At 42.1% G+C, this 115,343-nt stretch carries 110 protein-coding genes, 1 tRNA gene and 6 pseudogenes (2 of these 117 cut by a window edge); 56 read left to right on the top strand and 61 right to left on the bottom strand.

Translation table 11 applies throughout. The annotated features are described in order from the left end of the window. Window positions 1-375 carry the end of a peptidoglycan-binding domain-containing protein gene (locus ABM313_RS12295; RefSeq protein WP_434683497.1) on the top strand. 909 nt of this gene lie to the left of the window's left edge, so only the last 375 of its 1,284 coding nucleotides appear in the window; the start codon falls outside the window, past its left edge; its stop codon occupies window positions 373-375. 45 nt (window positions 376-420) lie between these two features. On the opposite strand, the gene ABM313_RS12300 is transcribed toward ABM313_RS12295, so the two are convergent. Together ABM313_RS12300 and ABM313_RS12305 are read right to left on the bottom strand one after the other, a co-directional pair. After that, window positions 421-999 carry an L-threonylcarbamoyladenylate synthase gene (locus ABM313_RS12300; protein ID WP_434683498.1) on the bottom strand — a complete coding sequence of 193 codons (579 nt, stop codon included), beginning with the start codon at window positions 997-999 and terminating at the stop codon, window positions 421-423. A 76-nt stretch (window positions 1,000-1,075) separates the two neighbouring features. After that, entirely contained in the window at window positions 1,076-1,651 is a 576-nt protein-coding gene (locus tag ABM313_RS12305; RefSeq protein WP_434683499.1) for a DUF2854 domain-containing protein, read from the bottom strand. A gap of 427 nt (window positions 1,652-2,078) precedes the next feature. Here ABM313_RS12305 and rpoD point away from each other — a divergent pair, with 427 nt between their 5' ends. The 7 genes from rpoD to ABM313_RS12340 all read left to right on the top strand — a co-directional run bounded on the left by rpoD (window position 2,079) and on the right by ABM313_RS12340 (window position 6,855). Next, window positions 2,079-3,266, top strand: coding sequence for an RNA polymerase sigma factor RpoD (gene rpoD / locus ABM313_RS12310; RefSeq protein WP_434683501.1), 1,188 nt, complete (start codon window positions 2,079-2,081; stop codon window positions 3,264-3,266). A gap of 120 nt (window positions 3,267-3,386) precedes the next feature. Then, on the top strand, window positions 3,387-3,527 hold the full coding sequence (gene rpmH, locus ABM313_RS12315; protein ID WP_094534927.1) for a 50S ribosomal protein L34: 141 nt from the start codon (window positions 3,387-3,389) through the stop codon (window positions 3,525-3,527). Window positions 3,528-3,603: 76 nt separating this feature from the next. After that, window positions 3,604-3,954: a ribonuclease P protein component gene (rnpA, locus tag ABM313_RS12320; RefSeq protein WP_434683502.1), complete on the top strand. Its 351-nt coding sequence runs from the start codon at window positions 3,604-3,606 to the stop codon at window positions 3,952-3,954. After that, complete coding sequence (locus tag ABM313_RS12325) at window positions 3,944-4,342, top strand: PH domain-containing protein (RefSeq protein ID WP_434683503.1); 399 nt, start codon at window positions 3,944-3,946, stop codon at window positions 4,340-4,342. The genes rnpA and ABM313_RS12325 overlap by 11 nt, the downstream gene beginning before the upstream one ends. 102 nt (window positions 4,343-4,444) lie before the next feature. Continuing rightward, window positions 4,445-5,752, top strand: coding sequence for a membrane protein insertase YidC (yidC, locus tag ABM313_RS12330; RefSeq protein WP_434683504.1), 1,308 nt, complete (start codon window positions 4,445-4,447; stop codon window positions 5,750-5,752). An 81-nt stretch (window positions 5,753-5,833) separates the two neighbouring features. Further along, a complete protein-coding gene (locus ABM313_RS12335) occupies window positions 5,834-6,352 on the top strand; it encodes a protein jag (RefSeq protein WP_434683505.1) in 519 nt (172 codons plus the stop codon). Next, a complete protein-coding gene (locus ABM313_RS12340) occupies window positions 6,352-6,855 on the top strand; it encodes a YceD family protein (protein WP_434683506.1) in 504 nt (167 codons plus the stop codon). Before ABM313_RS12335 ends, ABM313_RS12340 begins: the two co-directional genes overlap by 1 nt. 94 nt (window positions 6,856-6,949) lie before the next feature. Here the strand turns inward: ABM313_RS12340 and ABM313_RS12345 are convergent, their stop codons facing one another. Continuing rightward, window positions 6,950-8,482 carry a tetratricopeptide repeat protein gene (locus tag ABM313_RS12345; protein WP_434683507.1) on the bottom strand — a complete coding sequence of 511 codons (1,533 nt, stop codon included), beginning with the start codon at window positions 8,480-8,482 and terminating at the stop codon, window positions 6,950-6,952. 316 nt (window positions 8,483-8,798) lie between these two features. On the opposite strand from ABM313_RS12345, the gene ABM313_RS12350 reads away from it, so the two are divergent. Beyond that, window positions 8,799-8,951: a chlorophyll A-B binding protein gene (locus ABM313_RS12350; protein WP_094534911.1), complete on the top strand. Its 153-nt coding sequence runs from the start codon at window positions 8,799-8,801 to the stop codon at window positions 8,949-8,951. Window positions 8,952-9,036: 85 nt separating this feature from the next. Here ABM313_RS12350 and rpsF read toward each other — a convergent pair whose 3' ends face one another. Further along, the gene (gene rpsF, locus ABM313_RS12355; protein ID WP_434683508.1) at window positions 9,037-9,414 is read right to left on the bottom strand and encodes a 30S ribosomal protein S6; all 378 of its coding nucleotides are present in this window, start codon (window positions 9,412-9,414) and stop codon (window positions 9,037-9,039) included. A 257-nt stretch (window positions 9,415-9,671) separates the two neighbouring features. Here rpsF and ABM313_RS12360 point away from each other — a divergent pair, with 257 nt between their 5' ends. Further along, window positions 9,672-10,805: a hybrid sensor histidine kinase/response regulator gene (locus ABM313_RS12360; RefSeq protein ID WP_434683509.1), complete on the top strand. Its 1,134-nt coding sequence runs from the start codon at window positions 9,672-9,674 to the stop codon at window positions 10,803-10,805. Between the two features lie 573 nt (window positions 10,806-11,378). Next, entirely contained in the window at window positions 11,379-12,152 is a 774-nt protein-coding gene (locus ABM313_RS12365) for an SDR family NAD(P)-dependent oxidoreductase (RefSeq protein ID WP_434683510.1), read from the top strand. A 138-nt stretch (window positions 12,153-12,290) separates the two neighbouring features. Here the strand turns inward: ABM313_RS12365 and ABM313_RS12370 are convergent, their stop codons facing one another. From ABM313_RS12370 to leuS, 6 genes are all read right to left on the bottom strand, one after another. Further along, window positions 12,291-12,986 carry a retron system putative HNH endonuclease gene (locus tag ABM313_RS12370; RefSeq protein WP_434683511.1) on the bottom strand — a complete coding sequence of 232 codons (696 nt, stop codon included), beginning with the start codon at window positions 12,984-12,986 and terminating at the stop codon, window positions 12,291-12,293. Then, entirely contained in the window at window positions 12,983-14,269 is a 1,287-nt protein-coding gene (locus ABM313_RS12375; RefSeq protein ID WP_434683512.1) for an AAA family ATPase, read from the bottom strand. Before ABM313_RS12375 ends, ABM313_RS12370 begins: the two co-directional genes overlap by 4 nt. A gap of 76 nt (window positions 14,270-14,345) precedes the next feature. After that, complete coding sequence (locus ABM313_RS12380; RefSeq protein ID WP_434683513.1) at window positions 14,346-14,780, bottom strand: DUF29 family protein; 435 nt, start codon at window positions 14,778-14,780, stop codon at window positions 14,346-14,348. A 59-nt stretch (window positions 14,781-14,839) separates the two neighbouring features. Further along, window positions 14,840-15,112, bottom strand: coding sequence for a type II toxin-antitoxin system RelE/ParE family toxin (locus ABM313_RS12385; RefSeq protein WP_434683514.1), 273 nt, complete (start codon window positions 15,110-15,112; stop codon window positions 14,840-14,842). Then, a complete protein-coding gene (locus tag ABM313_RS12390; protein ID WP_434683515.1) occupies window positions 15,102-15,350 on the bottom strand; it encodes a CopG family ribbon-helix-helix protein in 249 nt (82 codons plus the stop codon). The genes ABM313_RS12385 and ABM313_RS12390 overlap by 11 nt, the downstream gene beginning before the upstream one ends. Window positions 15,351-15,493: 143 nt before the next feature. After that, window positions 15,494-18,058, bottom strand: a complete 2,565-nt coding sequence (leuS, locus tag ABM313_RS12395; RefSeq protein WP_434683516.1) for a leucine--tRNA ligase — start codon at window positions 18,056-18,058, stop codon at window positions 15,494-15,496. Window positions 18,059-18,165: 107 nt separating this feature from the next. Between leuS and ABM313_RS12400 the strand changes: the two genes are divergently transcribed. Continuing rightward, a complete protein-coding gene (locus ABM313_RS12400) occupies window positions 18,166-18,372 on the top strand; it encodes a hypothetical protein (protein WP_434683517.1) in 207 nt (68 codons plus the stop codon). Window positions 18,373-18,487: 115 nt separating this feature from the next. Continuing rightward, a complete protein-coding gene (locus ABM313_RS12405; protein WP_434683518.1) occupies window positions 18,488-19,054 on the top strand; it encodes a Uma2 family endonuclease in 567 nt (188 codons plus the stop codon). Here ABM313_RS12405 and ABM313_RS12410 read toward each other — a convergent pair. From ABM313_RS12410 to ABM313_RS12430, 5 genes are all read right to left on the bottom strand, one after another. Then, window positions 19,051-19,233 (bottom strand): hypothetical protein, encoded by a 183-nt coding sequence (locus ABM313_RS12410; RefSeq protein ID WP_434683519.1) that lies wholly within the window; start codon window positions 19,231-19,233, stop codon window positions 19,051-19,053. The two genes, ABM313_RS12405 and ABM313_RS12410, sit on opposite strands and share 4 nt — an antisense overlap. A gap of 130 nt (window positions 19,234-19,363) precedes the next feature. Further along, window positions 19,364-20,785, bottom strand: a complete 1,422-nt coding sequence (locus ABM313_RS12415; RefSeq protein WP_434683520.1) for an aminotransferase class I/II-fold pyridoxal phosphate-dependent enzyme — start codon at window positions 20,783-20,785, stop codon at window positions 19,364-19,366. Between the two features lie 63 nt (window positions 20,786-20,848). Then, window positions 20,849-22,774, bottom strand: coding sequence for a sulfite reductase, ferredoxin dependent (sir, locus tag ABM313_RS12420; protein ID WP_434683521.1), 1,926 nt, complete (start codon window positions 22,772-22,774; stop codon window positions 20,849-20,851). Window positions 22,775-23,026: 252 nt separating this feature from the next. After that, entirely contained in the window at window positions 23,027-24,529 is a 1,503-nt protein-coding gene (locus ABM313_RS12425) for an ammonium transporter (protein WP_434688460.1), read from the bottom strand. A gap of 368 nt (window positions 24,530-24,897) precedes the next feature. Continuing rightward, entirely contained in the window at window positions 24,898-26,265 is a 1,368-nt protein-coding gene (locus tag ABM313_RS12430) for an ammonium transporter (protein ID WP_434688462.1), read from the bottom strand. Between the two features lie 795 nt (window positions 26,266-27,060). On the opposite strand from ABM313_RS12430, the gene ctpC reads away from it, so the two are divergent. Continuing rightward, the gene (gene ctpC / locus ABM313_RS12435; RefSeq protein ID WP_434683522.1) at window positions 27,061-28,326 is read left to right on the top strand and encodes a carboxyl-terminal processing protease CtpC; all 1,266 of its coding nucleotides are present in this window, start codon (window positions 27,061-27,063) and stop codon (window positions 28,324-28,326) included. 69 nt (window positions 28,327-28,395) lie between these two features. Here the strand turns inward: ctpC and ABM313_RS12440 are convergent, their stop codons facing one another. Continuing rightward, complete coding sequence (locus ABM313_RS12440) at window positions 28,396-28,848, bottom strand: hypothetical protein (protein WP_434683523.1); 453 nt, start codon at window positions 28,846-28,848, stop codon at window positions 28,396-28,398. A gap of 108 nt (window positions 28,849-28,956) precedes the next feature. Then, on the bottom strand, window positions 28,957-29,613 hold the full coding sequence (locus ABM313_RS12445; protein ID WP_434683524.1) for a response regulator: 657 nt from the start codon (window positions 29,611-29,613) through the stop codon (window positions 28,957-28,959). Between the two features lie 409 nt (window positions 29,614-30,022). Between ABM313_RS12445 and ABM313_RS12450 the strand changes: the two genes are divergently transcribed. Next, the gene (locus ABM313_RS12450) at window positions 30,023-31,078 is read left to right on the top strand and encodes a T4 RnlA family RNA ligase (RefSeq protein ID WP_434683526.1); all 1,056 of its coding nucleotides are present in this window, start codon (window positions 30,023-30,025) and stop codon (window positions 31,076-31,078) included. 32 nt (window positions 31,079-31,110) lie between these two features. Here the strand turns inward: ABM313_RS12450 and ABM313_RS12455 are convergent, their stop codons facing one another. The 4 genes from ABM313_RS12455 to ABM313_RS12470 all read right to left on the bottom strand — a co-directional run bounded on the left by ABM313_RS12455 (window position 31,111) and on the right by ABM313_RS12470 (window position 33,413). Next, the gene (locus ABM313_RS12455) at window positions 31,111-31,596 is read right to left on the bottom strand and encodes a PPC domain-containing protein (protein ID WP_434683528.1); all 486 of its coding nucleotides are present in this window, start codon (window positions 31,594-31,596) and stop codon (window positions 31,111-31,113) included. After that, the gene (locus ABM313_RS12460) at window positions 31,593-32,420 is read right to left on the bottom strand and encodes a segregation/condensation protein A (RefSeq protein ID WP_434683529.1); all 828 of its coding nucleotides are present in this window, start codon (window positions 32,418-32,420) and stop codon (window positions 31,593-31,595) included. Before ABM313_RS12460 ends, ABM313_RS12455 begins: the two co-directional genes overlap by 4 nt. A 113-nt stretch (window positions 32,421-32,533) precedes the next feature. Next, a complete protein-coding gene (locus ABM313_RS12465; RefSeq protein WP_434683530.1) occupies window positions 32,534-32,881 on the bottom strand; it encodes a lipopolysaccharide assembly protein LapA domain-containing protein in 348 nt (115 codons plus the stop codon). Window positions 32,882-33,110: 229 nt separating this feature from the next. Next, on the bottom strand, window positions 33,111-33,413 hold the full coding sequence (locus ABM313_RS12470) for a hypothetical protein (RefSeq protein ID WP_434688464.1): 303 nt from the start codon (window positions 33,411-33,413) through the stop codon (window positions 33,111-33,113). A 231-nt stretch (window positions 33,414-33,644) separates the two neighbouring features. Between ABM313_RS12470 and ABM313_RS12475 the strand changes: the two genes are divergently transcribed. Continuing rightward, window positions 33,645-34,508: a fructosamine kinase family protein gene (locus ABM313_RS12475; protein ID WP_434683531.1), complete on the top strand. Its 864-nt coding sequence runs from the start codon at window positions 33,645-33,647 to the stop codon at window positions 34,506-34,508. 361 nt (window positions 34,509-34,869) lie between these two features. Here the strand turns inward: ABM313_RS12475 and ABM313_RS12480 are convergent, their stop codons facing one another. Both ABM313_RS12480 and sufR read right to left on the bottom strand, forming a co-directional pair. Further along, window positions 34,870-35,106, bottom strand: coding sequence for a NifU family protein (locus ABM313_RS12480; RefSeq protein ID WP_126386298.1), 237 nt, complete (start codon window positions 35,104-35,106; stop codon window positions 34,870-34,872). A 127-nt stretch (window positions 35,107-35,233) separates the two neighbouring features. Next, a complete protein-coding gene (sufR, locus tag ABM313_RS12485) occupies window positions 35,234-35,986 on the bottom strand; it encodes an iron-sulfur cluster biosynthesis transcriptional regulator SufR (protein ID WP_434683532.1) in 753 nt (250 codons plus the stop codon). 225 nt (window positions 35,987-36,211) lie between these two features. Here sufR and sufB point away from each other — a divergent pair, with 225 nt between their 5' ends. The 3 genes from sufB (at window position 36,212) to ABM313_RS12500 (ending at window position 38,830) form a co-directional block, all read left to right on the top strand. Beyond that, window positions 36,212-37,648 (top strand): Fe-S cluster assembly protein SufB, encoded by a 1,437-nt coding sequence (sufB, locus tag ABM313_RS12490; protein WP_126386301.1) that lies wholly within the window; start codon window positions 36,212-36,214, stop codon window positions 37,646-37,648. 17 nt (window positions 37,649-37,665) lie between these two features. Then, a complete protein-coding gene (locus ABM313_RS12495; protein WP_434683533.1) occupies window positions 37,666-38,307 on the top strand; it encodes a class I SAM-dependent methyltransferase in 642 nt (213 codons plus the stop codon). 67 nt (window positions 38,308-38,374) lie between these two features. Continuing rightward, window positions 38,375-38,830 carry a DUF29 domain-containing protein gene (locus ABM313_RS12500; protein WP_434683534.1) on the top strand — a complete coding sequence of 152 codons (456 nt, stop codon included), beginning with the start codon at window positions 38,375-38,377 and terminating at the stop codon, window positions 38,828-38,830. On the opposite strand, the gene ABM313_RS12505 is transcribed toward ABM313_RS12500, so the two are convergent. Next, the gene (locus ABM313_RS12505) at window positions 38,831-39,442 is read right to left on the bottom strand and encodes a hypothetical protein (RefSeq protein WP_434683535.1); all 612 of its coding nucleotides are present in this window, start codon (window positions 39,440-39,442) and stop codon (window positions 38,831-38,833) included. Window positions 39,443-39,618: 176 nt separating this feature from the next. On the opposite strand from ABM313_RS12505, the gene sufC reads away from it, so the two are divergent. The 4 genes from sufC to tnpC (ABM313_RS12525) all read left to right on the top strand — a co-directional run bounded on the left by sufC (window position 39,619) and on the right by tnpC (ABM313_RS12525) (window position 45,493). After that, a complete protein-coding gene (gene sufC, locus ABM313_RS12510; RefSeq protein WP_434683536.1) occupies window positions 39,619-40,401 on the top strand; it encodes a Fe-S cluster assembly ATPase SufC in 783 nt (260 codons plus the stop codon). Beyond that, entirely contained in the window at window positions 40,401-41,801 is a 1,401-nt protein-coding gene (gene sufD, locus ABM313_RS12515; RefSeq protein ID WP_434683538.1) for a Fe-S cluster assembly protein SufD, read from the top strand. Before sufC ends, sufD begins: the two co-directional genes overlap by 1 nt. A 110-nt stretch (window positions 41,802-41,911) precedes the next feature. Next, a complete protein-coding gene (locus ABM313_RS12520; RefSeq protein WP_434683539.1) occupies window positions 41,912-44,080 on the top strand; it encodes a transglycosylase SLT domain-containing protein in 2,169 nt (722 codons plus the stop codon). 57 nt (window positions 44,081-44,137) lie between these two features. Beyond that, window positions 44,138-45,493, top strand: coding sequence for an IS66 family transposase (tnpC, locus tag ABM313_RS12525; RefSeq protein ID WP_434683540.1), 1,356 nt, complete (start codon window positions 44,138-44,140; stop codon window positions 45,491-45,493). Between the two features lie 239 nt (window positions 45,494-45,732). On the opposite strand, the gene ABM313_RS12530 is transcribed toward tnpC (ABM313_RS12525), so the two are convergent. Continuing rightward, window positions 45,733-47,007 (bottom strand): efflux RND transporter periplasmic adaptor subunit, encoded by a 1,275-nt coding sequence (locus ABM313_RS12530; protein WP_434683541.1) that lies wholly within the window; start codon window positions 47,005-47,007, stop codon window positions 45,733-45,735. A gap of 138 nt (window positions 47,008-47,145) precedes the next feature. Further along, a complete protein-coding gene (gene chlG, locus ABM313_RS12535) occupies window positions 47,146-48,132 on the bottom strand; it encodes a chlorophyll synthase ChlG (RefSeq protein WP_434683542.1) in 987 nt (328 codons plus the stop codon). A gap of 173 nt (window positions 48,133-48,305) precedes the next feature. Here chlG and ABM313_RS12540 point away from each other — a divergent pair, with 173 nt between their 5' ends. Further along, the gene (locus tag ABM313_RS12540) at window positions 48,306-48,500 is read left to right on the top strand and encodes a hypothetical protein (RefSeq protein WP_434683543.1); all 195 of its coding nucleotides are present in this window, start codon (window positions 48,306-48,308) and stop codon (window positions 48,498-48,500) included. 47 nt (window positions 48,501-48,547) lie between these two features. After that, window positions 48,548-49,576: pseudogene (locus ABM313_RS12545) on the top strand (IS630 family transposase). Window positions 49,577-49,585: 9 nt separating this feature from the next. Here the strand turns inward: ABM313_RS12545 and ABM313_RS12550 are convergent. Continuing rightward, window positions 49,586-50,670 (bottom strand): annotated as a pseudogene (locus ABM313_RS12550) (IS4 family transposase). Window positions 50,671-50,760: 90 nt separating this feature from the next. Between ABM313_RS12550 and tnpC (ABM313_RS12555) the strand changes: the two are divergent. Continuing rightward, window positions 50,761-52,113, top strand: coding sequence for an IS66 family transposase (gene tnpC / locus ABM313_RS12555; RefSeq protein ID WP_434683544.1), 1,353 nt, complete (start codon window positions 50,761-50,763; stop codon window positions 52,111-52,113). Between the two features lie 181 nt (window positions 52,114-52,294). Beyond that, window positions 52,295-53,185 (top strand): IS982 family transposase, encoded by an 891-nt coding sequence (locus tag ABM313_RS12560; RefSeq protein ID WP_434683545.1) that lies wholly within the window; start codon window positions 52,295-52,297, stop codon window positions 53,183-53,185. Between the two features lie 187 nt (window positions 53,186-53,372). Here the strand turns inward: ABM313_RS12560 and ABM313_RS12565 are convergent, their stop codons facing one another. The 10 genes from ABM313_RS12565 to ilvD form a co-directional block, all read right to left on the bottom strand. Then, window positions 53,373-54,683: a hypothetical protein gene (locus tag ABM313_RS12565; protein ID WP_434683546.1), complete on the bottom strand. Its 1,311-nt coding sequence runs from the start codon at window positions 54,681-54,683 to the stop codon at window positions 53,373-53,375. An 89-nt stretch (window positions 54,684-54,772) separates the two neighbouring features. Next, complete coding sequence (locus ABM313_RS12570; protein WP_434683547.1) at window positions 54,773-55,528, bottom strand: hypothetical protein; 756 nt, start codon at window positions 55,526-55,528, stop codon at window positions 54,773-54,775. A gap of 66 nt (window positions 55,529-55,594) precedes the next feature. After that, window positions 55,595-57,844, bottom strand: coding sequence for an adenylate/guanylate cyclase domain-containing protein (locus ABM313_RS12575; protein ID WP_434683548.1), 2,250 nt, complete (start codon window positions 57,842-57,844; stop codon window positions 55,595-55,597). 18 nt (window positions 57,845-57,862) lie between these two features. After that, window positions 57,863-58,567 carry a DUF1995 family protein gene (locus ABM313_RS12580; RefSeq protein WP_434683549.1) on the bottom strand — a complete coding sequence of 235 codons (705 nt, stop codon included), beginning with the start codon at window positions 58,565-58,567 and terminating at the stop codon, window positions 57,863-57,865. 35 nt (window positions 58,568-58,602) lie between these two features. After that, window positions 58,603-59,193 carry a Uma2 family endonuclease gene (locus tag ABM313_RS12585; protein ID WP_434683550.1) on the bottom strand — a complete coding sequence of 197 codons (591 nt, stop codon included), beginning with the start codon at window positions 59,191-59,193 and terminating at the stop codon, window positions 58,603-58,605. A 98-nt stretch (window positions 59,194-59,291) separates the two neighbouring features. After that, window positions 59,292-60,953, bottom strand: coding sequence for a chaperonin GroEL (gene groL / locus ABM313_RS12590; protein WP_434683551.1), 1,662 nt, complete (start codon window positions 60,951-60,953; stop codon window positions 59,292-59,294). A 149-nt stretch (window positions 60,954-61,102) separates the two neighbouring features. Beyond that, window positions 61,103-61,414: a co-chaperone GroES gene (groES, locus tag ABM313_RS12595; RefSeq protein ID WP_190577849.1), complete on the bottom strand. Its 312-nt coding sequence runs from the start codon at window positions 61,412-61,414 to the stop codon at window positions 61,103-61,105. Window positions 61,415-61,647: 233 nt separating this feature from the next. Beyond that, the gene (locus tag ABM313_RS12600; protein ID WP_434683552.1) at window positions 61,648-62,130 is read right to left on the bottom strand and encodes a DUF29 domain-containing protein; all 483 of its coding nucleotides are present in this window, start codon (window positions 62,128-62,130) and stop codon (window positions 61,648-61,650) included. A gap of 17 nt (window positions 62,131-62,147) precedes the next feature. After that, the gene (locus ABM313_RS12605; protein WP_434683553.1) at window positions 62,148-62,726 is read right to left on the bottom strand and encodes a 5-formyltetrahydrofolate cyclo-ligase; all 579 of its coding nucleotides are present in this window, start codon (window positions 62,724-62,726) and stop codon (window positions 62,148-62,150) included. Between the two features lie 322 nt (window positions 62,727-63,048). Beyond that, entirely contained in the window at window positions 63,049-64,734 is a 1,686-nt protein-coding gene (ilvD, locus tag ABM313_RS12610) for a dihydroxy-acid dehydratase (protein ID WP_434683554.1), read from the bottom strand. 92 nt (window positions 64,735-64,826) lie between these two features. Between ilvD and ABM313_RS12615 the strand changes: the two genes are divergently transcribed. Next, entirely contained in the window at window positions 64,827-65,288 is a 462-nt protein-coding gene (locus tag ABM313_RS12615) for a hypothetical protein (protein WP_434683555.1), read from the top strand. Between the two features lie 36 nt (window positions 65,289-65,324). Here ABM313_RS12615 and ABM313_RS12620 read toward each other — a convergent pair whose 3' ends face one another. After that, window positions 65,325-66,353, bottom strand: coding sequence for a DUF6709 family protein (locus tag ABM313_RS12620; protein ID WP_434683556.1), 1,029 nt, complete (start codon window positions 66,351-66,353; stop codon window positions 65,325-65,327). A 290-nt stretch (window positions 66,354-66,643) separates the two neighbouring features. Next, the gene (locus ABM313_RS12625) at window positions 66,644-67,117 is read right to left on the bottom strand and encodes a nucleoside deaminase (protein ID WP_434683557.1); all 474 of its coding nucleotides are present in this window, start codon (window positions 67,115-67,117) and stop codon (window positions 66,644-66,646) included. Window positions 67,118-67,238: 121 nt separating this feature from the next. Here ABM313_RS12625 and metG point away from each other — a divergent pair, with 121 nt between their 5' ends. The 9 genes from metG (at window position 67,239) to rpsI (ending at window position 74,416) form a co-directional block, all read left to right on the top strand. Then, window positions 67,239-68,807 carry a methionine--tRNA ligase gene (metG, locus tag ABM313_RS12630; RefSeq protein ID WP_434683558.1) on the top strand — a complete coding sequence of 523 codons (1,569 nt, stop codon included), beginning with the start codon at window positions 67,239-67,241 and terminating at the stop codon, window positions 68,805-68,807. 439 nt (window positions 68,808-69,246) lie between these two features. Further along, window positions 69,247-69,891, top strand: a complete 645-nt coding sequence (locus ABM313_RS12635) for an NYN domain-containing protein (RefSeq protein ID WP_434683559.1) — start codon at window positions 69,247-69,249, stop codon at window positions 69,889-69,891. Between the two features lie 300 nt (window positions 69,892-70,191). After that, window positions 70,192-70,575 (top strand): 30S ribosomal protein S13, encoded by a 384-nt coding sequence (gene rpsM, locus ABM313_RS12640; RefSeq protein WP_009628987.1) that lies wholly within the window; start codon window positions 70,192-70,194, stop codon window positions 70,573-70,575. Between the two features lie 20 nt (window positions 70,576-70,595). Further along, window positions 70,596-70,991 (top strand): 30S ribosomal protein S11, encoded by a 396-nt coding sequence (gene rpsK, locus ABM313_RS12645; protein ID WP_009628986.1) that lies wholly within the window; start codon window positions 70,596-70,598, stop codon window positions 70,989-70,991. A 130-nt stretch (window positions 70,992-71,121) separates the two neighbouring features. Then, the gene (locus ABM313_RS12650) at window positions 71,122-72,075 is read left to right on the top strand and encodes a DNA-directed RNA polymerase subunit alpha (RefSeq protein WP_009628985.1); all 954 of its coding nucleotides are present in this window, start codon (window positions 71,122-71,124) and stop codon (window positions 72,073-72,075) included. A gap of 58 nt (window positions 72,076-72,133) precedes the next feature. Beyond that, on the top strand, window positions 72,134-72,568 hold the full coding sequence (gene rplQ, locus ABM313_RS12655; protein ID WP_434683560.1) for a 50S ribosomal protein L17: 435 nt from the start codon (window positions 72,134-72,136) through the stop codon (window positions 72,566-72,568). Between the two features lie 8 nt (window positions 72,569-72,576). Continuing rightward, window positions 72,577-73,416 carry a tRNA pseudouridine(38-40) synthase TruA gene (truA, locus tag ABM313_RS12660; RefSeq protein ID WP_434683561.1) on the top strand — a complete coding sequence of 280 codons (840 nt, stop codon included), beginning with the start codon at window positions 72,577-72,579 and terminating at the stop codon, window positions 73,414-73,416. Window positions 73,417-73,522: 106 nt separating this feature from the next. Then, complete coding sequence (gene rplM, locus ABM313_RS12665) at window positions 73,523-73,990, top strand: 50S ribosomal protein L13 (RefSeq protein ID WP_434683562.1); 468 nt, start codon at window positions 73,523-73,525, stop codon at window positions 73,988-73,990. 12 nt (window positions 73,991-74,002) lie between these two features. Next, entirely contained in the window at window positions 74,003-74,416 is a 414-nt protein-coding gene (rpsI, locus tag ABM313_RS12670; protein WP_094530392.1) for a 30S ribosomal protein S9, read from the top strand. Window positions 74,417-74,509: 93 nt separating this feature from the next. On the opposite strand, the gene ABM313_RS12675 is transcribed toward rpsI, so the two are convergent. Next, window positions 74,510-75,043, bottom strand: coding sequence for a hypothetical protein (locus ABM313_RS12675; RefSeq protein WP_434683563.1), 534 nt, complete (start codon window positions 75,041-75,043; stop codon window positions 74,510-74,512). A 35-nt stretch (window positions 75,044-75,078) separates the two neighbouring features. After that, entirely contained in the window at window positions 75,079-75,459 is a 381-nt protein-coding gene (locus tag ABM313_RS12680) for an Hpt domain-containing protein (RefSeq protein WP_434683564.1), read from the bottom strand. 444 nt (window positions 75,460-75,903) lie between these two features. Here ABM313_RS12680 and ABM313_RS12685 point away from each other — a divergent pair, with 444 nt between their 5' ends. Next, window positions 75,904-77,085: a TRC40/GET3/ArsA family transport-energizing ATPase gene (locus ABM313_RS12685; protein ID WP_434683565.1), complete on the top strand. Its 1,182-nt coding sequence runs from the start codon at window positions 75,904-75,906 to the stop codon at window positions 77,083-77,085. 71 nt (window positions 77,086-77,156) lie between these two features. On the opposite strand, the gene ABM313_RS12690 is transcribed toward ABM313_RS12685, so the two are convergent. From ABM313_RS12690 to ABM313_RS12720, 7 genes are all read right to left on the bottom strand, one after another. Beyond that, complete coding sequence (locus ABM313_RS12690; protein ID WP_434683566.1) at window positions 77,157-77,789, bottom strand: hypothetical protein; 633 nt, start codon at window positions 77,787-77,789, stop codon at window positions 77,157-77,159. A gap of 68 nt (window positions 77,790-77,857) precedes the next feature. Continuing rightward, window positions 77,858-78,571, bottom strand: coding sequence for an abortive infection family protein (locus tag ABM313_RS12695; RefSeq protein WP_434683567.1), 714 nt, complete (start codon window positions 78,569-78,571; stop codon window positions 77,858-77,860). Window positions 78,572-78,693: 122 nt separating this feature from the next. Then, window positions 78,694-79,146, bottom strand: coding sequence for a nuclease (locus ABM313_RS12700; RefSeq protein WP_434688465.1), 453 nt, complete (start codon window positions 79,144-79,146; stop codon window positions 78,694-78,696). After that, complete coding sequence (locus ABM313_RS12705) at window positions 79,143-79,427, bottom strand: hypothetical protein (protein ID WP_434683568.1); 285 nt, start codon at window positions 79,425-79,427, stop codon at window positions 79,143-79,145. Before ABM313_RS12705 ends, ABM313_RS12700 begins: the two co-directional genes overlap by 4 nt. A 75-nt stretch (window positions 79,428-79,502) precedes the next feature. Then, window positions 79,503-80,081, bottom strand: coding sequence for a signal peptidase I (gene lepB / locus ABM313_RS12710; protein ID WP_434683570.1), 579 nt, complete (start codon window positions 80,079-80,081; stop codon window positions 79,503-79,505). A gap of 111 nt (window positions 80,082-80,192) precedes the next feature. Then, a complete protein-coding gene (lepB, locus tag ABM313_RS12715; protein WP_434683571.1) occupies window positions 80,193-80,888 on the bottom strand; it encodes a signal peptidase I in 696 nt (231 codons plus the stop codon). A 74-nt stretch (window positions 80,889-80,962) separates the two neighbouring features. After that, a complete protein-coding gene (locus ABM313_RS12720) occupies window positions 80,963-82,792 on the bottom strand; it encodes an aspartate kinase (RefSeq protein WP_434683572.1) in 1,830 nt (609 codons plus the stop codon). 319 nt (window positions 82,793-83,111) lie between these two features. Between ABM313_RS12720 and gpmI the strand changes: the two genes are divergently transcribed. The 6 genes from gpmI (at window position 83,112) to ABM313_RS12750 (ending at window position 91,110) form a co-directional block, all read left to right on the top strand. Then, window positions 83,112-84,716: a 2,3-bisphosphoglycerate-independent phosphoglycerate mutase gene (gpmI, locus tag ABM313_RS12725; RefSeq protein WP_434683573.1), complete on the top strand. Its 1,605-nt coding sequence runs from the start codon at window positions 83,112-83,114 to the stop codon at window positions 84,714-84,716. 249 nt (window positions 84,717-84,965) lie between these two features. After that, window positions 84,966-85,799: a dienelactone hydrolase family protein gene (locus tag ABM313_RS12730; RefSeq protein WP_434683574.1), complete on the top strand. Its 834-nt coding sequence runs from the start codon at window positions 84,966-84,968 to the stop codon at window positions 85,797-85,799. Between the two features lie 208 nt (window positions 85,800-86,007). Further along, window positions 86,008-86,724: an SDR family oxidoreductase gene (locus ABM313_RS12735; RefSeq protein WP_434683575.1), complete on the top strand. Its 717-nt coding sequence runs from the start codon at window positions 86,008-86,010 to the stop codon at window positions 86,722-86,724. Between the two features lie 264 nt (window positions 86,725-86,988). After that, the gene (locus ABM313_RS12740; protein WP_434683576.1) at window positions 86,989-89,343 is read left to right on the top strand and encodes a hypothetical protein; all 2,355 of its coding nucleotides are present in this window, start codon (window positions 86,989-86,991) and stop codon (window positions 89,341-89,343) included. Between the two features lie 431 nt (window positions 89,344-89,774). Further along, on the top strand, window positions 89,775-90,926 hold the full coding sequence (locus tag ABM313_RS12745; protein ID WP_434683577.1) for a hypothetical protein: 1,152 nt from the start codon (window positions 89,775-89,777) through the stop codon (window positions 90,924-90,926). A 99-nt stretch (window positions 90,927-91,025) separates the two neighbouring features. Then, window positions 91,026-91,110 (top strand) — tRNA-Ser (locus ABM313_RS12750). A 92-nt stretch (window positions 91,111-91,202) separates the two neighbouring features. Here the strand turns inward: ABM313_RS12750 and ABM313_RS12755 are convergent. Both ABM313_RS12755 and ABM313_RS12760 read right to left on the bottom strand, forming a co-directional pair. After that, complete coding sequence (locus ABM313_RS12755; RefSeq protein ID WP_434683578.1) at window positions 91,203-91,952, bottom strand: DedA family protein; 750 nt, start codon at window positions 91,950-91,952, stop codon at window positions 91,203-91,205. A 173-nt stretch (window positions 91,953-92,125) separates the two neighbouring features. After that, entirely contained in the window at window positions 92,126-92,530 is a 405-nt protein-coding gene (locus ABM313_RS12760; protein ID WP_094528523.1) for an NIL domain-containing protein, read from the bottom strand. Window positions 92,531-93,172: 642 nt separating this feature from the next. Here ABM313_RS12760 and tftA point away from each other — a divergent pair. Further along, window positions 93,173-94,561 (top strand): hormogonium tapered terminus morphoprotein TftA, encoded by a 1,389-nt coding sequence (tftA, locus tag ABM313_RS12765; RefSeq protein WP_434683579.1) that lies wholly within the window; start codon window positions 93,173-93,175, stop codon window positions 94,559-94,561. Window positions 94,562-94,566: 5 nt separating this feature from the next. Here tftA and ABM313_RS12770 read toward each other — a convergent pair. The 3 genes and pseudogenes from ABM313_RS12770 to ABM313_RS12780 all read right to left on the bottom strand — a co-directional run. Continuing rightward, window positions 94,567-94,716 (bottom strand): annotated as a pseudogene (locus ABM313_RS12770) (Uma2 family endonuclease); the annotation flags it as partial. Window positions 94,717-94,732: 16 nt separating this feature from the next. Next, window positions 94,733-95,740, bottom strand: a complete 1,008-nt coding sequence (locus ABM313_RS12775) for a succinate dehydrogenase/fumarate reductase iron-sulfur subunit (RefSeq protein ID WP_434688466.1) — start codon at window positions 95,738-95,740, stop codon at window positions 94,733-94,735. 151 nt (window positions 95,741-95,891) lie between these two features. Next, complete coding sequence (locus ABM313_RS12780) at window positions 95,892-96,833, bottom strand: NAD-dependent epimerase/dehydratase family protein (RefSeq protein WP_434683580.1); 942 nt, start codon at window positions 96,831-96,833, stop codon at window positions 95,892-95,894. 116 nt (window positions 96,834-96,949) lie between these two features. Here ABM313_RS12780 and ABM313_RS12785 point away from each other — a divergent pair, with 116 nt between their 5' ends. The 3 genes from ABM313_RS12785 to ABM313_RS12795 all read left to right on the top strand — a co-directional run bounded on the left by ABM313_RS12785 (window position 96,950) and on the right by ABM313_RS12795 (window position 100,240). Continuing rightward, complete coding sequence (locus tag ABM313_RS12785) at window positions 96,950-97,189, top strand: antitoxin (protein WP_434683581.1); 240 nt, start codon at window positions 96,950-96,952, stop codon at window positions 97,187-97,189. 248 nt (window positions 97,190-97,437) lie between these two features. Beyond that, window positions 97,438-99,297 carry an N-acetylmuramoyl-L-alanine amidase gene (locus ABM313_RS12790; protein WP_434683582.1) on the top strand — a complete coding sequence of 620 codons (1,860 nt, stop codon included), beginning with the start codon at window positions 97,438-97,440 and terminating at the stop codon, window positions 99,295-99,297. Continuing rightward, window positions 99,284-100,240: an AEC family transporter gene (locus tag ABM313_RS12795; protein WP_434683583.1), complete on the top strand. Its 957-nt coding sequence runs from the start codon at window positions 99,284-99,286 to the stop codon at window positions 100,238-100,240. Before ABM313_RS12790 ends, ABM313_RS12795 begins: the two co-directional genes overlap by 14 nt. A gap of 98 nt (window positions 100,241-100,338) precedes the next feature. Here the strand turns inward: ABM313_RS12795 and ABM313_RS12800 are convergent, their stop codons facing one another. Then, the gene (locus ABM313_RS12800; RefSeq protein ID WP_434683584.1) at window positions 100,339-100,974 is read right to left on the bottom strand and encodes a Uma2 family endonuclease; all 636 of its coding nucleotides are present in this window, start codon (window positions 100,972-100,974) and stop codon (window positions 100,339-100,341) included. 262 nt (window positions 100,975-101,236) lie between these two features. Between ABM313_RS12800 and ABM313_RS12805 the strand changes: the two genes are divergently transcribed. Continuing rightward, the gene (locus tag ABM313_RS12805; protein WP_434683585.1) at window positions 101,237-101,785 is read left to right on the top strand and encodes a transposase; all 549 of its coding nucleotides are present in this window, start codon (window positions 101,237-101,239) and stop codon (window positions 101,783-101,785) included. 348 nt (window positions 101,786-102,133) lie between these two features. Here the strand turns inward: ABM313_RS12805 and ABM313_RS12810 are convergent, their stop codons facing one another. Then, window positions 102,134-102,373 carry a hypothetical protein gene (locus tag ABM313_RS12810; RefSeq protein WP_434683586.1) on the bottom strand — a complete coding sequence of 80 codons (240 nt, stop codon included), beginning with the start codon at window positions 102,371-102,373 and terminating at the stop codon, window positions 102,134-102,136. A 183-nt stretch (window positions 102,374-102,556) separates the two neighbouring features. Between ABM313_RS12810 and ABM313_RS12815 the strand changes: the two genes are divergently transcribed. Continuing rightward, entirely contained in the window at window positions 102,557-106,738 is a 4,182-nt protein-coding gene (locus ABM313_RS12815; protein ID WP_434683587.1) for an NB-ARC domain-containing protein, read from the top strand. A 16-nt stretch (window positions 106,739-106,754) separates the two neighbouring features. Here the strand turns inward: ABM313_RS12815 and ABM313_RS12820 are convergent. Both ABM313_RS12820 and ABM313_RS12825 read right to left on the bottom strand, forming a co-directional pair. After that, a pseudogene (locus ABM313_RS12820) lies at window positions 106,755-106,991 on the bottom strand (DUF1016 N-terminal domain-containing protein); the annotation flags it as partial. 85 nt (window positions 106,992-107,076) lie between these two features. Beyond that, entirely contained in the window at window positions 107,077-107,298 is a 222-nt protein-coding gene (locus ABM313_RS12825) for a hypothetical protein (RefSeq protein WP_434683588.1), read from the bottom strand. Window positions 107,299-107,445: 147 nt separating this feature from the next. Here ABM313_RS12825 and purS point away from each other — a divergent pair, with 147 nt between their 5' ends. Genes purS through sixA form a run of 3 tightly spaced genes read left to right on the top strand, consistent with a single transcriptional unit; the run spans window position 107,446 to window position 108,903 of the window. Next, the gene (gene purS / locus ABM313_RS12830; RefSeq protein WP_434688467.1) at window positions 107,446-107,709 is read left to right on the top strand and encodes a phosphoribosylformylglycinamidine synthase subunit PurS; all 264 of its coding nucleotides are present in this window, start codon (window positions 107,446-107,448) and stop codon (window positions 107,707-107,709) included. After that, complete coding sequence (gene purQ, locus ABM313_RS12835) at window positions 107,706-108,404, top strand: phosphoribosylformylglycinamidine synthase subunit PurQ (RefSeq protein WP_434683589.1); 699 nt, start codon at window positions 107,706-107,708, stop codon at window positions 108,402-108,404. Before purS ends, purQ begins: the two co-directional genes overlap by 4 nt. Next, window positions 108,397-108,903 (top strand): phosphohistidine phosphatase SixA, encoded by a 507-nt coding sequence (gene sixA, locus ABM313_RS12840; RefSeq protein WP_434683590.1) that lies wholly within the window; start codon window positions 108,397-108,399, stop codon window positions 108,901-108,903. Before purQ ends, sixA begins: the two co-directional genes overlap by 8 nt. Before the next feature lie 293 nt (window positions 108,904-109,196). Here sixA and ABM313_RS12845 read toward each other — a convergent pair whose 3' ends face one another. Beyond that, entirely contained in the window at window positions 109,197-109,631 is a 435-nt protein-coding gene (locus ABM313_RS12845) for a BLUF domain-containing protein (protein WP_190578885.1), read from the bottom strand. Between the two features lie 292 nt (window positions 109,632-109,923). Here ABM313_RS12845 and ABM313_RS12850 point away from each other — a divergent pair. The 3 genes and pseudogenes from ABM313_RS12850 to ABM313_RS12860 all read left to right on the top strand — a co-directional run. Further along, window positions 109,924-110,375 (top strand): annotated as a pseudogene (locus tag ABM313_RS12850) (transposase); the annotation flags it as partial. 265 nt (window positions 110,376-110,640) lie between these two features. Beyond that, window positions 110,641-111,030, top strand: coding sequence for a tautomerase family protein (locus ABM313_RS12855; RefSeq protein ID WP_434683591.1), 390 nt, complete (start codon window positions 110,641-110,643; stop codon window positions 111,028-111,030). Between the two features lie 3 nt (window positions 111,031-111,033). Beyond that, on the top strand, window positions 111,034-111,498 hold the full coding sequence (locus ABM313_RS12860; RefSeq protein WP_434683592.1) for a GNAT family N-acetyltransferase: 465 nt from the start codon (window positions 111,034-111,036) through the stop codon (window positions 111,496-111,498). On the opposite strand, the gene ABM313_RS12865 is transcribed toward ABM313_RS12860, so the two are convergent. From ABM313_RS12865 to ABM313_RS12875, 3 genes and pseudogenes are all read right to left on the bottom strand, one after another. After that, window positions 111,493-114,282 carry a CHAT domain-containing protein gene (locus ABM313_RS12865; protein ID WP_434683594.1) on the bottom strand — a complete coding sequence of 930 codons (2,790 nt, stop codon included), beginning with the start codon at window positions 114,280-114,282 and terminating at the stop codon, window positions 111,493-111,495. The two genes, ABM313_RS12860 and ABM313_RS12865, sit on opposite strands and share 6 nt — an antisense overlap. 106 nt (window positions 114,283-114,388) lie before the next feature. Continuing rightward, the gene (locus ABM313_RS12870) at window positions 114,389-114,637 is read right to left on the bottom strand and encodes a PDDEXK nuclease domain-containing protein (protein WP_434683595.1); all 249 of its coding nucleotides are present in this window, start codon (window positions 114,635-114,637) and stop codon (window positions 114,389-114,391) included. Between the two features lie 617 nt (window positions 114,638-115,254). Continuing rightward, window positions 115,255-115,343, bottom strand: a pseudogene (locus ABM313_RS12875) (DUF6887 family protein) (its annotated part continues 31 nt past the right edge of the window); the annotation flags it as partial.

Raw genomic sequence — 115,343 nt, forward strand, 5'->3', positions numbered from 1 at the left:
GATTGGTCAAACCTGAATGCAGGCATAGGTACAAGCACCCCATTTACCCCACAGCCCAGTCCAACTCCATCTCCCACTTCTCAGCTTCAACTGATTAATCTTACTGATGCCGTAAAAGTTTATAAACGCGATGCCAGTCAAGTTACTGCATTGGAAAATCTTCAAGCCTCTATCCCAGCCCAGACTATGCAACAGTTTTTCCAGCGTTGGTCACTTGCCTCTGAACAAACAGCGATCGCCATTTCTTTGGTTGATGTATTTCAAGACTACGACAGTCAGAAATTGCCTAGTCAAATCACTGCTTTGCAATGGCTAGAAAAAGAGCTAACCACAGCTAACCTAGAGAAATTTTCACGGGATTGGCAAACAATCTAAACAGTTCAAAAAAGATCAAAAAGGGCGCTTCGTGCCCTTTTTGATCTAAAAATTGACAGCACCTTGCCGACGTACCAACCAACCCTCCGTAGTCCATTCCACTACTGTGGAGGGCAATCCACTACCTGACTGCTCCGTAATATCAATTCCATCGCCCAAGGTAATTACTGAAGGAAAGGCATCATGAATTTCCAACATTCTGCGGTATGGGGGCTGATTACTTTTGTTGGCACTTGTGGTCAGCATTGCTCCCGTTTGCTGCAAAATGGCAATCGCCATTTTGCTATCGGGAATTCGCACACCCAAAGTTTTAAAACCTTGATTTAGCTTACAGCCGCGATCGCTAGCAGGTAAAACCAGAGTCACAGCTCCCGCGAAATATTTCTGAGCCACTTGTTCCCAAGTTTCCAGAGCAGGATGACTTGTATCTAAAAACGGTAAAAATTCTTGCCAACTCGCCGCCATCAAAATTAACGGTTTATCAAGCGATCGCTGCTTGAGCGTAAAAATATCGGCACTGCGATCAGGCCGCACCGCCAAAGCAGGCACAGTATCTGTAGGGAAACTAACTAACTTTCCAGATCTTGCACCCGCTACTAAAGCTGCTAAAGAAACTAAAGCCACTGAATCCCACTATCTCTAAAATTAACAAACCAACTACACAGAAAAGCAAAGGTGAATAGGAAAAAATAATTACTAATTACTTATCAGCTATTACCGAAATCAATTTTAAATCAACCTCCTTATTTTCCAGAGCAGCCACTACAGCCAAGACCCCAGGACCAAAAAATCGTGTTAACTTGTCTTGTTTTTGTTGCCAAGCCTCAAAATCCATCAAAGGCGATCGGAAGCGTAAAACTAGACTATAAGCTCCTTTCGTTTCTTCAGATTGAGAAATTTCTTCATAGATACCAACTAGAATAGGTCGCTCCTCATCGGTAGGACTCATGCCCACTTTTTCTAAAATTTCATCCAAGTGCGCCTTAATTCCATAACGGTAGCGAGTTACATCATTTCGCAACTGCTTTTGAGTTGGAGTCTCTTGTAACTTACGCAAAGCCAGAACAGGCTCAGATTCAGGAACAAGTACAGGTGTTGGCGTTACTTCTGACGACTTAAACGCAAATCCTCCTAATAAGATGGGAAACCCGTAGAAAAATCCGATCAGATTTAAAGTCGAATTGCCCTTGGCATAAGCCCAAAATCCAACTAAAAACAGAATTCCACCAACGTATAGACCAATTGAGGCTAGAGATATTTTATTAAGCTTAAGCATAATCAAAAATTAATAATACTTAATAAATGTATCTTTTAAACGTATCCATTTTTTGAAGATATTTTTAGCGATCAAGTGAATATAGTGACCGCAAGTTACATCGGATATAAAAACAAAAAGACTAAAGGCGGCGCTTCGCGCCGCCTTTAGTCTTTTATTCTAGGGCAAGTGGTTATGGCTATAGATTTCAAAATTCTTTTGCCAAAAAATTTTTTATAGTTGGGGTTAACATCGTTAGACTATAAATATATAAGTAGGAATTACACCGTGATAACCGAATTTAGGAATTGTAAATTGCCCCTTAGGCAGGTTTTTCATAATTCTAAGTAGCCGAAACCACCATTTTTATATTTGGCAAGCTACAATCATCTAGGTGTAATTCCCCGTAGCACAAAGTTTTAGACAGTACGGATCTGAGGAATCTGGCATGAGCAAAACAGCCATCGACCTACCTATTGAAATCAAGTTGCCTGTTGGCAAACTTGGCGGAAATCTCGAAGAAATTGAAGAAGACCTTGACGACCTAGATGATGATATCGAACTCGAAAAGGACGATTTAATTGATGACTCAGATGAAGACGCTGACATTGACGATGACCCTGACAAAGCTGGCAAGGCAAGGGGGACTAAAAAACGCGCTAGCCAGACTAAGAAAAAACATTTTACTGAAGACTCAATTCGCCTGTATCTTCAAGAAATTGGTCGTATCCGCTTACTCAGAGCCGATGAAGAAATTGAGCTAGCTCGTAAGATTGCCGATCTGCTTGAACTAGAGCTAAAGCGTGAAGAATTAGCTACTGAAGTTGATTGTCATCCTGATGATGTCAGGGAACCAGATTGGGCAATCAAAATGGGGATGCCCCTTGGGGAGTTCCGCAAACGTCTGCACTCTGGTCGCCGCGCCAAAGACAAAATGGTGCAGTCGAACTTGAGGCTTGTGGTATCGATCGCCAAAAAATACATGAATCGTGGATTGTCTTTCCAAGATTTAATTCAAGAGGGGAGTTTGGGCTTAATCCGCGCCGCCGAGAAGTTTGACCATGAAAAAGGTTATAAATTCTCGACCTATGCGACGTGGTGGATTCGTCAGGCTATTACCCGTGCGATCGCCGATCAATCTCGTACTATTCGTCTCCCAGTTCACCTTTACGAAACCATTTCCCGCATTAAGAAAACTACCAAGTTACTTTCTCAAGAAATGGGGCGCAAGCCAACCGAAGAGGAAATTGCTACCCGCATGGAGATGACGATCGAAAAGCTACGGTTTATTGCCAAATCCGCCCAGTTACCGATCTCTCTGGAAACTCCAATTGGTAAAGAAGAAGACTCTCGCCTCGGTGACTTCATTGAATCTGAAGGTGAAACTCCTGATGATCAAGTTGCTAAGAGCCTCTTACGTGAAGACCTAGAAAGTGTGCTGGGAACCCTTAGCCCCAGAGAACGCGATGTCTTAAGGTTGCGTTATGGACTTGATGACGGTCGGATGAAAACACTCGAAGAAATTGGACAAATTTTCAACGTTACTCGTGAACGCATTCGCCAAATCGAAGCTAAAGCACTCCGTAAGCTGCGTCATCCTAATCGTAATAGCGTACTCAAAGAATATATTCGCTAAAAACTAAAGGTGGTGCAAAGCGCCACCTTTAGTTTTTGAAAGCGATCGCTAAACAGGTGTTATAATTGGAAGCCTGTGAAAAAATGACATCCTTTGAAACTAAATAAGTAAGTAACGGTTATGACAAAACGTACTCTACGCGGTAGTGTCCGCAAAAAGAAGCGCACCTCTGGGTTTCGCGCCAGAATGGAAACTCCTACAGGTCGCCGAGTAATCAAAGCTCGTCGTAGCAGAGGACGGGTTCGCCTCACAACTGTATAAGCTGCTATAAGATCAGCTATTACCAGATTTAATTCACAATCGTTATTTGTACTTGATTTGCAATTGTTAATCTCTCGTGCTTCCTAACCAAAACCGTCTACGGCGGCGAGAAGACTTCGCAAAAGTGTATGCCAAAGGCGATCGCTACAGAGGCACTTACCTAAATTTGCGAATTCTTGTTGATATCAATGATCCCTCAACAAGGATAGGCATCGTTGTTAGTAAGAAAGTTAGCAAGTTGGCGGTAACCCGTAATCGATTTAAGCGTCAACTTCGCGCTATTTTTCGACAACTTCTGTCACAATTGAGAGATGGATTGCAAATAGTTGTAACAGTAACTACTGTTCAAAGCAAGCCAAGTTATCAAGAACTTTGGGATGACCTAAGGAATTTATTAGCAAAGGCGAAGGTTTTGCATGGCAGTTAATGAGGAAGTTTACTACGAAGGCGCACCTCACATTGGCGATCTAATAATTAGTTTGCTAATGAGTATTTTTGTGATCACAATCCCTTTTGGAATTGCCGCGATCGCAAGAGCATTGTGGGTAAGGTATCGCATCACTAACCGACGCATTACCGTCACAGGTGGTTGGCGAGGTCAGACCCGTACAGATATCGTGTATGCAGAAATTGCCAAGATTGTCACGGTTCCTCGTGGTTTAGGCAGTTGGGGTGACATGGTACTGACCCTCAAAGACGGTTCGCGCCTTGAACTAAAGTCTTTACCTAAATTTCGTGAAACATACGAATATATCGAATCGAAGCTAAGCCTCAAAGCGCAAGACATAAGCGGCGCGATTGGTGGCAAAGCCTAAAATATTCAAGGATCGTTCTGGATGATTAAATCTTGGGCGATCCTAATTTTCATGAGTGATATTCGTTATCATTCGGATGCAAACCCAACAGTAAAGTAGAAAATGGATTTCGGTGTAGGTTTTCTTTCCAACAACATAATGTTGCCTTTCCTAGATTTTTTCTACGGCATCGTGCCGAATTATGGATTGGCAATCATTGCATTAACGTTGGTTGTACGTTTTGTGTTGTTCCCTGTTAGTGCTAATCAGCTTCGCAGTATGCGGCGCATGAAGATCGCGAACCCTGTGATGCAACAAAGAATCAAAGAAGTTCAAGAGCGCTATAAGAGCGATCCCGCTAAGCAGCAAGAAGAGCTAGCCAAAGTCAACTCGGCAAACTTCAAAGAATTTGGCAATCCTTTGTCAGGATGTCTACCTGCACTTATTCAATTACCGATCCTGTTTGCTTTGTTTGCAACTCTCCGAGGATCGCCCTTCGCAGATATTAACTATTCTCTCAACTTTCAGATCCAAGCTCCTGAGAATGCTGCTCAAATTATTCATCAGCCTTTTACCTCTCCTAGTCAAAACGTTTACTTTGCCGATCGCGTACATTTCCCAGTTTTAGCGACGGCAGTAAATGGTACAAACTTAGCGATCGGTGAGCAATCCAAAATAGTTTTGCAAACTGCTCAAGGCAAAGATTTCAACGCTCTTGCTACTGAATATCCAGATGTAGAGCTAACTACTAAGTGGAAAGTCACTAAGGGACAAGACTTAGTTGATGTTTTAGAAGATGGCACTGTAATCGCTAAGCAAGCTGGTGATGTGACCGTTCAAGCGACAGTACCTGGACTAGCATCTAACAAAGGTTTCTTGTTTATCAAGGCACTTGGTAAAACAGGTGTAACCAATGCTGATGGCAGCATTAACTGGGATATTGTAATCATGGTTTTAGGCTTTGGTATCAGTCTATATGCCAACCAGAATATTTCTAGTGGCTCCACTCCTAAGCCTAGCAATCCGTCTCCTGAGACTTCGCAACAGGACACAATGAACAAACTCACACCAATTATTTTCTCTGGTATGTTTTTGTTTTTCCCACTGCCTTCAGGTGTCATGCTTTACATGTTGATTGCGAATATTTTCCAAACTGTACAAGCATTTATTGTTGCGAAGGAGCCGCTACCTGAAAATCTACAAAAGCTAGTAACAGTGTCAGCAAGTCCAGCAGTTTCAACTAAGACTAGTGCTAAGACAGATAGCAAAGCGATCGCCTCTAGCAAATCTGAAGCCAGTAAAATACCGCTTGATACTAAATCTAAGGCAACGGTGGTTGACGATAAGGATAAAGATAGTAAGAGTCCTACTAAGTCTGCCTTACCTTTTGAGCCTAACTCTTCTAACAAGAAAAAGAAGAAAGGTTCCTAATTAAATTGGGTGGTGCTTTGCACCACCCAATTTAATATTGAAAAAACATTTAACAGAAATTTGATCAGGCAATTAAAGTTTATGGAAGATACTTCAGCAAGTGCAAATTGGCTGCAAGAGCTTTTGAGTTTGATGGGTTATACGACATCGGTTGATATTCGTCTTGCAGAAGCATCTCCAGAACAAGTTAATGCTAGCTCTAAGAACTATTGGCTAGATATAAATGCTGACGGTTTACAGGAGCAGCAAATTCAAAGGCTGATTGGTAAAGATGGCATCGTACTTGACTCGTTACAATACTTGGCTAGCATTCTTCTGAATCTTCACTTACCTGTAGAAACACCAGATCAGAAAAATCATAATTTTTACACTGTCGAATTGAATGGCTATCGGTCAAAACGTTTAGCTGATTTGCAGTCCTTGGCAGAACAAGCAGTACAACAAGTACGTGAAACACAAACTGAGTTTGCCATTAAACAATTGTCGTCCGCCGATCGCCGCTATATTCACCAGCTTTTAGAAGATTTTCCAGATATTGAAACCCATAGTCAGGGTCGAGAACCAAATCGTCATTTGATTGTTAAATTAGTGAACAGCTAATGGAAAAGTTATACATACCTCAGATTGCCAAAGCCGTAAATGCAACTGAAGAGTTTGAATTCAAAGAGTTTATCGAAGGGCTAGAAACATTAACTCCTGTACAAGGGGTGATTAGTGTGCGTCATGTAGGTTCTTTTATCGAGGTTAGTGCTAAAGCTTCGACAATTATGACTTTGACCTGCGATCGCACATTGGTGCAATTTAACTACAGGTTGGCGATCGACAATTCTGAGATGATTTGGTTGGCTGAGCCACTCCCAGAAAGTGAATATCCTAGGGAACGAGAAATTGAAACAGGCGACTTAGTGGAGTCGCTATCTCCCTCTGGTTATTTTGACCCTGCAACGTGGCTATATGAGCAGTTATTGTTAGCGATTCCCTATCCCAAGATTGCACCTGATGCGCCTGCCCTTGAGGTGACAGATATAAATAGTCTTGATGGTTCAAAAGCTCCTATCGATAAGCGGTGGGAAATTTTAACTTCTTTAAAACTACCCGAATAATACCAAAGCCCAAAAGAAAAGTGGCGGTGCAAAGCACCGCCACTTTTCTTTTGGACTTTGGTATGAAAAGGGAGTGCTTCGCACTCCCTTTTTGTTATTCAGCGCAAGCAAACAACTTTTCTAGTTGTGATTTTTCTGTGGGATTTTCGATGGTTTGCGCGATCTCCTTAGCTTGATCATGTTGACCGATCGCCCAATAAGTACTGCTGATATCCGAGTATGCTCTAGAGCGAATGTTGGGATCGGAGACAGTTTTCACGATCGCCAGACTCTCTTGGAGAATTGGTTCTACTTTATCGGTTAGACCAAATTCACCATAGGTACTGGCGATAATATTGAGAGCAAAGAGGCGATCAACTGGGTTTTGGAGTTTTTTGGTGATCGCCAAGGATTGCTCCCAAGCTTTGGTAGCCAAATCTATTGATTTAATAGCTTGATATTGGCGACCAACCTCCACTAATAGAGTAAAAACATCAATCGAAGGAGCAACGGTACTTAATCCTTGCAAACTTTGATCAAACAATTTGATTGATTCATCATTTTTCTGATCCTTGGCATAGGCGATCGCCACATTAGCAATGCCGACACTCTTCTCAATTGATGTAGGATCAAGATTGCTGATTACTTCTAGAGCCTTTTCATACTGTTTTGATGCTAAGTATTGACTAGCAACTAGGAACAGCGATCGCGTTTTCAAGAGTTCAGCGTTAGCAATTGCGGCTTGTTCGACGTCTTTAGGATCAGGTACAGCCTTTTCCTCTTTAGGTACATCATTTTTTAGAGCTTTATTAGCAATCTTGGGCGCAGGTTTTTTAGCTGTTTTGGTATTCTTAGCTGCTTCCTTCGCCGAAGAGATAGCATTATCACGGATCGCATCAAATTCTTGGAAAACCGCATTTAGGGAAGCGATCGCCTTTGCGTGATTTCCTGCCTGTGCGTAACTACCTGCAATTTCAACTCTTGCTCTGGATTTGATATTGCGATCTTCAATCATTGCTAACAAGTCGGTTGCCGCCGAGATCGAGGCTTCAGAATTGAAATCATCACCAATCTCGGTATAAGCATTAGCAATCGCAGAAAAAGCTCGCGATCGCACATAGGCATCAATAATTTCAGGTGTTGCCTTAGTGGCATCAGCTAGTAAATTTTGAGCAATATCCTTCTTCCCAGCTTCTCCATAGGCTTGTGCGATTTTGATGTTTGCAAAAACTCTATCGACAGGATCGGGTAAATCCTTCGCGATTGTTAAAGCATTACCTAAAGCCTCTACTGCCAACTTAGGCTGTGAAGCTTTGGTGAGGCGACCTGCTGTATCCAATAGGGCAAAAGCTTTAAGTGATGGTGTAGTAATCGTATTCGCTGTGTTTAAGCTCTTTTCTAAAACACTCTTGGCTTGGTCTGGACGCTGCAATTCTAAATATTTGCTTGCGATTTCAGTGTATGCTGCAACCTTTGCTTCGGGTGATGTTCCTGTATCAGCTAATGATACAAAGCACTGAAGTGGTACACCTTGAAATTTGGGTTCTCCAGACTTTTTGGGACTAGCTGCCCATACTGCACCTGTTGTTGTTAGATTGACTAACAATGCTAAGCAGCCAGCTAGAAGCCGCATCCATATTTTTCGCATAGTTAATTTTGTCCTTGCGTAGATTATTGCGTGAAGATCTTTTGGATTCTACCCAATTCGTTAGCGATCGCAGCTAAATATATACTTCAGCATAGTTTAAAAAACATTTCTAAAGTTTGTAGCGATCGCCACAAACTTTATCAAAAAAACAAAGACAAGTGGTGGTGCTTTGCACCACCACTTGTCTTTGTTTTTGCCTTTACGAATATCAAGTTTGTCTGTCTAAAGACAGAAAATATAAGGAAAGATTGTGAATGTCTAAATAATCTGTTACATTACTAAATATAAGTTAACTAATTACAAAGGTAGTTCGATTATGTCTGACGAAAGCCGTAACGTATGGAATTGGGGTTTCACTTCTGGTGCTGAAAACTGGAATGGACGCTTAGCAATGATTGGATTTGTATCTGCATTAGCGATCGAGCTAATTAGCGGTCAAGGTGTATTACACTTCTGGGGCATCCTATAATTTTTTAAGATTTAGCCAATAAAAAAGCCTCGACTAGTCGAGGCTTTTTTATTGGCTAAATTAAGTCTGGATGGTGCTTTTGATTTTATTCAGCATCAGCAGCAGCAACGGCTACTGGCTCTTCAGCATCAGGAATGATTGCTTCAGCATCTTCTGCTTCCACAGCTTCTGGCTCAAGTTTGATCGTCATATAGCGAATTACGTCATCAGCTAGACGCATAGATTTCTCTAGGCTCTCGATGGTTTTAGGAGTTGCCGTGTAATTTACTTGGATGTAAATTCCTTCGCGATGTCCTTTAATGTCGTAGGCTAATCTCCGTCTGCCACGATGTTGAATCGTGATGTCTTCAGATTCTTGTTGTACTAAGAAATCTTGATATTTGGCGATCGCGGCATCAGCTTCCTGATCGGGAAGATCGGGACGCAGGATATACATGGTTTCGTACAAACGCTTAACAGTCATCTAATTTTTTCCTTACGGTCAGTAGTTGGCTTCTATTAATTTAGTTTTAGAAGCAAGGATTTACTATTATATCTCTTCAAGACAACTGATCAACATAAAATCCCAAAATGAGATAGTACAACCATATCATTTTGGGATTTTATCAAGACAACATCTTTGTCTCCTGAATTTTATATATTAATCTTATAATTAAACAGTAAGTAGCTCTTTGAGCCACTTGCAATCAATGGCAATTAGAGACAGATAAAGTGAACCCCATGACAGTGAAAACTAATACGATCGCTGATGTCCTGATTGTAGAAGATGAACTGGTTACTGCAAATGCGCTCTCAGATGTTCTATCAGATTTGGGCTATAAAGTTTTAGCGATCGTTGATAGTAGTGATAGTGCTATCTCTTTAATTCATCAGAGTATTCGTCAGAAGTTGCCAGATATTATTTTGATGGATATTAAATTGAGAGGTAAAGATAGTGGGATTACTGCGACCAATGAGATTCATAAAATAGCGCCTATCCCTGTAATTTATCTAACTGCTTTTAGTGATCCTGAGACTTTAGAACTAGCGATCGCTACTTCTCCCTATGGATATCTCACTAAGCCATTAAGATATGCGGAAGTGAATGTCGCAATTATGCTGGCTTTAAAGAAACATAATGAAGAAATAATATTGCAAGAAGCTCTAGACAAAGAAAAAGAGCTACATATTTTAAAGTCTCGATTACTTGCTATGGCTTCCCATGAATTTTCAACGCCGATGTCAGTAATTAGATTATTGATTTGGAAATTACAAAACTTTGAAGAGCAGCTAACTAAAGAAAGTAGAGCTAAAAATCTTGCTTCTATTCAATCAGCAATTAAAGATATTAATTGGTTACTAGAAGAAGTCAAGTTTATAGCTTGTTCTGAATCAGGAAAATTTCCATTTAATCCTGAGAATGTAGATGCAATAACCTATTGTCAACAACTAGTTGATAGCTTTCAAACAGAAGATAGTGCAAAGAAGTGCCGGATTAAGTTTCATAGCCAAGGTCAATGTCAAAAGTTAAGATTTGATAAAAAGCTCCTATGGCACATATTTATGAATTTAATTTCTAATGCTATTAAATACTCCTATGAAGGGGGTACTATTGATGTGGAAGTAGTATGTAAGACAAAACAGTTATTCCTAAGTGTTTGTGATCATGGTATCGGCATACCTAAAGAATATTTAAACAATCTATTTTTGCCATTTTTAAGGGCTGAAAATGTTGGTAATGTTAAAGGCTTAGGTATGGGTTTATATATAGTAAAGCAAGCTGTGGAAGCTCATTCTGGGAAAATCGCAGTGGAAAGTGAAGTGAATATGGGTACTAAGTTTACAGTTGTTTTACCTTCAGCGGATAGTTTGTAAAAGTGTAAAAAATGATCATAGTATGGGTTTAAATCTGTGATTTCTATTTTTATATCTTTAGAAATAACTCTTGAGGATTATTTTTTATCCTTGATTTGAAGTGATTGCCTATTAAATTTAGAGTGAATCATAACTTGTAAAGTAGATAGAGTAAGAATTACCCACTTTTGTTGAGTTCTTAGTAATGTAGTAAAGGCGAATTGAAAGTGTATTTAACAATACTTTACATATTACAAAAACAGTTGTAAGGTTTGATGCATGTTAAAAGTCTGTATCAATTTTCCTTTATTACGGCATAGACCATGTTTCCCTAAAGGAGGTAACGACATGACAAGACTAGAGATGAACTGGAAAGATTAATCATCGACTGCTTACTCGTTGCGAGCAACGTGACTAAACTAAAACTTTTTAAAACTCAACGCATATAAAAGTTTGGTCACAAGTTGTTGGCAAAGAGATTATTTACCGTCTCACAAAATTTACTTTGGGTAGGTTTTAGTTAGCGGCATAGGCTGACAAACTTGCGTCAATACTAATTAGTAAAACTTGTGAGACCTCAATATTGGAGGTTTTATGAATGTTCGTGGAAAAACAGCTCTAATTACTGGAGCTTCGAGGGGTATTGGTCGGGCGATCGCTTTGGAGCTAGCTCAACAGGGTGCGAAATGTCTAATTCTGGTAGCCCGCGATCTTGAACGCTTAAATTCCGTCGCTTCAGAAGTGGAAGCTCTAGGCATCGAAGCGGTGAGTTTACCTTTAGATCTATCGCAGACAATCGAGGTGAATATTGCGATCGCGCAAGTATGGCGTGATTGTGGTCCAATTGACATTTTGGTGAACTGTGCAGGTGTGGCACATCAATCATCATTTTTGCGATCGCGCTTACAGGATGTGCAATCCGAAATCGAAGTCAATCTACTCGGTATGTATGCGATCACAAGGATGGTGGCTCGACGGATGGCAGCTCAGCGCAATGGCAGAATCGTCAATGTTTCTAGTCTGATGGGCAAAGTTGCCGCGCCGACGATGGCAACTTATTCGGCAACGAAGTTTGCAATCTTAGGATTCACTCAAGCTCTGCGTGGTGAATTGGCAGCTTACAACATCAAAGTCACAGCTTTACTGCCATCACTTACGGATACTGACATGGCGCAGGATTTGGAGTGGTTTCGCTGGGTATCGCTGATGACTCCTAAACAAGTAGCTAAAGCGCTAATTGCTGGATTAGAACGTGAAACCCCTGAAATTCTGGTCGGATGGCAAAGTCATCTTGCTGTATGGTGTCATCGTCTATTTCCATCCCTAATGGAAAAGATCTTGCTAATTGCCGCTCCTAAAATCAGCTAGAGTGCCCGAAAGAGAAAGAAACAAAGCTTCTTTCTCTTTCTTTTTAATGGTGCGATCACGAACTATTTTTAGAATAGCGAGTATTAATATTGTTGTAGAGAGGTTTGTGCGATCGCCTACTTATCCAACAAATTTACCTCATGTTGATTTTGGGTTTAGAAATTGTTTGAGGATATAGGTGATCGCAAAGCTAAAGGCTTGTCGGTTTGGCTGTTCGTAAGATTGAATTAGAATTTCTAGATCCTCTACTGTTAATTCTTCTAAGCCCTGTACAGCTTGATCAATAGCCTCTTCTCTCATGGCAACTAGATTGTCATAGTTTAGATTTAGTGTCTGGATAGTTTCTGAAGCAGCTTTCTTTTTATCAGGATCTTCGGCAGGACGTATTTCTCCAGAACCTGTGTATCGAAAAAAATCAGAGCAATCTACCTGTAATGGTGAGACTGAAAGCGGATTATTTCCTCTTTTGCAGCCACAATGCTGTAGGCAGTGCAAAGCAGTCTCATATTTTTGCTCAGGATCAGATATTTTATATTTCTCTGAGAAGCCGCATGATGCTAAAAGATTCGAGAAATCTATTGCTAGTGCTAGATTCTTTGGCTGTTCTGGATCTTGCTCGTTTTGTGGGTGCAAATGTTCAATATGGCTGATGTCAATGTTGATTTTCATACCGCAATAACAGCAGGTGTAACCTTGCTCTTTTAGTAGAGCGTCATGGACATCAGATTTAATTTGACCTCGCAAATCACTGTAGGTTGGTTTCCAGTTATCATTTTCTTGAGATTTCCAATCAGTGAAACTTTGCGGCTCTTGCCCTTTCTTGATATATCTCATCTTCCCAAAACTTCTTTCCGATGAATTAATACATCTGCCCTAGCAAATTCTGGCTCATCAAATCCAATTTCGCCTTTTAGATATTCTTGTAACTCTCTGGCTTTCGGTAAATTACCATCATCAATCAGCCTGAATAAATCCCTCAAACCATCTTTGATTTCTTGACTGCGTTTAGGAACTCCCATTTCATCTTCGAGGATGCGATTGCTATCTCTGCCATAGGTTCGGACGATTTCCGCAGTAACGCCTGATTCTGTATTAGCAAGTCGATAGATTTTACCGTTCTTAACTTCACCTAGTACCTGTGGTGAGTGGGTTGTAATTATAAATTGACAGTTAGGGAAAGTTCTTAATAATGCAGGGATAACCATGCGTTGCCATTTAGGATGCAGATGTAGCTCGATCTCGTCAATTAAGACTACACCGCTACCCTGTTCAGGTTTTTCCATCGCAGGATTAGCGATCGCCAATCTTCTCGCCAAGTCACCAACCATTGCTAATAAGTTTTTTTCGCCATCTGATAATTGATTGATAGTAAGTTCAGCGCCATTTTTTGTAACAGTCATACGTAGTTTAGGAAGACGACGAATCCTGAGATCTTTAAATTCTGGTAGGAAAGTATAAATTGCTTGACGAACAGATTCTAATTGTTTGTCTCGATAATTTGGGTTATCTCTAATCAGTTCATTTTCTAATTCTTCAAGTAACTTAAACCATTCAAAAAATCCTGTAAAAACAACTTGCCCACCTGTAAAAGCACGATTATAAACATCAAGAATACTATTACTCGTATTAACCTCTTTAGAGAGTTGCGGCTCATCAAAAAGAAGATCTCGTTTAACCGAGTAATAAATCATTATTGGAATATTTTTAGCATTAACAAGCTCCTGTAAAAGAGGAATAGCTAGGTGTAAATCATCTATTTGAGTTGATAATTTAGATATATCGCCTCTATCTTTTTTTATGATGTGTTGAAAGTTTAAAGAATTAAGAGTAGATTCTAATTGAATTTCAATCTTTCGTTTACTGCTGCCAGTAGCGATATCGTCATCTAAAAAAATATCCTTAACTTGGGATGCTGTAAATCGATTAGGATGGTAACCAGCTTGGTATAAAAACTTTATTTCATCTGAAATGTGATTGAGAAAAACACTTAGACAATCAAGAATACTAGATTTTCCTGAACCATTATTACCAATTATAATATTAAGCTGCGGGTCAAAGGCTATAGTGAGATCGCCAATACCACGAAATGATTGCATTCTTAATTGTTTGATTTTCATGTTTACTTATTGGTGTAATTTATTGCGGATATAAAATATAAAGTTGTCTATGTAATGCACTAAATAAAGTTGAAATTTAATTAACTGATTCCTGCTCAATTAATTTTAATGCATCTGCCAAAATCTCATCGCGATCGCACATAGCCGCTAACTCATCCGCCTCATAACGACCTTCAAAAGCCTCGATCGCAGCACTAGAAAGCGCAATATTATAAGCCTCTGCTAAAGTTTCACTAAGTTCTAATTTACTAAGATAAGTTCCCTTTGCCTTACGACGCTGATTTGCACGCCGAATTTGAGTTGTCGAGTTATAAATTGAAAGATCCCAAGATCTTGTGGAACGTTTTTCTACCTTCTGTTTGATGAGATGAACTAATAAAATAATACTGTAGCTGAAAATTTTGCTGATTTTGTCATCCTTACTCATCTCAGTCATTTCCTCAACCAAAACCATCGCCGCAGGAATATCACCACAAACTAGCAGTTCTTTTAAAGTTAATAATTCTTCCATAAGTATGTTGCCTCATTCATAAAGTATTAACGAATCAAGAATTTGAATTTCTACTAAATCTAATCTGGAAACTTTCTCGCTGAATGTAATATTCGCAAAATATCGACAAAACTTCCATTAACTCGATACACGATGAAATAAGGATTGACCACAATCTCTCTGGTTTCCTTGACTCGCCCGACACGTCCCATTTCTGGAAAAGTTTCTAATTGCTTCACTGCACTGCGAATCTTGATTACTAATTTTAAAGCAGCCTCTGGATTGTCTCTAGCAACATATTCATGAATTACTTCTAGATTATGTAGAGCTTTGCGTAACCACCTAACCTTCATTAAAGCGCCCAAACATCGTATCTACATCTTCATCACTGGCAAAATCTTCAGCATCTGCCTCAGCGATCGCTAAATTAATTTCCGCAATCTGCCACTTATAAATTTCAATATAGTTCTCAATCGCCTCATTCAAAAGGTAAGAGCGATCACGATCTAGTTCCTTAGCGATCGCATCTAATGCTTCACGCTTTGTGCGATCGAGCCGAAAGGTAATCGTTTCTTTAGCTATAGTTGACATCGTATTATCAAGTAATGCGTTGTAATACAAACATTATACATGAGAGCTTTTAAAACGCAAAAAAACCAATAATTTTGAAAGGTTTACAGAGTAAACCTTTCAAAATTATTGGGATTGATTAGGTAAAGTTCAGATTGAAAAGCCTAGACAACTACAAAATTCACCAACTTTCCAGGAACTGCAATCACCTTCTTAATCTCTTTACCATCGAGATACTTCTGCGCTGCACTTGAACTACGGGCATATTCTTCCAATGCTTGCTTGTCATTGCTGGCGCTAGATGGCACTTGGAGACTGCCGCGCACTTTGCCATTGATTTGAATGACGAGGGTAATCTCATCAACGATTAGCGCATCGGGATCATGGGTGAGCCAAGACTGTAAATGGATTGAGTCTGTATGCCCAATCAATGACCAAAGTTCCTCAGCAATGTGCGGTGCAAAGGGAGCAAGCAAGATTAAGAGAGTTTCCACACCTTCTAAGAAAGTAGCCGAACTCTTATCTTCCGTATCTTGCAAAGCATTACTGAGCTTCATCAATTCCGAGATGGCGGTATTTAGTTGATAACCTCCATCAAAATCTTCAGAAACTTCCTTAATGGCAATGTGAATCGCTCGGCGGAGATTCTTATCAATCTTGTCAGAGATGCCATTTTGCCTAGTTTCAGCAAAGCTAGAGACTAAACGCCACACCCGATTTAAAAAGCGTTGCTGACCTTCAACATCCGCATCTTCCCATTCCAAATCCTTTTCAGGAGGAGCTTTGAATAGCGTGAACATCCGCAAAGTATCGGCTCCATATTTAGCGATCGCATCGACAGGTGATACCCCATTGCCCTTAGATTTGGACATTGTGGCAAAGAGCGCTTGCAAAGGTTCACCTGTTTTCGGATCTTTAGGGTCTTTGGGATCAACTAAAGCTGAAGGAACCCATTTGTCCTTGCCGCCTTTGTTGGGATTCATGTAGGTCAAGCCCTGTACCATGCCTTGCGTGAGCAATCTCGTAAATGGTTCGTCGAAATTGAGTAAGCCGCGATCGCGCAAAACTTTGGTCACAAACCGGGAATAGAGCAAATGCAAAATCGCGTGTTCGACACCACCGACATATTGATCAACGGGTAGCCAATTATTGATGGCATTGCGATCGCCTATTTCCTGTTCATTCCTTGCATCACTGAAACGCAAGAAATACCAAGAAGAATCAATAAAGGTGTCCATCGTGTCAGTTTCGCGCTTAGCAGCCGTGCCGCATTTAGGACAGGGGACATTTACCCAATCTTCCTTTTGGGCTAGAGGCGATGCTCCTCGCCCAGTGAGTTCCACGTCTTCAGGCAAGATCACGGGTAAATCAGCATGGGGAACGGGAACGATGCCACAGCTTGGGCAATGAATCACGGGAATTGGACAGCCCCAATATCTTTGGCGCGAAATCAACCAATCACGCAAGCGATAGGTGATTTTGGCGGTTCCCCATTGATTCTTTTCCGCAAGTTCCACGATCTTAGTCTTCGCAGATACGGAATCCAATCCGTCAAACTCTCCCGAATTGACCATGATTCCTGCTTCGGTATAAGCAGATTTCAGCGCTTCATCAGTTGCTTTAGGGGCATTAATTACCGTCTGAATTGGAAGATTGTACTGCTTCGCAAAAGCAAAATCACGTACGTCATGAGCAGGAACTCCCATGACTGCACCTGTGCCATATTCAGAGAGAACGTAGTCGGCAATCCAGATGGGAACTTCTTTTCCTGTGAAGGGATTAACCACACTTGCACCGATCGCTACGCCACGTTTGGGGCGCTCGTCGGAAGTGCGATCGATTTCGCTAAGATTTTTGACTTCCTGTATGAATGCTTCAACGGCTTCTTTTTGCTCTGCACTGGTCAAAGTCTCGACTAAAGGATGTTCTGGAGCAAGCACAACATAGCTCACACCGTAAACGGTATCAGGACGGGTGGTAAAAACTGTGATTTTTTCGTCACTGCCAACGATGGGGAAACTTAGCTCTGCACCTGTGGACTTGCCGATCCAGTTGGCCTGCATGATCTTGACGCTAGAGGGCCAGTCGTTGAGCTTATCCAAATCTTGCAAAAGCTGCTCGGCATAGTCGGTAATTTTCAAGAACCATTGACGCAATTTGCGCTTCTCGACAATCGCGCCCGATCGCCAAGAACGACCTTCACTATCCACCTGTTCATTGGCAATTACGGTCTGATCAATTGGGTCCCAGTTAACTTTGGCTTCCTTTTGATAAGCCAACCCTGCTTCTAAAAATTGCAAAAAGATCCATTGTGTCCACTTGTAATAGTCGGGCGAACAGGTGGCTAATTCGCGATCCCAGTCGTAAGACAATCCTACTTGCTGAAGTTGAGATCGCATATTGTCAATATTTGCATAAGTCCATTTGGCAGGATGGGTATTGCGATCGATCGCCGCATTTTCCGCAGGCAACCCGAAGGCATCCCAACCCATCGGGTGCAATACCTGATAGCCCTGCATTCTTTTATAACGGGCAATTACATCGGTAATTGTGTAATTACGGACATGACCCATGTGCAGATCGCCCGATGGATAGGGAAACATTGACAGCGCATAGAATTTCTTTTTGTCTGCACTAATTGCATCGTTGCTTACCTTGTCAAGTTGTTTCTCAGCCCAAACTTTCTGCCACTTGGGTTCGATCTGCTGGGGATTATATCTGCTGTCCATTACTTATCAATCAATATGCGAATATGAATATGAGCAGTACTTAGTACCACTCACATTCAGCAATAATACTAAATATTAAGACTCAACCAACCTATCAAACTTAATTTATGTCACCCGATTATATAAAAGCTCAATTAATCTTGTTGATTTCCATCGTTGCGGCGATCGCCTTTGTTGGCTGCATTTATGAAATATCCTATGGCGCACCAGATTTTGGATTTGCAACGACTTGGGCAATTTTGCTAATCAGCTTACCCGTGGGTATCTATAGCTTTGTTAAAGCAGTTAGCTTAGCCAGAAAATCAATGAATTAAAATCTAGTCATATAGCTAAGAGGTTTGCCCAGTAAACTTTTTAGCTATTCCATAAATTTGATAATTTAGCTATTTCAGAGACTTGATAAACAACCATGTTGTTAAGTGAAATCTTATGACAGCCCAATTAATTGCGCCCAGCACCCATAAATTCACGACCCAGCAATATCAGCTCATGCATGAATCAGGAGTATTTGCTGAGGGCGATCGCCTTGAATTAATTAACGGAGAAATCAGAGAAATGTCACCCATTGGCAGAAAACACGTCTCTTGTATTATTCGACTAGTTAAGTTATTTGAGAAAAAATTAGGCGATCGCGCTATGGTTTCTGCTCAAAATTCTGTCCTATTAAACAATCATGCCCAACCACAGCCAGATATTGCTGTCCTTAAATGGCGTGATGATTTTTATGAGGAACATTTACCAACACCTGATGATATTTTGTTGATTATCGAAGTTGCAGATAGCACGGTCGCCTATGACCGAGATGAAAAAATGCCCCTTTACGCAGCCAATGGTATTCCTGAAATGTGGATATTTAATGTGAATAAAAAAATTATTGAAGGCTACACGCAACCATCAGCATCAGGTTATAAGCGGATGCAGCGCTATGATCAGGGTGATGCCCTCTCAATTCTTCCATTTCCTGACGTGACTTTTAATTGGTCAGAATTATTTTAAATTCCAGCTTTTATAAAAAACTGCTCTGAAGTTACCGCTAAGTTAGGAAATAAATCATCGGTGATTTGGCGATCGCCTCGATAAGTCTCAGGAGGGAGATCGGCAAAAAATACTGTCAGGCTTCGCATCGGTGGATAAACCACCCAAACGCGATCAACTCCTGCGCTCAAATAATCCATCGCCTTTTGAGCCAACTGATTAAAAGTTTGATCTGGCTATACAAATTCAGTCAGAAAATGGCAAGAATCGCTAAGCGATTCTTGCCATTTTCTGACTTCTTCAAACTAACATTGACAAAAAAGGTGACAGCTATACGACTAGAATTGTTTGAAGAGTTTCGTCACTAGCTCCGTTGATAATACCTCCCGATCGCACAATAGCCTGCAACATTTCTACCACCTCTAAGGTAACTTCTTCACCAATACAAACCAAAGGAATCCCTGGGGGATAGGGACAGAGAGATTCTGCGCTAATTCGCCCGATCGCTTGATTAAGAGGAAGGCGATCGCTTTTAGCAAAATAGGCCTCACGAGGAGTAAGTTTAGATTGGTAAATGGTGATTGGTAATTGGTAATTGGTGATTGTTTTTTCCTTTTTCCTTTTTCCTTTTTCCTTACTGAGTTGTTGAAGTCCATTCACGAGCCGCTCAGTATCAGTTTGAGTATTACCAAAGCTAAGACTAAATACTAATTGCGTAAGTGTTGGCATTTCCGCCATCACATCCAGTTGGGAATGTAAATATTCATCAGCTTCAAACCCTGTAATCTCTAAGCAATCAGTTATCACTGTAAGTCGAGTATCATCAAGAGTGGCAACTTCTATTTGACTGAAGGTTCGCAAATTTGGAATTTGGTCTAATTGCGATCGCGCAGCTTTTGCTAGCTTCAATGTCTCAGTTAAGAGTTCTTTGCCATGCACAGCCATTTGTCGCCTTGCCACATCCAGAGAAATCATGAGCAAGAGATTGGGACTGCTCGATCGCAATATTTGTAAAGCCCGATCAACCTGTTCAGTAGCAATGCGATCGCCTTGTAAATGCAACATTGAAGACTGCGTAAGACTACCTGCCACTTTGTGCGTAGATTGGACTACGAGATCGGCTCCTGATTGTAGTGCTGATTTCGGCAGATCGGGATGGAATCCTAAATGCGCTCCATGAGCAGCATCGACTAATAGAGGAATATCAAAAGAATGGGCGATCGCTACCATTTTCTCAAGTTCGCCACAGACTCCAAAATAATTAGGACTAACCAGCATTACGGCTTTTGCGTCAGGATGCAGATTTAGAAATAATTCTAGAGTTTTAGGACTTACACCCAAATCTAAATCATATTCTGCTAGATAGTCAGTAGGTAAATAAATCGGTGTAGCACCATTGAGAACCAATCCTGCGATCGCTGCTTTATGGCAATTGCGCCCAATGAGAATCTTGTCACCTGCTCCACATACTGCCAAAAGCATCGCTTGCACACCACAAGTAGAGCCATTGGTCAAAAACCATGCGCGATCGCTACCATATGCCGCAGCAGCAAGCTCTTCTGCTTCGGCAATGTAATCTTCTAGATCAGGTAATTCTGGCAAATCTAGGCGAAACATATTCTCTCCCATGATTGCCATCAACTCGCGATCAATTCCCTGCCCCCGTTTATGCGCAGGCATATAAAAAGGCGCGTGATTAATATCTAGGTATCGCCGCGCCGTTTCTAATAATGGAGATGAATCTTGATTCAAGGTCTATTTTAAATATATGAAAAAATTTAGGATGGGCGGCTAGCGCCACCCATCCTAAGCTCACTAACCCAAATATTTCTCCAAAGCTGTTTCAACAAGATCCTTCATCGAAGCACCCTTTTCCTCAACGGCTTTTTTGAGCAATTCATAGGACTTTGCTGAAAGAGTAACGCGATGACGAACATCTTTACGTTTACCTTTAGATTCACTTTCCTCAACTTCTGACACATAGGTTTCCGCAAACTTGCGTAAGTCTTCAATCCCCTTGCGATCGCAAAAATCACCAAATGTTTCACCCGCAACTCGTTCATTTCGGAAATAAACAAATAGAGGCTCTAAACCTTTCTCAAGATTGTTAATGTGCAAACGCTGTACATAGGGCTGAGCCAAACGAGTCGAGTTAAAGCTTCCACCTAGCCAAATTTGGTATTCGTCTACGGCACTGCCCACAAAAGCAAGTTCAGCCATGTAGGGACGGGCGCAACCATTGGGGCAACCAGTCATGCGAGTGACAAAGGTTTCATTCTCTAAGCCCAAACGCACTAATAGTTTACGAATTCTGGCTAGTACGCTGGGTAATGCACGTTCTGACTCAGCGATCGCTAATCCACAAGTTGGAAAAGCTGGGCAAGCCATTGAGTAACGCACGAGAGAATCAATTTGATCTGGAGCAAGAACACCACAGCGATCGAGAATCTTTTGAATCTCTTCTTTTTCATCGGCAGCAACTTCTGTAATCAACAAGTTGTGATTGGGCGTAAGCACAAAATCATGATGGAATTTCTCACTGATTTCCCGCAAAGCAGTTTTAAGTTTTAGATCTTCGCGATCGCTAACCCGACCATTCTCAATCGAGACCCCGACAAAGTATTTGCCATCGCCCTGCTCATGCCAACCCAAATAGTCCTGATATTTAAAATCAGGCAATTCACGCACCTCATCAAGCTTGGTTGGATAGTAGTCCAATAAAACTTGCTTAAACTTTTCCACGCCCCACTCATTCAAAATATGTTTGAAGCGAGAATGACGACGATTGTGGCGATCGCCGTAGTCACGTTGCAAAGATACAATTGCCTTAATCACATCATAGATTTGAGCCACAGGCACAAAGCCGATGCTATCAGCCATTCTGACAATGGTTGCATCATTATTGTGAGCGCGACCTAAACCACCACCAACATAAACATTAAATCCTTCAAGCTCTTTCTGGGCATTGGTAATCACCACCAACGCCAAGTCGTTGGTATAAAGATCAACTGAGTTGTCACCAGCCACAGCGATCGCAATTTTAAATTTGCGTGGCAAATACTGCACACCATAGATCGGCTCAGTATCACTGATATTTGTTTTAGCCGTCCCTGTTCCCTGACGATTTCGCGCCTCAGTCACTTCTGGTGCTTCGGAAGAAGTCACCGCAACTTCACCATCAAGCCAAATATCGTAATAAGCCCCAGCCTGTGGTGCTAATAAGTCCGCGATTTTGAAAGCGTATTCACGGGCATATTTATACTCAGGCTTATTTTTAAAGGGAGCAGAAGGAGCCATCACATTACGATTGATGTCACCGCAAGCACCCACTGTTGATCCCATGTTTCGAGTAATATCGGCAATCACCGTTTTCAGATTTTCTTTAAGAATGCCATGAATCTGAAAACCTTGCCGCGTTGTTGCCCTCAAAGTGTGATTGCCATACTTATCACAAAGTTTATCCAACGCTACATACAACTGCCAAGGAATCACGCCTCCTGGGCTACGGGTACGCAGCATCATGCTGTACTGAGATTCTTCACCTTTAACCTTATTCTTTTCAAAATCTCGCTCCTTTTGTTGATAAGAACCATGAAACTTCAGGATTTGCATACCATCCTGACTGAAAAAAGGATTGCCATCAGTTAGTTCAGTGTTGATGGGACCTCGCAAAAAGTTACTTTTTTGCTTAAGGACTTCAACCTTTGATACTTTTACAGGATTTGTCAAAGTGTTTGTCATGGTTCAACTGAGATTTCGTATATTTTTAACTTCTTTGCCCCACCATTATACCCCGATAACCCCATCGGAATTAGGATGAACTTTACAAAAAGCAAAGGCAGCCCAAGGGGCTGCCTTTGCTTTTTAGACGAGTGGCGACGCTTCGCGTCGCCACTCGTCTATTGCAACGCAAGTTTTGCTCATAACATAACCAAAAAAAATAGCAATGGCGGTACTAAGTGCCGCCATTGCTATTTTTGGGGTTTGGAAAAACTATTCGCTTTCTTTGCTAAAGCCAGAATAAGCTTCCATGCCATGTTCAGAGATATCAAGACCCTTGAACTCTTCTTCTGGCTCAACACGAATACCACCTGTAATTAGTGAAATAACGTACCAAGCAATAAAGCTGAAGGCAACGGTAAAACCACCAACGGAGGCAACACCAATTAATTGAGCTACAAGTTGATCAAAGCCACCACCGAAGAATAAGCCAGCCTTAGGACCAGCACCAGCTTGTAAAATGTAACCACCACCAATATCTGCTGTCTGTCCAACTGCAAATAAACCAACAGCCAAACTACCCCAAACACCACAAACAAGGTGAACTGAAGTTGCACCAACAGGATCATCAATCTTCAGTTTGTCGAAGAAGCCAACTGCAAATACCACAATTGTTCCGCCGATCGCACCAATGATAATTGCGCTAGGTAAGGTAATCCAAGCACAAGGAGCAGTAACCGATACCAATCCGGCCAAGATACCGTTGACGATCATCGATAGGTCAGGCTTACCAAGATACAACCAAGCCACAATAGTTGCTGCAATACCACCAGCGGAAGCACCCATGTTAGTAGTTAAAGCAATATGAGAGATCAAACGACCGTCAGCCGCCATGGTCGAACCTGGGTTGAAGCCAAACCAACCTAACCATAGAATCAAGCATCCTAAGGTTGCCAGACTCATACTATGACCAGGGATAGCGCGGTTTTTGCCATCTTCGCCATATCTACCAGTTCTAGCTCCTAGAATTGCTGCTCCAATCAATGCAGCCCAGCCACCAGCCGAGTGAACTACAGTAGAGCCTGCAAAGTCATAGAATCCGACCTTAGATAGCCAGCCGCCACCCCAAATCCAATGTCCAGTAATAGGATAGGAAATAGCAACCAACACAAAGCTGAATAGCAAAAAGGCAAGAAACTTAATGCGCTCAGCTACTGCACCTGAGACGATTGTTGCGCATGTTGCTGCAAATACTAACTGGAAGAAAAATTTAGCTTCTAGAGGCACACCTGTCCAGCTAAGTCCTGGGAAGTCTCCCTTATAATCAGCAAGAGTTGCAGGACTATTATCCGCACCATTCAAGAAAAATCCTTTTAAACCAATAAAGGCGTTGCCACCATTATCGCCATACATAAAACCAAAACCAACCGCCCAGTAAGCAATAGTAGCGATCGCAAATACGATTAAGTTTTTGGTAAGAATATTCACCGCATTTTTGCGACGGCAAAAGCCAGACTCAACCAAAGCAAAGCCAGCATTCATGAAAAACACTAGAAATGCAGCAACAACTACCCAAAGAGTATCTAAACCAACTTTAAGAGCAGCAACATTTGCTTGAACTTTGTCTGGAGTTAGAGGTTCAGGAGTGGGAGCAGCCGTTTGAGCAGTTGCTGCGTATACCCAAAAAACACCGATAATTGCCGCGAGCGGAATACAAGCAGTCCAATTTACAGAACTCTTGAGTCTCCTCTTTTGATTTGACTTATAAACCAACACCTTAAGATTCTCCTCAGCTAAATAAGACACCCATGCAAATACAAAGAATGCAAAGATTAGTTACTTTCATAACAACAGATTCAAGCACCTAGGTTTTGTGTAAAGTTATACAGTTTTTATAAGCAGCTCTTATTTTTTCGTAGAGAAATTCAATTTAAGGAAGTGCAAAAGCTGAATTAAGTAATGAATTTTATTGGTTTTTCAGTTTTTTATTTTCATATAAAAGCCTAGATGTAATACTAAGCAACGAAAGTTTTGTTGCTTAGTATTACATCTAGAAAAAACAAAAAAAATAGACAAAAAAATAGACGACGTATTGCATCGTCCATAGTATTTATTAGTATTGAGTCTAAGGTTATCTTGAAATTTTAACCTTCAGTTGAACTTTGGCTGACAAATACACCAGATCCAAACTCACTCCCATAGCCTTCCTCACCATGTACGGGCAAGTCAATACCTTGCTCTTCGATGGAAGAAGCAACTCTCAATTCCATAAATAGCTTCAAGACTTGAAGAATAATGAATGTAGCTATAGCTGCAAACACGTAGGTGATGGCAACACCCTCAAACTGCTTCCAAATGAGCATAGGATTCCCATCCAAAAGTCCAAGTTTGGCTTCTCCACCAAAGGCAGCTTTGGTCGCAAATACACCAGTTAGCATTGCACCAATGGTTCCTCCAACACCATGAACAGAGAAGGTATCAAGCGAGTCATCAAATTTGAATTTCGCACGCAAACTCACAGCTATAAAACAGCATACAGCAGTAATTGAGCCAATCAAAATTGCGCCAATTGGCGTAACAAAACCTGCTGCTGGAGTAATACCAACAAGCCCTGCTAAGAATCCGCTAGCAATACCAACAGCAGTTGGCTTACCACGTAATACCCATTCAAACAGTAGCCAAGTTAAGCCACCAGCAGAGGTTGAAACAGTGGTCGCAACAAAGGCAACTGCTGCAAGAGGACCAGCCGCCAGAGCGCTACCAGCATTGAATCCAAACCAACCAAACCACAGCAGACCAATTCCTAAAAGAACATATGGGACATTGTGCGGAGTATGCGGTCTAGTGGCAAAATCTTTACGAGAGCCAACAACCAAAACAGCAACTACAGCAGCCACACCAGAACTGATATGAACAACGGTTCCACCCGCAAAGTCTAATGCTCCCAGCTCTTGCAAAAATCCTCGACCCCATACCATATGGGCAAGCGGAGCATAAACAAATGTAGACCAAAGCAGAATAAACCAGAAATAAGCTTTGAAGCTCATCCGTTCAACGATCGCACCAGAAATCAGTGCCGGTGTGATGATTGCAAACATCATCTGGTAAACCATGAACACTGCATGAGGAATTGTCCCTGCATAGCCAACGGGATCAGGTGCATCAAACTTGACTCCATTGAGAAATACCCAATCAAGTCCACCAATAAATTTTTCTATTCCCTGTCCAAAAGTACCTTTAGCTACCTCAGCAGTTACATCAAAGGCTAGGCTATAGCCCCAGAGTACCCAAGTTACACCGACTACAGCCATGAGCAGTAAGCTCATCATCATCGTGTTTAATACGTTGCGGTTACGGACTAAGCCGCCATAGAAAAATGCTAACCCTGGAGTCATCAGCAATACGAGGGCTGCTGCTACCAACATAAATGCTGTATCACCAGAATTGATGGGAGAAGCAGCAGGTGCTGGCGCAAGAAGTTTATCAAGGGCTTCCTTTTGCTCTTTAGTCAGAGTTATAACATCACCACTTGCTGGAGCTGGTGCGGGGGGTGGCGTAACGCTGGGCGAAGCAGTAGGCGAAGGACTTGCTGTAGCCGTAGGAGACGCAGTTTCTGTAGGGCTAGCTGTGGGGGTGGTTGATTGCGCCCAAGTTTGACCTGTAAAAGGAAAACTCACTAACCACAAAACTAGCAACGTAACTCAATAGAAATTTTTTGATCACCGACTCTATACCTTTCACAAAGTTTTCATTGCAAGGCAACATGAGTTCAATAAGTACTGCTTCAAAAGCAATCCAAGGCTAAAAAGCTAAGAACTTACAAAGCTCATATACTAATTACTATGATTACCATAGAGAAATTATCCAAGAATGATTTCATCAATTTATAAGTTAGCAATCTGTATTGGAAATTACATTTCTGATTACGAAGTTAACAAGATTTATGAAGATTGCTAATAAAGCTATAAACGTGAGATAAAACAGAAATTTTGCAGTAGCTACAACATTCAACAACTACAAGCATCAGTGCAAAAACTGAAAGGATTAGTCAATGGGTAAGCAATTTCTTTTATCTTTTATATAGCTATAGACAGACACCTCAGGACATAAAGCCCAAATAGTGTGAGGTGGCGCGAAGCGCCGCCTCACACTATTTGGGCTTTATGTCCTGACAAGAATGGCTTAGCTGTAATTCCATGATTTTACTAATTTCATCACACGCTTAAAAACTCCTGTGCTAGAGTTGAAGTGATTTTATATCTTGCATCCACGCATTCCTCACACAAATCACTTTTCAGGAAGTTGACATGGCAAAAGGCGGACTTGTACTTGGTACAACAGCAGCATTAGCTGCGGCTGTGGCAGTTGTTGGTTTTCAGCTAGCAAACCCTAGCATCGCCGCATTTCGGGATAGCCCCAAAGAAATCGTTGACGAAGCTTGGCAACTTATCAATCGAGAATATGTCGATGGTGCTTTCAATAAGGTTGACTGGCGGCAGGTCAGACGACAGTACGTCGAAAATCGCGATTACTCTTCCAAAGCTGAGGCGTATCGCTCAGTTCGGGAAATGCTTAAACTTCTCGATGATCCATATACTCGCTTTATGGACCCTGAGCAGTTTAAGAGTATGCAAATTGATACTTCGGGGGAACTCACAGGCGTTGGTATTCAGCTTGGGATGGATGATGCTACTAAGCAGTTGACAGTTGTTGCCCCAATCGAAGATTCACCCGCATCTCGTGCTGGTATTTTGACCAAAGACATTATTACTTCGATCGCGAATAAGTCTACGGAGGGCATGGATATTAACCAAGCAGTGGCTCTGATTCGTGGTCCTGCTGGTACAAAAGTTAAATTGGGGATCAAGCGTGGCGACAAGCAGTTTGATATTGAGCTAGAACGCGCCAAAATTGAGATTCACCCAGTCAAGGCTGAACTTCGTGATACGAATGTAGGCAAAGTTGGCTACATTAGCTTGCGTCAGTTTAATGCTAACGCCGCCAGTGATATGCGTAAAGCAATCCAAGATCACGTCAGTAAAGGCGCAGTTGGGTTTGTCTTAGATTTGCGCTCTAATCCTGGTGGACTGCTATACTCCAGTGCTGAAATTGCACGGATGTGGCTAGACAACGCCACCATTGTTTCCACAATTGATCGTAAAGGTGAAAGTGAAAGGCTAACCGCTAACCGTCAAGCTCTCACTAACAAGCCTCTTGTGGTGTTAGTTGATGGTGGCTCGGCAAGTGCTAGTGAGATCCTATCTGGCGCTTTACAAGATAACAAACGAGCTGTAATCGTCGGAACCAAAACTTTTGGTAAAGGCTTAGTACAGTCAGTGCATTCTCTGAGCGATGGTTCAGGTATGGCTGTGACGATCGCTAAGTACTACACTCCCAATGGACGCGACATCAATCACATGGGAATTGTGCCTGATCGCGTAGTTGAGCTAACCAAAGAAGATCTGGAAAAGCTTAATAAAAATCGTGAGCTAGTTGGTACAAGTTCTGACCCACAATTTGCCAAAGCGATCGATATCTTATCGACTGAGCTAAAAAGTGTAAGCTCTCGCTAGAAATAGATAGAAACTCAAAGCATTGCTATCTTCAAATAAAAGAAGCGGACATTACCTTGTCCGCTTCTTTTATGAATCCATATGACGGGTCAATACTGCTTCCATTGTGCTTTCGAGATTTTGACCTGCAATAATCCCACTAGCTAAAGAATAAATATTATTATCTCGACGGTAAAGAGTCTGAAAACCTGTTCGCATTTTTTTGTCCCCCATTACCCAATAACGTTGAATAATTGATTCTGGTCCAATTATCCCCTCTCCCTCAACCTTACCAAGGGAACTATCGTCAACAACAAAGGTAAACCGACGCTCATCTGAATCAATTCTCCCTTTGTAAGCCATGGTTAATTCTTCGCGATCGCTGTTGGGGAAAGTCAACTTAGTGACCATAGTGAACCAAAAATTATCTCTTGACCAACCTACTAAAGTTCTACCCTTGACTTGAATTGGCATGGAGTCTCGCTCTACCCAATTACCTTCGAGAGTCCATTTCCCAGGTTGCACTAAAAAGGTATGCGCCACGGTTTTACTCTATTTTGTTGCTCTGTAGATCAGCCTTAATTATATAGCTTTATTACCAATCGCTATGCGATCTACAAAGTAAGGACGGCACATAGCAGCGTTTTTACCTTAATTTACTAGCCCTGATCTTAAAGCCACAACTGCGGCTTGGACGCGATCGTCAACAGATAGCTTGTTCATAATCCCGCGCACATGGGTTTTAATCGTGTTGGGGCTAAGGTAAAGTGTTTTCGCAATTTCAGGGTTACTCTTGCCCTCAACAATTAATTTCAGCACTTCTAATTCCCGTTGCGATAGGTGCGAAGTGTTGTCTGGTTGAGTCGGTGGCTTGAGATGATCCATCACTTTGCGAGCAACTTGAGGATCGAGATAGGTTGCCCCATCTTTAGCGGCGGCAAAGGCTGCCAAAAGACTCTCAGTAGATGTGCCTTTGACACAATAGGCATCGGCTCCACTCGATAGCGCCGCGATAATTTCGGTATCATCGGTATGGGAGCTAAGCATCACAATATGAACATTAGGTGAAGCAGCCTTGATTTTCTGAGTTGCTGAAATTCCATCTAGTCTAGGCATTCCAATGTCCATCACAATGATATCAGGATGTAATTCTTGAGCCATTTTTACACCGATGTAACCATCTTCTGCGATGCCAATTACAGTAATGTTTGGCTGTTGAGAAAGTGATTGCTCTAATCCAAGTTGGATCAGTGGATCATCTTCAACAATCAACACTTTCAAAGGTTTCGATGCTGTTGCCACAGTCATAATTCTAAATTTCTCTAAATTTAGTTTGATTGCCTTGATTATATACTGATGTTACGTGGAACGCTGATGACAAATCTCCTGCTACTAGCCAAGAAGGGCAACCACGGCGGGATTGCCCCTACAGAATAAATTATTCAGGTAGGGGCAATCCCCCGTGCCAGCCCCAAATTTCAGCTATTGCAGAAATTCTATCTGCGTAAAGTGAGTAATATAGTAAAAAGAGAAGAGGAATACTTTGTCTCTGTTCTCTCAGCAATTCTCATTGTAAAAAATCGGTTTTGATGAAAGTCAGCCGTCGGCTGACTTTCATCAAAACCGATTTTAAGGTTTTCGGCACTTGCGGTGCTGAAAAGTAGCAATTCTCCTCGTCGTATGATTGCAGTAATTTAATATTATTAAGGACTATAGAATGAGTGCCATTAATTTGGAGAAAATCGATCAACTAATTACTGAAGGATATATCACCAAACGCGCTCATTCTAGTGGTGAGCTATTTATCTATAACTACACAGCCAAAGCGCAGTACGATCGCCTATGGACTCCTGAAACGATCCAATGTCGAGGATTAATTCTGGATCGTGATGGAGCGATCGCGGCTCGCCCTTTATCTAAATTCTTTAATCTGCAAGAACATAAAGAATCTATTCCCGCAGAACCTTTTGAGGTATATGAGAAGATAGATGGTTCTCTAGGGATTTTATATTGGTATCAAGATCAGCCCTATATTGCCTCTAGAGGCAGCTTTAACTCTGACCAAGCAATTAAAGCTAACCAAATCTTGATATCACGGTACTCAAATGCAATTCCATTACTAGATCGATCGCTAACCTATCTATTTGAGATTGTCTATCCTGCTAATCGCATAGTTGTCGATTATGGAGACTTTGAAGGTTTAGTATTATTGGCAGTAATTGAAACTGCATCGGGAAAAGAACATGCCATTGAGTCGTTTCAGCATTTGGGATTTCCCATCGCAAAAAAATATGATGGATTAAAAGATCTAGAAGCGATCGCGAGTCTCAATAATCAGAATCAAGAGGGCTTCGTAATTCGCTTTGCTAGTGGGTTGCGGCTGAAGTTTAAGTTTACTGATTATGTGAAATTGCATCGTGTACTGACTCAAGTTACTAGCAAAGTAATTTGGGAGATGCTGCGCGATCAAACTCCCTTTGAGGATATTTTAGAGCGCGTTCCTGATGAGTTTTACAATTGGGTCAAAGAAACTAAGGCGCACCTCATTGATCAATATCAACAAATTGAAGATGCTGCCAAGGGTGACTTTGAGCGGATTATTGCAGTAGTAGATCGCAGTGATCGCAAAGAGATGGCAAAGCATATTTTAACCTGCCAAAATCATACGATCTTGTTCTCTCTACTAGATGGCAAAGACTATAGTGACTACATTTGGCGAAGTATCAAACCTGCCCATGAGAAACCTTTTATGGATAACGATGAAGCATCATAACCCTCAAATAGTTGCAGGGATTCGCATCGCAACTATTTGACAATTTGGAGCTTGTTAACTCTAAGCGTAAACTTACCGCCACTACTACCCCCAAAAGAAGAAACTCGGACAATGTAATTTCCCGACTGACGTATTTTAAAAAAGATCAGTGAATTGGTGTTATCACCAACAGCATCGTCATTTTCAGCAACAACTTCGCCTTTATTATCTAAAAGACTCAATACCGTATCAAAATTACCAGAAGTTACTGATATTTCTAACCGCTCATCTTTTTGAACATTAATTATGTAGTCACGGGCAAATCCTTTCTGTCCTGTCGGAATATCTTTATCCGTAAGAATATCATTCACGTCTACACCACTAATGATCGCAGTTGGTTTATAAACAGTGTTGTTTACCTGAGCTAAAGACCCAGACACAGGACTAGTTAGACTGAGGAAGATGATACTTACTCCCACAAAAAATTTCGTTACCAAGTATTGAGGGCAATGATAGTCAGACAAAATTAGATGTTTCACGAAACTTCTTTTAATTCAGCAAATTTCAATTGTAACTGAGTAGATTCTACTGTGGAATTAGCTGAACTATTAGGAAATGGCAATTCTTTGATTGTTGGCGATTTAATCGTTGGCACAATCTGAATTTTGCCATAAAACTCTGATTGAAATAACTCCACTTTGGATTGAGAAGACATTAACAACAAGCCCCAAAATACACCCACCCGATCATTAAATACTGCTGCGAGATCAGATATCTCAATCTCTTCATCAGGATGCAGTAAAAAATAACGCTCAATCTCCTCGACCATCTCCGATAAATTTTCTTTGTGCGCTAGCTGGGCGATCGCCTTCATAGCAGCTTTACGAGCAACTTTGCTTTGGCTTGGGCGTTTGGTGGGTTTACTAGTTTTGCGATCAACAATTTCAGAGATTGCCTCAATCTGTGCGATTAACTCTTCTAGGGTGATCCGTCGTGCTTTTGGGGGCAAAGCCACAGGCAAGCGACGCAACCGTTTATCAAAATCCGTGGGCAAGCGCATTGAGTCAGTGACAATCTCGGTCTCGAGTTCCCCCTGATCATCATCGGCATTAGTTTCTTGATCATAGGCTGATTGCATATCCGATAACGAGTTGGCTTTGAGTAAGACCAACATCGATGCATAGAGCATCGCCTGACCTGAATCATATAAATCGCGGCGATCACTGACAATTAACCGTGACAAAAAGCGATCAACTACATCGATCACCTGCACATCCCAAGGATCAATCTCGCCTCGTTCTGCAAGATCAATTAGGAGGGCTATGGCATCTTTGGTAACTGATTCAGCGATCGATAGGGTCATGGAGCTTACAAGAAGCGGATGTTTAAAAATATCATCGATTGCGGTGAAATAGTCAGAAAATCTAATTTGAGTAAAATAAAGAGCGCAGATGCGCCCTTATTATTTCAGATAATTTAGTTTTTAGACTTGTCTTCATCGATTTCAACATCGATCGCTGAGGCGGAGACCAAGCGCTTACGCTCCTCAATCTCCACGCTTAAATTCTGCACAGTTTCTTGCAAATTCTGGATTTGCACATTTTTATTCCGCATTTCAATCGATTTTTGTAATCCTGACCAAACACTAAATATCCAAGCTAAAACTGCACCTAACCCCATTGCTAAAATCAGTTCGACGGAGATCGGCGCAGCCACTTTAAGCTGAGGGATGATTTGGATCGATGCGGGTGACGTATTTTCTAGGGCAAACAGTACTAAAGCTAGAGCAACGATAAAAATGACTACAAAATTAAGCTGACGCACAGTAGTTAAAACCTCATTACTAAATTCTTAGCTAATGGTTTAGCAAACAATGCTCATAATGTCTACAGTATCAAGAAGAGTGCAGCATTCATCATGAAGCCGATTGGTGTTTCCAGCGCCTTCGGCGCTGGAAACACCAATCGGCTTAAAAAAAACAAATTTTATAATAATTGCTACAAGAAGGGTGGGCGCTTAGAGCCCACCCTTCTTGTAGCAAATTGCACTCAACTTAAGCCTTGATCGCAGTTTTGCGGACACCTGATATTTTGGAATTATTTTGTTTAATTTCCTCTTCTGTTAGAGGCACAATATCAATGTGATTAAATAATGTCGTAACGAATGTGAAGAGTAAAAAAGGGAGAGAAGTTACCACAATCAAACCCACTGCCCCAAAAGAATAAACAGGCTTACTCATTAACGAAAGCGCTGATGCTAAAGCCGCAAAAATCACGCCTAACCAGACAATCACCTGACCCAAAATATCACTGAGGGTGAGGGTACAAACAAAGCGGTATTTACCAATGTCATTCATCATATTTCACCAACTTAGGATAATTTTTAAGGCTGTACTACAATACTAAATTTTTTAGAAGAGCGACGCTTTGCGTCGCTCTTCTAAAAAATTTGGCTTTAGGTTTATCGAAATTTACTGTAATCAATCAATTAATAGTGTTAGTTCTCAGTATACGAACCGTCTCTAGATTTTAGGGTTACGTTTTATTGAGAATGCTCTCTCAAACTCTACCGAATTGTGGACAAAATTATGTGGGATGAAATCGCGATCGCCATTTCGCAAACAACGGGAGAGCGCTTTATCAGCGATCGCCGTCAAGCTCAGTCTGGTGGCTGTATCAATCAAGCAACTCGAATATCCGATGGTCGGCGGCAATTTTTTGTAAAATCTAATACCCCTAACTATTTAGATATGTTTGCTGCTGAAGCGATCGCCCTCAAGCAAATGTATGCTACCCAAACAATTCGCGTGCCACAGCCAATCTGCTGGGGGATCGCTGGTAACGTGGCTTATTTAGTAATGGAAAATCTTGACTTAGGCGGTCACCAAAATTGGGAAGCGATGGGTCACAATCTTGCTGCAATGCATCGCGTAACTAGTGATCGCGGATTTGGCTGGGATCGCGACAATGTAATTGGCGCAACGCCACAGATTAATAACTGGACTCATAGTTGGCTTGATTTTTGGATTGAATATCGGCTTGCCTTCCAGATGCGTTTGGCTCAACGTAAAGGTTGGCGATGCAATATTGCTGAAGAAAAAATTTATAAGGCTCTGTCGAGATTTTTTGATGATTACCAACCACAGCCTTCAATGGTGCATGGCGATCTCTGGGGTGGCAATGCTGCCTTTGTCGATGGCGAACCTGTTATTTTTGATCCTGCTTTATATTTTGGCGATCGCGAAGTTGATCTTGCTATGACTGAGTTATTTGGCGGCTTCCCACCTCAGTTTTATCGAGCCTATCAAATAGCTTATCCATTAGATTCAGGCTATCAACAACGCAAGACTCTTTATAATCTCTATCACATTCTCAATCATTTCAATCTCTTTGGAGGAGGTTACGGCTCCCAAGCTAATCGGATGATTGAGACTATAAGTAGCTCAACATAATTAAAACCCAAAACCAGAGTTTGTTCCGCCCGCTACGCGGGCGGAACAAACTTCTCGGTTTTTAGTTTACTTATGTCTAGCTACTTAGTAATGTAACGTCAGTTCGACGAAAGCGAAAAATGGTAAGAATCGCTAAGCGATTCTTACCATTTTTTTTCGCCATTTGCGGCGTGCTTCGCACGCCGCAAATGGCGATATCGAACTCACGTTAATGTAAGGTTTCTCCATCAAATAAGTGGCGGCGTGAAGCGCCGCCACTTATTTGATGGGTTTGGGCTTGTCCTTCAATCAAAATAAATAGAGTCGGCGCGAAGCGCCGACTCTATTTATTTTGATTGTAAGTAGCTAAGCAAAAGTAAACTTAAAAAACTTGTTCGATTTCGGCAATTTCAGGAATCTCTTCCTTTAATTTGCGCTCAATCCCCATTCTCAGAGTCATTGCTGAACTAGGACAAGAACCACAAGCACCTTGCAAACGTAATCTCACAATTGGTCCTTCGATTTCTACAAGTTCCACATTGCCACCATCGGACATCAAATAGGGGCGCAATTCATCAAGAACATTCTCAACATTATCTTTGGTTAAAGTTAGACTCATATTTTTCTTTGATTTATCTCAAAACTACTAGGCTTAAGGAATGTGATTTAAAATGTCACATTTGATAGAAACTATAACTACTAATATCTATGCTAATCGAAATCATCTCTATTTGTGAAGCTAACGGCTAGCAGCTAACAACTTGCTCCTGAATTAAATATCCACAGCGATGTTCGCCATTGACCATCCAGTGAGTTCGCTCCACTGGACAATCGAGAACTGTGGCAAACATTTCTAATTCATGTCCACAAACACTGGGAAAAGATTCCGCCACATGGGCGATCGCGCAGTTATATTCCGTAAAAATAAAACTTTGCTGTTCTTGACTATTCCCTTCCACGGGAAACCACTCCGTTACATAGCCCTCAGAACGGCGGATTTCGGCTAATTTCTCTAGTCTTTGTTTTAGCGAACCTCCTCCAAGTTGCGATTTATAATTTTGTGCCTTGCGTTGCCACTGCTTTTGCAACACCTCAGATACTTGCTCTTTGCCTAATGTATCGATCAGCGTATCTAGGAAATTTACGGCAAATTGGTTATAGCTATCGGGAAAGCGATCACGCCCCGCCACCGTCAAAGCATAGATAAACTGCGGTCTGCCCATGCCCACCTGCTCAGCAGTGTGATAGATCAGCCCCTCAGCCTCCAAATCCTTTAAATGCTTCCGAATTGCTTGGGGGCTAATATCTAGCTGATCTGCTAAATCTTGGGCGGTCACTTCGCCACGCTTTAGCAAATGCTGCAAAATATCTTGCTTAGTGTCATGTTTAGTTTCAGGCTTGGCATCGCTTTTATCCACGCTTTTATCTAACTTACGATCTAGTTGATCTAGCTTTAAGTCTGGCGTAATCATCTCAGCAACGCCGATGGGAGTTTTCATGAAATAAGCTCCTGATGGCAATTCAAGCGGCTAATCATCACGCTTCGCGTGATGATTTACTTTGGCTGAAGTTGTAAAGTTATAAAAAAATTGACTTTGACAACTTGTATGTTGCTAATGTACCGTACAATGAGTAAAGAAACAAGTAAGTTGTTTTAGTAAGAATATTTCTTATGCAAAGCATAAAAAATACTCAAAAGTTAATCACTAGGAGCCTTAACTGACATGACTGCAACGGTTCAAGCACTTGTCAACCAACCATACAAATACGGATTTGTTACGTCTATTGAGTCGGACACGATTCCTCGCGGGCTTAGCGAAGATGTCGTCCGCATGATTTCGGCTAAGAAAAATGAGCCAGAATATATGCTGGAATTTCGCCTCAAAGCGTATCGCCAATGGTTAAAGATGCAAGAACCAACTTGGGCGCATGTAGATTATCCAGCGATCGATTATCAAGATATCGTCTACTATTCCGCACCCAAGCAGTCCAAGAAAAAGGCAAGCCTCGATGAAGTCGATCCCGAACTCCTCGATACCTTTGAGAAGCTAGGCATTTCTCTATCTGAGCAAAAGCGCCTCGCCAATGTTGCCGTTGACGCAATCTTTGACAGTGTTTCCGTAGCGACTACCTTTAAAAAAGATTTAGCCAAAGTCGGCGTAATTTTCTGCTCGATCTCCGAAGCGATGCATGAATACCCCGAACTCATCAAAAAATATCTAGGAAGCGTTGTCCCGATCGCTGACAACTACTTCTCGGCACTAAACGCCGCCGTATTTAGCGATGGTTCCTTTGTTTACATCCCCAAAGGCGTGAAATGCCCCATGGACTTGTCCACCTATTTCCGCATTAACAATGGTGATTCTGGACAGTTTGAGCGCACCCTGATCGTTGCTGAAGAAGGAGCTTATGTTAGCTATCTTGAAGGCTGCACAGCACCAATGTTTGATACTAATCAACTCCATGCCGCTGTTGTCGAATTAGTCGCCCTAGATGATGCCGAAATCAAATATTCCACTGTGCAGAACTGGTACGCTGGCGATAAAAATGGCAAAGGCGGAATTTATAATTTTGTGACTAAACGCGGCTTGTGCCAAGGCAAGAATTCTAAGATCTCTTGGACACAAGTAGAAACTGGTTCGGCAATTACTTGGAAATATCCTAGTTGTGTCTTAGTCGGTGAAAATTCCGTTGGCGAGTTTTACTCGGTTGCGCTTACTAATAACAAGCAACAAGCCGATACTGGCTCCAAGATGGTACATATTGGCAAAAATACCCGCAGTAAAATCGTTTCTAAAGGTATTTCCGCAGGTGGTTCCCAAAATAGCTATCGCGGCTTAGTGAAGATTTCGCCTAAAGCGGAAGGCGCAAGAAATTATTCTCAATGTGACTCGATGCTAATCGGCGACTGCTCACAGGCGAATACTTTCCCCTATATCCAAGTCCAAAACAATACCGCTAGAGTTGAGCATGAAGCCTCCACTTCTAAGATCGGCGAAGAACAACTCTTCTATTTCCAACAACGCGGTATTGCGGTAGAAGATGCAGTCTCCATGATTATTAGCGGCTTCTGTAAGGAAGTGTTTAATGCTTTACCGATGGAATTTGCAGTTGAAGCAGATAAACTCTTAGCTTTGAAGTTGGAGAATAGCGTGGGTTAAACAAAGAATCTTCAATCATGTTTAACAGAAAAACACACTGGCAAAGTATCTATCAGGAAAAATCTCCCACCGACGTAAGTTGGTATCAAAAAGAGCCAAAACTATCACTAGAACTTATTCTTCGTACTCAGATTGCGAAAAACGAAGCAATTATTGATGTTGGTGGCGGATCATCAGTGCTAGTAGATTATCTATACAAAAATGATTTTACAAATTTATCAGTTTTAGATATCTCAGAAAATGCACTCGCTAGTTCTAAGAAAAGACTGGGTAATATAGCTACAAGAATAAAGTGGATTGAAGCTGATATTACTGAGTTTCAATCACCACATCAGTTCTCTCTTTGGCATGATCGGGCTGTTTTTCATTTCCTAACAGAAGCACCTGATAGACACCTTTATGTCAATGTTTTGAAAAACAGTTTAAGAGCAGGTGGTCATCTCATTATTGCGGCATTTGCTATTGGAGGTGCTACAAAATGTAGTGGACTAGACATCGTGCAGTATGACGTAGAGAAAATGATTGCAGAGTTAGGAGAGGATTTTAAGTTAATAGCTGAGAAAAGCGAAATCCATATCACCCCAGCTAACAAGGAACAAAAGTTTGCTTATTTTTATTTCACTAAAAAATCAAATGATAATCTAGTAATTATTGTCTAAGCGATCGCGTTTTGGACGATTCCCAACGCATTTATTAACAACGGTTTGAAACTATGGAGGTGTGAAAATGCTAGCAAATCCCAAAACAAATCCGAAAACAGACTGGAAGATGATGGCAATTAACTCCCAGTTTCAGACCGCAGAAGCTGCTCAGGCTTTGCTCCAGCAAGGACAAACGGAAGAAGCAAAAGCCGCACTGAATGCTTTAGTTGAGGCAATGTCAAGATCAGAACGTCAAGCTCTTAGAAGTCAATTAATTCGCTTAATGATGCATATCATTAAGTGGAAAACCCAACCAAATAAGCGTAGTCGTAGTTGGATAGTTTCTATTATTGATGCCCGTGATGCGATCGAGGAAAGTCAAGAAGAGATGCCTAGTCTCAATCGTGAGTTTATCGAATCCCTTTGGGATCAGGCTTTGATCAAAGCAAAGCGCAAAGCCGAAGCTGAGATGGGTTGTAAGTCAGGTATTTCTTCGATAACTTGGGAAGAAGTTTTTGAAGATGAATATTTATTAGATTAGTTATTGACCTAGATCTGGTTTGCACATCCATGCCAAAGCATTGAGCAACCAATTGACAGGAGGAACGACATATTCTTCTAAATCTATGGTTAAGTTTTGTTCCTTCAATTGCAAAAATAACCAGCGATTACCACTAGTCACGCAGCCATAAATGATATCGATCGCATTTTCTCGACTCAAGTTAAACCTTTGAGCAGCAACCATTTCCGCAATACATTGACCTAAACCAGATTTCAAGTCATCCTTTTTTGCTTCCACGATCGCAACTACAGGCGCTTCTACAAAAAGTTGCTCAGTTGAACGACTAACCAAGAAGTCACAAACCCCATTTAAACCAATACTTTCATCAACATTAAACTCTTCTCCCGAAAAAAAGCTAATTTGACGATCAAGCTGTTTTCTCACTTCAAATAGAATCGGCGAAATAATTAATTCTGATCGCGCTTTTTCTGATCCCATAGCGATCGCTAGCGGAATACTTTCTTGTAAAAATTCAACCAGGTTGGCGCTAGGAGTAATTACATCTAAATCAGGTAAAAATCTGACCCCTTCGATAAAATTGAGATTTAGTTCTTCCTTCGCTTTGCGTAACGTAAAAGCACTGTAAGACATAGTTTCTCACTCTTATTCTGTCAATATCTATCTACTACATAAGTATAGCGCTTTTGATTTTGCCTACGGCAAAATCAAAAGCGCAAACCCTTACTCTGATTGTTTTTTGTTTTGCAAATGAGTACACAGTCATGCAAAACGCTATACAATATTAAGTAACTGTTAAAAGAAAAGAGATGATTGTCGAAAATAGTGAAGTAATTTTATCGGTCAAGGATTTGACTGCGGAAGTGGATGGAGTCCAGATTCTTAAAGGGCTAAATCTCGAAATTAAGTCTGGTGAAGTCCATGCGATTATGGGCCCCAATGGATCAGGTAAAAGCACCTTCTCCAAAGTATTAGCAGGACATCCTGCCTATACCGTCACAGGTGGCGAGATTTGGTATAAGGGCAAAAATCTCTTAGATTTAGAACCCGAAATTAGGTCTAGAGAAGGCATATTTTTAGCTTTTCAATATCCACTGGAAATTCCGGGGGTAACTAATTCTGATTTTTTGAGATTGTCCTACAACAATTTGCGAAAGCATAAGGGGTTAGAAGAGTTAGATATTATTGATTTTGATGACTTCATTCAAGAGAAGTTGGAAATTGTGGAAATGAATCCATCATTCTTGAGCCGTAGCGTCAATGAAGGATTTTCGGGTGGCGAAAAGAAGCGCAATGAAATCTTGCAGATGGCAATTCTTGATCCGACTTTAGCAATTTTGGATGAGACGGATTCAGGGCTAGATATTGATGCATTGCGGATTGTAGCGGGTGGTGTGAATAAGCTCTCCAAACCTCATAATTCTTCTCTCGTGATCACCCACTATCAGCGCTTGCTCAATTACATTATTCCTGACTTCATTCATGTGATGGAGAATGGCAAGATCATTCTCACGGGTGGTAAGGACTTGGCGCTAGAGCTAGAAGAGAAAGGCTATGACTGGCTCAAAGAAGAAGAGGCGGTGTTGGCATAATGGCTATTCAAGTTTCTGAACAATTAGAAGATCAAGCGGAATTTAAGGGTGCGTTAAGTACGCGCAGTAAATTGGCTGTCAATAGCGAACAGTTTGTCGCTCAGGTTGTGGGTTTACGCTCTGATATTGCAAGTCCTAATCAAGATACTAGTGATTTTGTGGGTAATCTGCGTCAGTTGGCTAGCGATCGCTTAGCAAGCCTATCTTTCCCCACCACTAAAGATGAAGAATGGAAATATACCGATGTTTCCGCTTTGGGGAGTTTGACTTTTGCCAATCAACCAGCGATCGCTTCCCGTAGTGCTAACCTTGAAGCCTTAATCGCCAATAATATCGCGCCAGAATCTTTAGGCAACTGTCTTGTATTTGTGAATGGAAAGTATCGTAAGGACTTATCCGATACTAGCGATGTAACGGAAGGCTTAGTTATCGGTACATTAGAATCTCTAGGCGATCGCATTTTGCCGAAGTTGCGATCACATCTCGCACAGCATCCCGATGCTAATGATTTTTTTGCGAGTCTCAATACGGCTTGCATGGAAGATGTGGCGATAATTCTCGCGCCGAAAAATTTGGTGGTCGAGAATCCTGTGCAATTGCTCTTTATCTCTGCTCCCCAAGCAGGTGAAGCAACTTTAATCACCCAGCCTCGTTGTTTGATTATTGCGGAAACCCATAGCCAATTGACCTTTGTGCAAACCTTTGTGGGCGAGAATCATCACCTCTATTTCACTAATGCAGTGACGGAAGTTTGGGTGGCGGAAGGCGCTCAGGTCAATCACACCAAGGTACAAAAGCAGGGTAACGAAGCAATTCATATCAACACTACCGCGATCGCCCAAGCTCGCAATAGTGTCTATAAAAATCAAGCGATTAGCTTTGGCGCAAAGATTTCCCGTCAAAATTTGACTGTGCATCAGATGGCGGAACAAACGGAAACTTCGCTCACAGGTTTAGCTTTTATTGATGATGAGCAATTAGCTGATACTCATTCTTGCATTGCCCACAACTATCCGCACGGATCGAGCAAGCAACTGCACAAATGTATTGCCGATGGACGTTCTCATGCGGTCTTTAATGGCAAGATTCAAGTTGCGAAGTTAGCCCAGCAGACTGATTCTGCACAGCTAAGCCGTAATCTGTTGCTATCGGGCAAGGCGCGAGTGGATACCAAACCGCAGTTAGAAATTTTTGCGGATAATGTCAAATGCGCTCACGGTGCAACGGTCAGCCAATTGGATGCTGAGGAAATCTTCTATCTCCAAAGTCGGGCGATCGATGCCGAGAGTGCGGCGACATTACTGACCTATGCCTTTGCAACGGAAGCGATTTCGCAAATTCCTGTCGTATCAATTCAGCGATCGCTTAGTAACTTTGTGCTTGAGAAAACCAAAGCATAAAATATAAAATAAAAAAGAAGCGACGCAAAGCGTCGTTTCTTTTTTACGAAAAGTGCTATAAGTCAACCTGTGAAAAATGTTAGGATGCTCAGCATCAAGAACGTATCGGGATGAGAAAATTAATGCGTTGGTCAATCGTGCTTATGCTCAGTGCTACATTAGCAGGAGCTAGCGCCCCACTAATTACCGCCTCTTCAGATTCTGATCTGACATTGAACGCTAGCCTAGCAAATAACCGAGATAGCAAATCCTTTGATCCACTAATCTATACCCCTATTGATCAGAGACTTGCCAAATTAGAAACTCAGGCTAAACAGCAAAGTTCTAGTAATAGCGATATTGATCGTGTTCGTGCTCGATTGGTGATTGCGGATATCCATCTCAACAACCGTAAGCCTCGTGAGGCGATCGCTGCCCTTGATAAATTGGAAACAGAATATCCAATTTTGGCTGATTACATTCTCCTCAAACGCGCACAAGCTCAAACTCAACTCCGCAATCTCCCATCGGCAACCGCAACTTGGCAACAAATTTTAGCTAAATTCCCTGATAGCCCGACGGCTGCCGAAGCGATGTTTGCTCTTGGACAAAATCAACAGCTTTTACAAAACTTTCCATCTCATCCCCGATCGCAACAAGTCGCATTGCGTCTACTCGCGCAAACGCCAAATCGAGTTGATCTGATGGCACATTTGGCGACTTATTTTAGTGATTCTAAAGAGATTGTGCCGATCTTAAATCGTCTAGTAGCGAGTTCACCATCACTCACGGGCGACCAATGGTGGGCAATCGCTGAGGGATATTACCATAATTTTGAATTTGGCAAAGCTGCCAATGCTTACAGTCGCGCTACAGTCAATCCCAGCACTGCTTATAATTATGCGCGTAGTCTGCATCGAGGCAGACAAATTGATGCAGCAATCGTTGCTTACAATCGGGTAGTCCAGCAATTCCCTCAAAGTCCCCAAGCGCCTCGCGCTTTAATTCGGCTTACCCAGATTGAATCCCCTCAAGCAGCGATCGCCGCTACGGATCGCATTGTCGCCAATTATCCTGATACCGCAGGGGAAGCCCTAGGGATTAAGGCTGCAATTTTGCAAGATAAACTTGGTAGTCCTAAAGCAGCCAGCGATGTTCGCAATCTATTGTTAAATCGCTATGGTAGTAGCAACGATGCGGGAGAATTGCGCTGGCGCATTGCCAAGGGGCAAGCAAGAAGCGGACAAATCAAGAATGCGATCGCCACAGTTGACGCATTAATTGCCAATAGTCCTAACAGTGACTTCACGGCTGAGGCAAGTTTTTGGGCTGGTAAATGGGCTAATCAAATTGGTGATAAAGCTAAAGCCAAGACTTTATTTGAATTTACCATCCGTCAACATCCTGATTCTTACTATGCATGGAGATCGGCAAGTTCTCTCGGTTGGAACGTCGGTACTTTTACCACAGCAAGGTATACTGCACCCGCGATCTCTTTACCTAGTGCCAGACAGCCTTTGCCTGCGGGATCAGCCAAACTACAAGAGCTATATATCCTCGGTCTAGATCGAGATGCGCGATCGCAATGGTTAACGGAATTGCGTGGTAAGCGTAATCTGGGACCCAAGGAAATCTTTACGGATGGTGTATTAAGGGTTGCCAATCAAGATAATCTGATGGGTATCAGAACTCTTGAAAGTCTGAATTGGATTGATGTTTCCAATGCTCAAAAAGCAGAAATATTGCAACTGAAACAGCATCCTGCCTATATCCATTCTCTCTATCCATTCCATTATTGGGATTTAATTTCCAACTGGGCAAATGAACGCAAGCTTTCCCCCGCCCTAGTCATCGGCTTAATGCGTCAAGAATCTCGCTTTGAGCCACAAATTCGTTCTCGTTCTGGAGCGATCGGCTTGATGCAAATCATGCCAGATACAGGCTCATGGATTGCTAGCAAAAAGGGCGTGAATAGCTATAACCTTGATCGACCAGAAGATAACATCAACTTTGGAACTTGGTATCTAGACTATACCCATGGTCGCTATGGCAATAACTCGATGCTGGCGGTAGCTAGCTACAATGCAGGACCAGGAGCAGTGGGTAGATGGGTGGAAGCAAGGGGCGTAGGCGATCCCGATGAGTTCGTCAATAATATTCCCTATGACGAAACTAGAGATTATGTGTCCAAGGTTTTAGGTAATTATTGGAACTATCTCCGTTTGTATTCTCCTTCCATACAGAAACAGATTACGGCTTTAGAACAGTCTAAAAATCTCAATGCTAACTCTAAGTTTTAATGTAATAGCTCAACGTAGGAAAATTGACAAAGGGGCAAAAGCTGATAAATTAAAGAAATGAAAGAACTACCCAACCTAAAAGAACTAACAGACGAGGCAAAAGAAGCCTTGATAGTTAAGTTATGGGAAGAACTACAAAAACTACAGAAGCAGTTAGAAAAGAAACCAAAGAAGACTTCAAAGAACTCAAGTTTGCCACCAGCCAAAGGATTTAAAGCGGAAATCAATAATCCAGAAGAAACAGAAGGCAAACGAGCAGGAAGTATAGGAAGAGATGGAGGAGGTCGTCAACTGAGTGAAAATCCAGACCAAACGCTCAAAGCAACTGTAAAAAGTTGTGCAGAATGTGGGAAAGAGATCGCTGAATCAATGCAGGTATTACTGGAACGATACGACAAGATCGATATACCACCAATCAAGCCCATCGTTACCAGAATCGAAAGGTATGGATGCAAGTGTGAGCATTGTGGACAGGAACAAATCGCAGCATTACCCGTAGGACTTGAAGTAGGAAGTCCCTTTGGAGAAAGAATAGCTGCCCTAGTGACAACGATGAGATACAGTCACGGTATAAGCTATGGAAGAATGCAGCAAATGCTGAGTGAAGTATTTGGCTTAGAGATATCAGAAGGAGGTATCGCCAATCTCTTAACAAGGGTGAAAGGACAACTAGAGTCGGAGGTGACAGGAATACTCCAAGCCCTAAAAACATCTCGTCTAGTATGCAGTGACGAAACCAGTGCAAGGGTAAACGGTAAAAATCAATGGGAATGGGTATTTCAGAACGAACAAGTATGTTTTCATATCATCCGACCGTCTAGAGGCGCAGATGTCATCGCCGAAGTGATGGCAGAGCATCAACCAGAGGTGTGGGTATCAGATTTGTTTAGCGCCCAAAAGACCAATCCAGCGACAGAATGGCAAGTTTGTCTTGCCCATCAACTCAGAGATTGTCAGTATGGAATTGATGCAGGAGACCAGATTTTCTCTGGCAGGATGAAAAAGCTGCTGCTACGAGCTTTGGTGCTGCGAAGGCGATGGTCGGATTTAGCTGACTCTACTCGTTATCAATATCGATGTCGATTGTATCGAGACCTCGACAATATTTTAGCTCTGTTACCTACTCAAGAAGATGGACTTAGATTACAGAAGCGATATCTAGAATTACGAGAAAACTTATTTCTGTTTTTGGATGACCACACCATCCCGCCAACTAATAACTCTAGCGAACAGGCTTTACGTTGGAGTGTCATTTTTAGAAAAGTTACGAATGGTTTTCGCTCCGATTGGGGGCGTGACTTATTTGCGGCTGTTCGTTCCATTGTCAATACTGGAAAAAGACAAGGCTTTTCTGCTTTTGAGTCCATTCTTATCGCTTTGAATCCTCTCAAATCATTGTTTTCTATAGGTTGAGCAATTACGTTTTAATCACTAATGTTACGCAAAATGCAGACGATGAATCTATTGCTGCTAGACAAGTAGGGCAACCACGGGGGGATTGCCCCTACCTGAATAATTCATGTTCTGTAGGGGCTGTGCCCCCGTGCCAGCCCCAAACCTCCGCTATCGAAAGAATTCTATCTGCGTAAGGTGAGTTAATAAGTTTAACAAGCCTTTTGTAAATCACAAAGCCTCGCAAAGCGAGGCTTTTTTTATTGCTTAGGAGCATCAGGTAATGGTGCGATCGGCGCTCCATTTTGTAATTGCAGAATACCTGACACCACAATCTTGTCGTTAGGTTTTAAGCCTTCTAATACCTCTTGCTTATTGCCAGTGATTTTTCCTAGTTTGATCGGTTTTTGGTTAGCGACTAATTGCGTTTTACCATTAGCAGAACTATTTTCTGCTACAAAGATAAAGTCTTGACCTCCAAGACGAGAAATGGCTGAAGTTGGAACTAACACACCAGAACGCGAATCCCAAATCAATCTTGCCCTAACAAACTGATTAGCTTTTAGTTGGTTAGTTCCATTATTGAAATTAGCTTTCACTAAGACTGATTGAGTTTGAGGATTGATACTCGGCGAAATAAAAGCAACATTCCCTTTGACAAGGGGCTTATCTTGAGAGTCTAATAGCTCCACTAATTGCCCCATCTTCAGACGTGGTGCGTTCTCAATGGGAACTGAAATCTGCACTTCTAATACTTGATTTTGCGTAATCGTTGTCAGTTGTGTAGTGCTATTCACATTATCGCCAACTTTGATCGGGATATCACCGACAATCCCTGCAAAAGGAGCAGTCACTGTATAGAAATCTAGTTGCACTTCTTCTTGAATAGCCCCAGCGCGAGTTTCTTCAATTCTAGTAGCAGCACTGTTAATACTTGCCTGCTGAGCATTAATTTGAGCATCAATCTGACCTAGTTCAGCTCTGGCATTTCTCAAACTATTCGCAACTTCATCAAGTTTTTGTTTGGCTGTCGCACCTTCTTGGGTCAATTTAGAAAAGCGATCAAATTCCTTTTGATTAAAATCGACACTGGATAGAACTGATTCTTTACGGGCGCGTAATTGAGCTAGAGTTGCTCTGGCACTTTCATAGTCAGCTTGAGATGTCGCTACGGCTGCTACCGATCGCTGCACAACGGCTTGTTGCCTAGCAGGATCTATCCGTAAAATTGGTGTGCCAGCTTCTACGCGATCACCTGCCTTAACATAAATTTCCTGCACATAGCCATCAACTCGCGGCTGTAAAGTTACCGACTGGCGTGATTGCAAATTTGCCACATAATCAGAGCTATCTGTAACTGTGCCTGACTCTACGGGGGCGATTGGCACGGGAACAGCACCAAATCCGCCACCTTGAGGAGCGTTCGCAGAACAAGAAACCAGCAAAGTACCGATTACAGCAACTAAGCCCTTGCTCAATGATTTATCTAATTGTTTGTTCGACAATTGCTGTCTTCGTACTTTATGTTTAATCATGAATATTGGCAAATTTTATCTGATGTATCGGTTCTCTTTGCATATAGATGATAAGCAACATTCAGCATCACTAAATCACCCTGTAGGAGCTATTTCCCTCCAAAAATAAAAGAGACGCATTTTGCGCCCCCTTTATTTTTAGATACCTGCATGTCCCATAGCGATCCCTGCAACTAACATACCAATTACAAGGAATGGTTGAGCGCTAGCCTGATATTTCACATCATTCTTGAGGGGATCACGCAAGAAGTACATGTCTTGAAAGGTTATCTGTGGAATTACTAACAGCACAATTAGACTGGCTAGTAATTGTTCGCCTACGGTAACTAAATAGACAGCAATGCCAATTTGGAAGACATCGATCGCAGTTGCTGAGATTAATGCCGCCTTCTGCACACCAAAGATTACGGGCAGAGACTTCAATCCTAATTCGCGATCGCCTTCAACGCTCTTAAAGTCGTTAACTACGGCAATTCCCAAACCTGCGAAGCTGTAAATCAAAGTGACAATTACTACTGTCCAGTTGAGATGTCCATAGAGGGCATGACCTGCCCACCAAGGTAGGGCGATATAACTGGCTCCGAGAGCATAGTTACCCAGCCAACCATTCTGTTTGAGCTTCAAAGGTGGCGCAGAGTAGATATAGGCAACGAATGAGCCGCCCAGCGCTAATTTGGTCATGATAAAGTCCGCATGACCTGCGGTGATATCGAGAATCGCCGCTACACCAATGCCGCCGAGTAATAAAATCCAAATCTGAGCAATGACTTGATTGAGGGGAATTGCTCCCGATGGAATCGGACGATATGGCTCGTTAATTGCGTCAATTTCGCGATCGTAGTAATCGTTAATCGTCTGGGTATAGCCTGTCAGTAGAGGTCCTGACATGAGCATACAAAGTAGCGATCGAAATACGTTTTCAATTGACCATGTGAACTCACCAGAGGAAGCTGCACCGCAGAGTACGCCCCACATCAGGGGTATCCACGTAATCGGTTTCATCAATTGCAAGCGGATCTTCCAGATCGAAGCTTCTTTAATGTCCGCACCTTTCATTCCAAGCATTTGGCGGGTGCGTGCCTCGCGAGACTCGCTCGCTGGTACGTCAGGGGTTGAAGACGACATATTTAGAAAAATTTATAGACTTGCGGTTGATTATAGCCCGTAGTAATACCTAAGCAATACTTAGGCGATCGCTATACCACGCTAAAGCAATCAAATAAGCCATGACAATAATGATTTAGAGTAAGTTTTGTACAGCTTTAGCCTGACCAATTAGATAGTAAATTTCAAAATTCATGAAAATCATTGTTAATCCCCTGTGGAGTTTTATGGAGGCTTTAGATGCTGCTTGGAAAGCATATTCTGGTGGGCAAGAACTAGGAACTACCAACAGAATACGAGTCCTTGAACAGTGGGCTAATGTAGTTGGATGTAGTAGAGCTGTTACAGAACTAGAAGAGACTCTTGCTGCATATAGCAATCCTAAATGAGTTGTGAGAAAGTAGAAATCAGGAAAATATTTTTAGAAGAGAAAAAAATGACCGAAGAACTGCAAGAATTTATCGAGGCAAATCGGGATGCAAGAGAACTAAAAAGAGGTGTATCGGTACAAATGTATCTCGAAGGATATAAGCATCGGGAGATTAAAGATATTTTGGGAGTGGGTTCGGGGTATATCAGCAAATGGACGAAAATATATGTAGAGCAAGGATTAGAAGGATTATTGCTAGGATATCAAGGTAAGTCAGGATATCTAAGCGAAATGCAAAACGAAGCTATTAACACATGGTTACAGGCTAAGAATTATTGGAACTTGGTCGAATTACAAGAATATATTGAGGATGAGTACAACGTAGTATTTGAGTCTAAGCAAAGCTATTACGTCATATTTGAAAAAGCGGGAATTAGCTGGAAAAAGACGCAAAAGCATAACCCCAAAGCAGACCGCACTATCATTCAAAAAAAAGAAGAAATTACAGAATAGCTAGCCAAGCATCGTGCTGAAATCATTACTGAGAAATTAGTGATATTTTTTGCTGATGAATGCCACTTATTATGGGGAGATATTTGTGGATATGTGTGGGGCAAAAAGCAAGAACGGATTGAAATACCCATCACTAATGAAAAAGAGCGACAGACCTATTATGGGGCTGTGAACCTGTATACACAGGAATGTGTAATTCAATTGGCTAGTGCAGGTAATTCTGAAAGTACTGTGTCTTTTCTAAAATATTTACAAAGTCAGAATCAAGGCAAGCGAATTGCTATCATCTGGGACGGTGCTAGTTATCATCGTTCTCAAGAGGTAAAATATTATCTTGCTCAAACCAATCGAGAGCTTGACGAGTCTGATTGGAAAATTACTTGTATCCGTTTTGCACCTAACGATCCCAAACAAAATCCTATTGAAGATATTTGGTTACAAGCAAAGCGCTTCATTCGTGAGTTCTATCATTTATGTAAATCTTTTGCGACAGTTAAGTTCTTTTTTGAGTTTTTTACTCATCGACAAATCTTTAATTTCCCAAAGCTTTTTACCTATGGCTTTTTCTCACAACTCATTTAGGATTGCTATCTAAGTACAGGACAAAAATTTAACCGAGTTAAAGAAGGCTTCGGAATTGAGGTGAATGTCAAAGACGATGGGACGAAGGAAATCAAAACCAAGACGAAAAATGCTTTTAGGTAGACGACCGTGTTTTTTAGGCTTGAGGGGATGTAGTTGAGCTAGCCAAAGCCCAGAAGAAAAAGCCCAACATAAAGCCAGAGTAAGCAAAGCAATTAGTTTAGAGAGGCGCTCCGAATCTTGAAGATGAGTGGACTCCAAACAAAAGCCACGGGTTTTAAAACAACCGAACAGAGTCTCAATAGCCCAACGCTTGGCATAGTCAGAAATAGCAGTATCAGGGTCATGAGCTGTAGCAACAATTAACAAATCGCCACCTTCCAGACGCATAGCGGCTATACGAAGCCAATGGTTCCACACTTTTCTCGGTTTGGACAACACTTTCGATTGACCAATTTGGAGATCTTGAAAACAAACGTCAGCTCGCAGTTCTTTTTGCCCATCACTGAGCAAGGTGTTTTTACGAATGCGGATTCTAAATGGGGTACATGGGTCACACAACAAATAGTCAAGCCATTCTTCACACTTCGGCAGGCTCAGTGACCACCCACAAACTCTCGGTCTGCGGACAAAAAGTCGATTTTGCAGGCTCCAAATATTTCTAGAAATCGATTCCACAATTCGCAGCGTTCACGAGTGTTTGAATTACCTTTTTTATCCAGCATTATCCATACCAAGGGGAATGCGACACCATGATGCACTACCCCTAATGTCAACACATTAAACACTGTCTTACCGAATTTCCAATCGGTGCGGTCTATGGAAATTATCCATGGTTCAGGTATTTTCATTACTTTTACAACCATGAGGGCGATACTTTCATAGTCCACCTCAAAGTCTCGAAAAAACCTCTGTAATCTCTTATAGTGTGATTCGACTTTGGCTTTGCCGCTAAATCCTGTGGCAATTTCCGCTAGATTTACTGTCTTTACTCGCATTAGCGCGATTAAAAATATGGACACAAAGGCTAGTCTTGCTGCATTCCATTGCAGATGTTGCTGCAATTTTTCGCGGAATAGGTTAATCTCTTCCATAGGGGTTTTATGAGTGATGTGGTTATCTTTTATAGTAATAGCTCAACGTAGGAAAATTGACAAAGGGGCAAAAGCTGATAAATTAAAGAAATGAAAGAACTACCCAACCTAAAAGAACTAACAGACGAGGCAAAAGAAGCCTTGATAGTTAAGTTATGGGAAGAACTACAAAAACTACAGAAACAGTTAGAAAAGAAACCAAAGAAGACTTCAAAGAACTCAAGTTTGCCACCAGCCAAAGGATTTAAAGCGGAAATCAATAATCCAGAAGAAACAGAAGGCAAACGAGCAGGAAGTATAGGAAGAGATGGAGGAGGTCGTCAACTGAGTGAAAATCCAGACCAAACGCTCAAAGCAACTGTAAAAAGTTGTGCAGAATGTGGGAAAGAGATCGCTGAATCAATGCAGGTATTACTGGAACGATACGACAAGATCGATATACCACCAATCAAGCCCATCGTTACCAGAATCGAAAGGTATGGATGCAAGTGTGAGCATTGTGGACAGGAACAAATCGCAGCATTACCCGTAGGACTTGAAGTAGGAAGTCCCTTTGGAGAAAGAATAGCTGCCCTAGTGACAACGATGAGATACAGTCACGGTATAAGCTATGGAAGAATGCAGCAAATGCTGAGTGAAGTATTTGGCTTAGAGATATCAGAAGGAGGTATCGCCAATCTCTTAACAAGGGTGAAAGGACAACTAGAGTCGGAGGTGACAGGAATACTCCAAGCCCTAAAAACATCTCGTCTAGTATGCAGTGACGAAACCAGTGCAAGGGTAAACGGTAAAAATCAATGGGAATGGGTATTTCAGAACGAACAAGTATGTTTTCATATCATCCGACCGTCTAGAGGCGCAGATGTCATCGCCGAAGTGATGGCAGAGCATCAACCAGAGGTGTGGGTATCAGATTTGTTTAGCGCCCAAAAGACCAATCCAGCGACAGAATGGCAAGTTTGTCTTGCCCATCAACTCAGAGATTGTCAGTATGGAATTGATGCAGGAGACCAGATTTTCTCTGGCAGGATGAAAAAGCTGCTGCTACGAGCTTTGGTGCTGCGAAGGCGATGGTCGGATTTAGACTCTACTCGTTATCAATATCGATGTCGATTGTATCGAGACCTCGACAATATTTTAGCTCTGTTACCTACTCAAGAAGATGGACTTAGATTACAGAAGCGATATCTAGAATTACGAGAAAACTTATTTCTGTTTTTGGATGACCACACCATCCCGCCAACTAATAACTCTAGCGAACAGGCTTTACGTTGGAGTGTCATTTTTAGAAAAGTTACGAATGGTTTTCGCTCCGATTGGGGGCGTGACTTATTTGCGGCTGTTCGTTCCATTGTCAATACTGGAAAAAGACAAGGCTTTTCTGCTTTTGAGTCCATTCTTATCGCTTTGAATCCTCTCAAATCATTGTTTTCTATAGGTTGAGCAATTACCTTTTATAAAACCCCTTCCTCTCTACTTTTGCAACTTTTTGTCCTGTACTAAGAACATTTGCTATATAAAAAACAAAAATATCCAGAGACGTGATGTGCAACTAAGAAAGTGCAAAAAAACTCACAGCCGAAAGTGTTAGAAAATAGGACTAACCCCATTAGCGGTGAGCATCATGTTTTCTATAGAATATTTTATCATTGCCGTCTTTTGCAAAATTGATGAGTTACTCAAAGAAATAACGGTAGAGCATGGAGTCAGAGCAAAAGGATTTGCCCCAGCCCTAAGTGACAGCGAAGTGATGACGATGGAAATCGTTGCTGAGTATCGAGGAATAGAGACCGATATAGGAATCTGGCAATATTTTCGCGAGCATTGGCAAGCATGGTTTCCCGCCTTAAAAAGTCGCACCACCTTTGTCCGACAGGCAGCTAATCTGTGGCAGTACAAAGCGATACTCCAACAAAAACTAGCTGAACAGTTAGGTGCTTTAGATGATGATGTACATCTGATTGATGGAGTACCCATACCTCTGTGTTACCTCTGTCGTTCATCCCGTTGTCGTAGCTTTGAAGATATTGCTGACTATGGTTACTGTGCAGCTAAAGACATGCATTACTATGGCTTTCATGGGCATGTTCTCATTAGTGGTAGTGGTGTAATTACGCAGTTTGCACTTACTCCTGCTAATGGCAATGAACGAGAAACTCTCTGGGATTTAGTCTCCAACATTCATGGTTTCCTGATTGGGGACAAAGGATATCTTAGTCAACCACTCAAGCAGGATTTACAGACATTTGCCGTTGATTTACAAACGTCTCTGCGCTCGAATATGCATGATTCCCGTCCTCGTTGGTGGGTAAGATTGATTGTCAAGGTACGGCGTTTGATTGAGACGGTTATTGCTCAATTGGTTGCTCGTTTTCATCTTGATAAGGTTTGGGCTAGGGACATCTGGCATCTTTCTAGTCGCCTTAATCGTAAAATCCTTGCTCATACTCTTTGTTTTTGGCTCAACCGTCACTCCCTTCATCCTTTACAGTTTGAATCCTTGGTTGTTTCTTAATTCTTAGTTGCACATCGCGTTTAGTATAAAGTAACTTTAGTTTGTCAAATTTGCTGTGAATGCGATCGCATTTTCTAATTTGATAATGAGTTGTAATTTGTTACTACGCGAGAGACTTCGGCTGTACTTTACCAAAAGCTCAAAATGCAGGGACGATTTGTTGATAAATCCAATGAGGGTTTTACGTTTATAGCTTTTGAAGTTTAGTCGAGTAGCTAAGCGGTATATCACCTGTTCTCTCTACTAGCCATTCGGGTCTATTTTGCTTACTCAGAGAAATTGTCATTGCGTCACCATTGGGAGATGGTTGGTAGACATAGCGAAGATTTTTACAAACTACAGAAGAATCTATTCCTGTCAAAGTCTGAGGAAATTTACCAGTTTGAGAGGACACTTCACGCAACTTTAGAATTTTTTGGGTTAATTCCATATCAATTTGTCGCCTAGTTAATTTATATAACTGGGAGCTAGAGGATGCTCCGACAAACCCTAAGATATTCCATGAAGAAATTTGAGGAATATCCTCATAGGAAACTTGAATACAAGGATCTTGGTTAAATCTCATTTCCAGTTCTCGCATTTCTACTTGCCATTTATCTACAGCAGACAGTGTGAAATATGGTTGAACAAAAGGTTGTAAAAGACGACTAAAGAGAGAGGCAGATTTTTCATCTAATGCTGAACCTCCTTTTCTTAAGGGAAAGTTCCTTATAAGTCCGTACCGAGAGAAAATCTCAAGCTTTAGAGTAGCCATAAAAAGCGACTTACTTCTTTCAAAAGAGACTAATCTATTTTGCCAAACTGTTGGAATGCGATCGATCTTCCGTATCCCTTGTAGTTGGATTCTATCGCAAATAATGGCAACAATTTGACTTATAAGAATAGGTTGATTTCTAGTAGCTTGATTAAGCCTCCAAGCAACCTCTAAGGAATCAAATGCAGATTGAGTCTTACCAAGGCGATAATTGTTAATTGCATCAGCGATTAATATGCGCTGCCAAGTAGCCTCTACAAGAAAACTTGGTAAACTGTCGAAAGTTCCCATGTTCAGAAACATATCCAAATCTAAATTATCTTGAACAGGAATATCACTTTGAAGGACGTAAGCACGTAGCGCTGCTAAATTTTCTGACTGGGATGTAAGATAGTTTTGTAAAACAACAGAAGGTACAATAGTAGATTCGTCCACATATTTTGATAAATCACTGCGTACGCTATCCGACATGTCTATGATTTTACTAAACTTTTCTTGTAGTTCCTTACGCCTCAAGCTAGAAACATTAGTCTCACTTTTTTGGAGTTGACGAACTAGCTCGTTTTTTGCTAATAAGACAGGCTGTTCGAGTTGGTATGCAAAAATATTTCCAACAATAAACCATATAATCAAGAAGCTGACACTAATAATATTAAACCAGTACAAGATAAAATGAATTCGATTTCTTTTGTCTTTGTATGTTTTTGGAGAATAACTATAAATATTGACTAGTTTATTAAACATATATTTCTTAAATAGTTTCAGTAAAAGATTTAACAGATAAATACAAATTCACGAATGTCATTGTGTAGGGAGCAATTATAATCAAGGCTTTAGGGTTGTAATATTGTTGGTAAAGGTTTTCCTTCTTCTGCTAGCTTACGCATGGCTTCACAATCAGTATTAGGCGCAAAAGTAGCAGTCCGATTAATACCCTTTCTTAGATCGGATATATTACTAATCGTACATTCAGTAGGACTGCTATTAATTTCAATCCAAGACTGCCATCCATACCAAGCAATTGATAAACATATCAAAGTAAGAATAGTTGGCATTATAAACTTTCTCTTCTTGAAAGTAGTTTCGCTCGATTCATTTTGGTTGCTAATACTATAACCAATAGGAAGAGATGCAAAATGTTCTAACAAACTCCTATGGACAAAAATATATCCACCACCAATTCTCTGGAGGAGAACACTATTTACAGAATAGTTAAGGAACTTTGCATAGTTCCAAGGACTCCATCTACCAACAAAAAGGACTACTCTCAGAACTAAATGTTTTAAGGCTGCTTCTAAAGCAAATAAACCAAGCAGTAGTCCCAAAACCATTCCTATTATGCTTGGCAAACCAAACAGAGGAAATATAGATGAAAGTAAAACTGAACCAATGACTGCCAAAATTATACCGTTAGAGATTGACTGTCTTATACCCTGATTAGGAATAGTGCTTTGCTCGAGCTCTGCCCCAGCAAATCCTGCAAGTAATCCGCTAATTAAAGCTCCAATTAGTTGTCCAATAAGTCCACAGACTAATAGATTAATTAGCATTAAGAATAATAGGGACAATAGGGGATTAGATAAAGTCATATTTATGAGGAATATGCAGTATAAATTTTAAAAATGATTGCAGTTAAAAAAATAAAACAATGAAAACTATTTAATCTTATCCATTAGACTATACAAAATTAGAAATATCGAAATATCAATCAATGTTACAAGTACGCCTGCAATTAATCCAAATATCAGCCCAATCCCCCTCCCTGCACTCAAATTTTCTTTGAAATATTTCCAAGACCACTTTAAGGTTTCAGTCGGCTTAATCGGTTTTTCTAGTATGCTAAAAATCATAAAACTACTGAGAAAGCCTAATACTACAAATAGAAATATCCAGAGTGGATTTCTTATTATATTTGCGATCCCCAATCCACAAACTATAAATGGACAAGCAAGAGAACGAATAAAAATATCAGTTTTACTAATTTCTGTGTTGTTGAATCTATAGGTGAATCCCCACAATATTGCAATAATAAACCCAAGTAGAATTGAACCTGCAATGACTCCAACATATAAATTCAGTCCATTGGCGAGTGCAAGCATCAGAGAGAAGGCAGGAAGTTCACCACCCAAACTCTTGAAATACCCATCTGCTACAGCAATAGTATTTGATGGTATTAATTGAATCAACATGCCAATGGAGCTAGGCAATACGATCAAAGCAATAATCGGAGCTAGAATGATCGCTGTTAAGGTGGCATAAATCGCTCTGGCATTTCCTGTTAACCAACTCGGTTGGATTCTCTCGATCAAAAAGACAGTTTGTGACTCATTCTTTAACTGTTGAGCCAGAAAACCTAACCACTTCTTTACTTTGCTTGGCGAATAATTTTTGTCAGGTCGCCGCCTTAGCATACGGTCGATATAAGCATCAAACAAATGCCGAACGTGATCTTCCGACAGACTCATCTTGATCAAATCTGTCACCGACATACCGCGATAAGCGATCGCCATAATATTTGCCATTAATGGAGTCTTCGCCAACTCTAATAACTTCGCATCCGTAGTCAGCATCTCCCGCACCCCCTCCAACTCAGCACCAAGGCGATCAAAATATTCAAACACCTGAGCTTCCTCTAAGGGCTGAATGAAAATTGCTCCCTGAAACTGCAACCGTTGTGCCAGAGCTTCGTAGTCCTTCATCCGACTACATACTACGATTTCCGTTTGTCCATATTCATCATGAAAGCGGTTGATTGCCTCCACACAAGCATTACGGCGATCGCTACTCACCTCATCCAACCCATCTAACATCGCCAATATTTGCTGATCGCTCACCCATACCTTACCAATCTTTTTCGGCACTTGATATTTGATATTTAGTTCCAATACCATCCAGTCCGCTAAGCTCTGCTTGTCTTGCCATGAAGAAAGGTTAAAGACAATCGGCATTGGCAATTCACTATCCCGCTCGGCACGGGCAATCAATTCTCGCGTCAGTTCCAACAGCGTCGTCGTTTTCCCCGCACCAGGATCGCCCAAAATTAGCAGCGTTCGACCAGTGCCTAAACTATCAAATTGGTTAATTTCTTTTGTACCCGTTGGCAAAGGCTTCCTTGCTTGATCAGATGTCGCCCATTCCATATGCCAAGGATGCGCGATCGCATCTAATCTTGTTTGCAAACCCAATTCGATCAACGCTTTATCATGAATTGATGTCTCTAAAACCCCCTCAACCCAAAAGTTTCGCACTTTATTAAGCATGATTTGGCGATCGCGAAAGTCCTGCTGAGTTAGTAGTCGATTTATTTTGGTGGGCTTTGTAGCAATATCTTTTTGATTGCTTTGACTATGTGATGAGCGCTCTAAAAAAGGAATTAAAATCTGATAAGCAGGAATAGGATCTTGGATATTCTTGAGTTCTAATTCACCCAAATAAGTAACATCTAAATCTAAGCGATGCTTGACAACATCATAAATTGCTTGGGAAATGCAAATACCACCTACTTCAGCTTTTGCTTGCAAACGTGCCGCAATGTTTACACCATTGCCCATTACATCGGTTTCATTAAAGAAAACGTCGCCCAAGTGAATACCAATGCGATGGGACAAAACCTCTGATACTGGTAAAGTCTTAGCCGCTTTCGCAAATTCAGTCTGCATTTCGCGGGTACACTCAACAGCTTGAACTGCACTCGCAAAGTACATTAGCAATCCGTCACCTGTCGTTTTTAACACCTTCCCCGCAAACTTTTGACATAAATCCGTCATTTGCCGAAAATCACGTTCGACTAAATGCAGAGTATGTACTTCGTCTTTTCCCATCAGGGCACTGAAGCCAACAATGTCGCTAAAAGCGATCGCGGCTAATGTTCGTTGTCCGATTAACTGCGAGGTAGGTGTATTCATCCATAATTACCTATTGCTTTATCTTGCTAGAGCGCTTAAAAACTGTTGCAAACGACCTAAAAATGAACCTGATTGCTTACCAGTCTTTTGGCGAAACAAGCGATCAATGTCATCACTAGATGGACGCTGAGCAACTTCGGCAAGTTGTTGCATTCCCTCCTCAGTTTGTTGCCAGACTTGCCATGTTTGCGGATAGCAACGCCATAATGCACCAAGCTCTAGTGGTTTGATGTAATAGGCTGTCTCAAAAGTACTTAAGAAGCGATCGCGCATTTGTCTTGCGGCTAGCCCCAATCCTACCTCGTTGTTTTCAAGGCGAGGATTGAGCATTACAAAGGGGCGATCGCCTGCTAACTGTACAAGTTTCTCCACTTGCTCGACTTCTACCGAAGTTGGCTCAATTAAGAGAAATGCTTGATCTTCTTCGCGAATGGCTCTGCGTCCCTCGTTGACACCACGCACTGACACTTCAAGATCTGCCCATTCACGTTTTGCTAGCGCCGCCGCTCCTGCGTCCGAGAAGATGGCTTGCCATGCATTGCCATAGCGATGATTAAAACTAGCCGCAAATTCATAGGCGATCGGCAATGCTTTGAGTTCAGGAAATCGTAGATCGGCAATGACGCGAGTAGCACCATCGGCGATCGCCTGATGCGTCGCGGCGATCGCTTGCTCGATAGCATCTTCTAAATGGTCTGGAATTAAGATTGGCTCTTGCGTCATAAATGATTATTTTTAAAGTTATTAAAAGCTGCGAATCATTTTAGCAGGTTGCCAAAAACTTGATTGGCGGTCAATTTCAAATTGGGGAAAGTTGGTGATTGTGTAATCTCATCACCTACATATTCACTAACTTCATACCAGCCATCATCAAGCCTAAAAATGGTGATTTTCTTGATCAATGGATCGACAACCCAATATTCCAAAATACCTAATACGCTATATTCACCACGCTTAGCTCGATATTCGGTACTTTTGGTTGACTCGCTTACAACTTCCACAACTAAAATCGGCGGTGGTTGATTGATTTCGATAATTGCCTCACAAGTTTGCAGCGATCGCCATTGAGCTTTTGGCATCACTACCAAATCTGGAATTCGACAGGTATCCCATCTGCCGCCTTTGGGACTCCGAATACCAACTAACGCAGGTAATACAGCCCAGTCTTGATTTTGCTCAGCAATATCGACTTCGAGATTTTTTTCCAAAACCTTGATCACTGCGCCATGTTGCCCTGTCCCCAGACTCATCGGAATTAGCTCTCCATTTACCAACTCATAGCGATAGTCAGTCCCATCAATATACTTGAGGTACTCCGCAAAATTTAGGCGATCGCTTGCAATAGTCATAGCAAGTTTTGGTAATAACTTCACTTGAGTTTAACGCCAAAAAGGAGAGGTTACGCTAAGCGTAACCTCTCCTTTTTGGGGGAATCTATGGACGATGATTACATCATGCCGCCCATACCGCCCATGCCACCCATGCCGCCCATGCCGCCCATACCAGCAGCAGCACCAGCACCAGCATTCTTCTCTGGTTTTTCAACAACTAGAGCTTCAGTGGTCAAAACCATGCCAGCAACGGAAGCAGCGTTTTGCAATGCAGAACGGACAACCTTAGCGGGGTCAATGATACCAGTCGCGATCAAGTCAACGTACTCGCCTTTGAGTGCATCAAAGCCATGATTGAAAGGAAGTTGCTTAACTTTTTCAACAACAACAGTACCTTCTAAACCAGCGTTGTCGCTGATTTGACGAAGAGGTGCGGAGAGAGAGCGAGATACGATTTCTGCACCGATCGCTTCTTCATTCTTCAAGGTTGCTTTGAAGCCTTGCAATTCTACAGCGAGGTGAGCAAGGGTTGCACCACCACCAGGAACGATGCCTTCTTCAACCGCAGCGCGGGTGGAGTTTAGAGCGTCTTCGATGCGGAGCTTACGATCCTTAAGTTCGGTTTCCGTAGCAGCACCGACCTTGATTACAGCTACGCCACCAGAGAGTTTTGCAATCCTTTCTTGGAGCTTTTCTTTGTCATAGTCAGAGTCACTGAGTTCCAATTCCTTGCGGATTTGAGCAACGCGCTTGTCAACGTTAGCTTTGTTAGAAACGTCAGAAACAATGGTGGTTTTGTCCTTAGAAATGGTGATCTTGCGAGCAGTACCTAGCATTTCGAGGGTTGCAGCGCTTAGTTCTAAACCAGTGTCTTCTGAAATTACTTGACCATCGGTAAGAACGGCAATATCTTGCAACATTGCTTTACGGCGATCGCCAAAACCAGGAGCTTTGATTGCAGCAATATTCAGAGAACCTCTAAGCTTGTTCACCACTAAAGTTGCGAGAGCTTCACCTTCAACATCTTCAGAGATGATGACCAAGGGAGAACCAGAACGAGCCGCTTTTTCAAGGATTGGAACGAGGTCTTGAATTACATTGATCTTCTTATCAGTGATCAAGATTCTGGCATTCTCAAATTCCACCAACTGACGTTCGCTGTCGGTGACGAAGTAAGGAGAAATATAGCCGCGATCGAGTTGCATACCTTCGACAACTTCCAATTCGGTTGTGAGGGACTTAGACTCTTCAACAGTAATTACGCCATCTTTGCCAACTTTGTCCATAGCATGAGCGATCATTTCGCCAACTTCGGAGTCATTACCAGCCGAAATGGTAGCAATCTGAGCAATTTCAGCATTGGAGTCAACTGCTTTCGCCTTTTGAGCAATTACATCAACTAGATGAGCAACTGCCTTTTCGATACCGCGACGCACACCCACTGGATTTGCACCTGCGGCAACGTTCTTCAAACCTTCGCGAATCATTTCTTGAGCCAAAACGGTGGCGCTGGTGGTTCCGTCGCCTGCTACGTCGTTGGTTTTAGAAGCAACTTCGCGAATCAGTTGAGCGCCTGCATTTTCTAAGGGATCTTCTAATTCAATTTCTTTGGCAATGCTCACACCGTCATTGATGATTTGAGGAGCGCCATATTTCTTTTCGAGAACTACGTTACGACCTTTGGGGCCGAGGGTGACGCGCACTGCATCAGCCAACGCATTGACACCACGCTCAAGGGCGCGGCGAGATTCTTCATCAAATACTACGATTTTTGCCATTTTCTTTTAATTTATTTGGTAATTTGGTACTTGGAAGGCTTTTAGCTTTCGGCTCTTAGCTTGAGAAATATCTGTTCATTTATCAATCTAGTGAAGTAGCAATCCAAAAAAGCTAATCACTAATCGCTAACAGCTAATTGCTCTTAGCTCTATTCAACGATCGCGAGAATATCTCTTTCTGCAAGGAGCAAATAATCTACGCTTTCGATTTTGACTTCAGTGCCTGCATACTTGGAGTAAAGAACTTTATCGCCTGCTTTGACTTCTAGCGCTACACGAGTACCTTTATCATTGCGTGCGCCAGGACCAACGGCAGTTACTTCACCGATTTGGGGCTTTTCTTGTGCTGTGTCTGGCAAGAAAATACCGCCTACAGTTTTTTCTTCTTTTGTTGCTACTTTAACCAATAGGCGATCGCCTAGAGGTTGTAATGTACCAGTATTTAGGGTTAACGATGCCACTATGCCATACCTCCTTAAAATCTAATCAGAGCGGACTTTGCAAGTGATGACTCAAGGTGGAATTTTCATTTCACTCAGTCACACATTGCGTGCGTTAGCACTCTGTCTCACTGAGTGCCAATATACTGCGAAAAGAGTCAGTAACTAGATCGGCTTACCGTACAAACAAAGAACCGATTTTTGGTGGTGCAGCGTAGCCACAACCTCAAAAATCAGTTCTTGATTAACCTTTGCTATTCAGGTAGATATTCTTCATCTATGACTTGATCGTGAGTAAAGGGAGATTCTGGAGGGAAAGTGTGGCTTGGTAGTCCTGTTTCGATCACAGCAAGTTTTTTGGCATCTAGATAAACATCAGCAAACTCCTGCAAAAAATGTCTCTTGAGGCTAGGACTATTTTTGAAAGCTTTGCGCATTCTCTGGCGATGCTCAGCTAGGGTATATAGCCAACTATTAGAGCGTTTTTCGGGTTGGTATTTGTATTTGAGTAAATGCATGAGAATAACTTTTAAATTGCTCTCTAGTGATTGTTTTTGGCTATTACCCATGTCTTCAATTTCTTCAAGCAAATTTTCCAAGTCCAAATCTCTAAGTTTGCCTTGGCGCAACAACACCAATGCTTGCTCTATCCACAGACAGAAGTCCTCTTCATAGAGATCATGATGGGATTTGATGTGCGGTTTGTCTGTTTGCGGTTTGTCTGATGCGATCGCCATATTTGACCAGTTGAACGCTAAAGTAATCCTAGCATTAAGGCTTTTGAGTCAGTAAAAATGGCATCTAGTGGTACATCCCAAGCATCATGGGGCAGTTCATCTACATAAAACTCATCGAAGATCACTCCTGCTTTAAATCCTGTAGAGTTAGGTAACCAGCGATCATAAAAGCCACCACCATAGCCCAGTCGATAACCTTGGCGATCGCAAGCCACCGCAGGAATCAAAATTAGATCAATATTCTGTAAATCCATAAAGGGCAAGTCATGGCGCGGCTCCAGAATGCCAAAGGCTCCCGATCGCATGTTGTTGTCAAAATCAGCGATCGCCACTTGATGCCAAATCAGATCTTTTTCGACACAGCGAGAAAAGCCCCAATTCTTGTCAGGGAATATTTGCCACAGGGGGCTTAAATCTGGTTCTTGGCGAAAACTGCTAAATGTCAATATATTTTGCGCCTGTTGAAAAATTTGCCAATCGCAGAGGCGATCGCATAGTGCTTGACTTTTTTGTTGCCAAATTTCATGGGGGATTTGCCGACGTTGGTTGAGCAATGTGCGTCTAAGTTGTTTTTTTGTTGGCGGAAAATCTGTCATTTTATCTTAGTGGTGCAGAAAACTTTTGGCGTATCAAATAAGATGGTGAGACCTAGTTTAAGACAAGCCTGCAAACACCTATACTCGTTGATGTTGCCATTATGAACATGCACTTACACAAAAAATTTATATTCGCTTGTTTTTTGAAAGCCTTGCTAGATAAGGGTTTCAAAAACGCCTAGAGTTTTCTGCACCACTAAGGTCATTTTATATCGCTTGTAAGGCTGTGAAATCAAGCCCAAGAATTAGTGATGCGGCGCTTCGCGCCGCATCACTAATTCTTGGGCTTTAATGTCTATTTTCACACTGGAAAGGGAGTAATTTAGTACAGGTCTAAATCAGTCACTGCACCTTTGCTGCTAGTCGAAACTAACTTGGCATATTTTGCTAAAACTCCCTTGGTGTAGCGAGGCGCAGGAGCCTTCCAATTCGCACGACGGCTAGCTAGTTCCTCATCGCTGACATTGAGTTGAATCAAACGCTGATGGGCATCAATCGTGATCGAGTCACCTTCTTGGACTAAAGCGATCGTTCCACCCACAAAAGCTTCAGGGGCGACGTGACCAACCACCATTCCGTAAGTACCACCAGAGAAACGACCATCGGTGATTAAACCTACGGAGTCGCCTAAACCAGCACCGATAATTGCACTTGTTGGCGCAAGCATTTCACGCATCCCAGGTCCACCCTTAGGACCTTCGTAGCGAATTACCAGAATGTCCCCTGCATTGATCTTATTATCGAGAATCGCTGCAAGAGAATCTTCTTCTGATTCAAAAACACGCGCAGGTCCAGTAATGATCGGATTCTTTACGCCAGAGATTTTGGCTACTGCACCTTCTTCAGCAAGATTTCCTCTCAGAACTGCGAGATGTCCTTGCTTGTACATGGGGCGATCCCAAGGACGAATTACATCTTGATCGGCGCGAGGCTCGGCAGGAATATCTTTGAGAACTTCTTCAATGGTTTGACCAGTAATCGTGATGCAATCACCATGTAATAAGCCATGAACTAAGAGCATCTTCATCACTTGAGGAATACCACCTGCTTTATGGAGGTCAGTAGCTACATACTTTCCTGATGGCTTAAGGTCACAGAGTACGGGAACACGCTCGCGGATGCGCTCGAAATCGTCGAGATGCCATTCCACACCTGCGGAATAGGCGATCGCTAAAAAGTGTAAGACTGCATTAGTAGAACCACCCACAGCCATAACTACGGAAATGGCATTCTCAATCGATTTACGAGTGATGATGTCGCGAGGTAATAGATTATTGCGAATCGCGTTAACTAGAACCGTACCAGCAAGTTCAGTATTGGTTGCCTTTTCAGGTGCAACGGCAGACATGGTAGAGGAATACATCAAGCTCATGCCCATTGCTTCAAAAGCTGAAGACATGGTGTTAGCAGTATACATACCACCGCAGGAACCAGCCCCAGGGCAAGCATTGCGCTCAACTGAATTGAGTCTGACTTCATCAATTCGACCTGCGCTATATTGACCAACGGCTTCAAAAGAACTAACTACAGTCAAATCTTCGCCATCAAGATGTCCAGGTTCGATCGTGCCACCATAGACAAAGATTGCAGGAATGTTCATTCTTGCCATAGCAATCATCGCCCCCGGCATATTCTTATCACAGCCACCGATCGCCAAAACCCCATCCATACTTTGACCAGTACAGGCTGTTTCGATGGAGTCAGCAATCACATCGCGGGAGACGAGTGAATATTTCATTCCCTCAGTTCCCATGGAAATCCCATCGCTAATTGTAATCGTGCCAAAAACTTGGGGCATCCCATTAGCAGCGCGAATTCCTGCTTCAGCGCGAATAGCAAGAGGGGCAATCCCCATATTGCAAGGGGTAATTGTGCTATGGGCGCTGGCAACACCGACAATGGGCTTTGTAAAATCCGAGTCTTGGAAACCAACGGCGCGTAACATAGCGCGGTTAGGCGATCGCTGAACACCTTCAGTAATTGCACGACTTCTGCGATTGTCGGACATAGTTCAAATCTCTGTTATTAGCTTAATCAACTAAAACATTTTAGAATTTTTAGACACTAGAATAATCACCTTGGACTATCGGCAATTACCAAATGCAACTTCAAACGCAATTTCCCAAGCACCTATTTGATCGTTTATCAACTGCTTCCAACCGTCGTAATGCCCTTTATGTAGCGACCTTGAGCCTCGGAATCATACTCTATGGTTGTGGAGAAAGTAAGATTTCCCAATGTAACAAAGTTGTTACCATTGCCAATAAAACTAATACTCTGACAGCCCCCAAGGATATTACAGGCTTTGGCGCATTCGCTGAAAGTATTGATCAAATTCGCACAGAAGTACAGGCGATCGCCGTCCAAGACTCAAAGCTTAAGGAATTACAAACACAGTTGCTAGGTGTATATGGGGATGCTTCTCAAGCACTGAAGGGGCAAGTAAAGGCAACTGAGGCTAAAGATGCCAATGCTATGACTAAAGCCAAGCAAGATTTAGAAACTGCATCAACTAAAGAAAGTGAGGTTGTTGATCAAATTAATGCTTTGTGTAGCAAATAAATTAAAAAACTGCACCGAGTGCAGTTTTTTAATTTTTTAAGATATCGCTTGGCGAGTTTGATCGACTGAATCGATCATTTTTTGCCGTTCTCGCTTCCACATTTTTTGAAGCTCGTCACTGTAGCCCAATATTAAGTAAGGAAAGCGATTGAATATTTCTTGTAACAGCAGTTCCACATCGGCTTCATTAGGACAAGGACAGCCATACTCCTCACCATAGCGATCATAGAGTACTGCACTATAAATCTTGCCATACTTAGTAGAAGTGACCTTCTTGTAAGCCCAAACTAGTTGATCAAGCTTAATAGCTTTTAAGTCAGTCTTCAAAAGCTGAAGTAGCCAAGAGCGTGTTAATTGATTGCCGCCAATTGTAATCGTATTAATTCCTGAACTTGCTTCTGTATCAATTTCTTGAATTAGAGTTTGCCAATCACCTAGCTTTGCTAGATGTTTGCAAATTGGATGATTGCCAAGATTCGATCGCCAACGCATTGCTGAGACAATTTGCCAAATGCTAAATATCGCCAGAGGAATTGCAAATAAAAGGACAACATATCCTCCCAAACGATAGTCATTGGTATCTAGCATAAAAGGTAAAAAAGCTCCTTTGAGACTAGAATCTTGAGATTCAATTGGGGTTACAATTCTACTTTTAATTTCGCTTGAAATCTCAGACAATCCACCTGTAACTTGTGTACTACTGCCACTCACTCCTGACTTTACTAATAGAATACGTTTGTCAAGTTGCAAAGTTTGATATTTTGCGGAAACAGACTGACTAATAGTTTGTCCAGTACTACGACGAACTCTTTTAGTAATTTGTTGAACACCTGTATCATCAATTGCATTTCCTTTGACGGTAATGTACTGCTGTAGGTTATCGTCAAGAGATTTTATTCCCTCCAAACTTTTCGCATCAACTGGGAACGGACCAAGAGCAAAGTTATATAAGTAGCGATATTGCCATCCTGCTACGCCTACCAAAACCGCCATTAATATTCCATTTGATATTAATAAATTTCGGCTTTTGCGAAGTACTTGCTTACCAATAATGTTGTTAAACATAGTTGTTTTCTCTAACGTCAAAAGTTGTAGCAAATTATGAATCAACTTCAATCAACAATTTTTTTATGCTATGGCATAAATCTCTTCCTGCCATAACTTATTGATCACTACCACCAATTTTTATATCAACTCAAAACATAGTGTTTTTGTTGACAAATTAAATTTGTCTATATTTTCAAGAGCTGCATAAAGTTGATTCTGTAATTAGCTTTGTCTGAGTGTAAAACAACTGATAAACAAACAAATCAGTGTTGCAAATTTTGAAACAGCTTCGATCATCAAACTGTGGTTTAGGATTTACGGCGATGATTAGCAAACCAATCTCGCAATAACTCTTGGCATTCTCGTTCGCGGATTCCAGCGATCGCCTCTAGTTTGTGAAAAGACACAGGACTATCGGGTAAGTTAGCCACGGTGCGAATTGAGCCTGCTTTAGGATCGTCAGCGCCATAGACTAAGGTATTAATCCTCGCTTGCAAAATTGCCCCCGCACACATTGGACAAGGCTCTAAAGTCACATATAGTGTGCATCCGTTCAAATGCCAATCTTGCAATACTCGCGCCGCCTCACGAATTGCGACAATTTCAGCATGGGCAGTGGGATCGCGATCGCGTTCTTTGCGATTTACTCCAGTTGCGATCGCATCTCCTAACTTATTTACAATTATTGCGCCCACAGGAATTTCCCCTAGCTCTCCCACTTCTTTTGCTAATGAGATTGCTCGATCCATCCAAATTTGATGCACTTCTAGATTTTTCGTCATTTGTCGCTTACCATTCCCAAAATGATCGGGGGCGCTAAGCACCGCCGATCATTTTGGAGTTTAATGTTATATTTACAGCCATTTTTTTGCAAAATGGTATTAGTCCTGAATTGAGTCCTCTATGTCCCCAGAACCGATCGCTTTAACCACACCACTTTTTTACGTCAACGATCGCCCACACATTGGTAGCGCCTACCCCACGATCGCTGCCGATGCTTTTGCACGGTTCTATCGGCTCAAAGGACATCCAGTCATGTTTGTCACGGGTACAGATGAGCATGGACAAAAAATTCAGCGTACTGCTGAAAAAAACAATCTATCGCCTCAAGAACATTGCGATCGCACCGTTGCTGAATTTTATACGCTTTGGGAAAAACTTAATATTAGGTTTGATCGCTTTACCCGTACTACTGCGCCAAAACATCAAGCGATCGTTAATGAATTTTTTCAACGGGTCTACGACGCAGGCGATATTTACTTAAATCAGCAAAAGGGCTGGTACTGTGTCGCTTGTGAAGAATTTAAAGAAGAGCGCGAACTCCCTGAAAGCCATCATTGTCCAATCCATACTAATGTTGTCTGTGAATGGCGCGATGAACCAAATTATTTCTTTCGCCTCTCCAAATATCAAGATGCACTCGATCAATTTCATGAGTCGCATCCCGACTTCATCCAACCTGAAAGTCGTCGTAATGAAGTCCTCGGATTCATGAAGCAAGGCTTACAGGATTTCTCGATCTCCCGCGTTAACCTTGATTGGGGATTCCCGATCCCCACCGATCCAACCCATACAATCTATGTTTGGTTTGATGCCTTGCTCGGTTATGTCACAGCGTTACTCGAACCTGATGATGAGCCAACCCTAGAAAATGCTCTCAAAAAGTGGTATCCCTTCAACCTCCATATTATTGGTAAAGATATTTTAAGATTTCATGCGATTTACTGGCCAGCCATGCTTATGTCGGCAGGATTAGACTTACCCAAGCGGGTATTTGGTCACGGTTTGCTGACAAAAGATGGACTAAAAATGGGAAAAACTTTGGGTAATACCATTGATCCCTACGATTTAGTTGATCGCTTTGGAGCCGATTCAATTCGTTACTATTTCCTTAAGGAAATTGAGTTTGGGCGTGATGGTGATTTTAATGAAGAGAGATTTGTGGCGATCGTGAATGCTGATCTCGCCAATAGCCTTGGTAATTTACTCAATCGCAGTCTGGGAATGGCAAATAAATATTGTCAACAAACTATTCCTGCACATGATCCCAGCGATCACACTGAAGTCTCAGATCTAATTAAACCAGTGATTGAACAAGCAAAAAATTTGGGCGATCGCGTAGCTCTTGATTATCAAAATCTTAACTTTCGAGCAGCTTGTGAGAAGATTCTGGAACTAATCTGGAATTGCAACAAGCTAATCGATGAAACTACCCCTTGGAAGCAATTTAAAGCAGGTAAACAGCAAGAAGTTAACGAAACTTTATATACTTTGCTCGAATCAGTAAGGATTGCAGTTTATTTACTTTCCCCAATTGCACCCAAACTGGGCATCGCCGCCTATCAACAATTGGGGTTAAATTTTGATGAAACATCTCCACCTGATTGGAGTCACACAAATTGGGGAATACTCAAAACAGGTGCATCCCTAGCTACGCCAGTACCGATCTTTCAACGTATTGAAATTGTTTAAGTTGCAATACATTGAAGCTTTAAGTGGTGTAATTTATTAACTCTTATACCTATCATAATCTATGCCTCTGAGTATATTTACTTATGGTGTATAGTTGAAGGTAGCTTATAAAAATAAATTTATTGTTTTTGTATTCTTATTATAAAAAATTCATTTATAGTTCTGAGTTTATTTTAGATTTATCTTTAATTCACTTTGGATTGATTACTATTAAATTTTCCAATAATTCTCAAAAAGTCTTGGGATAAAGCAAGTTTATTTATTGAAAGCTACTTTTAACGTCCGATACTAGCTTTAAATCAGCTATGTGTGAGTTTATTAAAAAATTTTAAGAGGTTCTTCTGAATTAGGTAAACACTTAGGACGGTTTTAAGTATCAATGCTAATACCAAAGCTTCATCCCGCAGCACTAGATAACAAGCGTTCTATAGGCAAAAATATGTTACCTTTTGAGCAAGATTCTGGCTTTAAAGCAGACCAGATTTTAGAAAATCGAGGGCGAGTTGCCATCTTTATTGATGGCTCCAATCTTTTTTACGCAGCCCTACAACTGGGGATCGAAATCGACTATACCAAGTTGCTGCTATGCCTTACTGATGGTTCACGTTTACTCCGCGCATTCTTCTATACAGGAGTTGATCGCACCAATGAAAAGCAACAGGGATTCCTGTTGTGGATGCGTCGCAATGGCTATCGAGTTATTTCTAAAGAACTTGTACAGTTACCCGATGGCTCCAAGAAAGCTAACCTTGATGTCGAGATTGCTGTAGACATGATGGCGCTAATTGGTTCCTACGATACTGCTGTATTAGTAAGTGGCGACGGGGATCTCGCCTATGCGGTTGATGCGGCAAGTTATCGTGGTGTACGTGTTGAAGTGGTCAGTTTACGTTCAATGACCAGCGATCATCTGATTAATGTTGCTGATCGCTATGTCGATCTCGAAGCGATCAAAGAAGATATTATGAAAATATCGCGATCTCAAGCGCCCAGCAATATGCCAAGTAATGCTCCATCGATCGCGAGCTATACCTATCGTCCGATCTCTGGAGTTGCTTCAATAGAAACTGATCGTGACAACTAATGGCGATCACTGCCAAGTATTCTTGGCTTAGTAAAACTAATCCTAACTAATCCTAAAAAATATTGACAGAAGTTGCCATTGTCAATATATTATAGAGTTCGCTGTAAAATATTACGTCTTCGTAATTTGCTTCTGTCGATTGTAGCTAACCCACTGCATAGAACGCACGCTCTCACGAAGATAGTGTTGTACAGCCATCCGTCCTCAAATTTACTCATAAAACATCTGAAAAGGTCTGTCAACGAGTACTTTTAGGGCAAACATAACATTGAAAACTGACAACAAATTGGGAGACTTATAGTGGCTCGCATTGCAGGAGTTGACCTTCCGCGTGACAAGCGCATCGAAATAGGACTAACGTACATATACGGAATCGGTCTAACTAGCGCCAAAAAAATCTTAGCAGCTACCAAAATAAACCCTGATACACGGGTTAAAGAACTTACTGATCCTGAAGTAACAACTTTACGCCAAGAGGTAGAATCCAACTTTCAAGTAGAAGGCGATCTGCGTCGTCTCGAAGGTTTAAGCATCAAACGCCTAGTAGACATCGGTTGCTACCGAGGTCGCAGACATCGTATGGGGCTTCCTGTGCGCGGACAACGTACTCGCACCAATGCTCGTACCCGTCGTGGCGGTCGTCGTACTGTCGCAGGTAAGAAGAAGGCTCCAGGTAAGAAGTAAGTAAGGATTAATACGAAACAATGGCTCGTCAAACAACTCGTAGAACTGGCGCACGTAAGAATAAGCGCAATGTCCCTAATGGAGTCGCTTACATCCAGTCTACTTTTAACAACACTATCGTCACGATCGCAGACACTGTTGGAGATGTGATCTCTTGGTCTTCGGCTGGTGCTAGTGGCTTTAAGGGCGCGAAGAAGGGTACTCCATTTGCAGCGCAAACTGCTGCCGAATCGGCGGCTAGAAGAGCGATGGAGCAAGGAATGCGTCAGGTTGAAGTAATGGTCACAGGTCCTGGATCAGGTCGTGAAACCGCAGTGAGAGCATTGCAAGCTGCTGGTTTAGAGATCACTCTTATTCGTGATATTACTCCTATTCCTCACAATGGCTGCCGTCCTCCAAAGCGCAGACGTGTGTAATCAATTACGAATTAGAAATTACGAATTAGAAACTAAGCTCATAATTCGTAACTCGTAATTCGTAATTCCCCAATTCTCTAATTTCTCCCTTTGATTTTCGTTTACTCTTGCAGACTAAGTCGGTACAAATATGGCACAGTTTCAGGTTGAGTGCGTTGCATCCCACACAGAAAAAGACAATAGCCAGTACAGCCAATTCGTACTGGAACCACTAGATCGGGGGCAAGGCATTACCATTGGAAATGCGCTCAGACGGGTATTGCTCTCCAATCTTGAGGGTGCGGCCGTCACTGCTGTTCGCATTGCTGGTGTCAACCATGAGTTTGCGACGATTCCAGGCGTGCGGGAAGACGTTTTGGATTTGATGCTCAACTTGAAAGAACTAGTGTTGAAGTCTTATAGCTCAGCACCGCAGATCATTCGTTTGGTAGAGCGCGGTCCAAAATTAGTCACGGCTACCAGTTTCCATTCTTTGCCATCGGATATCGAGATTGTGAATCCTAACCAATACATTGCGACTCTCAGTGAGGGGGCAACTTTGGAGATGGAACTAACGATTGAGCGTGGTAAAGGCTATCGCTCGGTAGACCGCTCTAAGGAAGATCACAGTTCTCCGATTGATACACTCAAGATTGATGCTGTGTTTATGCCTGTGCGTAAGGTCAAGTATGAGATTAAGGACGCTCGGATCGGTGATGCGATCAACAAAGAGAGTCTGCTAATCGATATCTGGACAAATGGCAGCATTACACCTCAAGAAGCACTTAGCCAAGCCGCTAGTGTGTTGGTGAATTTGTTCTCGCCCTTGCAAGAAATCACCCTTGCGCCTTCGTTGCCCCAAGAACGTGATGAGCAAGACGAGACTAAGCAAATTCACATTGAAGAATTGCAACTATCTGTTAGAGCTTATAACTGTCTCAAACGCGCTCAGATTAATACTGTTGCGGATTTGTTGGAATACACCCAAGACGATTTACTGGAAATCAAAAACTTTGGTCAAAAATCGGCTGAGGAAGTTATGGATGCCCTTAAACAGCATCTTGGCTTGACCTTAACTGAGTCCAAAGCTTCTAAAGTTCTGTAAAAAAGCAAAATCTCTTTTCTTGAAAGAGTTTGGTTTCATATCCATCTAGTACACACCTATGCGTCACCGTTGTAAAACCCCCCAGCTTAACAAGGCTGCCGATCAGCGCAAAGCTCTCCTACGGGCTTTGACAACTGAACTAATCCTTAGAGGCGAAATTAAGACCACTAGAGCTAAGGCTGATGCCGTTCGTAGCAGTGTTGATCACATGATCACCCTTGCTAAAGATGGTTCTCTGCACGCTCGTCGTCAAGCGATCGCCTACCTATACGACATTTCGGTCAAAGATGGCGAACCCGTAAGCGATCGTCCTCAAACCAAAACTAAACAAGAACAATTACCCGAAGAAGAGCGCGTAACTACCTTGGTTGACTTGTTGTTCACCCAAGCAAAGGATCGCTATGCTGAGCGCAATGGTGGTTATACCCGCATTGTACGCACAGTCAGCCGTCGTGGTGATAATGCGGAAATGGCGATCTTGCAACTTGTGTAAGCATCAAGATGTTCTCTGCTGATTCTGAGTCTCCCCATCGTATTGCTTTAGTTATTCAATATCTAGGTACATACTTTTATGGGTGGCAAAGGCAGCCAAATCATCCCAGTGTGCAGCAAACGATTGAAGAAGCGATCGCTAAGATCTGCGGAAAGCCAACCGTTTTGCATAGTGCAGGTAGAACTGATACGGGCGTTCATGCTGCGGCTCAAGTAGCCCACTTTGATACGTCAAGCTTGATCCCTCCCCAACGTTGGGCAAAGATACTTAATAGTTATTTGCCTGAAGGGATTTTGATCTGTGGATCAACGGAAGTAGAAAGCGATTGGCACGCAAGATTTTCGGCGACATGGCGGCGTTATCGTTACACGATTTACACCGCAGCAATCCCAAATCTGTTTGTAAAGCCGTTTAGTTGGCACTACTACCATGATCGCCTTGATGAAAAGCTGATCCATCAAGCCTTGCAGCCGATGTTAGGTGAGCAGGATATGGCAGCATTTCAACGAGCAGGTTCAAGTCGCCCCCATAGTCGTCTTGAACTTCAAGAAGCCCTATGTTGGCGAGATGGTGATTTTGTCCATGTGGAAGTACAGGCAAGTGGCTTTTTGTACGGCATGATTCGCTTGTTAGTAGGGCAATTAGTCGATGTAGGGCGTTCACGTCTGAGTGTCGAAGCCTTTACGCGCATTTGGCAAGAAAAACGTCGTATTGAAGTTAAGTATGCTGCTCCCCCACAAGGATTGTGCCTATTGGCGATCGGCTATGCTGATAATCCCTTTGCGGAATTCGCATCACGCAAGCAAACACTAGGTTTAAATGACAGCCATGTACTTAACTTGGTCTGAAGTTTAAAAGCTAACCTGTCCCAAACTCAAAAGTTTGATAAATATATTTCCCAGATATATTTCCCAGATAAATAATCATAGATAAATCTCGTTTGTAGAGAAACTAATGACTACAACTACTCTTACTCCCAATAAAAGCTACTTACCAAAAGATCCCGATCGCAAATGGTATGTCATTGATGCGGAAGGTCAGCGCCTAGGAAGGCTTGCTAGCGCGATCGCGGTAATCCTACGCGGTAAAAATAAGCCAACCTATACGCCCCACCTAGATACTGGCGATTTCGTCGTGGTAATCAACGCCGAAAAAATTGCTGTAACTGGCAAGAAATCCACCCAAAAGCTATATAGAAGACATTCTGGTCGCCCAGGTGGGATGAAGGAAGAAACTTTCGACAAAGTAATCGCTCGCGTTCCTGAACGAGTTCTCGAACATGCGATTAAAGGTATGTTGCCGAAAAATACCCTCGGTCGTCAGCTTTTCACCAAGCTCAAGGTTTATAAGGGTGCTAGCCATCCCCATGAGGCGCAACAGCCTGAGACCTTGGTCATCAACACCATTCCATCGCTGAAGTAGGAGAAATCACAGATGTCAGATACTGAACGTTCTAATCGTGCTGTTTACTGGGGAACTGGTCGTCGTAAAAGAGCGATCGCCCGTGTACGCCTCGTCCCAGGTGAAGGCAAAATCGTAATCAATGGCAAACCAGGTGATCTGTATTTGCAATTTAACCCTAGCTACATCTCAGGGGTAAAGGCTCCTTTGGAAACTTTGGGTTTGGAAAATGAGTACGATGTTTTGGTCAATGCTCATGGTGGCGGTGTAACTGGTCAAGCTGATGCAATTCGTCTAGGTGTTGCTCGTGCCTTGTGTGAACTTGCTCCTGAAAACCGTAAACCTCTCAAGGTTGAAGGCTACATGACTCGCGATCCTCGTTGCAAGGAACGTAAGAAGTATGGTCTCAAGAAAGCTCGTAAAGCTCCTCAATACTCGAAACGGTAATTACTTACTCAAAAAAAAGAAAAAGCCTCGCAATGCGAGGCTTTTTCTTTAAAAAAAGATGAGATGCGGTGCTTTGCACCGCATCTCATCTTTTTATAGCTTCTCAATTCCACGATCTAAAACTTCATAGTAAAGAGGCAAATAGCCTGATTTAATACCACCTTCTTCTTTTGCCTTGTCTAGATTACCGCGCAAGGTGTGACTATTATGAACGCTGTAGATTTCATAGCGATCGCCTATAAATACGTAATCAGCAACATCGGTAAACTCTTCACCTTTAACTAGTTGCCAGCGATCGTCTACATAGACAAAATGATAGTCGGCGAGATCTGGACTGGATGATGGGCGTTCTACAGCGGCAGATATTTCACCAATGTAGTGAGGATTGTTGCTAGTAGGTGGAATAACTTTGCTGGTGACATTGCGATAAAAACAGCTTTCGTTATAGCAAAACCTCAGTTTTGCCATTTTGTTTTTGATGTTTTCAAAGCGATCGATGATCTGAGTTGGAGAAGGCTCACTTACAGCGAAAACAGTTAGAGAAAGAGCGTTACAGAAGGTTATACCAAGACAAATTAGGCAGACAAAAAATATATTGGCAAGCGATCGCCATTGCTTACTGGTCATAAAATTTATAGTTCTTAAAACTATATTATCCATGGCTAAGATTCAATTTTTTTTGGTGCTGACAAAGTCGCTGATTTTTCGTGAATAAATAACTCAACATCCTGTATTTTTCTCAACATATCATCAATAATCTCCAGAATTTTTTGCTGATCTTGACTTGCATCTAGTTTCTCAAGTTGCCCTGCCAATGTCTGGATTTGCAAAGCCCCCACATTCGCACTAGAACCTTTTAGGTGATGTGCTTCACCCATAATTTTTGACCAATCATCTCTAGTAATTGCATCACGAATTTTTTCAATACGCTGTGAGACATCTTCAACATAAACCTGTAAAACCTCAATCTCAAACTCTATATCTCCTTCTGATATTTGACTAAGTTGTTCTAAGTTAACAGGTGAGTCTGGTTGCTGATTCATATAGATAAAAGCCTTACAGCGATTAGCTAAGCTACTTTAGCTTGTATCTGGCTAAACTACCATGTATGCAATCCAAAAATCCAGCAATCCCAACACAGAAAATGGCTCACTCATTTTTTGTGTTTAAAACCCTGACTAGGTTTGGTTTTGAATTCATAAAAGTCTGACGACACTTTTGTGAGTTGATATTATAGCTGTTGCCATTCTTGTTACCCAAATAGTGTGAGGCGATGCAAAGCGCCGCCTCACACTATTTGGGTAACTATTAAGTAGAAAAAGCTATTTAAAAGCATTTCAGGCGATCGCGATATCGATGTTAGAATGAGAAGCAATTGTAAAGATTTGCAACATCAACTATTTATTCAAAATTTATTAGATTTGGCAGGGCTTAGCTTTGTCAAGCCTAATCCCATCAAAATTTAAACAAGACGAGTCATATTGACCATGCGTATCATTTTAATGACAGGAAAAGGCGGAGTGGGCAAAACTTCTGTCGCCGCAGCCACAGGTTTACGCTGTGCTGAATTGGGTTATAAAACTTTAGTCTTGAGTACCGATCCTGCTCACTCTCTTGCTGATAGTTTTATGGTCGAATTGGGGCATGATCCTAAAGAAGTCCGTCCTAACCTCTGGGGGGCGGAGTTAGATGCATTAAGAGAGCTAGAAGGAAACTGGGGTGCGGTCAAGCGTTACATTAGTGAAGTTCTTCAAGCTAGGGGTCTGGAGGGAGTTCAAGCCGAAGAATTAGCAATTTTACCAGGAATGGACGAGATTTTTGGTCTAGTACGTGTTAAGCGGCACTATGACGAAAAGGAATATGACGTTTTGGTAATTGACTCTGCACCTACGGGGACAGCTCTGAGACTACTGTCTCTACCAGAAGTAGCAGGTTGGTATATGCGGAAGTTTTATAAGCCATTGCAGGGAATGGCACAGGTTCTGAGTCCTGTATTTGAGCCTATTTTTAAGCGTGTGACTGGCTTCTCTTTGCCCAACAAAGAAGTAATGGATGCACCCTATGAGTTTTATGAAGAATTAGAATCTCTAGAAAAAATCCTCACAGATAACACCACCACAACCGTCAGGCTGGTGACTAATCCCGAAAAGATGGTGATCAATGAGTCCTTAAGGGCGCATTCCTATCTCAGTCTCTACAATGTTGCTACAGATATGGTGATTGCTAATCGGATTATTCCTGAAGAAGTGCAAGATCCATTCTTTAAGGCATGGAAAGACAATCAGAAGCAATATTGCGAACAAATTCATCGTGACTTTCATCCTCTGCCAATTAAGCAGATTCCACTTTATGCTGAAGAGATGTGTGGAATTGCTGCCCTAGAGCGCTTAAAAGAGACTCTATATGGCAATGAAGATCCTTCGCAGGTCTATTACAAAGAAAATACAATGCGTGTTGTTGAGGAGAATAAGCAGTATCGTTTAGAGTTGTATTTACCAGGTGTACCGAAAGAGAAGATTGAGCTAACTAAGACTGGTGATGAGCTAAATATACGTATTGGCAATCATCGCCGTAATTTGGTATTACCTCAAGCTCTATCGGTTCTCCAAACCTCTGGCGCAAAAATGGAAGATGATTACCTGAAAATCCGCTTCTCTACTCCTGTTTAAACGACGTAAAAAAATAAGGCGATCTTTTTTATGATTTTGTCAAGGATCGCCTTATTTCAAATAAATCATCGCTATCTCGCTAAATTGGCATTTCCAGATTGACTATGGTTTAAAAGTTTTGCCTGACAATCAGCAAACAAACAATTTAGAATTCCGAGAATATCCTTTAGTTGAGTTTCTGAATAAGCAAGGCTTTCATAACATTCTTGTTTGTTTAGTTGATAAAATCGCCATGTCGTTGCATTAGTGACAATGCCATATATAGGAAATGAATATTGTGGCTGATTCAATGTTAGACAGGCATACATTTCTGTTAAGCATTGCGCTAATCCCTGCTCAAAATCATCTTTTTTAGCTTCAACGATACATAATAAAGGCGATTGATATACTTTCCCCTGTCCAGCAATTAAATAATCAACTACACCTGTTAATTGTTCAGTTTGTAATTTTGCTTCTTTCCAGATTTTTAAGGCAGCATAACTATCAATTGCTTCGAGCAAAATAGCATCGATTAATAATGATTTCGCTGATTCAGACAAGGATAAATCAAAGTGTGCTTTGAGTTTTTGGGTGCTTGTCAAATAATATTCTGAAGCTTGTTTAGGTGTAAATTTTATTTGCCATTCTTTTAATTCATTAATCCCGATAATTTGCAACGCACTACGCAAATCAATCTGTGAAAAACGTTGTTTTTTGTTAGCCATAAATTCGCCTCAAATTTGTTAAAGGTGTATCTCTTGAAATAATATGTTTTATAAAAATGGGGATCTTTCTATATCAACTTCCCATCAATGTAACGGAGTAATGTACGAACTACATTGATGAAAAGTAAAGCTTCATCTTTCTCTAGAACATTATCGTTAGGATGTGCCATGCTTGCATGATTTCTTATTGGATTGAGTGAATCTAAAATACCCGCAAATGACTGAAGGAGACGATCAATGTCTTGTGTGCGGTCAGTACTTTGCAGTTTTGGATGTTGCTGACGCAGTAACTTGAATAGCTTAACTATGCTGTCATCTTTACTATATACAATATTCTCTCGAATACATATTGCACGCAGATAACCATGAAGAGCAGTATGTATTCGATCAACTCCACTAACTGCTCCTCTAGATAAAATTAGAACTTCTATGTCAGCAATTGCTCGCTCTATTACCTCGTTGCTAATTTTCAGTTCAAGCGGCTTTTCACTAATCTGATGAGGATACAAAATATCAATATATGTAGGACGTATAGAGGTTTCGCTGTCCAATTCATATTCCCATAGTGATGATGATGAGTTGTGAAGAATATTTATTTCAGAACAAGCAAGGCATTTCAAAATTTGCCACTTATGATAAACATCATCTCCACCATATTCTTCATCACCAAAAACGTACGAATCTTCTCCTTCACAAATAATCCTCATGAGGGACTTGATAGCACAATGCCCACACTGAATTTTGTTAGCAGTAAGACTGTACTGCTCTTGGGATTCTGTCAAAGTTGTATACTCCTTGTCTGATGATGAAATTTTACAATTAGAAAGTATTTATCAGATGTAGTTTCGCCTATTTGCCTAAGCGCTCGCCCAAGGAAAAAAGCTTAAATCCAACTAATTGAAGCTCAATCAATAACGATATTTTGCCATAACTCGGCAGCAATAAATCTTGATAGATGTCCTACATTCGTTGTCGCAATTACAACATCTGCAACTCCAAAAGTCATAGCTTGAGCTACTAGAATCATATCTCCATCAATCGTTTTATCACCTGATGTGGGCTGTCCTTGCTGACGAGCTTGAGCCCAAAGTTGAGCAGCTTGACGCATTGCAACCGTTTTAATTGGTAAATACTCAATCAACTTGGCTAAATCATCTAGACGAGAAATCCCTTTAGTCTTGTTTGCTCGTAATAACTCACGGCGAACCTCATAATCTGCAATCTCTGGAATGATAATTCGACTTGCAGCCGTGATGTGAGCTTGTAACCACTGGGCGCAAGCTACACTTTCTAGAGATAGCTTTGGATTGGTGATTAGACCAATTGGCCCCGAATCCAATATTATGACGCGATTCACCAAGTTATACCCTTCATCTCAACTGGGAACAATTTGCGATCGCTGAGACGATCATTATCTAATGCAGAAATCAAATATTGACCTGTTTCTTGCTGTTCCTCAATATCTTCATCATCGATCCAAGACTGAATTAGGTTAACCGCTTTAGATTGTTTTTGTCTTAAAAGAATAGAGCTGGTTAATAACTCCAATGTCACAGACTCAATGGAAAGCCCTTTTTGATTGGCTTCCTGTAAGAGATATTCCTCAACTTCTGACGGTAGATTAAGGGTTAGCGTCATGGATTTTCTTGAGTATGTTTATTAGTACTTTAACATCCAGATTTTCTGACGCTTACCAAAACATAGATTTAGGTGTTATTTAGCTGTTGTAATTGCGCCTAAACGATCGCCAAAAGGAAAGAATCTAATAGTTGCTTTACCGATGACATTCTCTTTAGGTAGAAATCCCCAAATATGCGAATCATTACTGTGATTACGATTATCGCCCATCATCCAGTAATGACCTTTTGGCACAGTCACAGTACGCATCATATATTTAGGAGCTTCCGCAATATATGGCTCATCCAGTGCTTCCCCATTGCGGTAGACTTTGCCGCCACGTACCCCAATTTGATCGCCTTCGATTCCAATCAAGCGCTTGATATAAGCTTTAGTGTTGTCTTCAATCGCAGGAGACTTAGGTGGATAAAAAATTAAAATATCGCCGCGTTGTGGTTCTTGCCATTGCATTGAGATTTTATCGACTAAGATGCGATCGCCCACTTGCAAAGTCGGTTCCATCGAGCCAGAGGGAATGAAACGTGGTTCGACAATAAATGCCCGCAGAAATAAAGCGATCACAAGAGCCACGATAAAAATACGGATGGTTTCACTATGTTGTTGCCACCAAGGTTTGATAGGAGCTTGCGGATCTAATTTAATTTCTGTGGACATGGATCAGTATCTACTTATTTTGTATTGAGTAGAAAGGTACGCTCCGCGTCCCCTTCTACTAGTTGTATTTATGTATTTAGTAGAAGGGTCACGGAGCGCATCACTCTTCTACTAGTTGTATTTAGGAACGTTTAAATTACCAACGCGATTGTCAAACGGCCAGTAGCGAAACATAGCCCTTCCAACTAAATTCTCTTCGGGCATAAATCCCCATGCGTGAGAATCCAGACTATTATTGCGGTTGTCACCCATTACCCAATATTTACCATTAGGCACTGTGAAAAACGGATGATCCTTACCAGACTGCACATTGTCAGGACGGAAGCAGTTAGGACAAAGAGCATCGTCTTGGGTTGGCAAAGTGTAATTTGGCGGCGCGGCAATATATGGCTCATTTAGAGGTACATCATTTATAAATACTTTGCCATCATGAATGCTGATGCGATCGCCTGGCAACCCAATTACCCGTTTGATATAGACCTTAGACGCATCAGGCACAACAGGATTAACGGGTGGATTAAAGACGACAATTTCACCGCGTTCGGGCTTGCGCCAACGAATTGAAAGCTTATCGATAATTAAGCGATCGTCAATTAATAAAGTCGGCTCCATCGAGCTAGAAGGAATATAACGTGGCTCAGCAATAAATATTCTTACGCCAACTGCTAACAAAATAGCCACTGTGACAGTGGGCAAGTTATCAGTCAAGAAATTTTTAAATGAATTTTCTTGTTTATGAACAGGTGGCGCTGGCTTAGGATCAGTGGGCGGATTGCTGGGGCGATCGCTAGATTTATCAGATGACATAGAAATGCTCGCGGGATATGTGTTTATCTTAAAGCGTATTTAGGTAGTAAGTGTGGCGCTTCGCGCCACACTTACTACTTTTTCAAGGCACTGGGAACTTCGATCGCGTAATCACCAGACAAGTTAAATTCTTGATGAATAACTTTCAGTGCTTGTTCCGCTTGATGATCGCGCACTACGCAGCTTACTTTAATTTCAGATGTGGCGATCATCTCAATATTAATCCCTGAATCAGCGAGAGCGCTAAACATACGGGCAGCGATTCCCGACTGATGGATCATATTTGCGCCCACAATACTGACTTTACTAATGTCAGCATCGCAAGTTACTTCACCGTAGCCAAGCTCCTGCGTATATTGTCTGAGGGCAGTTTCCGCTTTAGCAAGATCAGTGATTGCTACAGTAAAAGCAATTTCGTTAACATCGCGATCGGATTGCGACTGGACGATCATATCCAAACTAATATTTTGTTCAACAAGCTGTTCAAGGATTTTGGCTGCCATCCCCGGACGATCAGGTACTTGCTGCACTGCAATTCTAGCCCGATTGCGATCTAGAGCAACCCCACGCACAGGTGAAATATCGGCATTATTTTCTGAGGTAATCTCACAGGCTGAATGCGATCTCACTGGCACATCGAAGGTTTTTTGCATAGCAGCGATCGCCGCTTCGCCATCAGAAGATGCAATTACACAACTAATTTTAATTTCAGAAGTGGAAATCATTTGAATATTGATTCCCGCTTCAGCCAGAGCCGTGAACATTTGCGCAGCTACACCTGGTCGTCCGATCATGCCCACACCCATAATGCTGATTTTGGCAATGGCAGAGTCAACGGTGACTAAACTCGCGCCAATTTCTAAACTACGGGTGACCACCTCGGCAAGTTGCAGTTGATTTTGAGGAATCGTAAAGGCAATGTCATTTACACCTTCGGTTTCTTGCACTGCTTGGATTATTAAGTCAACATTGATCCCTTGATCAGCGAGAGATTTAAATAGCTGTGAGGCGATCCCAGGATGATCGGGAATTTGTAACAGCGCAATTTTGACTTGATCGTAATCAATCGAAACTGTCTCCACAAAACGATTCACTTCTAAGGATTTCAGATTGCCTGTACCAATACGAGGTGAAGTGATCACCGTACCCGCATCATCTAGCCAACTTGATCGCACACACATTTTTACGCCAAAGTTACGGGCAATTTCCACAGAACGTGGATGCAAAACTTTTGCCCCTAAACTGGCTAGCTCTAGCATTTCGTCGCAAGTAATTTCCGCAAGCATCTGTGCCTTGGGGACAATCCGTGGATCAGTGGTCAAAATTCCGGGAACATCAGTATAAATTTCACAAATGTCTGCTTCGATCGCTGCGGCGATCGCCACTGCCGAAGTGTCGGAACCTCCGCGCCCTAAAGTAGTAATTTCATTACTCGGTAAGCCAGTAGCTTGATCAATCGCTACTCCTTGAAATCCTGCAATCACCACAACCTTACCAAGATCTAGCGCTGATCTAATTTGATCTGGTTCTACATATAAAATTCTGGCGCGAGTATGGTTTGGCTCCGTAACCACCCTGACTTGAGAGCCATTCATGGCGATCGCAGGTTGTCCTACTGCTTGCAATGCCATGCTTAAGGCAGCGATCGTGATCTGCTCCCCTGTTGCTAAGAGCAGATCCATTTCTCGCTCTTTTGCGGCAATTTCGGTAAGGGTTTGAGTATGAGTTGCTGACACTGACTCGGCGAGAGCCACCAAACCATCAGTGGTTTTGCCCATCGCTGAAACCACTACTACAACTTGATTACCAGCATCAACTGTCCGCTTAATGCGATCACGGACTGCCTTGATGCGATCGGCATCGGCTACGGAGGAGCCACCATATTTTTGAACTATTAACGCCATTCGTGGGGGAAATTTTTAACCGATGAAAGAATTTTGGGTTTGAGCGCAAAGTGTTGTAAGTCACAGCAAAGCACTACAGAGTAATCATCATACATTCGTTAGCGATCAGCAAAATAAATGTGCTATGAATGCGCTAATCTGTGTCAGCAATTCGTCGATTGAAACAAAGCACCGCAAGTTTGGGAATAATTAAAAGTTTTTTACGATACATTGCGATCGCGCAAATTGCCAAGTATTGTTAAGATAATCCGTAAATTTGCTCCGATGGTATGATTGCCTAGTGAGGAGTGAACATGTACTTAACAAGGAACTGTCTTTTATGCAAACGGGGTCTGTTTCTCCACTGGTTCTGATCATTTTAGACGGCTGGGGATATAGGGAAGAAACCGAGGGCAATGCGATCTCCGCAGCAAATACTCCCGTCATGGATAGTCTGTGGAGTACTTACCCAAAAACTCTCCTCCAAGCCTCTGGCAAAGATGTTGGCTTGCCAAAAGGTCAAATGGGCAACTCTGAAGTTGGACATTTAAATATTGGTGCAGGTCGAGTTGTCCCCCAAGAGTTAGTAAGAATTTCTGATGCTGTCGATGATGGCTCATTATTATCAAATCCTGTACTAGTACAAGTTTGTGAAAAGGTTAAAGCTAACCATAGCAAATTGCATCTAATCGGGCTTTGCTCTGATGGCGGTGTACATTCACATATTGATCACCTCTTGGGATTACTAGATTTAGCGAAGTCTCAAGGAATTGAAGATGTCTGCATTCATGTGATTACCGATGGACGTGACACCTTGCCACATTCAGGGATCAACTTTATTAGGCTTTTACAAGCACATATTAAAAAGATTGGTGTTGGGCGCATTGTTACAATCAGTGGTCGTTACTTTGTCATGGATCGTGACAAGCGATGGGATCGCGTCCAAAAGGCTTATGAAGTTTTGACAAACGATCAAATCACTACTGAGCTAACTGAGCCAACAGACTTACTGGAAGCCGCCTACAAAGAAAAAATTACCGATGAATTTTTACCCCCTACTCGCGTTGCTCAAGGGGCGATCGCCTCAGGTGACGGTGTAATTTGCTTTAACTTCCGTCCTGATCGTTCCCGTGAGATCACTCAAGCTCTTGTTGCCGAAAACTTTACAGGTTTTGAACGCGAACATATTCAGCATCTCGCCTATGCCACATTTACCCAGTACGACAGTGCTTTACCTGTGCCTGTTGCCTTCCTGCCCCAAAACTTAACTAACTTGTTGGGGCCAGTTGTGGCACAGCATGGATTAAAGCAGTTGCGCCTCGCTGAAACTGAGAAATATGCCCATGTTACCTATTTCTTTGATGGTGGACTGGAAGAAGCTAGTGAAGGCGATGATCGGGTATTGGTCAATAGTCCGCGTGTATCTACCTATGATCAAGAGCCAGCAATGTCTGCTACTGAGGTAACCCGCATTGCTTCCGAAGCGATCACCAAGCGGATTTACTCGCTAATTGTGATTAACTATGCTAACCCCGACATGGTTGGTCACACTGGTAACTTTGAAGCGACAGTTAAGGCTCTCGAGCATGTGGATCGATGTTTGGGCAAGCTATTATCTAGCATCGCCAATGCAGGTGGTACGGCTTTAATCACCGCCGATCATGGTAATGCGGAATATATGTGGGATGATCATGGCAATCCTTGGACAGCCCATTCCAGCAATCCTGTCCCATTTATTTTGGTAGAGGGTGAAGGTCGTAAGATCTATGGTCATGGTGCTGATGTAAGACTCAAGCAGTCTGGCGGTCGCCTAGCAGACATTGCCCCTACGATTCTAGAAATTCTGCAAGTTCCACAACCAGAAGAAATGACAGGAGTCTCTTTGCTAGAAAAAGCAATTTATGAGATCAAAGCTACTAAAACCCCAGTCAAAATTGGCAAATAGTTTAGTGAAGCTACTGCGCCCACTTCACTTTGTAAGGCGCGTTACGCTATGTAACGCACAGTCTAAGATTGAATGGTGAGTTACGCTGCGCTAACACACCCCCCATAAATGAATGAAGGTGGCGCGAAGCGCCGCCTTCATTCATTTATGGGTTTTGAGATGACACTCATTTTTAGTTTTAGGTTGCAAAATATAGATGGTGGGAAGCCTAGCTTGTCATCATCTATATTTTTGTAAAGGTTCACTTGCATGTCAAAACTTACCAGACGCGAATTCATCGCAGTTACTAGCCTCACAGCAGGTTTTGCGATCGCTGTGCAGCCAATTTCCGCAAAAGTAATCACTACAGACAATAAGGGCATCATCGCAGGTGAAGTCAAAATACCTGTCAAAGATGGCACGATCCCTGCTTATAGAGCTAGACCAACTGTGGGCAAAGATTTTCCTGTGATCTTAGTTATTCAAGAAATCTTTGGCGTTCATGCTTATATCCAGGATGTGTGCCGTCGCCTCGCAAAATTAGGTTATCTAGCGATCGCCCCTGAAATGTTTTATCGACAGGGTGATGTATCTAAGTTGACGGATATTGCGGAGATTCGCAAAGTAGTTAGCCAAGTTCCTGATGCTCAAGTTATGTCCGATCTTGATGCTACCGCAGCATGGGCAACTAAATCAGCTAAGGGAGATCCGCAAAAGTTGGGGATTACGGGTTTCTGTTGGGGTGGGAGGATTACTTGGTTATATTCTGCCCACAATCCGCAAGTTAAAGCAGGTGTGGCTTGGTATGGCAGACTTGTTGGTGACTCAACAAAACTTACACCAAAGCATCCCATTGATATCGCCATGAATTTACAAGTGCCAATTCTGGGTTTATATGGTGGTAAGGATACTGGTATTCCTGTGGATACGGTTGAGCAAATGCGTGAAAAACTGAAGGGTTGCAGTGCTAATTCCGAGATTGTGGTTTATCCCGATGCACCTCACGCTTTTCACGCTGATTATCGTCCTTCATATCGTCAAACCGAAGCAGAGGACGGCTGGAAACGATTACTGGATTGGTTTAAGAAGAATGGAGTTGCTTAAACAGATTTTTAGTGGCGCGGCAAAGCCACACCACTAAAAATCTGTTCTTTTTTAACGTCAGTTCGCCGAAAAATAAAAATGGTAAGAATCGCTGAGCGATTCTTACCATTTTTATTTTTCGGCGAACTGACGTTTTTTTATCACATAGCCGTGAGGCTTTATTATGTAAAGAAGTATAAAGTATTGTAAACAGATCGTAATTTTTAATATGCAAAATAAAGTTGTTGTCGTTGTCGGTGCAACAGGTGGCATTGGTTTGGCGATTGTCCAAAAATTAGCCGCATCAGGTGCGAAGTTAGTTCTTGTCGCGAGAAACGTCGCCAAACTGGAAGAACTAGTTAATAATCTCGAAGATGACCACGATATTGAGGCGATCGCAGTTCCTACAGACATTACTAAATATGAGCAAGTTGAAGGAATGGTACAGCAAGCGATCGCGCAGTTTGGACAGATTGATGTCTTAGTGAATGCGGCAGGTGCAGGCGTGATGAAGCAATTCCTTCGCATTGAACCGCAAGAACTTGACCAGATGCTTGATCTTAATCTCAAGGGAAATTTTTACACTAGCCAAGCGGTGGCAAATGTCATGAAGGATCGTAAGGTTGGACATATCTGCAATGTCATTGGCATTCTTGGTAAACATCCAATGGCTATGGCATCAGCCTATTGTGCATCAAAATTTGGGGCGATCGGATTTAGTAAATGTATGGCTGATGAAGTTCGACGTTTAGGTATTAAGGTGACTCTATTCTATTTTGGCGGAATTGATTCGCCATTTTGGGATAACGTTAGCCTGAAGGTTGATCGCAGCAAAATGCTAACGACTGAGACTGCGGCAAATGCGATTATGTTTGCTCTTTCCGCCGATCCACAAGCTGTACCGATGGAAATCAATATCCAACCTGAAAGCCATTTATTCTTTTAACCTCAGTTCGACGAAGGCAGGAGATGGTAAGAACCGCTAAGCGGTTCTTACCATCTCCTGCCATTTGCGGCGGGCGAAGTACGTCGCAAATGGCGATATCGAACTCACGTTCTTTTCATCAAAAAAAATAGAGTCGGTGCTTAAAGCACCGACTCTATTTTTTTGGCGGATGGTTTTTTGTTGCAAATTAATGAGATGTAATTCTGTCTCATCCAAATCACGTTTAATGTATAGGAGGATCTAACTTAGAGTTTGGAGATTGAAATGCAAAAGCGACATCTATATATATTGTCTATATGCGTCATCACTATCTTCTCATTTGGCATAGCACTTAAAGCGACAGAAGTATTTCAATCTCGAACAGTTAAAATACCTAGTCCATCGGAAATGTCAAAACTGGCTGATTCTTTCAGTCCTCAAGAAATATCCCAATTGGAAATTGATGATGTCTTGCGCGATCGCCTTCGTTTCGATCCCCAATGGCAAGAAATTGCTCAAGCAGTACGCCAAGATATCATTGTCGAGAAGTGGGGGAAAGATCGGGTTGAGAATCCAGTCTGGAAAAAATACGGAGCCAAAGCCTATCCTTTACTGAGTTATTACGCTCGCTCCCGTGATGAAACTCGTCAAAGGTATGGACTTGAAGGTATTCGCAGCCTAGGGAAGCCCTATACAACGCTATGGTTGCATGGACAGATTCAGCGACGGATGACCTATCCAAGCTTTTATGAAATCTATTCCTATGCATCAGCATCTCAGAGCAAAGACTGGGAGAAAGAATTTGGCTTAGACGACCCTAAAGTACGCTCAGAGTTAATCAGTCTTGCTAAGGCAAATCTCGAACCGAGAAATTCCCCTCGTTACTACGACCAATTCAATCTCGACTTCTTGACTAGATTATTGGGCTATGAAGCCGTCTATGGCAAGACTCCTTCCGAAAAAAGCAAGAATTTTGCAGGCTTACCAGAATGGGTACAGTACGAGCAACTACAACAACCAACAGAAAGGCAAATCAAAGAAGCGATCGCTCTCTACCAGAAGTTATCCAGCGATGCTCAGGAATATATCTTAGTTGAGAGAATAGGTGTCATGAAGGCGGGAGAGATTACCCCCTTTGCTCGCGCATTCTTTCGTTCTTTGGCTAACGATCTCTCGGCAAGCGATCGCATATGGGCGATCGCTGAACTTGATCGACATGGAGATAATCAAGGGACAGAACTCCTCAAAAATATTTTAAATAACGATCTATCTCAGCTTCATTCTCTCTCAAAGATCGTTAGTTACGAAAATTTTGGGCAAAAGGGTAATCATGCCTATTATCTGCTGTTGGGAATGGTAGAGAAATATCCACAATCAAAATTTGCGATCGCCTGTCGTGAGTATGGCGATTTAACAGGACGTTCTTATTTTAATGCTGAGCCACGCGAACCTGCGATCCTTGCCCGTAACGCTAAACTTACTGAGAAAGAAAGACTAAATGCATGGAAAGGATGGCTCCAGAAATATTCCGAGCACTCTGGAGTCGATGATGCTAATTATTTTCTGGCGCTAAGTTTACAAGATAACAATGATATTGTCGGAGCGATGCGCCTCTGGATCAAGATTATGGCGCAACCAATGGGCGATCGAGATGCTCTTTATCTCGCTTTTCCCCATGTTCGCACGCTCCTTGATGTTGGCTTGTCCATCGACCAGATGCAAACCCTCTTACAAGAGCCAGAAAATCAACTCCTTGCACCACTCTTACAATACGCGATCGCCGTCCAATATGCGCGATCGCAAGATTATGCCAAAGCCTTAGAAACAGCAGCAAAGGTGCAATTAGAAGCAATTCCTGACCAGATTCTCGAAGCTTACTACTATCCTCAAGGTCGTTGGTGGCAGCAAGATAATCAGGTCGAAAACTTTAAGAAAGAAGCTCAGTTACTATTGGGTGAACAAAAACTACGTTGGCAAAAATTACGTCAATGGCAAATCGAAAATACACCCGAATCACGATATCAGATTGCCTCTAACTGGGCGGGGATTGGCGGATGGAAAAATGGTTATTTAGCAATTTGGGATGGATTTCGCGCTTATTACTTGCCAACGGATTGGAATTGTCACGAATGGTGGGTATGCGATCCATCTAAACGCAGTGATGCTGATATTCTCGCTAAATATCAAGCTGGCAGTCAAAATGCGATCGCTCTTTCCCTCTATCAAAAATTACTCGAAGACAATAGCCTTTCCACGGCGCTTCGCGAAAAAACTCTGTACATGGTAGCAATGACACTTCTTGACCAGTGGGAAAACCACACTTTCTCAGAAACCCAACGTATCCATCCACCTGTAGGTGTGTCCGCTAGTAAGCCATATCAACCAACAAGTAGAAATAGTTATTCGTATCAAGATTATGAACAGCGAGAAAAGAGTATGCGCGTTGACTATCAACGACGTATTGATAGCATCATCACTGAATTACAGGTGAAGTTTCCTCAGAGCCAATATATTGATGATTTGCTGTTTTCTAGCTTCTTTCTCAGCGAGCAGTCCAATTATCTGCAAAGACTGATAGATCGTTATCCCAATAGCGATCGGGCTAACGAAGCCAAATTTCTCCTAGAATTAAAAAAATAGCAACATTGTGCAGTTTTCAACTTAATTATCGACAATCTAAAATCCACAAAACTGTATTTAAAGACAATTTGGGTTGAATTCTCAGAATTAAAAAGCCAGAGCGAAGCTCTGGCTTTTTAATTCTGAGAGAGCTTTGTTCACGCTAACTCTGTCTCAGAAATGGTTTCACATTATCTCGAACCAACTTTATTTAGCTTAACTTTAGAAGCCTTCTCACGAATTGATACTTACTCAGTAAGGGAAAAGGGACAATGTATAGCCCTCTTTCTTCTAAAAAAAATAGATAATGGTGAGAATTCTTTCTAAACTATTGCGAGTTCTCTCAAAACATGATAGAACGAAATGATGAGTTTCTTCCATCATAAGCAAAAGTATGAGGAAACAAACTAATCAAATCAATCAATCATTACTATCTCTTTGGTTTCCATAATATGACTATAGATCTACCTGTAAGTTTACAGCCAGACGGATTTGGCGCGTCTTTACAAGCTTTGCAAACCCATTTGCAAGGCTTCCTCGCTGAATATGAAGATAAAGTTGCCCAAGCCCGCGCCCAACTTGCTCATGTTGAAGCACTCCTAGGAAGTCTACCTGCTGAAGCTCCTAAAGCTAAAGGTAAAAAGAAAGAAGTTGTAGCTGCTGCTCCTGTTGTAGCTGCTCCCGTAATTGCTGAAGTTCCACCCGCCCCTACTAAAGGTCGCAAGCCTAAAGCTGTCGCTGAGCCTTTAGCAGCCCCTGCCGCTACACCTGCTGCTAAAGGAAGAGGAAGAGGACATCGTCGTGGTTCTTTGACAACTCGTCCTGCTTACGAAGGGCTGACCCTCACAGAAGCGATCGAAAAGATTTTGAATGAACGCCAAGGACAAGCTGTAAATGCTGATGATGTAGTCAATATTCTTTACGGTGATTTGACAGAGACTGTATTCCGAGTTGCTAAAGAGCGTGTAACCAAGAATCTATCCAAGGGCAAAGGCGAAAATAGATGGAAGCGTGTTCCTAACCAACTTGGTTACTACACACTATCTCTAGAAACCTTGAAAACAGTTCCCACCTCAACTATCAAGAGAGGCAGAGCTGCATCTGTAAAAGCTGAAGCTCCTGCTCCTAAAGCAACTAAAGCTCCTAAAGCAACTAAAGCTCCTAAAGCTGCTGCCAAAGCCACTCCTGCGCCTAAGGCAACCAAAGCGACTAAAGCACCTAAGGCAACCAAAGCTGCTCCTAAAACTGCTCCTAAAGCTACAAAGGCTTCCCCTAAGGTTTCCAAAAAGGCTGAAGTAGAGGCAGCTAAAGCTCCACAGCCGAAGAAATCTGGTCGCATGAGTTCTTTGGTGATGCGTCCTCTCTATCAGGGTAATACTTTAACTGATGCGATCGAGAAGGTTTTGCAAGAGCGCAAGGGTGAATTTGTCAATGCAGATAGCGTTGTCAAAGCTTTGTATGGTGATCTCTCGGTAGAAAATTTCCGTCAAGCGAAGGATCGCGTTACCAAGAACTTGTCTAAGGGCAAGCTTGATGGTAAGTGGGAGAGAGTTCCTAACCAGTTGGGTTATTACACCTTGTCAATGTCTGCTGTCAAAGCATAGGTTTTAGGCTAAGCAGCCTATCCAAAAAATAAAGACTCGCAAAGCGAGTCTTTATTTTTTGCTTGTATTAGGTGTAATCATGCTTTAGAATAACCAACGGGAGAGATGGCAGAGTGGTCGAATGCGTTCGACTTGAAATCGAATGTTGTGAAAGCAACCGAGGGTTCGAATCCCTCTCTCTCCGTAAATACTAAAGCAAAAAAATGGCATAGCCATTTTTTTGCTTTTAAAACCTTAAGAAAGAAGGGCTACCCGATGGGTAGCCCTTCTTTCTTGTTAATAATCCTTTTCGATTTTCACCATTACTTTATCTTCTGCGATTGGAAATATTACAGATGATTCCTGAGCAGATTGCAGCTTTGACTGGCTAGGGCTAGAAGATTGAGTTTTTTTGGCATTACGCCAATTGATAAATCTTTCCTTGAGCCAACGGAATGCTGGTGGGGTAGCAAACCACAACAATACACCACTTAAAATGATGGAACTAATCCTCACAACTCCAGAAACTAGAGTTTCTAGGGGAATTAAAGTACCAGCATAGTAGGCAACCCCTGTAGTCACTGTTCCCCAAACCAATGCACCTGTGGCATTAAAAAAGAGAAATCGGGAATAGGACATTCCTGATAACCCAGCCATTGGTCCTGCAAAAATTCGTAAGATGGCAATGAATCGTCCAAAGAAGACTGCGCGATCTGCACTTCCGCGAAATTTTTCACGGGCGATCGCTATTTCATCACTGGGCATCCGAAATACTTTGCCGATTTTTTCTAATGCTGGTAAGCCACCCCAACGCCCTAACCAGTATCCTGCACTGTCCCCTAAAATCGCTCCTACAACTGTACAGAGCAAAACTAATGGATAACGCAACTCACCATTCCCAGCTAAAAATCCACCAACTAAGGTGATCGTTTCGCCCGGCAATGGGATACCTGCATTCTCTAGCATGATGCCAAAGAAGACAATCCAGTATCCATACTGCTGCGTCCATTCTTGAATAATTTCTAGCGAAAAAAACTCAAAATGCATGAGTTATGACTCAAAGTTTGATGGGTTAAATTGTTTATGAAAAATTGTTACTTTTTGTATCATTATAGGCGGTTATCGCAATCGTGTATCAGTTGTTGATTATTTGTATCGCAAGCCGCTAACGACAATGCAGTCTTAATCAGGAAAGATGCGAGAGTTGTCCGATCGCCTTGCTATAGGTTAATAGATATGGCGTTAACTGGACAAGCAGTAATACATTGCTCACAGACAACACAGCGCGATCGCAGAAAGTTAAGTTGAAAGGTTTTGGGATCGAGAGTCAGGGCTTCGGTGGGGCAAACACCTGTACACAAGCCACAATCTACACATGCCGTATCGTCAATCACAATTTCGCGTCCATGTAATGAAACCTCGATATCTTGCGATCGCATCCAGTCCATCGCTTCTTCAAGCTGGTCAATATCGCCTGATAACTCTAGTACCATCTTGCCCATTTTGTTGGGGGCAACTTGAGCGCGGATGATATTTGCAGCAATATTAAAATCTTTGGCAAGCCGATAGGTGATCGGAATGCTGATTGCTCGCTTGGGAAAGGTAAGATTAACTCTTTTTTTCATAGTTGGTGTTTTTGGAAGATTCCCGCCCTAATAAATCAGCAATACATCACTTTGAATTTTGCCTACGGCAAAATCCAAAGTCAAAAACCTTACTGAGATTGATTTTTGCTTTACGGATGCGTAATGAACTCATCCATAGAGTGTTGTATTAATTATGAAACCAATTTTGATGTTTTTAGCATCGAATCTCAAATCCAAAAAGAGAACGGTGCTTTGCTCGCTTTTATTTTGAAAGAGTAATTTTTTATAAAAATCAGTTTTTGAAATCTTATCGACAACAGGATTTCAAGAAATAATCTTAGTGTTTTCAGCCAGTAGTTTTTTATAAAAATCGGTTTTGATGAAAGTCAGCCTTTGTCTGACTTTCATCAAAACCGATTTTAGTTTTTTCAGTGCCTGCGGTGCTGAAAAAACTAAAATCAATTTCATTATGAGGATTGCTGTATTTTTAACGTCAGTTCGACAAAAGTGGAAAATGGTAAGAATCGCTAAGCGATTCTTACCATTTTTATCATGCGAAGCACACCGCAAACGGCTATATCGAAATCACGTTATTTTTAATAATAAAAAGTCAAATAGGACAAAAGCTGATAGACTTACGAAGACTTTTTTGCTTGCTGAAATGGACTGGCAGATAGGAATATGGGCAAAATATTTATTTCCGCAGGTCACGGTAGTTTTGAGGGGTCATTTCGCGATCTAAGTGAAATGACGGGTGGAACGATGGAAACTGCTGAATTAGTCGCTACAAGGGACTTAGTAATTGCCGAGCTGAGATCGCGTGGAATTACGATCGCCATACCTAGCGACGATCTGAATTTAGCTGAGGCGATCGCATGGATTAATACTCGGTCAGATCAACAAGATGTAGCTTTGTCGTTACAACTAAATATAGTCAATGCTCCTGAATTACGTGGCACAACTGCCTATTACATTACTAATAATACGCTACGGAAAAGACAAGCAGAAATACTCACCAATGCCTTAACTAAACGTGTACCTGAAATCACCAATCGTGGTGCAAAAGCAGATACGATCGCCAGTATTGGCAGTGTAAGTTTTTGCCGCCAAATAGCAGTTCCTTCTATTTTGCTAGAATTAGTTTTTTCTAATAGTTCGCAAGATCGGCTGCTGATGCAAACAAGGCGGCGTGACTATGCGATCGGGATTGCTGATGGTCTGCAAGCATGGATTAATGAAACTGCCACCACAATTCCTGTATATACACCAGCCAATCGCCCAACTAATCCAAAACCAATAACTTATCCAGAGGTTAATATCAATCTTAATGGGCAGAGTTATGCCGAAAAAGGGATTCTTGTATCGGGAAATGTATTTGTACCTGCGGATTTAGTCGATCGCCTTGGCTTTGAGCTCAATCAGATTCCGCTCAATTGTCGGTTGCGTTATCAAAGTATAGTCTACGTACAGGCGATCGCCTTACGCGAGTTAAATACTTCTGTCTCTTGGGATAGCACTACGCGCACACTCTACCTCAAAACTATTTTTAAAGTTTTCACTGGACAAATTGATCAGATCATGGGTGTGGGTAATGCTTCGGAAGTACAGTTACTGATGTTTTTGAAAAACAATAATGAAGCCGCTCTCACTAACTATGGCGATCTTCCACATTTATATCGTGAAGAAGCGGAGATTGAAGGGGTAAATCACGATATTGCTTTTTGTCAAATGTGTATTGAAACCAACTTTTTGAGATTTGGGAAAGGTATAGAGCCTGAGCAAAATAATTTTGCTAGTTTAGGAGCCGTAGCTAGTTCGGCGGCAAAGGCATCGGGTGCAAGTTTTGAGGATCAGCGTACAGGTGTAAGAGCGCATGTCCAACATCTCAAGGCTTATGCTAGCAATGCTCCACTATTCCAAACCGTAGTTGCACCCAGATTCCATTTAGTTGCGCGAGGTGTTGCCCCAGTCTTAAGTCAACTCACGGGACGTTGGGCGATCGATCCTCTCTACGATCGCAAAATCCTCGCTCTCATCCGCCGCCTCTACGAATCCGCAGGTATTTTTTAAAATTGCTCTCCCTGCGATGTACTATGTTTTCCCTGCTGCCTCGGCTTTTGGATGATTTGATTATCAATATATTCACTAGCAGGTTTCGTTTCAGGCATCTGTAAAAAATCCTGTAGCGTCAGATCTGGCAGATTTACTTTTACTGTACTTTTCATTTTTGAGTACCATAAGTTACAAGAGAGATTGTGCTACGCACAATCTCTCTTGTTTATCTTTTGTAGAGGCGATCGCCTCAATCAAAGCTTTAGCTTCAACTGCTCCTTCTGATTTTTGGAATTGCCAAGGGTAGGGCATTTTCCCGCTTAAAATCATGCGAATACCGAGTGGGAAAATGCTGAGTAATCCTTTGATATCTCGGAAGTTATCGCCAACGACACGCACCCCAAATTTACTTTCATCGATCCAGCCATCTTCTTTGACTAGTTCTACCATCGTATGACGATGACGTTGAGCAGTGGATTCTGGTAGATCGGTATTAGTAAGAATTTCATGCTTGATTTGGGAAATCCGATCTAGGGGTTGCACTTCCACTGGACAGACTTCATTGCAGTTATAGCAGCGCGTGCAGTCCCAGACAAAACCTGATTCATTATATTTGGCGACTCTCTCCTCTGTCTGATCATCACGGTTGTCTGCCATGACCCGATATGCCTTTGCTAAAGCATGAGGTCCTACAAAGCGATCGCTTACAGCCGCAGCATTACATTCAGAATAGCAAGAACCACAGAGAATACAATTAGCAGCAGCTTGGAGTTTGGCGCGTTGGGCGGGAGTTTGCAGAAATTCTGTTTTACTGATTTGTCGTGATGCAGTGGAGACATAGGGATCGACTTTGTGAAGGTTATCCCAAAATTTAGTCATGTCTACGATTAAGTCTTTAATTACAGGCAGATTTTGCATTGGCTCAATTACCAGTACTGAATCATGCTCTCCCATCACTTCACTGATATGCTTCTGACAAGCTAAGCCCGATCGCCCATTAATTCGCATTGAGCAAGATCCACAAATAGCATTACGACAATTACGCCGAAAACTAACGGAGCCATCCTGTTCACTCTGAATCTTGATTAATGCATCTAATACTGTTGTGCGATCAGGGTCGGCTTCGATTTGAAAGGTTTGAAAGGTGGGTTCGCTAGTACGCGATGTTTGGCGGCGAAGCTTGACGGTAATATTCATGGGTGATATTGGCGATCGGGCTTTAGGCATCAAGTCTAACTTTAACTCAATGTTTGATTGATGGGTAAATGATTTACAGTGCCAAGCGCTGTAAATCATTTATCGGATGTATGTGGCGCAAAGTGCTGCATACATCCGATAAATCACAACACTATTTCAAGATTTGGTCATCCGTGGAGAAATCAATATCGGCGTGCTGACGATTGGAAGGAATATAGTCATACTCAAAAGATGTTTTCAAGCCAGACAAGAGATCGTACTTAGGATTCCAGTTTAGATCTTGCTGGGCTTTGGTGACGGTCGCAAAGAAATGCTGCAAGCGGAAGGGGAAAGCTTTCTTTTTGCCAAAGTCAAAATCTTTGGGATTGTAATAAACAAAGTTAAGTTGACTCGGATCTTTACCTGCGGCGATCGCGCATTGTTTGGCAAGTCCGATAAAAGTCACATAGCGGGTATCGGAAATATTGTATATTTCGCCGATCGCCTTTTGATTACCTAAGACTGCTGCCATTGCGGAAGCAAGATCTTCGACATGACCAAGTTGAGTAATAAACTTGCCATTAGCAGGGATGGGAATCGGGCGATCACGCACAATCCGATCAAAAAACCAAGCTTCTACATCGTTATAGTTTTGTGGCCCATATATATAAGTAGGACGAATGGAAGTATAGGGAAATCCCGATTCAGTACGCACCTTTTGTAAATATGCCTCAGTATCTAACTTGCCCTTATGTCGGCTTTTCGGATCAGTGGCATCGGCTTCGTGATAGGGCAGAATATCGCTATCGAGATATACACCAGCGGAACTCATGTACACAAAGTGCTGAAGGCGATCGCGAAAGATTTCCACAAGAGGCTGGGTGTCACTCAATTCCCGACCATTGTTATCAAAAATCGCATCAAATGATTCACCACCAAGCTTGTCTTGCAATTGCAGTGAATCAGTGCGATCGCCGATAATTGTTCGCAGTCCTGCAACGGGTGATGGCTTTTTACCACGATTAAATAGAGTTACTTCATGCCCTTGAGCCACCAATAATTTGACTAACGACACACCAATAAATCTTGTGCCGCCCATTACTAAAATTTTCATTTTTAACTAATTCTCATTACACTTACTAAACACAGAATATATCGTTTTGCGCTGTCCCTAGATCAATGGAGTTATAATAAAAACGATGTTTTCCTAACGCAGATGGGGCAAAAATTATGATTACCCAATATCAAATCCGTCTGTTTCGCAATGGACATAACCAAGCTCTGAATATTCCCCAAGCATTTGCTATGTCAAGTAATAACGTGATTATTCGCAAAGAAGCAGAAAGACTAATTATTGAACCATACAAGAAAAAATCTTTATTAGATTTATTACTGATGTTACGTGGAAGGAATTCTTGCGATGGCGTAAGTCTAGGGCTGGCACGGGGGCGCAGCCCCTACAAGATCTAAAATCTACAGGTAGGGGCAATCCCCCCGTGGTTGCCCTGTTACTCTAGCAGCAAGAGTTACAGCATCTGAGTGCCACGTAACATCAGTTATTACCAACACTTGAAGATAGTGAAGAAGAATTTCCCGATATTGATCAAGATTTACTTCCACTTGATGATATTCAATTTTAGTTATGACTTATTTTAAAAACCTCCATAGGGATAATATTAGTAATGATTTACTGCATCACTAGTTAAGTAGTAGGAATTATGCGGCGACTGATCGGGATTTTTGTTATTGGAATGTTGAGCTTTTTCCTTGCTACTGCAACAGGCGCTCAGAACTTTGTCCCCCCCACACAACTACACCTCACCTATCCACCGCTACAACATAAGACCACCAGCGATCGCCTGTTTTTTATTGGTACTGCTCCCAAGAATGGTAAGGTCAGTATTAATGGCAATCCTATAGAACGTACTGATGCTGGACATTTCGCTCCAAGTTTGCCGCTTACCCTTGGAGAAAACAAGTTTGAGATCAAGTATGTCGATGCAACAGGCGATCGCCTTAATGAACGCCAGATCAATGTCAAGGTCTTACGGGAGTCCCGCATCACCTTACCTCCCAAAGATATTGGTTTTATCCCAGAATCTCTATTTCCCACTGTCGATATTGCGCGGCAACCCAATGAAAGAATCTGCTTCGATGCGATCGCCACGCCCAACGCCACGGCTCTAGTAAGAATCGGCGAACGCGAAATCCCCTTATTACCCCGTCGTCGCAATATCCAATTACCGCCGAATTCTTCAGTATTGACAGGCAATAACGAAGCCACTAGCGAATCACCTTCAGGATATTTTCGCGGCTGCACTACCTTTGAAACTGCTAGTAAACTCGGTCAACCTGAGTATGAAATGCGGATCAAGGATCAATCTGGCGATCGCGTGGTCAAGCAAAAAGCTACAGGTAAAGTGGAGATTCTCTCTGCTCAAAATATTCAAGTTGCCGAAGTAACCGCGATCGCGGCGGATGCTAGAACTGGTGCAAGTACTGATTTCTCACGACTCACGCCTTTACCTAAAGGAGTCAAAGCTGTAGTCACAGGGTTTCAAGGCGATTGGCTAAGGCTTGACTATGGTGGCTGGGTGCGAAGGAGTATGGCGAAGCTCCAACCAGCCGAGACTCCACCCCCTTCAATTGTGAGAAGTATTAATACTAAACGAGTTGTCAATAAAGCTAATCAAAATGACAATCCTAATAATGTATGGACAGAAGTAACAATTCCGCTAGAAGTACCAGTCCCAATAGCCATTAACCAAGGCGATCGTGTATTGACGCTGACACTATATAATGTAACGGCTCAAACTGATACGATTTTGATCGATCCAGAATCGATTATTAATAAGTTGGACTGGGTACAAACTGACCCCAATAAAGTTACCTATACGATTAGTCTTAAACCCAAGCAGCAATGGGGATATAAAGTTCGCTATCAAGGTTCAAATCTGATTTTGTCCCTCAAACATCCACCGATTCTTATATCTAATACATCAGATAATTCTCAACCACTTCAAGGTGTGAAGATTCTGGTTGATGCAGGACATGGAAGCTCTGAAGACTTAGGAGCGCGAGGTCCAACAGGATATCCTGAAAAAGATGTCACACTGATCACATCAAAACTATTCCAAACTGAATTAAAAAATCGTGGCGCACAGGTGAGTATGACCCGCACTGATGATGCCGATGTACTGCTAGAGCCAAGGGTCGCCCAGATTGATCGTGAAGAACCAACGCTGGCAATTAGCATTCATTACAATGCCTTGCCTGATAATGGGGATGCAATTAATACGTCAGGGGTAGGAGCTTTTTGGTACAATCCCCAAGCTCAAGATTTTGCCAATTTTATTAATACCTATATTGCTAAAAAGCTGAATCGTCGTGATTATGGCGTTTATTGGAATAATCTTGCCCTAGTGCGCCCCACCACTGCTCCATCAGTACTTTTAGAATTAGGTTTTATGATCAATCCTGTCGAGTTTGAATGGATTATCGATCCTCAACAACAAAAACTACTTGCTAAGACCCTTGCCGATGGCGTTACCGAATGGATTCTGAATGCTGCTAAGTGATCCCAACCAATTTTGGTCTATCTTCCATTTTGGTGATCTGATCAATGCTTATATCCCACTGATGGTATGGACAGGTGTTGGGTTGCTAGCATCTAGATTTGCACCGATTAATACCTCCAAATTTATGGGGATAACTCTGTATTGGGTGGGAGTGCCATTGCAACTATTTGTCCTTGCCAGACATACTCAATTTTCAGATACTCCCTACATTCCCTATGTGGCGATCGCCACGCTGATTCTCAGTTGGTTATTGGCTCTAGTCGGTTGGCAGTTTGCAAAACATGAGCAAAGCGATCGCTCTAGTTTAGGGAGCTTTATTTTGGCGACGATGCTGGGCAACACAGGCTTTGTGGGCTTGACGCTGACAACTTCTCTGGCAAGTTCTACCTATGCGGATTGGGCAGTTTTATACAGTATCGCCAGTAATGTCGCTGGTAACTATGGAATTGCAGTTTTTATTGCCAGTTACTTTGGTAAAAGCGATGTGAAGCCACCTTGGTGGAAGTTATTGCTAGATGTCGTTACTGTGCCGAGTCTATGGGCTTTTGCGATTGGTTGGTATACGCGCCCCATCGGTTTACCTAATGCGATCGAGTCGAGTCTGGATATCGGAGTATGGGTGACGATCGCCTTTGCGCTGTCTCTAGTGGGATTACGATTAGGCAAAATCGAGAAGTGGGACAGTCTGAGACCTGCGGCGATCGCTGCTTTTTTGCGTGTGGGAATTGTACCTTTAGCGATCGGGTTGGGAGCGACAATGTTTGGACTGCGCCATGATCCGCGACTAATTCTTACTTTAATGTCGGGCACGCCTACGGGTTTGTCGGTGCTAATTCTTGCGGAAGTTTACAATCTTGATCGCGATTTACTAATTAGCACGATCGCCTTCTCTTTTATCGGACTAATCTTCATGCTGCCGATCTGGATCGTATTTTTTGGATAAAGAATTCAATTCTAAAAAGAGGCTATGTTTGATGGCGCGTCTTTGCCGCGCCATCAAACATAGCCTCTTTTTAAGGCTCAATGGGTAAGATTCAGTGACTACTGATTTGCTATCCCAGTCTGCAAAGTCTTGAGAACTAATGACATATCATTGTTCAAAATTGCGTTTACATTTAGCCACAAACCTAAGAACTCTTGGCTACGGATAATTCCTGATTGATCGGGTTCTATTCTATTATATTTGCCATTTTCGAGAATGAACCAATCAATTTGACGATCTAATGTTCGCCAGACGATGTATTCCTTTACGCCACTACGTTCGTATGTACGTTTTTTGCTGTGTAGATCGTAAGAAACTGTACTAGCAGCAATTTCAGCAATCAGTTCGGGTGCACCTGAAATATAACCATCATCATCGATTTTTGCCTTGCCATCAATACGGAAAAGTACAGCATCGGGTTGAGGTTCATTTTCATCATCGAGTCGAACTGTTGGCTTGATACCAACTTCAAGCCCATCGACCATTGATTGATAGGTAACTAGCCAGACAATGATTTGGCTATGGGGTTTACCATGAGAGGTAAAGAGTGGGAGAGAAGCAACGTGTACGATGCCTTCGATTAGTTCTGCTTTTTTGATATTAGATGCTGTATAACGCCGCTCAAATTCGTCTCGATTAAGGCGATCGCCATTTTCGAGAATGGTTAGTGGTGATGAAGAGTTGGCAATAACCATAGCTTTTAGAAGTTGTGCTTTTGGATATTTTAGCAGTCTTGTCTAAGGGTAGAGATTGAGATCTCCGACTTTTTTTGTGATTTTGAAGGTTAGTTGTGATACTAAAGAAAAAGTCGGAGATCTTGATTTTCGGCTATTCGTTCAGATCTCCGACTTTTTGGGTGATTTTGAAGGTTAGTTGTGATAGCAAAGAAAAAGTCGGAGATCTTGGCTATCTAGATAATCTACAATCTAGATATGCTAAGTCTTTCCACGAAACTCTATGCAAGAGAATTACTACCACGTTTATAATCGGGGGAACAATTACCAAGCAATATTTTTTGAAAGAGAGAATTATTTGCATTTCTTAAGGTTAATTCGTCAATATTTGGTTTCTCAAAACATCGTGGTTTTAGCCTACTGTCTAATGCCTAATCATTATCATTTTTTAGTTAAATGTGATAGAGATAACCTTTCAAAAGCAATGCAGATCGCTTCTCTTGCGTATACTAAAGGAATTAATAAGCGGTTTAATCGAGTTGGCGCTCTATTTCAAGGAAAGTATAAAGCTGCTTTAGTGGATTCTGATGAATATTTAGTTCATCTGGTGCGTTATATCCACCTTAATCCAGTTAAGGCAGGATTAGTCGAGAACGCTCAAGAATGGGAGTTTTCAAGCTATTGTGAATATGCAGGTGTAAGACGTGGCACTCTACCCCAATTAGAAATGATTCGCTCACTTTTTGATTCGGAGATGCAATATCAATCTTTTTTGGAAGGAGATACTCTGCCCCTTGTGCCTCAAGTTCAAGCGTTGATGCTAGACGAGTAGAGGTTTAAGAGTTCAGATCTCCGACTTTTTTTGTGATTTTATAGGTTGTCTGTGATAGCAAAGAAAAAGTCGGAGATCTTGGCTTTGGATAAAGGGTTAGATCTCCGACTTTTTTTGTGATTTTATAGGTTGTCTGAGATAGCAAAGAAAAAGTCGGAGATCTTGGCTGCTCATACGCTAAAATCTTGGAAAGATAAGGCGGTGAGGACTTGAGGGTGATAGAACTACAAGACGGGAAGTATAAGCTGGTTGTTACTCAAGAAAAACAGGGATTTGGTTGCACATGGATTGATTGTCAATAATAATAGCCAAGGTACTCCCATGAGCGAATACCTTGGCTATTATTATTTAATCCTCTTTACGATCGCCTCTTTTCTCATTACCATTTTTTCGTGGTGCGATCGCTTGAATTAGTTTTGTAGCAGCATCGATTGTTTGGGCGGTATGCTTTAGAAGCATGGTAATCGCTAAAACCCAAGCTAGTGGGTTGGTGGAGTCGATCGCGAAGTGAGGGAATTCAAGGTTTGAAGGTGTGGGCTGTGCGGGGTCGATGGTTTGGATCGCCTTGCATTCTTTATGGTTCATCATGGTGAGTTACCTCGTATTGGTTGATGAACCTAGTAAAAGATTTGGGGGAGAGGGGAAAGCAAGGGCAGTAATAACCCTCTAAAATGGTTTAATTTCGCAGGGATAAAGTAATTTAGGGTAGTAATCTTAATTTATCCCCCCGAAACTTTCCCCGAAACTTTTTATCCACTGCTGGATCTCCCTATGCCCAGTCCGTCAAAAAAATCTCATGGTCAAGATGTGCAAGCTAGGGTCAAAAGCCTATTAAAAGCACTTTTAGATTGCGTGGCAGGGGGGCAGGAGCTAGGACGGGGAGTGGAACTCAAATGGGCTTGGTCTGATGATGAGAAGGTGCTGACGATCGAGACAACGCTGCGATCGCTTGTGCTATTGAGTCAGCCAACGTTAAATGCGAATACACAAGAATTTAAACTAGCAAAGTCAAAGGCAGGTGAAGCCCTCAATGATTTGCGGGATTTCGTTGCAATTCTGGAAGATCATCGTGTTCAAAAGAAGGGATCGGATAAGTGGCGTTTTTCATTGCGGTTATGGGGAAAGGATGTCGATCTCAATCTGGCTGAGTTTGACAAGCTATGGGAGAGCAAGCGATCGCCTGCTTCTAAACCAAAGCCTGCGCCAGCAAGCCAACCAAAATCACCACTCAAAGCGGGTGCGCCATTCCCAAGGGTGCGGTTGCCAGAGAACTTTGTGGAGCGACCAGATGCCTTGAATGCAGTAAAGGCAAAACTCTTGGCGGTAGACGAGCGGACGTTGGTGGTTAGCGCGATCGCTGGTTTGGGAGGATTGGGTAAGTCGGTCTTAGCGGCGGCGTTGGTGCAGGATCTAGAGGTACAGGCGCGGTTTACCGATGGGATTTTGTGGGTGACTTTGGGGCAGAGTCCCGATCTACAGACCTTGTTGGGGGATTGGATCAGGGAGTTGGATAAGTCGCGAGAAGCTTTTAGCGCTAATACTTTAGAGTCAGCCTCGCGGTATTTAGACAGTCTGCTGGCGGAGCGGCAAATGTTGCTGGTGGTGGATGATGTCTGGAATGCTGCCCATGCGGAATGGTTTCGGGTTGGGGGTGAGGGCTGTCGGGTATTGGTGACAACGCGAGAGGCACAGATTGAGGGGGCGGACACTTACTCCTTAGCGTTGATGTCAGAACCAGAGGCGATCGCATTAGTGCGGCAAAAGTTAGGAAATAAGTGGCGATCGGCGCAGGAGGTGGAGGTCAAAGCCTTTGCCAAGTTATTGGGCTATTTGCCCTTGGCATTAGATTTAGCGACAAATCAGGTGCGCGATGGTTTGAGTTGGGAGGAGTTGCGATCGGAGTTTGAGGCAGAGCGGCGCTCTGTAGCATCGGGGATCGGGCGGCGATCGCGGGCGCTCAACCTGTTGGACTCTTCTGAAAAATGGGATAATTTGGATGAGAATGCCCAGCGTAAATATAGTTTGCAAGCTTGTTTTAATTTGAGCTTAAAGCGACTGAATCAAGAGCAATTGCAACAATTTGCTTGGTTGGGGGTGCTACCAGAGGATGTGAATCTCAATAGTCGCATGGCTGAGATGCTATGGGACTTAAATCCGTTGCAAGCAAAGAAGGTATTGATCATGCTCCGCAATCGCTCGTTTTTGACGGATGGGGTGACGACGATCACGGAGGAGCAGACCTATCGGGTACATGACCTCATGCATGATATGGCGCGTAGCCTGATCGAAGAGGGGATTCTTAGCGCTGAGCCTGTTCCGCCTTTAGAACTTGCCCATCGGCAATTTCTGGAACGCTATCGAGAACGCGCATCGAATCACCGTTGGGATGGGTTGCCTAATGATGGCTATATTCATCGTCATTTGACTTGGCATCTGGAACAGGCAAATTGGGGTGATGAACTCCATGCGCTAATGTCGATGAGTGATGCTAAAGGGCGAAATGCTTGGTTTGAGGCTTGCGATCGCCTTGGGCAACCTGCGATTTTTGTGGATGATGTGGCGCGGGGTTGGAAAATTGCGGAGCGTGGTTACGAAGGCGATCGGGCTGGGGCGATCGTCTTGCAATGTCGGTATGCGCTGATTACGGCTACGTTGAATAGTTTGGTGGAGAATTTGCCGATTGGTATGATGGCGGAGTTTGTTAAGCATGGCTTTTGGACGGTGGAGCAGGCTTGGGCTTATGTGGAGCAAATGCAGGATGAGTATAAAATCGCAGAAGCTATTCAAGTCTTAGCAACCTATCTGTCCAAGTCATTGCTTCAAGAAGCTTTGCAAGCAGCTAGGGAAATTAAGGATGAGTCCAGTCGGGCAAGGGTATTGAGCGAACTGGCTAAAGTAGATTCCGCTTACTTTGAGGAAGCTTTGCAAGCAGCTAGGGAAATTAAGGCTGAGCGCAGTCGGGCAAGGGTATTGAGCGAACTGGCTAAAATCGATTCCGCTTACTTTGAGGAAGCTTTGCAAGCAACTAGGAAAATTGAGAATGAATACATTCGGGCAAATGTATTGAGCGAACTGACTAAAATCGATTCCGCTTACTTTGAGGAAGCTTTGCAAGCAGTTAGGGAAATTAAGTCTGAAGAACATCGGACACAAGTATTGAGCAAACTGGCTAATATCAATTCTGCTTACTTTGACTTTGATATGCTATTGTCAGCAGCTGGGGAAATTAAGTCTGAGTACAGTCGGGCAAGAGTATTGCTTTTACTGGCTAGAATCGATTCCGCTTATTTTGAGGAGGCTTTGCAAGCAACTAGGAAAATTGAGAATGAATACATTCGGGCAGATGTATTGCTTTCACTGGCTAGAATCGATTCTGCTTATTGTGAGGAGGCTTTGCAAACAGCTAGGGAACTTGAGTCTGAGTACAGTCGGGCAGATGTATTGAGCGAGCTGGCTAGAATTGATTCCGCTTACTTTGAGGAGGCTTTGCAAGTAGCTAGGGAAATTAAGGATAAGGACAGACGGCAAAAGGTATTGAGTAAACTGGCTAATATCGATGCCACTTACTTTGAGGAGGCTTTGCAAGTAGCTAGGGAAATTGATTTTGAATACAGTCGGGCATCGGTATTGAGCGAACTGGCTAAAATCGATTCTGCTTACTTTGATTTACTTTTGGAAGCAGCTAGGGAAATTAAGGATGAGGAAATTCTGGCAAATGTATTGCTTTCACTGGCTAAGATCGATTCTGCTTACTTTGAGGAGGCTTTGCAAGCAGCTAGAGAAATTGAGTCTGAATATATTCGGGTAATGGTATTGAGCGAACTAGCTAAGATCGATTCCGCTTACTTTGAGGAGGCTTTGCAAGCAACTAGGGAAATTGAGTCTGAATACATTCGGGCAGAGATATTGATCGAACTGGCTAAAATAGATTCCGCTTCCTTTGATTTGCTTTTGGAAGCAGCTAGAGAAATCAAGGATGAGGACAGTCGGGCATCGGTATTGAGTGAACTGGCTAAAATCGATTCTGCTTACTTTGAGGAGGCTTTGCAAGTAGCTAGGAAAATTGAGATTGAATACAGTCGGGTAAGAGTATTGAGCGCACTAGCTAAAATAGATTCCGCTTCCTTTGATTTGCTTTTGGAAGCAGCTAGGGATATTAAGAATGTTGATAGTCGGGCAGAGGTATTGAGCGCACTAGCTAAAATCGATTCTGCTTACTTTGAGGAGGCTTTGCAAGCAGCTAAGGAAATTGAGTCTGAATACATTCGAGTAAGAGTATTGAGCGAACTGGCTAAAATCGATTCCGCTTACTTTGATTTGCTTTTGAAAGTAGCTAGGGATATTAAGAATGTTGATAGTCGGGCAGAGGTATTGAGCACACTAGCTAAAATCGATTCCGCTTACTTTGAGGAGGCTTTGCAAGCAGCTAGGGAAATTAAGGATAATAACAGTCAGCCAAGAGTATTAAGCGCGCTAGCTAAAATCGATTCCGCTTTCTTTAATGCGACTTTGCAAGCAGCTAGAAAAATTGAGCCTGAATATGTTCGGGCAGAGGCATTGAGCGAACTGGCTAAAATCGATTCCGCTTTCTTTGATTTGCTTTTAGAAGCAGCTAGAGAAATTAAGTATGAGGAAAGTCAAGCATCGGTATTAATTGTAATGGCTAAGCAATCTCCTCAACACTTTCTCTCTAACATCTATGAGGCAATCCTTACAATTGTTCACAACCCCAGTCGCGCCGAAGCCATTAGCGGTTATATCACTCGCCTATCTCTCGCGACCCTACCTTACTCTGAGTGGCAAACTCACCTCCATATCCTCGCTCATCGCAAACGTTCAGACTTGATGCAAGATCTTGTTACCCTCTATTCCGCGATCCTTCACCTCGGTGGCACAGCAGCAGTACGTGGAGTCATCGATACCATGAGGCAAGTCTGTAGCCAGTGGAAATAAACATTGCCAATCATTGAAGCCGCAGAGAATACCGCAGCTCCCACAGTTCAAAATCCTTTACCCGATTTTGATTCAGCAAAGTCTTTTCGTAAGTTTTGTTCTCGATTTGGTGAATTAACACACTTTTTGTCCAGCCCAAAATTTATGTCATGCGAATGTAAAACGCTCTCTGCAAATCGTCTTTACACTTCTCCAAGATCGCCAGATTATGAGTCCAGCCAATTTCTGCCACCAATGGTGTCAGTTTTTCATTCTAACCAACTTTAAAGCCTCATACTGAATCGTATCTGTAACTTCCACTGCCCTCATAGATGATCTCGCTGTAATGAGAATATGCTTTAAAGCCACCAACCAGTCCAATCCCTAAAGTTTTTCCAAAAATCATCGCCCAATTTCCAAGCCAGCAATCCGCAAATAATGCCACCGATCAAAAATCCTGACAAAAATGAGCCGTTAAAAAGGCTTAAATTCCCAAAACCACCAGCAAGACCACCAATCAGAAATCCGCAGCCAAATCGAACCATAAATGTCTGCATGTCAAAGCGTTTTGGTGAAGTCATAAAGCATATTTCTATAAATTCGTGAAGAGTATACTAAGTTATCTTGCACCTAGTCACTTAACTTTTTCTGGTTTATCTTGCTATATGATCGATGATGTCAGTCATATAGCAAATATGGCGATCGCATCTCACCATTTCACAGCAAGCATGAAGTATCAAGCCCGTATATTTGTTACCCTACGTCCCTCAGTTCTCGATCCCGCAGGTACTGCTGTCCAGTCTGCACTCAAACAAATGGACTACCACGTTGACTCAGTCCGCATTGGCAAATATGTCGAAATCGTCCTAGATGCAGCAGACGAAGCCGAAGCATCTCAAAAGCTAAATGAAACATGCGATAAGCTTTTGGCAAACCCAGTAATTGAAAATTATCGCTTTGAGCTAACAGTCATTGAGGAGTCAAAAGCATGAAATTTGGCATCCTTGTCTTCCCTGGTTCCAACTGCGATCGCGATGTCGCTAGTGTTACCAGTGGTATTTTGAAACAGCCCACAAGACTAATTTGGCATACAGATACCGATATTAGTGATTGTGACGTGATCGTTGTCCCTGGGGGATTTAGCTATGGTGATTATTTGCGCTGTGGGGCGATCGCCAGATTTGCACCCGTGATGCGATCGCTACAGGAACATGCAGCAAAAGGTAAATATATACTCGGTATCTGTAACGGGTTTCAGATTTTAACCGAATCTGGATTATTGCAAGGCGCTTTAGTTCGCAATCGAGATTTGCATTTTATTTGCGATCGCGCCCCTCTAAGAGTTGAGCGCAACGATTTAGCCTTCACTCAGAAATATCAAAAGCAGCAAGTTATTACCTTACCAATTGCTCATGGGGAAGGATGTTATTTTGCTGATGCTGATATCCTCAAAGAACTTGAAGACAACAATCAGGTTGTTTTCCGTTACTGTGATGCGATCGGTAATATTACTGACGACGCAAATCCCAATGGTTCACTAGACAATATTGCAGGGATTTGCAACAAACAAGGTAATGTAATTGGGATGATGCCCCATCCAGAACGTGCTGCCGAAAGCATTCTGGGCGGTACGGATGGTAAGGCTCTATTTGAAGGATTAGTTGAGAGTTTATTAGTCAATGCCTAGCCTTTATCTAATTCGGCATGGCATTGCCGAAGAGCGCGGAAATTACGAAGATGATCGGCAACGTCCTCTCACTGAAGAGGGGCGCAAAAAAACTAAGCAGGTTGCCAAACGTCTTTATGACTTAGGATTGCGTTTTGACCTGTTGCAAACTAGTCCTTTAGTTCGCGCTCAACAGACCTCTGATATCTTTGCTAATGTTTTTGAAGGATGTCCTGTACAACAGTTATCTGAACTTGCGCCTGAAGGAAGTTTTGAAGATTGGCTCAAACGGGTAGCAGCTTGGCTCGCCCAGCATCCACAACCTGCTAGATCTTCTTTGGGAATTATTGGGCATGAGCCTGATCTCACTACTTGGGCAGAAATGTTGATCTGGGGAGAATCTAAGGGTGCATTAGTTTTAAAAAAAGCTGGAATTATTGGGTTAGTGCTACCTGAAACGCAACCTTGGAAAAGTAATGGAGTTCTATTTCTATCCATTCCACCCAAGTTGCTAATTTAACATGACCAATTGCGTCGTGCTTTGCACGACGCAATTGGCTATATCGAAATGACGTTAATTTACTGATGTTCCGTAGAACTCAGATGATGAATCTTTTGCTGCGAGTATGACAGGGCAACCACGGGGGGATTGCTCCTACCCCAATAATTTGATTTTGTAGGGGCTACGCCCCCGTGCCAGCCCTAAACTTAGATGATTGCAGGAATTCTATCCACGTAACATCAGTAATTTAATAGATTGGGTAGAGCATATAGGTTCTCATTTTGCCTAAGGCAAAATGAGAACCTATATGCTCAGGAAACAATTCCTTTTTGATAGATTTCCGTCAGTTCCCGCAAAAAGTTAAGACTCTGTCTACCAGTCATCGAGATGGGGGAAAAGGTATCTGTACTCGAATATTTTAAAATAATATCGCGGACTTCTGCTTGAGTGCCTAGCTGGACAACTTTCATTGACCAAAGTGCGAAATCTCGATGTTCAATTTCGGAGAAATCAATCAATTCAGCATTGACATGACGCTTATCTAGGAGAATGCGATTATAGGTTTGGCTAATTACGCGGCGACTGCCCTCTAACACCTGCAAAAACATTGAATCACCGAAACTCAACATTCCTGTAATCCCAACTTTTTTATTGTTGCGCTCAGACTTCTCCAAAATCTCCACTAGGTCGGGATATTCAAGTCCTGCAACAGCCTGACTAACATAGATTAAGCGATAGAGAGCCATAAGTTAATTGCTTGCCATAAGGTATAAGTAGATGGGCGCAATTAAATCCAAAATCTAAAAACCTGTGATACCCATGCAGCATGCGCCACAGGTTTTTGCTATGGTTGTTAATTATGCCTAGCTACCTATCTATAAGATTACCAAAAATCAGCACATACTGATTTATAGAACCCATTTGGCATCTTAGGAAGCGTTAGCAAGACGCTGAAGCATAAGCCTAATAAAGCAAAGGTGGCACTGGTCAGTAAAGGAGTGAGGGTTAAAATAAAGAGGTAGAGGCAAGGAGTAAATCATGAAATGTCCCCACTGCCAAAGCGAAAAGGTAGTCAAGAATGGCAAAGATTACCACCAAGACGGCAAAGCGATCCAGAATTACTTATGCAAAGGATGTGGCAAGCGATTCAACGAACAGACAGGAACAGCGATGTCAAGGCTAAGAACCCCAGCAAGTATCGTGTCCTATGCGCTGAAAATGAGGACAGAGGGGATGGGAATCAGAGCAAGTGGGAGAGTGCTAGAGAAATCGCACACCAGCATCATGAGATGGGAGCAAAAACTGGCAAATCAAGCACAGCAATGGAGTCCAGAAGCCCCAGATGGAGGAGATGTCACCATCGAAGGCGATGAAGTTTATACTCGCGTAGGCGAGAACCATTCGACTGGCGCTCACGGCAAGCCTTTCCCCCAAGTGAGTCAAAAGGCTGGACAGTGACATTCATTGAGCGTAAGAGTCGCTGCTATATCATCGACCGATTTCTTTGCTGGAGTTGCTGTCATTACGCGGCTTTACTTCCCTCACGCCTTAACTGACCAGTGCCTAATATTTAGCAAGCTAAGTTTTGGGTTGGTTACAAGGTGAGAACGTAAAATGAATTATCTATTAGTTCAACTTTATAGGAGATTTTAGAATTTGGAGCATGGGATAGAGTTCATGGCGCGATCGCCTAACCTCAGCTTTTTTGTGGAACAATAGCATATGTGTTGATATACCCACATCAAGCTACATAACATGCCACAAACTAAAATCTACGGAAATGCTGATTTCATTCAGCAAAATCGTGAAGCCCTATCAACTACTATTCACTCTTGCGTTGTTGATGCCCTAAATTATCCACCTGAAAAGAAGTTTCAGAGATTCTTTCCATTGCAAGCTGAAGACTTTGAATATCCAAGAGATCGCTCAGACAAATATATCATCATCGAGATCCTGCTGTTTGCGGGTCGAACTGTAGAAGCAAAGAAAAATCTCTATCGGTTATTATTTGAGCGTCTAAAGGAAAAATTAGATATTTCTTCTTTAGATATTGAAATTATTTTGATTGAGACTCCAAGCCATAATTGGGGAATCCGTGGAGTTGCGGGTGATGAATTGAATTTAAACTACAAGGTGAATGTATAGGATATGAGTGAACTTGACCTCAATTTTCGCTTAGCACAATTTATTGATATTGATCCGTTAATGGAACTTGTACAAGCGTTCTATCAATTTGAGAAAATAACTTTTGATGATGGAGTTGTCAAAGCATTTACGGCTCTACTTAGTGATGAACAATTTGGCGTAATTTGGTTGATGTGCGATCGCGATCGCCCGATTGGCTATGTGGCGCTAACTTTCTTTTTTAGTATGGAATATCATGGACGCTGTGGACTAGTCGATGAGCTATATATCCGTGAAGACTATCGTGGTAAAGGGCTTGGTAAGCAAGCATTTGTCGTGATTGAAGATTATTTAAAAAGCCAAAGGATGCGATCGCTGTCTCTAGTTGTCGATCACTGGAACGAGCCAGCCGAAGCGCTCTATACCAAACTAGGATTTCGCCGCGAGCAGCGTCACTTGATGGTCAAGCATATCAATCCCAACCTATAATCCATTGCCAATGACCACAAAAGCTGACCAAAAATAAGGATGGTTATAATTTATTTCGCCTTGTTTGATTGGTTTACGAATCATACTTAATTGGGCTTCTCTCAAAGCTGTGGATGGAGCGATATTGCCTTTTTGCAAGTTTTTATAAAAGTCTTGCATCAATAACTGTGTGCCGCCATCTTCTACTGACCAGAGGGATGCGATCGAGGCTTTTGCTCCTGCAAGTTGGACTTGATAGCCAAAGCCTAAAATTTCTGCACCTGAGCCTAAAGTTTTGCCAATTCCTGTTTGACAAGCACTGAGGACTACTAGTGCGGTATCTTTTAGCGGTAATTCGCTAATCTCTGCGAGGGTGATTTTGCTGCCATCGCCAAACATCACATAGGAATCCCGTGGGCTTTGTGAGCTAAATTCGGCATGGGTAGCGAAATGAACAACCGTATTTCCAGCGACTTTTTCTTTGGTGGTTTTGGCGGTGAAGTTCTGCTCGATGTATTTGTTGGTGTTTGGGAAAGTGGCAGTAATATACTCAACTTCAGGGATTGAGGCGGGAAGGGAGGTTTGTCCGAATTTTCTTTCTCCTGCTTTGCCTCCAAATGCGCCTGCATAGATACGGAGGTTGGTGAGTGAGTTGTGGTTGCTGTCAAATAGGCTATAGGCAATTAAGTTGTTGATGCGGTATTTCTCGACTAAATATTGTTTGCCGTCATAGAGTGAGGCAATGGGAATATAGCGCAAGAAGCTATCAGGGGCATAGAGGATCGTGTCAGCGTTGGCTTGTTTGAGTTCTGCTTCAATCGGTTTAATCAGCAGATCATAGAGATTTTTACTAGAAACCATTGCATCTTCAGATTGCCAATTTATCAGGTCAGCACGAAAGTCAATGATCAGGGTTTCGAGGTCTGCTTTTTTGATGGGAATCGTATAGTTAGCAGGAATTGAACCACTAGAAAAGACAATCAGTTCAAGTCGGTCATCAAGTATCAGGGGATAGATTAAAACGGCTCCTTTGGGGATGTTTTGCAGGTATGCAGGAACTTTGTTGATTTCAGATTTGGGGAGTTGCTTAAGTTGACTGGCAAGTTGACTATTTAGTTCAGGAATCTTTTCTATATTGGGGTTCGATAGCTGGCTGCTGATTGCTTTTTCTGGTTCTAAAAGTCGGACACCTTGAGCAGTGATATCATTACCTTTAATATTTTTGAGATATTCTTCGAGTTCTTGGATTTTGAGAAGATCGAGGACTTGTAGGGCTTCAGTGACTCGTCCTTGTTTGAGTAGGCGATCGGTGAGGGTACGATAGGTACTAGAAACGGTGCGGGTAAAAGATTGCTGTTCTTCTCTGCTAAGTTTTTTTAAGTCTTTACGAATTGATTCGCTCACTTTAACAGATTCTTTGAAGAAAAGAATCGCCATCTCAGTTTGTGATTGAGCGTCCATGGTAAAGCCAATGTTGTTGAGAGTTGTTCTTTCACCAGCGAGATCGCCAACTTCTTTGCTGATTGCCAGTGCTTGTTGGTAATACTCTAGAGCTTTTGGATATTGTCCGAGGCTGCTATAAACCGCGCCAATATTGTTGAGGGTTACACCTTCACCAGCGAGATCGCCAATTTCTTTGCTGATTGCCAGTGATTGTTGGTAATATTCTAGGGCTTTTGGATATTGTCCTAGGCTGTGATAAACCAATCCGATATTGTTGAGGGATTTTCCTTTCCCAGCGCGATCGCCAACTTCTTTGATGATCGCCAGTGCTTGTTGGTAATATTCTAGGGCTTTTGGATATTGTCCGAGGCTGTGATAGACAAAGCCGATATTGTTGAGGGATTGTCCTTCACCAGCGTGATCGCCAATTTCTTTTCTAATCGCCAGTGATTGTTGGTAATATTCTAGGGCTTTTGGATATTGTCCAAGGCTTTGATAAACCAATCCGATATTGTTGAGGATCGCTCCTTCACCAGCGCGATCGCCAATTTCTTTTCTAATCGCCAGTGATTGTTGGTAATATTCTAGGGCTTTTGGATATTGTCCAAGGCTTTGATAAACCAATCCGATATTGTTGAGGGTTGCTCCTTCACCAGCACGATCACCAATTTCTTTTCTAATCGCCAGTGCTTGTTGGTAATACTCTAGAGCTTTTGGATATTGTCCAAGGCTTTGATAAACCCCTCCAATATTGTTGAGAGTTCTTCCTTCACCAGCGCGATCGCCAACTTCTTTGCTGATTGGCAATGTTTGTTGGTAATACTCTAGGGCTTTTGGGTATTGTCCGAGGCTGTGATAGACAAAGCCGATATTGTTGAGGGTTACTCCTTCGCCAGCGCGATCGCCAACTTCTTTTCTAATCGCCAATGCTTGTTGGTAATACTCTAGGGCTTTGGGATATTGTCCAAGGCTATCATAAACCGATCCGATATTGTTGAGGGTTGTTCCTTCACCAGCGCGATCGCCAATTTCTTTTCTGATCGCCAGTGCTTGTTGGTAATATTCTAGGGCTTTTGGATATTGTCCGAGGCTTTCATAAATCAAGCCGATATTGTTAAGGGCTGATCCTTCTCCCTGACGCATTTTAATTTCTCTAGTAATAGTAAGAACTTTCTGAAAAGTTGCTAAGGCTTCTTTTAGTTGACCTTTGCTATATTGCTGTGTACCTAGTTGATTTAACTTAAGCGCTTCAGTCCTACGATCTGTCGCCACCTGCGCCCAGCCAAACTCACTCACTATCAACTGCACAGGCAAACCAACCAACAAAATCCCTAACCCAACCAAACCAACAAACTTACGCATAGCTCTTTGAAGGAAAAAGGAGAAAGGAAAAAGGAAAAAATCAATATTTTATCTTTTTCAACTTTACCTGAAAATTGATGTTTGGTGATATACATTATTTATCTTCTTAATCATCATCAATCCTAACTAAAGTTTCTAACTCTGCTTCCAATTGTTCTATAGTTGGTAAATTTTCTTGTAAATGCTTGGGTAACTGATAAGTAGAAACTCCCATCGTTTTTTTCATCTCTTGCAGCGCAAATTCAACAATTGTTTTATCCTTCGATTTACAAAGAATTATGCCAATAGTCGGTTGGTCTTGAGGCGATCTGTGTATATCAGAGTCTCTCTTCAGTATTTTTAAGTAGCTAGGCATAAGAAAACTTAAAAAGCAAAGATTAAGATCCCCGACTTTTTTTGTGAATTTGCAAATTGTCTTTGCTTGCCTAGAAAAAGTCGGGGATCTGGGCATTTACAGGTTTCTTTTGCTGACCTACTTAATTAGATCGAGAATCTTAATGTTATACCCCCACGAGATTTGTCCAACAAGCTGTTGGACTATTTGTCTGTCAGGATATGCCGCAGATCTCACACACCATCACCTGCACAGGCAAACCAAACAACAAAATCCCTAACCCAAATGATTTCTGGCGTAGGGGTTGAGCATTTGCGCCACCATTCCTAAACTCATCACAGAAATCATAATCCGCAAATGCTCAACCCTCTTTATCCATTTGCAATAAATTATCGCCGCATTACGTTTTCCCTCCGTTAGGAAGCTTGGGCAAAGCATTCCCAAATTATGGGGATCTGAGAATTTGTAAATATTGGCGGGAATGCTTTGCCCCTACAAGATCTCAAGATTGACGATCTCTATATTTTGACTTTTGAGAATACTCACTTCCCAGTGAAGAATTAGACGTTGCGGCGCTTCGCGCCGCAACGTCTAATTCTTGGTTTTATATATGTATTTCTTTGGTGAGAAGGAAGTATCTAAATAACTTTAGTTTTGGATGCCAGCTTTCGACGGATAGCAGCTTGTACTTTTTGGTCAAAATCAGGATCGTTAGGACTGACAATAA

This window comes from Pseudanabaena minima str. Chao 2107, from assembly GCF_051131155.1.
GTDB lineage: Bacteria > Cyanobacteriota > Cyanobacteriia > Pseudanabaenales > Pseudanabaenaceae > Pseudanabaena > Pseudanabaena minima.

Coding starts and splice junctions, on each gene's coding strand:
- ABM313_RS12305 (WP_434683499.1), bottom strand. CDS start 1,651: ATGCTTAAGCTTAATAAAATATCTCTAGCCTCAATTGGTCTATACGTT.
- rpoD (WP_434683501.1), top strand. CDS start 2,079: ATGAGCAAAACAGCCATCGACCTACCTATTGAAATCAAGTTGCCTGTT.
- rpmH (WP_094534927.1), top strand. CDS start 3,387: ATGACAAAACGTACTCTACGCGGTAGTGTCCGCAAAAAGAAGCGCACC.
- ABM313_RS12325 (WP_434683503.1), top strand. CDS start 3,944: ATGGCAGTTAATGAGGAAGTTTACTACGAAGGCGCACCTCACATTGGC.
- yidC (WP_434683504.1), top strand. CDS start 4,445: ATGGATTTCGGTGTAGGTTTTCTTTCCAACAACATAATGTTGCCTTTC.
- ABM313_RS12335 (WP_434683505.1), top strand. CDS start 5,834: ATGGAAGATACTTCAGCAAGTGCAAATTGGCTGCAAGAGCTTTTGAGT.
- ABM313_RS12340 (WP_434683506.1), top strand. CDS start 6,352: ATGGAAAAGTTATACATACCTCAGATTGCCAAAGCCGTAAATGCAACT.
- ABM313_RS12345 (WP_434683507.1), bottom strand. CDS start 8,482: ATGCGAAAAATATGGATGCGGCTTCTAGCTGGCTGCTTAGCATTGTTA.
- ABM313_RS12350 (WP_094534911.1), top strand. CDS start 8,799: ATGTCTGACGAAAGCCGTAACGTATGGAATTGGGGTTTCACTTCTGGT.
- rpsF (WP_434683508.1), bottom strand. CDS start 9,414: ATGACTGTTAAGCGTTTGTACGAAACCATGTATATCCTGCGTCCCGAT.
- ABM313_RS12360 (WP_434683509.1), top strand. CDS start 9,672: ATGACAGTGAAAACTAATACGATCGCTGATGTCCTGATTGTAGAAGAT.
- ABM313_RS12365 (WP_434683510.1), top strand. CDS start 11,379: ATGAATGTTCGTGGAAAAACAGCTCTAATTACTGGAGCTTCGAGGGGT.
- ABM313_RS12370 (WP_434683511.1), bottom strand. CDS start 12,986: ATGAGATATATCAAGAAAGGGCAAGAGCCGCAAAGTTTCACTGATTGG.
- ABM313_RS12375 (WP_434683512.1), bottom strand. CDS start 14,269: ATGAAAATCAAACAATTAAGAATGCAATCATTTCGTGGTATTGGCGAT.
- ABM313_RS12380 (WP_434683513.1), bottom strand. CDS start 14,780: ATGGAAGAATTATTAACTTTAAAAGAACTGCTAGTTTGTGGTGATATT.
- ABM313_RS12385 (WP_434683514.1), bottom strand. CDS start 15,112: ATGAAGGTTAGGTGGTTACGCAAAGCTCTACATAATCTAGAAGTAATT.
- ABM313_RS12390 (WP_434683515.1), bottom strand. CDS start 15,350: ATGTCAACTATAGCTAAAGAAACGATTACCTTTCGGCTCGATCGCACA.
- leuS (WP_434683516.1), bottom strand. CDS start 18,058: ATGGACAGCAGATATAATCCCCAGCAGATCGAACCCAAGTGGCAGAAA.
- ABM313_RS12400 (WP_434683517.1), top strand. CDS start 18,166: ATGTCACCCGATTATATAAAAGCTCAATTAATCTTGTTGATTTCCATC.
- ABM313_RS12405 (WP_434683518.1), top strand. CDS start 18,488: ATGACAGCCCAATTAATTGCGCCCAGCACCCATAAATTCACGACCCAG.
- ABM313_RS12410 (WP_434683519.1), bottom strand. CDS start 19,233: ATGGATTATTTGAGCGCAGGAGTTGATCGCGTTTGGGTGGTTTATCCA.
- sir (WP_434683521.1), bottom strand. CDS start 22,774: ATGACAAACACTTTGACAAATCCTGTAAAAGTATCAAAGGTTGAAGTC.
- ctpC (WP_434683522.1), top strand. CDS start 27,061: ATGGCAAAAGGCGGACTTGTACTTGGTACAACAGCAGCATTAGCTGCG.
- ABM313_RS12445 (WP_434683524.1), bottom strand. CDS start 29,613: ATGACTGTGGCAACAGCATCGAAACCTTTGAAAGTGTTGATTGTTGAA.
- ABM313_RS12450 (WP_434683526.1), top strand. CDS start 30,023: ATGAGTGCCATTAATTTGGAGAAAATCGATCAACTAATTACTGAAGGA.
- ABM313_RS12460 (WP_434683529.1), bottom strand. CDS start 32,420: ATGACCCTATCGATCGCTGAATCAGTTACCAAAGATGCCATAGCCCTC.
- ABM313_RS12470 (WP_434688464.1), bottom strand. CDS start 33,413: ATGAATGACATTGGTAAATACCGCTTTGTTTGTACCCTCACCCTCAGT.
- ABM313_RS12475 (WP_434683531.1), top strand. CDS start 33,645: ATGTGGGATGAAATCGCGATCGCCATTTCGCAAACAACGGGAGAGCGC.
- ABM313_RS12480 (WP_126386298.1), bottom strand. CDS start 35,106: ATGAGTCTAACTTTAACCAAAGATAATGTTGAGAATGTTCTTGATGAA.
- sufR (WP_434683532.1), bottom strand. CDS start 35,986: ATGAAAACTCCCATCGGCGTTGCTGAGATGATTACGCCAGACTTAAAG.
- sufB (WP_126386301.1), top strand. CDS start 36,212: ATGACTGCAACGGTTCAAGCACTTGTCAACCAACCATACAAATACGGA.
- ABM313_RS12495 (WP_434683533.1), top strand. CDS start 37,666: ATGTTTAACAGAAAAACACACTGGCAAAGTATCTATCAGGAAAAATCT.
- ABM313_RS12500 (WP_434683534.1), top strand. CDS start 38,375: ATGCTAGCAAATCCCAAAACAAATCCGAAAACAGACTGGAAGATGATG.
- ABM313_RS12505 (WP_434683535.1), bottom strand. CDS start 39,442: ATGTCTTACAGTGCTTTTACGTTACGCAAAGCGAAGGAAGAACTAAAT.
- sufC (WP_434683536.1), top strand. CDS start 39,619: ATGATTGTCGAAAATAGTGAAGTAATTTTATCGGTCAAGGATTTGACT.
- sufD (WP_434683538.1), top strand. CDS start 40,401: ATGGCTATTCAAGTTTCTGAACAATTAGAAGATCAAGCGGAATTTAAG.
- ABM313_RS12520 (WP_434683539.1), top strand. CDS start 41,912: ATGAGAAAATTAATGCGTTGGTCAATCGTGCTTATGCTCAGTGCTACA.
- tnpC (WP_434683540.1), top strand. CDS start 44,138: ATGAAAGAACTACCCAACCTAAAAGAACTAACAGACGAGGCAAAAGAA.
- ABM313_RS12530 (WP_434683541.1), bottom strand. CDS start 47,007: ATGATTAAACATAAAGTACGAAGACAGCAATTGTCGAACAAACAATTA.
- chlG (WP_434683542.1), bottom strand. CDS start 48,132: ATGTCGTCTTCAACCCCTGACGTACCAGCGAGCGAGTCTCGCGAGGCA.
- ABM313_RS12540 (WP_434683543.1), top strand. CDS start 48,306: ATGAAAATCATTGTTAATCCCCTGTGGAGTTTTATGGAGGCTTTAGAT.
- tnpC (WP_434683544.1), top strand. CDS start 50,761: ATGAAAGAACTACCCAACCTAAAAGAACTAACAGACGAGGCAAAAGAA.
- ABM313_RS12560 (WP_434683545.1), top strand. CDS start 52,295: ATGTTTTCTATAGAATATTTTATCATTGCCGTCTTTTGCAAAATTGAT.
- ABM313_RS12565 (WP_434683546.1), bottom strand. CDS start 54,683: ATGTTTAATAAACTAGTCAATATTTATAGTTATTCTCCAAAAACATAC.
- ABM313_RS12570 (WP_434683547.1), bottom strand. CDS start 55,528: ATGACTTTATCTAATCCCCTATTGTCCCTATTATTCTTAATGCTAATT.
- ABM313_RS12575 (WP_434683548.1), bottom strand. CDS start 57,844: ATGAATACACCTACCTCGCAGTTAATCGGACAACGAACATTAGCCGCG.
- ABM313_RS12580 (WP_434683549.1), bottom strand. CDS start 58,567: ATGACGCAAGAGCCAATCTTAATTCCAGACCATTTAGAAGATGCTATC.
- ABM313_RS12585 (WP_434683550.1), bottom strand. CDS start 59,193: ATGACTATTGCAAGCGATCGCCTAAATTTTGCGGAGTACCTCAAGTAT.
- groL (WP_434683551.1), bottom strand. CDS start 60,953: ATGGCAAAAATCGTAGTATTTGATGAAGAATCTCGCCGCGCCCTTGAG.
- ABM313_RS12600 (WP_434683552.1), bottom strand. CDS start 62,130: ATGGCGATCGCATCAGACAAACCGCAAACAGACAAACCGCACATCAAA.
- ABM313_RS12605 (WP_434683553.1), bottom strand. CDS start 62,726: ATGACAGATTTTCCGCCAACAAAAAAACAACTTAGACGCACATTGCTC.
- ilvD (WP_434683554.1), bottom strand. CDS start 64,734: ATGTCCGACAATCGCAGAAGTCGTGCAATTACTGAAGGTGTTCAGCGA.
- ABM313_RS12615 (WP_434683555.1), top strand. CDS start 64,827: ATGCAACTTCAAACGCAATTTCCCAAGCACCTATTTGATCGTTTATCA.
- ABM313_RS12620 (WP_434683556.1), bottom strand. CDS start 66,353: ATGTTTAACAACATTATTGGTAAGCAAGTACTTCGCAAAAGCCGAAAT.
- ABM313_RS12625 (WP_434683557.1), bottom strand. CDS start 67,117: ATGACGAAAAATCTAGAAGTGCATCAAATTTGGATGGATCGAGCAATC.
- metG (WP_434683558.1), top strand. CDS start 67,239: ATGTCCCCAGAACCGATCGCTTTAACCACACCACTTTTTTACGTCAAC.
- ABM313_RS12635 (WP_434683559.1), top strand. CDS start 69,247: ATGTTACCTTTTGAGCAAGATTCTGGCTTTAAAGCAGACCAGATTTTA.
- rpsK (WP_009628986.1), top strand. CDS start 70,596: ATGGCTCGTCAAACAACTCGTAGAACTGGCGCACGTAAGAATAAGCGC.
- ABM313_RS12650 (WP_009628985.1), top strand. CDS start 71,122: ATGGCACAGTTTCAGGTTGAGTGCGTTGCATCCCACACAGAAAAAGAC.
- rplQ (WP_434683560.1), top strand. CDS start 72,134: ATGCGTCACCGTTGTAAAACCCCCCAGCTTAACAAGGCTGCCGATCAG.
- truA (WP_434683561.1), top strand. CDS start 72,577: ATGTTCTCTGCTGATTCTGAGTCTCCCCATCGTATTGCTTTAGTTATT.
- rplM (WP_434683562.1), top strand. CDS start 73,523: ATGACTACAACTACTCTTACTCCCAATAAAAGCTACTTACCAAAAGAT.
- rpsI (WP_094530392.1), top strand. CDS start 74,003: ATGTCAGATACTGAACGTTCTAATCGTGCTGTTTACTGGGGAACTGGT.
- ABM313_RS12675 (WP_434683563.1), bottom strand. CDS start 75,043: ATGACCAGTAAGCAATGGCGATCGCTTGCCAATATATTTTTTGTCTGC.
- ABM313_RS12680 (WP_434683564.1), bottom strand. CDS start 75,459: ATGAATCAGCAACCAGACTCACCTGTTAACTTAGAACAACTTAGTCAA.
- ABM313_RS12685 (WP_434683565.1), top strand. CDS start 75,904: ATGCGTATCATTTTAATGACAGGAAAAGGCGGAGTGGGCAAAACTTCT.
- ABM313_RS12690 (WP_434683566.1), bottom strand. CDS start 77,789: ATGGCTAACAAAAAACAACGTTTTTCACAGATTGATTTGCGTAGTGCG.
- ABM313_RS12705 (WP_434683568.1), bottom strand. CDS start 79,427: ATGACGCTAACCCTTAATCTACCGTCAGAAGTTGAGGAATATCTCTTA.
- lepB (WP_434683570.1), bottom strand. CDS start 80,081: ATGTCCACAGAAATTAAATTAGATCCGCAAGCTCCTATCAAACCTTGG.
- lepB (WP_434683571.1), bottom strand. CDS start 80,888: ATGTCATCTGATAAATCTAGCGATCGCCCCAGCAATCCGCCCACTGAT.
- ABM313_RS12720 (WP_434683572.1), bottom strand. CDS start 82,792: ATGGCGTTAATAGTTCAAAAATATGGTGGCTCCTCCGTAGCCGATGCC.
- gpmI (WP_434683573.1), top strand. CDS start 83,112: ATGCAAACGGGGTCTGTTTCTCCACTGGTTCTGATCATTTTAGACGGC.
- ABM313_RS12730 (WP_434683574.1), top strand. CDS start 84,966: ATGTCAAAACTTACCAGACGCGAATTCATCGCAGTTACTAGCCTCACA.
- ABM313_RS12735 (WP_434683575.1), top strand. CDS start 86,008: ATGCAAAATAAAGTTGTTGTCGTTGTCGGTGCAACAGGTGGCATTGGT.
- ABM313_RS12740 (WP_434683576.1), top strand. CDS start 86,989: ATGCAAAAGCGACATCTATATATATTGTCTATATGCGTCATCACTATC.
- ABM313_RS12745 (WP_434683577.1), top strand. CDS start 89,775: ATGACTATAGATCTACCTGTAAGTTTACAGCCAGACGGATTTGGCGCG.
- ABM313_RS12755 (WP_434683578.1), bottom strand. CDS start 91,952: ATGCATTTTGAGTTTTTTTCGCTAGAAATTATTCAAGAATGGACGCAG.
- ABM313_RS12760 (WP_094528523.1), bottom strand. CDS start 92,530: ATGAAAAAAAGAGTTAATCTTACCTTTCCCAAGCGAGCAATCAGCATT.
- tftA (WP_434683579.1), top strand. CDS start 93,173: ATGGGCAAAATATTTATTTCCGCAGGTCACGGTAGTTTTGAGGGGTCA.
- ABM313_RS12775 (WP_434688466.1), bottom strand. CDS start 95,740: ATGAATATTACCGTCAAGCTTCGCCGCCAAACATCGCGTACTAGCGAA.
- ABM313_RS12780 (WP_434683580.1), bottom strand. CDS start 96,833: ATGAAAATTTTAGTAATGGGCGGCACAAGATTTATTGGTGTGTCGTTA.
- ABM313_RS12785 (WP_434683581.1), top strand. CDS start 96,950: ATGATTACCCAATATCAAATCCGTCTGTTTCGCAATGGACATAACCAA.
- ABM313_RS12790 (WP_434683582.1), top strand. CDS start 97,438: ATGCGGCGACTGATCGGGATTTTTGTTATTGGAATGTTGAGCTTTTTC.
- ABM313_RS12795 (WP_434683583.1), top strand. CDS start 99,284: ATGCTGCTAAGTGATCCCAACCAATTTTGGTCTATCTTCCATTTTGGT.
- ABM313_RS12800 (WP_434683584.1), bottom strand. CDS start 100,974: ATGGTTATTGCCAACTCTTCATCACCACTAACCATTCTCGAAAATGGC.
- ABM313_RS12805 (WP_434683585.1), top strand. CDS start 101,237: ATGCAAGAGAATTACTACCACGTTTATAATCGGGGGAACAATTACCAA.
- ABM313_RS12810 (WP_434683586.1), bottom strand. CDS start 102,373: ATGATGAACCATAAAGAATGCAAGGCGATCCAAACCATCGACCCCGCA.
- ABM313_RS12815 (WP_434683587.1), top strand. CDS start 102,557: ATGCCCAGTCCGTCAAAAAAATCTCATGGTCAAGATGTGCAAGCTAGG.
- ABM313_RS12825 (WP_434683588.1), bottom strand. CDS start 107,298: ATGACTTCACCAAAACGCTTTGACATGCAGACATTTATGGTTCGATTT.
- purS (WP_434688467.1), top strand. CDS start 107,446: ATGAAGTATCAAGCCCGTATATTTGTTACCCTACGTCCCTCAGTTCTC.
- purQ (WP_434683589.1), top strand. CDS start 107,706: ATGAAATTTGGCATCCTTGTCTTCCCTGGTTCCAACTGCGATCGCGAT.
- sixA (WP_434683590.1), top strand. CDS start 108,397: ATGCCTAGCCTTTATCTAATTCGGCATGGCATTGCCGAAGAGCGCGGA.
- ABM313_RS12845 (WP_190578885.1), bottom strand. CDS start 109,631: ATGGCTCTCTATCGCTTAATCTATGTTAGTCAGGCTGTTGCAGGACTT.
- ABM313_RS12855 (WP_434683591.1), top strand. CDS start 110,641: ATGCCACAAACTAAAATCTACGGAAATGCTGATTTCATTCAGCAAAAT.
- ABM313_RS12860 (WP_434683592.1), top strand. CDS start 111,034: ATGAGTGAACTTGACCTCAATTTTCGCTTAGCACAATTTATTGATATT.
- ABM313_RS12865 (WP_434683594.1), bottom strand. CDS start 114,282: ATGCGTAAGTTTGTTGGTTTGGTTGGGTTAGGGATTTTGTTGGTTGGT.
- ABM313_RS12870 (WP_434683595.1), bottom strand. CDS start 114,637: ATGCCTAGCTACTTAAAAATACTGAAGAGAGACTCTGATATACACAGA.